Source organism: Sphingobacterium sp. DR205 (assembly GCF_011064245.1).
Classification (GTDB): domain Bacteria; phylum Bacteroidota; class Bacteroidia; order Sphingobacteriales; family Sphingobacteriaceae; genus Sphingobacterium; species Sphingobacterium athyrii.
This window is the reverse complement of the sequence record NZ_CP049333.1, coordinates 980,413-1,095,755: the sequence shown is the minus strand read 5'-3', so window position 1 is coordinate 1,095,755 and position 115,343 is coordinate 980,413. Positions and strand designations below refer to the sequence as shown.

Here is a 115,343-nt window from a genome sequence, read left to right as displayed (position 1 = left end):
CGAAGGAATCAATGGCGGCCCTAAAGGCGATTTATATATTACGATCAACATCACGCCGGATGCAAATTTCAAACGTCAGGGAAATGATCTGTACACCTCGCTGGATGTAGACCTCTATACGGCGATTTTAGGTGGCGAGGCAACACTCGATACCTTTGGCGGTAAGATCAAATTAAAGGTCAAACCCGAAAGTCAAAACGGTGCAAAAATGCGGCTCAAGGGCAAAGGTTTTCCGCTATACCGGAAAGAAGGTGAATTTGGAGACCTCTACGTAAGCCTAAACATCAAAATGCCCAGCAATCTATCCGATGACGAAAAAGCGCTATTTCAACAATTGAAGGATTTAAAGCAATAATCTTATGGAAACGACACTCATAAAAGTGATAGACTTCTGTCAGTCTAGAAAGGTTGAAACAACTTTTCTACAGACCATGGAGGAATATGGACTCATTCATATTGTCATCCAGCAGGAAGAACAATATATCGACGAAGATGAACTCAAGAAACTGGAACGTTTCTCAAATCTATATTACGATCTCGAAGTAAATCCCCAGGGAATTCAGGTAGCCAATCATCTATTGGATAAGGTCGAACAACTGCAAAATGAGATCTTACTACTCAAAAATAAATTAAAAGCCCTGGATTATTAGTCCAGGGCTTTTATACCCGTCAATAAAATAGAATAATTAGAATACCACGTCCTTCTCGGTATTGATTTTGGTCTGCCAGACGATTTTATCCTGCAACGTTGTATAGAGAATTTCATAATCCCCTTTACAAACGACGAATGAGCCATAAAAATCTTTTGGCTTCATTAGCCGGTAGACCACCAATGTACGCTTCCCTTCTACATTTCCGTATGCTTTCATCAGCATATATCCGGTCTTGTTAATCTTCTCCTCAGGAATCTTATAGTCCAGATGCGAGCGGCTCCCATCATCAGGACATAAGATCTCCGTCCTGCTTGGCGTAAAAACATAACGGTCACGATACATAGCCACATTAGATAATACAATATCCTTCGCCCAGGCAATGTCATTGAAATCAGCCGGAAGCAGAAAGATCATGCTGACCATCTTTTCCTGCCAGAGCCTGTCATTGAACGGAATAACAAAATGCAACAGCTTTTGCCCTTTGAATTCATTTATGTTGTAGAAATACCGTCCTTCCCTGTTTTCTTCCCGCTGAAGGGCGGTCAAGTCCAGTAAATGATTTCTTTTGCCTTTGACATTCGGAAAATTGTTTATCACCGCAAGCATGTCATAACTATATTTCCCTTTCATATGCCCGGTAAATAAGACCTTGTAAGCAGTATCCGAGTAATTTAGATGTTTGAGTACATTTTTGTATTTAGCAGTAACCTTACTCACATTGATCGGCCCACCATTGGATTGCCAGTTCTCTTCCTTTAAAATATCATCGCCTAAAAATACAGCCAGGTTTTTATCGATATTGATAAAATATTCGTCCCCCTCCACGGTATAGCCATTTGATGCCACCTGATAGGATTTGCAGGAAACAAATGCAAAAATTAGCCACACAGTGATCAACAGAAGTAAGGGTTTCTCTTTTTTAAACATCCGGGCGGTCTTCTAAGATTTTAAATTCTGCATCTTTAATCCTTCCCAACGGTAAACATCATAAAAATTACCATTCACTTTCATTACCCTTAATGTCAATTCATATTGATTTCTAACAGGGCTGCCATCGAGAATACCGGGCTTCCATTTTGCTCCAGATCGCAACAGTCGGACTAACTCGTCACCAGCCTTCGTATTGGGCGTGCTGACAACTTTAAAATTATTCAGCTGACCATTTTTTTCGACAACAAATTGCACCACGACATTCCCATCTTTACCAGTTGAGTTTGGTGCGTAATTTTTCATCACATAATCACGTAAGGCAATCATCCCTCCGATAGGTTCTGATGTCACGTCTACACGCGTATAATTTTTTACATAACCACCATTCGGGGCAAATTTGTAGTAGAAGGCAGCTTTTGATTCAACAGGTTTACCATCCACCAGGGCAGGCTCCCATTTTGACTGCGACAATAATTTGGTCGCTTGATCAACAAACTGTTTGTCCAGATCCGTCCTGATTTTTAAAGACTTTATTGTACCATCGGGATTAATAATAAAGTAACTTTCAATCACGGGATCGAGGTCTTTATTGGATATTTTTCGCGGCATTTTAAAATTCTGGGCAAACCAGCTGCTTAAGCCATCAACGCCGAGCTTTGGTGTAGCAACCGCTTTTTTTGATTTAGCTGGCGAGCTACCCTCTTGCATTGTATTTAAACGGATAGGTAAGGTATAGGCTACACGTACTTTTCGACCGTTTTGTAGGCCGGGATTCCATTTTGCTGCACTTTTCATTAACTTCAATGCAGCTTCACCGGTACCATAGCCCAGTTCTTTTTTGAGTTCAAAACTCGACAAGCTCCCATCCTGTTCCACAATGAAGGAAATTTCAATAATACCATTCACTGCGTTTTCCAATGCGGCTTTCGGATAGTCGTAATTGTTGCTAACCCACATCATAAATTGCCGCATGCCACCAACGGGTTCAGGAACAACTTCAACTTCGGTAAAAACAGCATCCTTCCGAGGGTTCGTTGTATCCTGCTGGATCAAGGCGTTGGCGCTCCCATCCGCATAAACATTGCTTCCTGCCACAGCTGGTGAAGGTTCAACAATCGCATTCCATTGCCTTCCCGGTGCTTGGTTCGCCGGGATCAACTCTTCAACAGGCCTGACTGATTCTTTTGATCCGGGTATCTCCAGCTTGTTAATGGAGCTTTCCACATCGGTGACAAGATCCTTCGCCCGGCTTGTATTAAATACCAAGGTGGAAGCCGTCACCACCAATAGCATTGGTAAAATGGTTACATACAAAAGCTTATGTTTCTGCGTTGATTTATTCTTAAATAACATCATAATTCTTTTCTTTAAAAACGAATGATTAGAAAACTCATGCGTCAGCGGAAGATGATCCGTCTGCAGGGCGTGAGCGACCAACATTTCGGCATAAGCCACCTTATCTGTCGAACAGATTTCGTCGGCTATACATTCGTGCTGGAACTTTAACTCCTTTTGAAAGAAATATAAAATCGGATTAAACCAGTTGAAAATTTTCAACAGCTCCATCAAAAGCAAATCGTAAGAGTGGCCCTGGTCGACATGAACACGCTCATGTAATTCGATACTGCCACTGTCTTTAATAGACTCGCCAATGATGATTTTATTGAAAAATGAAAAACTTAGATAGTCCTGTTCGTGACGCAAAGCGCGAAATAACCACATCAGCCGAGCGATCAGGAAAACACAGGCAATCGCAACTCCTGTCCAATAGACATAAGTCATCATGTCTATCAGATAAATGGGCTGCTCCTGCGGGCGGCTAATGGCAATGTCCATATAGCCGCTCAGATCCACCATCGGTATGGAATACGCTATTATCTGGGCTTTCGGTAATTCAATAAAAATCCCAATGGGTGCCAAGATCGAGAAAAATATCATCCCGATCAAATAAACCCGATTCCATTGAAAAAAGGTGAGTTTTCGAAAAATCAGCCTATAGAGCGCAAAGCTGATAATCAATGAAACATTGACAATCAATAAGTAAATCATAATCAAAAGTTTATAAGAGGTGGTTGTTGTTATTTGTTTTTTCGGATAATCGAAAGAATATCATCTAATTCTTTGACATCCAATTTATTCTCTTCCAGAAAATAAGAAAGCATACTTTTGGGAGAATTATCAAAATAATTATTCAACAACTTACCAGTGATTCCTTTTTTATATTCCTCTTTTGAAATCTTTGGCAAATACTGATGGCTTTTACCAAAAGACTCATGCGATACAAAACCCTTGGTTTCGAGAATACGCACTATCGTTGAAACTGTATTGTAAGCAGGTTTTGGTTCAGGTAGTCGGTCAATGATATCTTTGACAAAACCACGTTCCATTTCCCAAAGCTCCTGCATGATCTGTTCTTCTGCTTTAGTCAACTCTTTAAAATCTTCCATAACTCCTTTATATTAACAGTACTGTTGTAATCGATTACAATACAAGTATATAACTAAAGAAATAGTTCTACAACTATTTCTTTAGTTATATGCATAAGTTACTGATTATAAATAAAATAAAATTAAACCAAATACTACTTTATAACAGACTAATCTTCAAAATTCCGTCTGCGTAAAGCTTTCAGCTGGGACTGTTGCTTCTTGCGGTCTAGCCTTTTTAACACACTGGAATAGGGTATTTTGGTTTTCTTTCTTGGTTTTATGGGTATAAGGGCATCCTTCACCAGGTGAAGAAAACGATCAATGGCAATTTCCTTGTTGCGTATCTGCGAGCGGTCTGTATCAGATTCCAGCTGCAAAATGCCTTCTTTATTTATGCGATTTGAGAGCCTTTCAGTCAGAATGGCCTTTTCCTCGGCTGATAAAACTGTCGACTGTTCCACATCCCATTGTAGGGTCACTTTGGAGGATACCTTATTGACATGTTGCCCCCCTGCCCCACCGGACCGTGAAAATTTAAACGTCAGCTCTCCGATTAATCCTGTTATATTCATTTGTTTTTAAATGCTTCTTCTATTTTTTCCATCTTCTTGAGCAGAAAGCCTAATTTCTCGACTTGGTCACGCTGCACTTCAACGAGTTCCTGCTCTTTGCGAATAATGAGATGGTCTATTTTTTCATGTAGTTCCCTGATTTCAAGTTCAGCTTTGAGGTTAACCATATAATCATTCCGTGCCCGCTCACGGTCTTTGGCCTCCTGCCTATTTTGGCTCATCATAATGACAGGTGCCTGTAGCGCGGCGACACAAGATAAGATGAGATTAAGCAAAATAAATGGATAAGGGTCAAAACCTTTATTATTTAGCCAATAGGTATTGAACGCAATCCAGATCAGCAAAAATGCGAGGAAAGAAATAATAAATGTCCAACTCCCGCCGAATTCGGCAACTTTATCCGCTACACGTTCTCCCACCGAGGTCGCGCCGCCTACATCACTGTCTATACCTGCACTAATGACTTTATTATCCTTAAAGCTCTGTATCACTTGTTGATCCAATTGACTGAGCTGTCCAGACTCATCCTTCAAAAATTCGGTAATATAGGCTTCCTTAAACCGCGTCAGTTCAGAGGCAGCAATGCACTTATCTTTCGCAAAACCCGGGTATTCCTTCCGGATCAATTTAAAAATAGGTTGTCGAATAGAAGCACCCCAAATACGCTGTTCGATAGGGAATTGCTGTCCTGAAATATCACTTGTAAAATTGTCCATATACCGCTTAAATGTCTACTTAAAGATAATGCTTTTTAAGTAATCAAAAAATTCACAAAACTATGGCAATTGGTTTTTGTTATTTTAGGCATAAATAGTCGAAATTTGCAGCACAAAAAATTAGTTATGAAATCATCAGGATTTATTCGCACACAGAAAAGGCGGTAAATCTGACGCTTCATCACCTTTAAAATAGAACCGAGTGCAGCGAGTTCATTTGTACCAATGAAAGCGAACACTAAATAAAAATTATATCAATGAAAATAGGCATTGTTTGTTATCCCACATTTGGTGGCAGTGGTGTTGTGGCAACGGAATTAGGAAAGGCTCTGGCGGCCAATGGACATGAGATCCATTTTATAACCTACCGACAACCTGCACGCCTAGATTTCTTTTCGGAAAACCTATACTATCACGAAGTAGCAGTATCCCAATATCCACTTTTTGACTTTTTACCTTACGAATCCGCCCTGGCCAGTAAACTGGTTGATGTTGTACGTTTTGAAAAGCTGGATCTGATCCATGTGCATTATGCAATTCCCCACGCTTCGGCTGCGTTTATGGCAAAGCAAATATTGCTGACGACTTATGGCATTAATATCCCTGTTGTGACCACTCTTCATGGCACAGATATTACACTGGTTGGAAAGGATAAGAGCTTTAGCCCGGTCGTCACCTTTTCGATCAATCAGTCAGACGGTGTAACCGCCGTTTCACAAAATCTAAAAGATGAGACACTCCGATATTTTGATATCTCCAGAGATATTAAAGTGATTACCAACTTTATCGATCTCGATAGATTCAGTAATAGGGATCGCTCCCATTTCAAAAAAGCGATTGCTCCGGGCAACGAACGGATCCTGGTCCACACCTCGAATTTCAGAAAAGTCAAAAATACAGAAGACGTTATTCGTATATTTAAGAAAGTACATGACGTCATCCCTTCCAAACTATTAATGGTAGGTGACGGGCCCGAACGCCGCAACGCGGAAGAATTATCCAGAGAATTGGATGTGTGTAAAGATGTTCGCTTTTTGGGCAAACAGGATGCCGTGGAAGAGATTTTATCTGTTTCCGATCTTTTCCTGATGCCTTCCAGTTCCGAAAGTTTTGGATTGGCCGCACTAGAAGCAATGGCCTGTCAGGTCCCGGTAGTTTCATCCAATACGGGTGGATTACCAGAGCTCAATGAAAATGGTGTCACAGGATTCCTCAGTAATGTGGGTGATGTAGATGATATGGCCAAGAATGCAATCTATATTTTAGAAGATGCAGAACGATTGGAAAAATTTAAAGAAGCGGCGTTAAATCATGCTAAAAAATTCCAATTGTCTAATATCATGCCGCTATACGAACAATATTACCAGGAAGTGATTGATCAAACGACAAAAGCGCAATAAATATCATTTTTGGCCTTAAGGGTTGAAAAAAAAATTTTATCTTTGACCTTTGGAAAATTTCCAAAAAAACAATTATGAAATACAAACGTATCTTATTAAAACTTAGCGGTGAATCCTTAATGGGTGACCAAAGCTATGGTATCGATATTAACCGTGTATCACAATACGCTAATGATATCAAAGAAATTCACGATCAAGGTCTAGAAATCGCAATTGTTATCGGCGGTGGTAACATTTACCGCGGTTTAAGCGCTGAAAAATCAGGGATGGACCGTGTTCAGGCAGACTACATGGGAATGCTTGCGACCGTCATCAACAGTATGGCACTTCAGGATGCACTTGAGAAAGTTGGGAAAAAGACACGTTTGCTAACGGCAATCAAAATGGAACAGATCTGCGAACCGTTTATTCGCAGAAGAGCGGTACGGCACCTGGAAAAGGGACGTATTGTTATTTTCGGAGCTGGTACCGGAAACCCATATTTCACAACCGATACGGCAGCGTCATTACGCGCGATTGAAATCAACGCCGATGCTGTATTAAAAGGAACACGTGTAGATGGTATCTATACCGCTGATCCGGAGAAAGATCCTAGTGCAACAAAATTTGAAGAGATCTCATTCACGGAAGTATATGAAAAAGGGTTAAACGTAATGGATATGACCGCCTTTACCCTCTGTCAAGAAAATAAATTACCAATCATTGTATTTGACATGAACAAGCCGGGCAACTTATTGAAACTTGCAAACGGTGAACATGTCGGAACTGTGGTAAAATAATTAATATCTGTAAAAAACGTAATCTTATATGAACGAACTAATTTCAATTGAATTGGACGATTGTAAAGACAAGATGTCCAAAGCAGTTGCTCACACTGAGTCTGAATTAACAAAAATTCGCGCCGGTAAAGCTTCACCATCCATGTTAGATGGTATTTCAGTCGATTATTATGGTAGCGCTACTCCACTTTCGCAAGTAGCCAACATCAATACTACTGATGCACGGACAATTGTCATCCAACCTTGGGAAAAATCGCTCATCAACGCAATTGAAAAAGCTATTACGGATGCTAACCTTGGCATCAATCCTCAAAATGATGGTATCGTAATCCGCTTAAATGTCCCTCCTTTGACTGAAGAAAGAAGACGTGACCTGGTGAAAAAAGTAAAAGAAGAGACTGAAAGAGGTCGTATTGCTATCCGTAATATTCGTAAGGATACAAATGAATCCATCAAAAAACTAAAAAATGATGGCGCCTCAGAAGATGAAATCAAAACTGCTGAAGGTGAAGTCCAAAAATTGACTGATGCATACATTGTAAAAGTTGATAAGTTGGCTGAACTGAAAGAAAAAGATATCATGACTGTTTAAGTTGCTATGCTTAAACAAACGAAAGGAGGATGTTCAAAAGATTGAACATCCTCCTTTCGTTTATGGGATTCGTATCCCGGCCTCCACTCTCATTAAATATTCAGCAGGCTCGCCTTCACTTTCCCAACAGCTTCTATCTTATTTTCTGATAGTTCAATATATCCCTTCACAAAATATTCCGCGGCGTTTTATTGATATTTGACCAAAATAATTGTACATTGTACACTAACACATAATCAGTTATATGATGAACAATTCTCGCCGTCAATTTTTAAAGCAAGCTGGAATAGGTCTTTCGGCAGCTTATCTGATGCCCAACTTGATATCTTGTCAAAATAAAGCGGGCGCCGTCAGTGACAATCCCCTGCAGAACATAGGTGTACAGCTCTATTCCATACGGGATTTAATGGATAAAGATCCAAAAGGTTCTTTGGAGCAAATTGCAAAAATTGGCTTCAAACATGTTGAGCTATATGGTATTGATCCCGCCGCCAAGCAATTCTGGAAATTACCTTATAAAGAGCTAAAAAAGATTTTGGATGACAATGGCTTAAAAACCTATTCGGGTCATTATGACATGTCTAAATATCTCAGTAAATCCCATACAGATAAAGAAGATCTATCCATTTATTTTGATGCGGCAAAAGAGCTCGGTCAGGAATATGTTATTGCACCGGTTACACCGATGTTCGATATTAATGCACTTAAAAAAGACGATTATCTCTATGCCGCAGAACAACTTAATAAAGCAGGGGAAGAGGCGAAGAAACTCGGATTAAAGGTTGCATACCACAACCATTTCTGGGAATTTAGAGATCTGGGGAATAATACGATGGGGGAAGAAGTCATGTTAGCTTTCACAGAACCTGATCTGGTGGATTTTGAACTTGATCTTTTCTGGGCCGAGAAAGCCGGAAAAAATCCGATATCCATATTCGAAAAATTCCCGAATAGATTTAAACTATGGCATGTGAAGGATATGGACCGTACAAAATCCAATCCGATCGAATGGCCTAAGGACGGCAAGTTGCCGGTTGAACAGATCTTTAAAGATATCAGATATACCGAAGTTGGTACAGGAAGTATCAATTTTACCGAGATTGTCAAAGAGAAGGCTAAAGCAGGGCTGAAATATGCTTTTGTGGAGCAAGACGACATTTATATGCCAAATAAGATGGAGAGTCTTAAAAAGAGCTACGACTATGTGCAGGCAAATCTTATCAAATAAAAAGAGGTTGTCTCAAAAAGACAGCCTCTTTTTTATATTATTTCATTATGTTTAATTTGGTTCAATTAACTGATTTTCATATATTTAAAGTGTAAAAAAAGATATATGTCATCTCAAAGACCTACTTTTAAGCCTTACTATCAGGACCAGATTATGGCAATTCCTCCAACTTTGGACGAATTGGTCTCCAAAGGACATCCGGTACGTATTGTTAACGATGTGATCAACCGTATCAACATACAGGGTCTTTTGGATGCCTACAAGATAAAAGGCTGTTCCAGTTATCATCCGCAAATGCTGTTGAAGGTTCTGGTGTTTGGCTATGTAAGCAATGTCTACAGCAGTCGGAAACTGGAAACAGCCTGCCGGGAGAACATCAACTTCATGTGGCTGAGCGGCATGAGCTACCCCGATCATAATACTATCAACAGATTTCGTGGTGTCCGCTTAAAGGAAGCACTTCGCAGTGTATTTGAAGAAGTTGTTAAGCTCCTGGCCGAAGAAGGGTTGTTAAGCATAGAAGATGTCTACACCGATGGCACCAAGATAGAGGCTAATGCAAACAGATACACTTTCGTTTGGAAAAAAGCTATCCATACCAATAAGGAAAAGATGAAAGCTGCTTTAAAAGATATATGGGACTACGCCCAAAGTATCGCCAAGTCGGAGGACAACCTTCCGGATCCTCCCGATCTGACGACAATTGACAGCGAAAAAGTCCGGGCTACGGTCGATAAGCTGAACAGGGTCTTATCCGACAAAGCTTCGGTAAATAAGAAGATGAAAGCAAAGTTGCGTTATGTAACCAAAAACTATCCGGAGAAGATCGCACAATATGAAGAGCAGGAAGCTACCCTGGGAGACAGAAACAGTTATAGCAAAACAGATCCCGATGCCACCTTTATGCGGATGAAAGAGGATCATATGAAAAATGGCCAGCTCAGACCAGGATATAATATCCAGATATCCACGTCCAATCAATACATTGTCAATTATACCATACATTCCAATCCCACAGATACCAGAACATTATCCGGTCATTTGCAACAACATGAGGACAGCTTTGGAAAAACACCGGGAACCCTTACCGCGGATGCCGGTTATGGCAGTGAAGAAAACTATGCATTACTGGCAGCAAAAAATATTGAGGGCTATGTGAAATATGGTATGTTTGACAAAGGGCAGAAAAAGAGCTGTCGGGATAAGAAACCATTTTCTGCAGATAAATTACATTATAATCCTTCACAGGATTGCTATATCTGTCCAATGGGACAGGAAATGCATTGTATAGGTACATTTAACCAAAAGACCTCCGCAGGCTTCCGGCAGGAAATCAAAAAGTATCAGGCAAAAAACTGCACAAACTGCCCGTTGAATGGCGCCTGTCACAAATCACAGGGAAATAGGATCATCGGGGTGAATAAGCAACTTGAGATGTACAGGGACAGGGCATACGAATTGCTCAACAGCGATGTAGGTGTAGCCAAACGAAAACAGAGGTGCCATGATGTCGAACCTGTCTTTGCAAACATTAAACAGAACCATGGGTTCCGAAGATTTATGCTCCGGGGTAAAGAAAAAGTGTCCATAGAATGGGGATTATTGGCAATAGCGCAAAATCTAAGAAAAAAAGCGGCCTAAAAAGCTACTTTTTGTTCATTTTTCTCTTTCATATGAGTCTTTTTCCAAAATAACCAACAAACAACACACAGATCTATCTCATAGACTTTTTAAACAAAAAAACTGTCCCAAATAAATTTGAGACAGCCTCTTTTTTATTTGATTAATTTCCTTAGAATTGTGTATCCTCTACTTCAACGGCTGTTTCAATCACTTTACGCGCCAGTTCTTCCTTGAAGTCAATAATATTTTTACTGATCGTCTCATCGTGAGTTCCTAGAATCTGAGCGGCCAAAATACCTGCATTTTTTGCTGCATTTAAGGCAACTGTAGCCACTGGAATTCCGTTGGGCATCTGCAGGATGGATAAGACCGAATCCCATCCATCGATAGAATTAGAGGATTTTACAGGAACACCGATCACAGGTAAATGTGTAATTGAAGCGACCATTCCCGGTAAATGTGCTGCCCCGCCAGCTCCTGCAATAATCACCTTCAATCCGCGGGATGCCGCATCTTTCGCATAATCAAACATACGTTGTGGCGTACGGTGTGCCGAAACGATGGTAACTTCAAATTCTACTCCAAGGACTTTGAGGACATCAATGGCATCCTGCATAACTGGAAGATCTGATTTACTTCCCATGATAATGCCTACCTGGGCCTTATTATTGACTGACATAGTATTATTAAGCTTTAACTTTTAATATTTCTTGTACTTTTCTTGCATTGGAGATTGCTTTATCCCGATCATCATTGATGATACACACGTGGCCCATCTTGCGAAAAGGTTTTGTATATTTCTTGCCATACAGATGCAAATAAACTCCCTCCATCGCCAACACCTCTTCTACGCCATCATATTTTGCCAAACCTTCGTAGCCATTTTCGCCCAAAAGATTGATCATGACGGTATTTGTCCGACATCTCGTATCGCCCAATGGTAAATTGAATATTGCTCTTAAATGTTGTGCAAATTGAGAAACATAATTGCCCTCAATCGTTTGATGTCCGCTATTATGCGGGCGCGGAGCCAGTTCATTCACCAAAATATCTCCGTTTTTCGTTAGGAACATTTCCACGGCAAGTAAGCCCACGATCTGCAAATCGTCCGCAATTTTCTTTGCAATTGCTTCCGCACGCTGCTGAATTTCCACGCCATATAAGGATGGCGCGATAAGAAACTCAACCAAATTAGCTTGTGGATTAAATTCCATCTCCACCATCGGAAAGGTGGAGACATCCCCCCGATCGTTACGGGCGACAATGACAGCGATTTCCTTTTCAAAATCTACCCACTCTTCTATTAAACTCGGTTCTTCGAAAGCATCCTGAATATCCGCTTCAGTAACAATTTTCTTAACCCCTTTTCCATCATAACCATCTTTACGCAGTTTCTGAATGTAAGGTAGGCTCAGGGCAGGATTTTTTAAATTATCCTTTGTTGATATCAATTGAAACGCTGAGGTCGGGATATCATTTTGTTTAAAGAACTGTTTCTGCAACCCCTTATCTTGGATCAGGCGAATGATACGCGACTGTGGGTAAACGACTACGCCTTCCTCTTCCAGTTTCTCCAGGGCATCAACATTCACTTTTTCGATTTCGATCGTTATCAAATCCAGATCTTTCCCAAAATTATATACCGTCTCAAAATCACTCAATGAACCACATTCAAACTTATTGCACAGTTTCCGACAAGGAGCATTCTTATCAGGATCCAACACATGAACGTTTACATTGTAATTAATGGCTTCCTGGATTAACATTCTTCCGAGTTGACCACCACCAAGAATGCCTAATTGCAGTTCGCCATAAAAATCTTTTGCCATAATTGATTTTAAAATCTTATAAAATTTATCTTCTAAGCTTTTTCCTTGAACAGTTGTTCGCCTAATAAGCTTTCTTTATCTATCTTTTTTTGCAGTTCAATAAATGCACCGATAAGGGCTTCTGGCCGTGGAGGACAACCTTGAACATACACATCCACCGGGATGATCCGATCCACTCCCTTAACCACATGATAGCCGTGTTGCCAATAAGGTCCACCACAATTGGAACAGGATCCCATCGAGATCACATATTTAGGATCGGGCATCTGCTCATATAGTTTTTTTATACGGTCAGCCATTTTGAATGTAACTGTACCTGCGATTATAATGACATCAGACTGTCTCGGCGAAGGTCTTGGAAAAACGCCCATCCGATCCAGGTCATAAGTCGAGGCCATCGCGCCCATCATCTCGATCGCACAACAGGCAATGCCAAAGCTCATGGGCCACATGGACGAAAGCCTCGCCCAGTTTAACAAATCATCCAATTTGGCAACAACGACACCATTATTTTGCAGTTGACTATCTAAACTCATGCTTACTCAGGTTTTTTAAATCGAGGTTTAAAAGCGATCTTTGGAGCAGCCGCTACTTCCTGTACGACTGTATTCTCCATAGCCGCGTTTGCCGGCTCCCTATAGTCCCGCACCTGATAGGTACTATTATTCAATGTGGAATAAGCACTTTGAGGAATATTTACAGGAACCTTAGGCAAAGATACATTGGGTTTCACCCATTCCAGATCGCCTTTTTTCCATACAAAAACCAATCCCAAGATTAATATACCGATAAACATGGCCATTTCAATCAGGGTGAACCACCCCCATCGACCATCTGCGGCAATGTATTCCGATTGCCCAAATACAGTTGCCCATGGAAAAATAAAAATAAGCTCCACATCAAACAACAGGAACACCAGGGCAATGACGTAGAATCGAGGGTTAAATTGTACCCAAGAGGATCCAACAGGATCTTCACCACATTCGTAAGTACCAGATTTAATGGGATTGTTCTTTTTGGGAGAAATTAAACGTGCTAAAAAAATGGTCGCACAGACTAACAGCGCCCCTATCAGCAGAATGATAAGGATTTTGCCGTATTCCGATAATTGCGCGGGGTCATCCATAATAATTACAAATTTAACAATTATTTCGTTTACTCGAGCGAGGAACTTGAAATTACGAATTATTTATTAAAAAAATAGGGCATTGTATGCGTACAATGCCCCATAATATATAACTATACACTAAAATTACATTTTTCCTGGCATTTTAGGCATATTGCGCATCAACTTTGCGGCCATCGCCGGGTTAGACATTTGCTTCATCACCTTTCGCATATCACCAAATTGCTTCAACAATTTGTTTACTTCATTAATATCTGTTCCGGAACCTTTGGCGATACGTAAGCGACGTTTTTGATCAATTACATCCGGATTTTCACGCTCAAAAGGAGTCATCGAATCAATGATCGCTTCAATAGGTTTGAACGCATTGTCATCAACTTCAATATCTTTCATTGCCTTTCCTACGCCGGGGATCATGCCCATCAAATCTTTCATATTACCCATTTTTTTGATCTGTTGGATCTGGGATTTGAAATCATTGAAATCAAATTTATTCTTACGGATTTTCTTCTGAAGCTCAGCAGCTTGCTTTTCGTCGAACTGTTGTTGTGCACGCTCCACCAAAGATACCACGTCACCCATACCCAAAATACGGGATGCCATACGATCGGGGTAGAAAACATCCAATGCATCCATCTTCTCTCCGGTACCGATAAACTTAATTGGCTTATTGACAACGGATTTTATGGATAGCGCAGCACCACCGCGTGTATCACCATCCAATTTGGTCAATACAACACCTGTAAAATCAAGGCGATCGTTGAATGTCTTCGCTGTATTGACAGCATCCTGTCCCGTCATCGAGTCAACTACAAATAAGATCTCATCCGGTTTTGTTGCTTCCTTAACCGCAGTAATCTCCACCATCAAAGGCTCATCTATCGCCAAACGACCAGCGGTATCAATAATGACTACATTATGGCCATTGCGTTTTGCCTCTTCAACCCCCGCTTTCGCAATAGCAATCGGATCCGTTGATTCTCTATTTACATATACAGGTACACCAACTTGCTCTGCCAGCACCTCCAATTGATCAATCGCTGCCGGACGATAAACGTCACCCGCGACCAATAATGGCTTTTTGTTCTTTTTATCTTTCAGGTATAAGGCTAACTTTCCGGAAAAAGTTGTTTTACCAGCACCGTTCAGACCCGCGATCAAAATAACAGTAGGATTTTTACCAGTCTCCAGCTCGGTAACAGATCCGCCCATCAATTCTGTCAACTCATCATTCATGATTTTAGTCAACAATTGACCCGGAGAAATACTTGTTAAAACGTTCTGCCCTAAAGCTTTTTGTCTAACATCATCTGTAAAAGTTTTAGCAGTCTTGTAATTCACGTCGGCATCCAACAATGCTTTGCGAATTTCTTTCATCGTTTCAGCAACGTTGATTTCGGTAATACTGCCTTGCCCTTTTAATACCTTAAAGGCCCTATCTAGCTTATCTTGAAGATTTGAAAACATAAAATCTGAGTCTTATTCTATATAAACAGCAAAGTTAAAAAAATTGTCTGTAGTAACCTCATTAACACCCTATAAAAAATGCGACTATTAAAAATAATCGCATTTTTTATATGCTAAAGTTGTTAAATCGTTCTTTACTCGCTTCTACGCCCGCCAAATAACATAGACGCATAGTATAAAAGTGTTACCAAGGCACTCAAAGCAGCAACTACATACGTCATGGCAGCCCATTTTAACGCATCCTTGGCACCATCGTGCTCCTCGCCATTATAGGTAACTCCGGCATGATTTAACCACGCTAGCGCCCGGTTTGATGCATCGAATTCTACCGGAAGTGTGATGAACGAGAAAATTGTTGTAATAGCCAAAGCACCTACACCCACGGCCAACAACCAAGGATTACCGCCTTTGGAAAATGCAAATAACATCACACCCAGCATCAATACCCAAGAGGTCAGTTTGGAAGCCGCATTGACCATAGGCACCATTGCCGAACGGAAACCCAACCATTTGTAGGCCTTTGCATGCTGGACAGCGTGACCACATTCATGCGCCGCGACTGCCGCAGCCGCTACACTACGACCACTATACACTTCAGGACTCAGGTTTACCGTTTTATCCGATGGGTTGTAATGATCTCCCAAACGATCAGGAATGGAGATTACTTTTACGTCATAAATCCCGTTATCGTTCAGCATTTTCAGTGCGATCTCAGCACCTGACATTCCATTCCCCAATGGCATCTCCGAATACTTCTTAAATTTGTTTTTAAATCGTGTCTGGACAATTAGGCTTACCACCATTATTCCAATAAATAAAATCAAGTACATAGCTTTTATATTTTTATCGTTATTATCTTTTAATAGTTTCGATATGACTATCAAACCCTATTCCAATTCCCATAAATTGATTAAGACATGAATTTCTAAGATAATAAAAAGCGTATAACTGACAAAAAGAACAAATTCTTCTGATGCCGACATGACATTGTAGCATAAAAAAGGGGATGAAAACCTCACCCCCGTTATTGTTATTTTCTAAATTATAGTACTTTTTTCATTATCCCATCTGAAAGACCAAATCGGAGCCTTCGATCATTTTTCGCAGATTGCTCAAAGCATAGCGCATTCTTCCTAACGCAGTATTGATACTCACCTCTGTTATCTCGGCAATATCCTTAAAGCTCATATCACAAAAATGGCGCATAATCAAAACCTCTTTCTGATCATCCGGTAGTTTCTGTATCATTTTCTTTAAATCGACATCCACCTGCTGTTTCAGCATCTTAGACTCAGCGCTTTCATCACTGAACTCCAACACTTCAAAAATGTCAAAACCATCTGCATTTACAATATTGGGAGCCCGTTTGGCTTTCCTGAAAAAGTCAACGATCATATTATGCGCAATACGGATCGCCCAAGGCAAAAATTTCCCCTCTTCGTTGTATTTGCCAGATTTTAAGGTATTGATGATTTTAATGAAAGTCTCCTGGAAAATATCTTCAGCAAGATATTCGTCTTTTACTTTCATATATATAGAGGTGTAAATCTTCGATTTATATCGATTCAACAATGCCTCTAGGCCGGACTCCTGGCCACCGACATACATTTGGATCAATTCTTGATCACTCTTACTTTTCAAAAGTCTCATACGTCACTTACTTTTTAGCAGTTCGCAATTAAATTATCAGTTCTGTTGTAAAATGTAAATGTTTAGCGTATAGTGTTCCTTTCTTATTGTAAAACAATCAATTAATACTATCTCAAAGTACCGTAAAATTATTGAGTAATCAAATTTTTACATTTTATTTTAAGACTTTTTAACATTTTAAGAATTAAAAACTTCCTTCCCTTCGCAAAAAGAGCACCTGACATACTTAGGTCTGCTTCGACTTATCCGGTGAATTACGCTGACCCAAATTGACCGATAACAGGGAGCTTACAGGAACCTGGTCCAGACCTCATTGGATGAAAGCGTATCAAACCGCTGTTAACTCGCTGTTATTTTAGTATAAAACGCGTATTATCCCAAAAGCTGTCTCCATATTGCCGGCAGGAAATTATAAGCTGGTTTCGCAGTTCATACTGTCTCGAAAATAACATGTTAAAAGAAGGGAACGAACATAAGCGGAGCCGGGACTTGCAAATGTAGCTTAGACCCAAAACGAAAATAGCGGAATTACCTTGGGCAATTCCGCTATTCTATATAGGAACAATCGTCTTATTTATACAATGGAAATTCGGCCATCATGGCTTTCACCTTGCCATGGATTTTATCCAATTCAGCATCGTTCGATGCATTTTGCAATGCTTCGTCAATTAATTCTCCGATTTGAACAATTTCATTTTCTTTGATTCCACGTGTTGTGATCGCCGCAGTACCAAAACGTACACCTGAAGTCACAAAAGGAGAACGTGTATCAAAAGGAACCATATTTTTGTTGGTTGTGATACCCGCTTTACCCAATACCGCTTCTGCTTCTTTACCAGAAATATCTTTGTTTCGTAGATCCACTAACATCAAGTGGTTATCCGTACCGCCAGAGATAATCTTATAATCTTTCTCAACGAAGAACTGTGCCAATGCCGCTGCATTTTTCTTCACCTGAACAATGTACTCCATGTATTCGTCAGATAAAGCTTCGCCGTAAGCAATTGCTTTTGCAGCAATTGTATGTTCCAAAGGACCGCCTTGTGTGCCTGGAAAAACAGCTAAATCCAACAACTGTGTGATTGTACGGGTTTCGCCTTTAGGTGTTTTGATACCCCAAGTGTTTTCAAAGTCCTTACCAACCATAATCATACCACCACGTGGACCACGTAGTGTTTTATGTGTCGTTGTAGTAACGATATGACAATGTGGAAGTGGATCATTCAATAAACCACGAGCGATCAAACCTGCAGGATGAGAAATATCAGCCAAAACAATCGCACCGATTTCATCAGCAACTTTACGGATGCGTGCATAGTCCCAGTCACGGGAATAAGCTGAAGCACCGCAGATAATCATTTTTGGTTTTTCACGAAGTGCCGTTTCTTCCAACTGTTCGTAATCAATCAGACCTGTATCTTCTTTTACACCGTAAAATAATGGTTGATAGATCTTACCAGAAAGGTTTGCCGGTGATCCGTGAGTCAAGTGTCCACCATGAGATAAATCAAGACCTAAAATTTTGTCTCCAGGTTTGATTGTCGCCAAAAAAACAGCCGCATTTGCCTGTGCTCCAGAGTGAGGTTGAACATTTACCCATTCTGCGCCAAATAATTGCTTTGCACGATCAATTGCGATGGTTTCAATTTCATCCACAACTTCACAACCTCCATAGTAACGTTTTCCTGGGAGGCCTTCTGCATATTTATTTGTCAACACTGAACCAGCAGCTTCCATCACTTGTTTTGAAACAAAGTTTTCCGAAGCAATTAATTCAATACCTTCTTCTTGGCGTTTCAGCTCATCAGCTATTAAATTAAAAATGGCTTGATCTCTTTCCATTGTTTTTAAATGTTGTAAAGTAAATTTTGTTTTTATTTTAATGCCTCAAAGATAGCATATTCCATAAAGAATATCGACAAAAAGCCATATTTTATTAAATGTTCTTAGAAAAATAGGCTTATTTATGCGAATTAGCTAATTAACAAGGTATCCTTTTAACTCCTATTTGGAGCCCCCCCAATCCAATAAAAATTGAATGTTTTGTAAATGTCAAAAAATCTACGGCGGGCGATTTGCAATTAAAAATATGTATTTTTGTTAAAGAATTGGCTAAAACATTATCAAAATGAGCACAGAACATACAGCAATTGCTCCCGTTACCTTAACTCAAGGGGCAATCAAGGAACTCAATAAATTAAAGGATCAGCAAGAAATCTCTGATGATTTTGGTTTACGTGTCGGTGTAGAAGGTGGTGGTTGTTCAGGTATGAGTTATATCCTTGGTTTTGACCAGAAAAAAGATGGAGACAGCGAGTACGAAATTGAAGGAATCCGCATTTTTATGAACAAAGCACATGGCTTATATCTTGCAGGCATGGAAATTGACTTCAAATCAGGACTTGACGCAAGAGGTTTTACTTTCAATAATCCAAATGCAAGTAGCACTTGTGGTTGTGGAAGCAGTTTTTCAGCATAAAGTTGAAATTTTACACATATTCCAACAGAAAGGGGACTGCAATGCGCAATCCCTTTTTTGTTTCATGCTGATTCCAGCAGCTCGAATAGCTCATTGTCCAACATAACTCCCGTGCTTTTCTAGCTTTCATTTCGAGTTTGAGTACTCCTATCCGTACAATCCTTCCGTTTTGATAGTACCGTGAATTTTCAAAAATAGGAACTGCACATTTAATGATATTACAGCTACAATGCCCTCTTTCTTTTTCCATCATAATTCACTAAATTAGCGACCTTTAGAAAAGAAGCATACAACAGTCTGATGTACAAAGAATATAAGCAGTTAAATTTACCGGAGATCGGTAAAGAGATTTTGACCCGTTGGGAACAGGAAAAAATATTCGAAAAAAGTATCAATAATCGTCCTGAGAGCAAATCATATACATTTTTTGAAGGACCACCTTCTGCAAATGGAATGCCTGGGATCCATCACGTGATGGCGCGTACGATTAAGGATATTTTCTGTCGCTACAAGACATTGAAAGGCTACCGCGTAAAACGTAAAGGAGGCTGGGATACCCATGGTCTTCCAATTGAGCTTGCTGTCGAAAAAGCGCTTGGTATTACAAAAGAAGATATCGGCAAAAAGATTACCGTCGAAGAATATAATGAAGCTTGCCGCAAGGAGGTAATGAAGTATACAGATGTCTGGAATGACCTAACCAACAAAATGGGTTATTGGGTTGACCTTGAGCATCCTTACATTACCTATAAAAACGAATACATCGAAACACTATGGTATTTGTTAAAAGAACTTTACAAAAAGGGTTTATTATACAAAGGCTACACCATTCAACCGTATTCGCCTGCTGCAGGCACCGGATTGAGTTCACATGAGCTTAATCAACCGGGTACGTACAAAGATGTCAAGGATACGACCATTGTTGCTGAATTCCGATTGATCAAGAGCCAGCTGCATCCGGCAATCGAAAAACTGGTTGATGATGAAGCCGAGGATGTTGCGTTCATCGCCTGGACAACCACCCCCTGGACATTACCTTCCAATACAGCCCTGGTAGTCGGCAAGAAAATAAACTATGTGAAGATCCGTACATTTAACAAGTATACGGGAGCACCTGTCTCTGTTGTATTGGCAAAAGATCTGATCAGCAAACATTTTAAAGCTGAAGGTGAAAATGCATCTTTTCAAGACTACAAATTGGGTGATAAAGTAATCCCTTGGGAACTTGCCGCAGAATTTGTCGGCGAGGAACTCGTTGGCTTACGTTACGAGCAATTGTTGCCCTATATCACCAATGAAGATTTACAGGAAAATGCCTTCCGTGTAATCCCCGGTGACTTCGTGACAACTGAAGACGGTACGGGTATCGTACATGCTGCGCCTACTTATGGTGCGGATGACTTTCGGGTAGCGAAAGAAAACGGTGTACCGGGCATTCTGGTGAAAGACGAAAATGGAAAAGATGTTCCTACAGTAGACCGTACGGGCCGTTTCGTCAATGAAATCACGGATTTTGCTGGACGATTTGTAAAAGAAGAATACTACAGTGCCGAAGAACGGGCAAAAGAGGACTTCAAACCTACTGATGTCTTGATCTCCATCAAATTAAAAGAGGATAATAAAGCATTTGACGTTAAAAAATACGAGCACACCTACCCACACTGCTGGCGTACAGACAAACCGGTTTTATACTATCCATTGGATAGCTGGTTTATCCGTACAACTGCGGTAAAAGAAGATTTGGTTGCTTTAAATAAAACAATCAACTGGAAACCTGAAGCTACCGGTACGGGGCGCTTTGGAAACTGGCTGGAAAACCTAGTGGACTGGAACCTTTCACGCTCACGCTACTGGGGGACTCCACTTCCTATCTGGCGTTCGGAAGATGAGAATGAAGAAGTATGTATCGGTTCATTACCAGAGTTAAAATCGCTATTGGAAGCCTCCCTGAGGTCGGACGTTTTATCCGCAGATGAGAAAGCGAAAAATCAGGCTTACCTGGATAAATTTGACACGGAACAATTGGACTTACACCGACCTTATGTCGATGATATTGTGCTTGTTTCTGATGCCGGTCAAAAATTATTCCGTGAACCGGACTTAATTGACGTATGGTTTGATTCCGGTGCAATGCCTTATGCCCAATGGGGACTGGATCATGAGAAGTTGGCAAAAGGTGAAGAGTTTCCATTTAAAGACGGATTCAATCATGCGTATCCGGCAGATTTCATTGCGGAGGGTGTTGACCAGACTCGTGGATGGTTCTTTACGCTACATGCGATCTCCACGATGATGTATAAATCGGTTTCTTTTAAAAACGTGGTTTCCAACGGTCTGGTATTGGATAAGAACGGGAATAAGATGTCCAAACGTTTAGGTAACGGCGTTGATCCATTTTCAATGATAGATCAATATAGTGCCGATGCTACTCGTTGGTATATGATCAGTAATGCAGCTCCTTGGGACAACTTAAAGTTCAACATGGAGGGATTGGATGAGGTCCGTCGTAAATTCTTCGGTACGCTATACAATACCTATGCATTTTTTGCACTTTATGCCAATATTGACAAGTTCTCCTACGCAGAACCAGATATTGCATTGGAAAACCGTCCTGAAATCGATCGTTGGATTATCTCATTACTCAATTCACTAACGAAAGAAGTGGATGAATATCTAGCGGATTACGAACCGACAAAAGCGGCTCGTGCAATCCAAAATTTTGTGGACGAGCACCTGAGTAACTGGTACGTTCGTTTGTGCCGCCGTCGCTTCTGGAAGGGAGAATATACAGAAGATAAAATTTCTGCCTATCAGACATTGTATACTTGCTTGGATACCATCGCGAAATTAATGTCACCGATATCACCATTTTTCTCGGATAGACTGTTCCTGGATTTGAATACTGCAACAAATAAAGAGCAAGTTGATTCTGTACACTTGGCGAACTTCCCGGTATACAATGAAAACTTAGTGGACAAAGATCTGGAAGAACGTATGGCCCTGGCACAAGACATCTCCTCGTTGACGCTGTCATTGCGTAAAAAAACGTCGATCAATGTGCGTCAGCCATTAAACAAAATCCTTGTTCCGGTATTGGACAGTGCTTTCCGGGAGAAAGTGGAGAAAGTAAAAGATTTGATACTTTCTGAAACTAATATCAAAGATATTGAGTTCATTACGGATACAACAGGTATTATCAAGAAAAAAATAAAACCAAACTTTAAAGCTCTTGGCGCGAAAGTTGGTAAGGATATGAAGTTAGTCTCTTCAGCTATCCAATCGTTGACTATAGATCAAATCAGCACGCTGGAATCAACTGGTGAATTGGCCTTAACAGGTACGCCATATACTATTCTATTGAGCGATGTCGAAATTATAGCAGAGGATGTGGAAGGATGGCAGGTTGCTAATTTGGGTAAATTAACCGTCGCATTAGATGTCCATATCACCGAAGAATTGAAGAAAGAAGGACTATCAAGAGAATTGATCAACCGTCTACAAAATTTGCGGAAAGAAAAAGGACTTGAAGTAACGGATAGAATTAACGTAAAGTTAACAGTTTCACCAGAGGTGGTCGATGCTGCGAAAGAAAATTTATCTTATATTTGCACCGAAATTCTAGCCGATTCATTGGTATTTGAAGATTCACTAACTGAAGGAGAACTCATCGAGATCGATGGCAAAGAACTTAAGGCATTAATCCAAAAAAATTAAATTATGGCAAACAACAACGAGAAAACACGCTATAGCGATTCAGAATTACAAGAATTCAAAGATATTATCTTGGACAAGCTTAGAATAGCAAAAGAAGAGCTTTCCTCGTTGACAGCAACGCTTAATAACAGCAATGCGAATGGTACAGACGATACTGCGGGTACTTACAAGACCTTAGAGGATGGTTCTGCAACGTTGGAGAAAGAGCAAACCAACCAATTGGCTGCGCGTCAAAAGAAGTTTATCGACAACCTTGAAGCAGCGTTGGTGCGCATCGAGAACAAAACGTATGGTATCTGTAGAGAAACCGGAAAACTGATTCAAAAAGAACGTTTGAAAGCTGTTCCGCATACGACGTTGAGCATCGAAGCGAAAAACAAACAATATTAATTTTAAGCAAAAATATATGGTCTTTGCTCCGGCAAAGACCATTTTTATAGCACAATGAAGGGGTATACGAAACCAGTCGCACTAATTGTCGCGATTCTTTTAATAGACCAATTGTCAAAAATATGGGTTAAGCTCTCTATGACAATTGGACAAAGTCATCACATATTAGGCAAATTCTTCCAGATCCATTTTATTGAAAATAACGGAATGGCTTATGGAATGGAATTTGGTGGCGATTACGGGAAATTGTTCCTGACCGTGTTTCGGATACTGGCCGTCGCTGGTATTGGCTATGGTCTACACTACATGATTAAGAATAAATACAACCGTGGTTTTATATTAAATGTAGCCTTGATTCTCGCCGGTGCTTTGGGCAATATCATTGATTCGGCATTCTATGGGGTGATCTTCAGTGAGAGCACCTTTTACGACAAAGCATCCTTATTTCCAGCTGCCGGAGGGTATTCATCCTTCTTGCATGGAAAAGTCGTCGATATGCTTTATTTCCCATTAATCGAAGGAACTTTCCCTACCTGGGTACCTTTTTGGGGTGGCGAAGATTTTCTATTCTTCAGGCCAGTTTTTAATATCGCTGATTCGGCAATCTCAGTAGGTGTTGTGTTAATATTACTATTCCAAAAACGGTATTTTAAAACGGAAAAAGAGGAAAAATCTAGTATCCATAGCGAAATCGTTGAAGATTAACGAAATATATTACAAAAGCCTTGTTAATCACAAGGCTTTTCTTTTAAAAAGTTAAAAATAAAATGGGGATCATAATCCGGTTATCAAGTAACCTAGTCATGTAGGTTATGGCGAATCTCCACACTAAAGATTAAAAATGAAAAACATAAACTTATTCCTAATCGTCTGCTTACTTTTTGTGACAAAATACGCGCAAGCACAGCAAATTGAAATTCCAAAGCTAAAAAAACATATCTACTACCTGGCAGATGACAAGATGAAAGGTAGAGGAACGGGTAGCAAAGAAGTATTCAAAGCAGCAAACTATATCGAAAAAGAATTCAAAAAATATAAATTACAGCCCAAAGGTGAACATGGTTACCGTCAGTCTTTCAAAGCCAAAGTATGGAAAGTGAAAGTAGCCGACAGTATCCGTGATGCAGACAACATTATCGGCTTTGTTGATAATGGAGCAGCCCTGACAGTGGTGATAGGTGCTCATTACGATCATTTGGGTACAGGCCACCAAGGTAGTTCAAAAGATTCCTTAGGTGTGGGAAAAATCCACAATGGTGCTGATGATAATGCTTCCGGTACCGCCGGTTTATTGGAACTTGCCCGTTATTTTAGTACCAACAAGGAAAAAGAACCTTACAATCTATTATTTATAGCCTTTGGCGCTGAGGAGCTGGGATTAGTAGGTTCCAAATATTTTACGGAGCACCCCACCCTACCGCTTGAAAAAATCACCGCCATGCTCAATATGGATATGATCGGCCGCTATAATTCTGACAATGGACTTGCCGTCATCGGATACGGCACAAGCAGCCAATGGCCAACGATTTTCAAAGATATCCAGGCGCCAATAAAATTTAACCTGAGCAAGGATGGTAACGGCGGATCCGATCAGACTTCCTTTTATAAAAAGAATATTCCGGTATTATTTTTCCATACCGGTGGGCATCCAGACTACCACATGCCTACCGATGATGCAGACAAAATTGATTACAAGGCATTGAAATCTATTCTTGACCTGGAAAAATCGGTGATTGAAAATGTGATGAAACAGTCCGATAAAATGGATTTTATCTGGACGAACTAAATATATAAAATCCCGCTTGTTTTTTTAGAATCCCGGCTTAGTCCCGGAAACAACTTGATCGGGATGAATGATACAGTGTAAGTCCCTATTGAACTAAAAGACGGATAAAAAATAACTATACGGATGAAAAAAATTCTTGTCACAGGATCCAACGGCTTTTTGGGTCAAAAGGTCGTAGACCTACTTGCCGGAGATGACCGCTATGAAGTTACAGCCATTTCAAAAGGCTCAAACAGAAATCCAAATCAAGCTGGATATGTATTTGAGCAGATTGATTTACTGGATCATACAAAACTGACGGATTTTTTATCCAGTCATAGCTTTGATACGATTGTACATACTGCAGCGATGACCAGTGTCGAAGCATGTGAGGCCGATAAGGCGGCCTGCCAGCTGATCAATGTAGATCTGGTACAAACCTTGGCGAGCTACTGCGAAAAAAATCAGGCACAGTTGGTTCATCTCTCCACCGATTTCGTATTCGATGGCAAAAAAGGTAGTCCCTATCATGAACAGGATTTACCAAATCCCCAAAGTGAATATGGGAAAAGTAAACATGCCTCGGAGCAAGTGCTCGCACAGTCTTCCTGCAAGTATGCCATTTTACGTACAATTTTAGTCTATGGCATAAATGCTGACCCAAACCGCTCCAATTTAGTGCTATGGGCAAAGGGAAAGCTTATACAAAAAGAAGCGATAAAAGTAGTCAATGACCAATGGAGAATGCCTACATTTGTAGATGATTTAGCGTATGCTTGTCAATTGGCCATTGAACGAGACGCTCAGGGGATATTCCATATCTCCGGGGCCGAATTGATGTCCATCAATGAAGCGGTTTATGCAATTGCAGATTATTGGCAACTGGACAAATCATTGATCTCGGAAATCAGTGCAGCAAGTATCGGACAAGCGGACAACAGGCCGCGTCTGACAGGTTTTGATCTCAGTAAATCCAAAAACGAACTGGGCTATGTACCGACGTCATTTGTGGAGTCCTTGGCAATAATTGATAGGCAATCTAAGGAACTTGGAAGATAATGACAAAAAATAATATGATAGAGAAATTTGCGAGAGAGTCATACACGGAGATGAATGAATTGGTCCTTCCGAATGATACCAATACGTTTGGAAATCTCATGGGCGGCCGTTTATTATATTGGATGGATATCTGTTCGGCTATTGCTGCACAGAAGCATTGTAGCAATGTGGTCGTTACGGTATCTGTAGATAATGTATCTTTTAAGCGTTCGATCAAACTGGGTGAAGTGGTCACCATACAGGCACAAGTCACCCGTGCATTTAACAGTTCGTTAGAGGTACGCATGGAAATTTTTGCATCAAATTTGCCGGAGGGCACTCGCGTAAAAACCAATGAAGCGTATTATACTTTTGTTGCCGTTGATGCCGACAATAACCCTAAAACTGTGCCGGTATTGATTCCTGAAACAGAATCAGAACACAAAGCTTATGAAGATGCATTGCAACGCAGAGAGCTTCGCCTTATTCTCGCGGGAAAGCTAAAACCCGAAAATGCAAAAAAACTAAAAGCATTGGTCAGTCTGTTCAGCCAGAAAAACTAATACAGGACTGATACATTGCTATAAAAGAAAGCGAGTACATGTCGACATGTACTCGCTTTCTTTTTATTGGCTGCAAAAAATATGATTCTGCACCTTTTATTTCGAATGGTTACTCCCCATTGCCTAAAGCTAAGATCCGGTCGAATTCCTCAGGCTTTAGCGGCATCACCGATAGACGGCCCTGTCTCACCAAAGCGATATCCTGTAATTGCTCATCTGCTTTGATGGTCTCCAGCGTAACAGACTTCTTCAGTGTTTCAACAGGAGCCAAGTCTACGACAACCCAGCGTTCATCATCGGTTGTTGGGTCCTGATAAAATTCTTTCACTACCTTCGCGACACCAACGACATCCTTTCCCTCGTTGCTATGATAGAAAAGGACCAAATCGCCTTCCTTCATCGCTTTCATGTTATTCCTAGCCTGGTAATTGCGAACACCATCCCAAAACGTCCGTCCATCTTTATTAAATTGCTCCCAACTATATTTAAATGGTTCAGATTTCACTAAGAAATATTGCATAATCAACTGTTTGTTAAGCGTTAAAAACTATTGTTGTGGCATTAATACTTCCATTTTGTCCGCGAAATGCGCACAGTAATCGCGCAAGTCACCAATAACCTTCTCGGCCATGGGATCTCCGCCCGAGGAACGGATAAAGGAGTCGCCCAACGTTTGTAAAGTTTCGTAAAAAAAACGCTTCATCTCATCGTACGGCATGTCTTTTGTCCAAAGGTCGATACGCATTGAATTTTTATAATGTGAATCCCATAGGGCTAAAAACATCGCTTTCGCGGGTAATTCTTCCGCATTATTTCCATCTGTGGACGACCACATGATGTTTTCAGGAACATTGTTTTCGTCAAGCTCTACTTGTAATTTTATTTCTGCTTTTTTCATTTTAGTATTGAGTATTGAGAAAGGCGTATCAAGTATTGAGATTTTACCTCAACCAGCCCACGGCTTCCGCACCATCTCCGTTTTTTAAATTTCCTTTTTTATTTATCAACTGACTGTTACCTTTATGATCAAACTTACTACACAGACTAGGACCAAAAATGCCAGTTGCAACAGCCACATTTTCTTATTTTCTTTAATGAGTACTCTAAACAAAATATCTACCACTGTCAGTAGTACCATCAACGCGATAAACGCTCCCCATGTAAAGAGTGCCTTTTCGTCATTGGGATTTTCCATGACAAACCAAGCGACCAAACATGCACTAGCAATATTTAATGGGGTAAACCGCATGTTGGTTATCGTTTCTTGAAATTACGGCTTGATCCTGTAGATTTACCACCGCCCGATTTGCCCTTGCTTTTGGCCTTTGGCTTATAACCTGAGGCACGTTGCGCTTCACGGACTTCCTTTTGTTTGATCACATATTTTTTCTCATGGAAAGCGCCCTGATAATCCGGGTTATCTTTTTTCTTTTGATTATCAATATCGCGTGCAATATCCTGTTTCTCCTGAAAAGGTGTCTTCTCCACGAATACCTCCTCTGGGATTGGATACACCGGAATACTCTGTTTGATCAATTTTTCAATTTTTCGAACATAGTATTTCTCGGCCTCATTGCAAAAAGTGATCGCATCCCCTTCATTGAACGCCCGGCCTGTACGTCCAATACGATGTACATAGTCTTCGATGACAATAGGCACTTCAAAATTGATCACGTGGCTTACATTGGAAACATCAAGTCCCCGTGCCGCTACATCCGTTGCAACTAGGATACGGATATTCCCTTCCTTAAATGCATTGATTGAGTTGATACGCGTATTCTGTCCTTTATTGGCATGAATGACACGGACTTCGTCTTTGCCATATTTACGTTCCAGGAAATGAAAAACATTGTCCGCAACTTGTTTCGTTTTACAAAAAACAATCAGTCTGCTAAAAGCTTCATCGTCTTTCAATAGATGCTGCAGTAAATTTAACTTGGTTTTTTGATTGGGAACAAAATATAAAGCCTGACTGACCGTTTTAGCCGGTGTCGCCTGTTCAGAAACTTCTATTACAGTGGGAAAAGCCAGAAAATCACCGGCAATTTTACGAACAAGTTCGCTCATGGTCGCCGAGAACAATAAATTTTGGCGTTTGCGCGGCACGATTTCCAATACGCGGTGAATCTTACTGATGAAACCCATATCCATCATCTTATCCGCTTCATCCAATACCAAAAATTTGAGTGACTTCACGACAATATGTCCTTCCAAATATAAATCCAAGAATCGGCCAGGTGTAGCGACAATAATATCAACTCCTTTTTCAAGGGTTTCAATCTGTGTCTTAGGCCCTAGTCCGCCGTATAAAACCACCGAACGCAAATCGAGGTAAGTAGAAAATAGCCTGATATTCTCTTCGATCTGCATGGCCAATTCTCTTGTCGGTGTTAAGATCAACGCTCGCGCATCAATTCCTTGGGCGTATTTCAATTTCATCAGGATGGGCAATACAAATGCAGCCGTTTTTCCCGTTCCTGTCTGGGCTATTCCCATCACATCTTGCCCCGCCAATATCGGTGTAATTGCCTTCTCCTGGATCTCAGTCGGTTGTTCATAACCTGCCTCTGTGATCGCGTTTAAGATCTGTTTATTGAATTTAAAATTTTCAAATGTTTGCTGCATCCTACAAAGATAAGGAAAAGAGTCCATTTGACTTTCCTCGATGGACATTCACGTACACATTTACTTTTAATTGACATAAAAATTGGGAAAAAGCATAATATAAAGTCTAATATTTTGGTTTTTAACAGAATTAAAGCATTTTTGTAGGGTATAAACAAACTTTTTATCAGGTTGATATGAAAAAATTATGGATGTGTTTGTTGCTGATAACAACAAGCTTTGCTGCATTTGCCGATGAGGGAATGTGGTTTTTAATGTATCTAAAGCGTCTGAATGAGGCTGATATGCAAAAAAAAGGTCTTCGTTTAAGCGCCGAAGAGATCTACAGCATTAACCACTCGAGTTTAAAAGATGCGATTGTGCAATTTGGCGGTGGTTGTACCGCAGAGATTGTTTCTGACCAAGGGTTGGTATTCACCAATCACCACTGCGGCTATGGTGCAATTGCTGAATTGTCCACACCTGAGAATGACCACTTGACAAATGGTTTCTGGGCAAAGACAAAAAGCGAGGAATTGAAACCAAAATCCCTATCTGTCCGCTTCTTCGTACGAATGGATGATGTTTCAAAACGCATCTTAGGTTTGGTCAATAATAAAATGACTGAGGATGAGCGCAACAAAATTATCGCTGCTGAGATCGCTAAAATCCAAAAGGAGAACAGCGAAAATGGTAAGTATGTTGTTGAGGTAAAATCTTTCTACCAAGGTAATGAGTATTATTACTTTGTGTACCAAGATTATAACGATGTACGTTTAGTCGGAACGCCACCAAATAGCATCGGTAAATTCGGTGGAGACACTGACAACTGGGAATGGCCACGTCACACAGGCGACTTTTCGATTTTCCGTGTCTATGCAGACAGAAACGGAAACCCTGCGGAGTATGCACAGGACAATGTTCCGTTGAAACCAAAACATTTCTTACCAGTCAGTTTAAAAGGTATTCAAGAAGGCGATTTTGCAATGATCTTGGGTTATCCCGGCCGTACAAACCGTTGGATGCCTTCGGGTGGAATCAATCAAAACGTAAAATTTGCATATCCTGCTTGGGTAGAGGCCTCCAAAACGGGCATGGATGCCATGAAAAAATTCATGGACCAAGATCAAGCAGTTAAGTTGAATTATGCGTCGAAATACTCTCAGGTGGCCAATTATTGGAAAAACCGCCAAGGTATGATTGACGCGTTGACCTTACATAAAACAGCAGCGTCAAAAGCTAAAGATGAGGTTAAATTTGACAAATGGGCAAACAAGGCCGCCAACAAAGCGGAATACGGAGACGTGATCAAAATAATTAATGCTTACTATACCGCAACCAACGAGAAAGCGAGACATGACAACTATCTCATGGGAATGATTCGCTCCAGTGCGATTGCGACATTGCCGTACACGATCGGCTCCGGCTTAGAAGTTTATGCTGCAGGCGATGAAGCACGGAGAAAAGATATTCTTCCTCGCTTAAAATCGGCGATCGATGCTGGCTATGAAAAAATGTATCTGCCTTTGGAAGAACAGGTGTTGATCGACGAATTAAATCTATATGCAAAAAAAGCGGGGAATATTGCCCCTTATGTTGCTGAGTTGGCTGCTAAAAATAATAATGATTTTACCGCTTACATCAAAGAATCCGTAAAGAACAGCATTTTCGCTTCTGCTGAGCGTTTGAACAATTATTTAGAGAATCCAAATGCTGAAATTTTGGCAAACGATCCGTTGTACAAGTTATCTTCAGCATTGATCAGTAAATACCGTCAGGAAGATCCGAGCTTAAAAGTTGAGCAAGACAAGTTTGATGGGGCTTACCGTAAATACGTCGCCGGTGTGTTGGCTTCCAATCCAAAAGGAAAGTTCTATCCGGATGCAAACAGCACATTGCGTCTTTCATATGGTTCAATCAAAGGCTTGCCACAAGACCCGCGCAATGACGCTGACAAGAACTTCTACACGACTTTAAAAGGTACTATCGCGAAGTACAAAAAAGGTGATGAAGAGTTCGATTTGCCCCAACGTTTGATGGATCTGTACAAAAATAAGGACTATGGGCGTTATGCTGACAAAAAAGGGTATTTACCAGTAAACTTCCTAAGTGACAACGACATAACAGGCGGAAACTCAGGTTCTCCCGTAATAAATGGCAATGGTGAATTAATTGGCCTAGCTTTTGATGGTAATATTGAGGCGATGGCCGGCGATGTGATCTTCGACCATAAGCTACAACGTACAATTTCAGTTGACATTCGCTACGTTTTATTTATCATTGATAAATTTGCAGGAGCAACCAACATTATTGACGAACTTAAGATTGTTGAATAGTTTTTTTTAAGCTTTTTCGATAAAAAAAAACGAAATTTATTTTCTATTTGATTCGTTTTTGTATATTTAAGGAGTGTTTAGGAAAAACCATAAAAACTAAAATTATAATTATAAAAAAATGGAAAACTACGTAAAATTAAAAGAGTTAGTAGCTTCTATCGAAGCTGATGCAGACAAGTTCTTCAACAATGGTAATTCTGCTGCTGGTACACGTGTACGTAAAGGATTACAAGACATCAAAACCTTAGCACAAGAAATTCGTAACGAAGTCACTGCTAAGAAAAACGGCGGAAAATAATCTTTCCTGAGTTTTTACATAAAAAAGGCCTTTCAAATGAAGGGCCTTTTTTTATGTGTTAGTGGATCTGGGGCTGGTTACAAGTAATAACAGCCCATCACAAGGTTATACACCTTAACGCCAAGATAGCCCCCCACAACAGCATTTAGTTTGTCGTAAACCTGCTTTCTATTCAAAGGTTTGTCTTTTTTCTTAAGAAGATTGTCAGAAGAAATCGTTACTGGACTCAGTTCGACTTTAGTTGCGAACATATTATAGTGAAGCTCCGGAACAGCCAACCCCAAAATCATCCCAGGTAGACCATTGAATGCGGACGGTCCACCAGATACTGGAATCTGGTCCGTATAAAATGCTACAGCATAGATCGAGTCAAGCACAAGTCCGTTTGCCCGCCGGCATTGATACCCCGCGATCTCCCGGTACTCGTTCGTAATTTTCCATTTTATCTTTAGTGTCGAATCAGCGATTACGATCCGTTCTCCTCCCAATTCGAAGATGGATTTGAATTCCTTTGTTTTCAGATTCTGATAACTGCTAATCCCAGATTCAAAAATCCCCATCCGCATCAACCCCTGTGTGACTTCGGGATAATCCTCAGCAATATGCTCATACAGCACTTCATCCGGAGAAAATTTCAAGGTCTTTCTCAGCACTTGATTTTCTGGAGCCGCTTCCCCCAATCCCTTGAAAGCATTACGGCTCTCTTCATCTTTGGAATAGGCTCCATAACGCTTGATCAAATTTTTAAGAAATACGGTTTTCTCAAAAGTAATCGTTCCCCGGTCAGGGAAATAAGCGTATTGTCCTACCGCCGTTTTTCCAAAAAATAGGACTAAAAATAGGGTTATTATATTTTTTATCGTTCTCATTTTATTTCGATTTGGCTAACATCTTATTGATTTCCCAGCTTAGTTTTACCATATAATACCTACCAATTGTATTAAATCGACGCTCGGTAAGTAGGGTGCCGTTTTGATTTCGTTCAAAGCCTATATTTTGATTCAATATGTCATTAACCATAAAGGTTGCTTCAAGCTTCTCGTCTTTCATAAACTTTTTCGATAGTGCAGGGTTCAATACAAAACGTTCGAACTTTTTACTATACACGGCCGTCGGTGCCTGATATCGATAGTTGAAGTCTGTCCGCAATACAAATTTGGCCGGAAGAAAATATTTAAGACTTCCATTGGAAGATAATGTAAAACCTTTACTGTCTTCCATCTTACCAATTGAATTATTTTGGATGACATAGCCCGGCGAAACTTCAAATTCAAAATCCAGCCCTTTTGTTGTGGACTTTTGAAGCCCGTAATTCACTGAATAAGTTTGAAACTTCGCATTCGCCAAAACATTGTTCACATAATTATAATTGTTACCAATGGAAATAGTAGGTCCTCCACCGTGTCTCAATTGATACTTTTTCCACAGGATCCCATAATACATAGGGCTGATGCTAATCTGATTATTGGTATTGTGATTTAAGTTATCCCAGATAAACGTTGTTTTACCCACAGAATCAATTGTTGCATTTTGAACCAAGGCTTTGTTGGTACGGGAAGCATTGATGAAAATACCATAAAACTCACCTTTAAGAATTGAAAAAGATCTAAAACCTAAATTCAATTCATTTGTATAAGATGGTTTTAAGTTTTCATTTCCTAAATATTCATTCAACGGGTCAAGGTTTGACCGTAGTGGCTGAATCTGATTGAGTGAAGGTAATCCATTTGTTCCTCTATAGACCATTGAAATTGACCTATTTTTTTTAATCTCATAATTTAAATCCAAGACAGGGTTATAAACAAAAAAGGACCTAGACAGATGTGCATTATCCGCTCGGTTTAACTGCGACAAATCGCTATTTTCAAATCTATTTGCAATATTAATAACAAATTTTTCCAACGGTTTATAGTTGACCGAAAGATTATAGGTATTCTTCGTGGTCTTATACAAAAAGTCATTACTATAAACTTCATCCAGATCATCGTACTTACCTGTGACAGGATTTTTGTTAGATGATTTTACCGAATTATTGTCGCGGTTAAAATTGATGCCGTACTCAAACGCTAAAATAAGCTTCTTTGATAGGGGTTCAGAGTAAGATACATCTCCCCCCATTGCAAACGATTTATTTGCAATCACCTTCTCTTGATCTAAAATCGTATTGCCGACGGAATCACCATCCTTGTAATAGCTTAGATTGGAATATAGCTGCTGATTTCCATCCTGCTTGTTACCTGATGTTGCATAGCTAAATGTTAATGAGCGCCCCTTTTTCTTAAATCTTCTTACATAAATTGCCGAGGTATTATACTGTTCTGACTCAGTATCATTCTTAAAATTTCGGGTATTGCCATTAATCTGTTGATCAAATTGGTTAAAGGTCGTTGAGATCGTTGCTGATGAGCTAATATCCCTTCTCCGATTCGCACCAGCCCAAACGGTCAAATCCGATAAAGAATCTATTTTAAATTCATATTTCAGTCCGACATTATGTTTTTTATTGTCGCTGGAAGCAGCCGTATTATTGTTGCTGATCAGAATGGTATCCCGTGCTGCATTTCTTGTGAATACACTTCTGTCCAGATCTACATTCGATTGACCATACTTATAGTCAATACGCCACGTATGTTTTTTATTTGCTGTTTTATCTGAATATAGAAAACCCGTATTTAAGGACTTCGGAACCCCTTCCCCCTCAAAATTTCCAGAACCGTCACCATCACCACCTATACTTGATGCCTCTTGACCATTCAGCCCTGTTTTTCCGGTATTACTTGCGATCAGATAAGTTGAAATCCGAAAAGATTGATTGAAATAATTCAAAAAGCCCTGACCAAGGTAAAATTTATTATTTCCGACACCAGCATCGGCTTTCCCAAATATACCACGTTTTGCTTCCTCTTTTAGTTTTACATTGATGGTCTGCGTACGTACTCCATCATCAATGCCCGTTTTCTCCGCTTTATCGGATTTCTTTTCATAGACCTGAATCTTGTCGACCATATCCGAACGGATATTTCGGCTCACCAATTTCGGATCATCCCCAAAAAACTCTTCGCCATCGACAAGCATCTTTTCGACCGTTTTCCCCTGTGCGGTAATCTTCCCCGAAGCATCCACGGTGATCCCGGGCAGCACTTTCAAAAGATCTTCAACCTTTGCATTTTTCTCCACCTTGAAACTCCGGGCATCGTATTCCGTTGTATCACCTTTAATTGTTATGGGGATCCGTCCCGTTACGATCACTTCCTCTAATAAAGTCGTACTGCTTGTCAGTCCAATCGACAAATTTGTGTAATCCTTCCCCGGTAAGATATCCGCATAATATTCACCATATTTTGGATAGGTAACGATAAGAATATATTGTCCGGTATCTGGTTTGGCCAAAGAGAATTTTCCGCCCTCATCAGAGCGGGTAAAATCTGTTAGTATCGAATCTTTGGCTGTCAACAACATGATCGTTGCTTTTTGTAACTTTAGCTGATCCTTTACGTCGTTAATCTTTCCCTCAATTTTGGATTGTGCTTGAACTATTCCGCAGGAGCATAGTAGGAAAAGTAAAAGTGGTAACCACAGGCTTTTCATAAAATTTATTGAATGGTATATAATGATAAATTGTATTAGCAGGCAAAACTACAATTTTGCCACTATTATTTTTCACTTCGGTTTTAAAAAAAATAACCATGTAATGAAAAAATTATAAAAATAAACATACTAAGTCGCTTTTTGGCCTATCGTATAGCAGCTAAATTTCGCATAAAGTTACCCCGATCAACATAGATTTTACTTTTTCTTACTAAGAAAGGGCTACCCTTGAGTAGCCCTTTCTTAGTAAGGCACTTGAGTACCTGACAAATTAAACACACTTATGCTCGATGCGTCTTTACAAATTGCCCAATTCCATGATAAACTGAACGGTTTCTTTATTCATGTGCTGTGACAAAACGCTCGAAATCTGATCGGTCATTGTCTTTCTGGTCATCCGTTTCACTTTACTTTTTTCGAACCTTTTTTTATCCATGATTACATCATTGCTCAATTCGACTTTCGTGGCAAAATAGGAAACATGCTGGCTGGGCACCACCAAGCCCAAGATCATCCCGGGAAGACCGTTGATGGATTCAGGTCCGCCACTGATTGGAATCTCGTTACAATAATAGCCGATTACATAAATCGAGTCAGCTGTAAGGCCATTGGCTCTCCGGCAATTGTATCCCGCGATTTCCCGATACTCGTCAGTAATTTTCCATTTGATACGTTTCATCGTGTCTTCGACAATAATCTTTTCACCAACGATATCATTATACCTTAGAAAAGAGCGGGTCGTCATATTGGACAAAGTAATCCCTTCAAAGTCCAATGCCAACATCATGATGTATTGCTTGACCATCTGATCCAGATTATCATCTTTGACTGGTTCAAACAAGGTTTCATTGGCATTGAATTTTAGGGTCTTTTTCAGTACGGCATTTTCAGGAAGTTTGGGTAACATCTGTTCAAAAAATATTTTTGATTTATCATCAGCCTTCGCCAAAAACTTTTTACCCACAATATTCTTCATGTACATAGTTTTATCATAGGAAATGCTCCCGGACCTTCCGAATAGCGTGTACTGCGCCTTGAGACTTAGAACTGTACAACAAAAAAAGAAAAAAACGATATATTTTAACATGGTATTTATCTTAAATTTTATAAAAACATTTTTGTGAAATCCCAGGATAACTTGAGCATATAATATCTACGGATCGTATCATAACGTCGCTGTGTAAAAATTGATGTTGATGCCGAACGGCTAAAACCTTTATTTTGATTAAGTACATCGTTGATCATAAAATCCAACATCAGAGATTCATTCTTCAGGAACTTTTTACTTACTCCGGGATGCAACAGGAATTGCTCAAATTTTTCATCAAAAGCCTTCGTCGCTGCCTCGTAGGTATAGCTATAGTTTGTATATACTTTAAAGGTTTTATTGATAAAATATTCAACACTACCATTCGATCCAAATACAAAGCCATTACTATTCGTGTTACGTTCCAGGCTGGATTTCATTAAGCGATATTGTGGGCTGAAGTTTAAATCGAAATTCAATCCAGTCTTTGTATCTCTTTTAAAGTTGTACGTAAAATTGAAATTCGTTGTGTTGACCTTGTTTAATTGCTGATTGAATAGATTATAGTTATCACTCATATTCAGGTAGAACTGTGGCGAATTGGACAAGCCCAATTTTTTGCTCAATTTGAAATGGTATCCAGACCAGATATTCACGGAGGTATTTGTTTTACCTTTTACATTATTCCAGGTGTAGATATTGAGACCTTTTACAGTATCAATATTTTGTGTGATCGGATTTTTATCCAAAGTGATATTCCCGCCCACATAGACATAACTTCCTGTCAAAATCCGAAATGAGTTATAATTGATATTTAAGGAGTTTCTAAAAGAAGGTTTTAAATTTTCATTTCCCAAATACCTGTTGATCTGATCCGAATTATCGAGAATAGGCTGAATCTGACTCATGGAAGGTAATTGGTTCTTTCCGGTGTAATTCATCCATAATCCTTTGGTCTTTGTGAAGGAATATCCGGCACTCACATTGGGATTATAAGTAAAATAACTTCTGGAAAGCCCTTCTTGACTATAATAATTATATTGTTTCAATTTATCATTATTAAAATTATTGGCAACAGTGAACTTGAACTTATCAGTGGTATGCACGATGGCTAATTTATATCTGCTACTCCGTCTATCAAAATCATAATTGTTACTAAAACGACTGTCCAGATCATCATATTTCCCGTCAGCACCTTTATTGAATGATTCAACACGGGAGGAGTTATTGCTACTTTCTATTCCAGTTCCGACAACAAGATTCCAAACTTTCGATAGAGGCTCTGTATAGGATACCGAAGCACCCAGCACATCATTTTTATTATTGCGTTCCTTGCGTTGATCTGTCCTGTCAATCTGTCTATGCCCTGCGGAATCCTTTTGAGCATAATTTTCAACAGTTGAGGATAGATGACCGTCTCCTATCATTTCACTTCGCTTGAATTGACCGTCAAATGTAAAGGAACGTCCTTTTTTCTTAAATTTATGTGTAAAATAAGTGCTAAAATTCAACTCGTTAACCGTATTCTTGATGGTCTCACGGGTGTTTTCAGCGACGGTTGTATCCACATTCTGGGTAAACTGATAGGCTTCACGCTTGTTGTCCGACCAAAGATTTTTACGGGAAGCTCCGCCTCGGATGGTCAAGGTATTTAATGAATCAAAATTTAGATCATATTTTAAATTGGCACGATGCTGATCGTTTTCTGTATCTACGGATTTAGTTGACTTATTATTGATCAGCCCCGTACTAATTGTCTCATCATCCCCATCACTGCTTAGTCTTCCATATTTATAGTTGATATTGACGTTGTGTTTATCCTTGTTGAATTTATCCGAAAAATTGACCCCCGAATTGATCGCACGGGGTATACCGATTACACCCTGCCCTGAAAAAGGATCCGTAAAATTAGACCAGGACATGGATCCGTCATCCCCGTATGAAACGCCTGAATCACCACCATATTTCTGTGCATCCTGCCAGTTCATGCTTGTCGTCCCATTATTTCCAAAAAGACCATAAACGGAGATCTTTTGAGATCCCTTGAATTTGTTTAACATCAACTGTCCCATATAATAATCACTGGTACCGCCTCCGAGTAAGGCTTTTCCGAACATTCCATTTTTGGCACCATCTTTTAATTTGACATTAATGGTCTGTTCGCGCTGTCCGTCATCTACTCCCGTTCGTTCGGCTTGCTCAGACTTCTTTTCATACACCTGCACCTTATCAACCATATCCGATCGAATATTGCGGGTGACCAGCGTCGGGTCATCACCGAAAAATTCCTCGCCATCTACGAGAACCTTTTTGACCGTTTTACCCTGTGCAGTAATTTTTCCGGACGCATCGACAGTAATCCCCGGCAAGACTTTCAACAAATCTTCAACCTTTGCATTTTTCTCTACTTTAAAACTACCGGCGTCATACTCTGTGGTATCCCCTTTTATAGTAATGGGAATTCGACCAGTAACAATAACTTCCTCCAATAAAGTGGCCGTTTTGGTCAGCCCAACAGCTAACTTGGAATAATCCCTGTCTTTAGAAATCTCTGTATAGTAATCACCGTATTTGGGATAACTGACGATCAACAGATAGGATCCTGTATCTGGCTTGGATAAAGAAAAAAGTCCGTTTTCATCTGATCTCGTAAAACCCGTCAATATGGAATCTTTAGCGGTAAGCAACATAACTGTTGCATCAGATAATTTGACTTGATCCTTTACATCACTTATTTTTCCGGCAATAATTTTGGACTGTGCGTGCACTATTCCATGAACTCCGAAAACGAAAAATAAGAGAATTTGCAAAACTCTTTTCATAAAATTGTTGGATAGTATTTTAATATCAATATAACATTAGTAGATAAAACCAATGTTTTGTTACAGTAAATTTAATTTTATTTCTAAAAAAATTTCCCCGGCTGCCCCGACTCTAATTGAAAAGAAATAAAAAGTCCATGTCTGATCAAAATTGCGACTGCGAGTGAATCAGGCAAACCAGCACTCACATAGTTTTGTAATATGCCCACAATAAATAATCCAATGCCTATTCCCAATACCAGAATCCCCGGCTTTTGTCAATCAGCGGGTTGCCTTCTTCTTTCCTCTCCGGGGATATTGATTGCTGTGCTGCGGTAACGCATAATAAAATAGACGCTAAGTGTAACACATGCAAACAATCCTATCCCTAGAATTGCTGCCATTTGCTCTTTTCCCATAATAATTTGATTTAATTTTAACATTAGTCACTACCAAATCTGAAAAGGTTACAACAAATTGAGTTAAATGTACCGATTTGTGTAAATTTGTTTCAAATACAAACAATATGCAAAACATTAAAGAATATGTAGAAGCAAACAAGCAACGTTTTTTAGATGAGTTGTTTGATTTATTGCGTTTACCTTCGGTCAGTGCTGATCCTAAATTTAAGGGTGACGTGCAGAAGACGGCTGAATTTGTTGCTCAGAAATTGCGTGATGCAGGGGCCGACAAGGTAGAAGTTTGTGCCACTGCTGGTAATCCAATCGTTTATGGCGAAAAAATTATTGACCCTTCATTGCCAACTGTACTGACCTATGGTCACTATGATGTACAGCCAGCAGATCCATATGAGTTGTGGAACACCCCTCCTTTTGAACCGACTATCCGTGATGGTAAAATATATGCCCGGGGTTCGGCAGATGACAAAGGACAGTTTTACATGCACGTAAAAGCTTTCGAATATATGATGAAAAACAATGCGCTGGCATGTAACATCAAATTTATGATCGAAGGCGAAGAGGAAGTAGGCTCAGTCAACTTAGGCACCTTTGTCAAGGAAAACACCGAAAGGCTTAAAGCAGATGTTATCGTGATCTCGGATACATCCATGATCAGCATGGCGCAACCGTCTTTGGAGACTGGCCTTCGTGGTCTTTCTTATGTCGAGGTCGAAGTTACGGGGCCAAACCGGGATTTACACTCTGGCGTATATGGTGGTGCTGTTGCAAATCCAGCAACGATTCTCGCAAAACTTATCGCCTCCCTGCACGATGAAAACAACCATATCGCAATTCCCGGATTTTATGACGATGTCGTTGAATTAACGGATGAAGAACGCAAAGCATTGAACGAAGCTCCATTTGATATTGAAGAATACAAATCAGATTTGGGTATTCAGAATATCTGGGGAGAGAAAGGATATACAACATTAGAACGTACGGGAATCCGTCCAACACTGGAGGTCAATGGTATCTGGGGCGGATATATCGGCGAAGGTGCCAAAACAGTATTACCTTCCAAAGCAAATGCTAAAATCTCCATGCGTCTTGTCCCAAACCAAAATTCTGAACGCATTACTGAACTATTCAAAAAACATTTTGAGGGTATCGCACCAGATTATGTTAAAGTAGAAGTAAAACCGCATCACGGTGGAGAACCGGTAGTCACACCAACAGACAGTGTGGCCTATAAAGCCGCTGAAAAAGCTTTACATGAAACATTCGGTGTAAAACCAATCCCTACACGTGGCGGTGGATCTATTCCAATTGTCGCTTTATTTGAAGACGTTTTAGGATTAAAAACAGTGCTTCTTGGATTTGGACTAGACAGCGACAACCTGCATTCTCCAAACGAGAAGTATGGAATCGAAAATTACCTCATGGGTATCTCTACAATTCCTTTATTTCATAAATATTACGCAGAACTAAGTAAATAATTTAGTTTTTCATTAGATAAAGGGTTATTTTTAAATTTTAGAAATAACCCTTTATCGTTTTATGGATTTTGATTTTCGTCTCATCGTTTTTTATACTGCAGCTCAGCATCTTAATTTCACCAAGACCGCTTCGGCGCTTTTCATCTCGCAACCTGCGGTCAGCAAAAACATTCAGGAACTGGAAAAAAAACTTGGTGTTCCTCTTTTTGAAAGGAAGGGAAATAACCTCGACCTGACTGAACCGGGGCAAATTCTCTATAAATACGCCCAACAGATTATCAATCTCTACAATCAGGCAGGGCAGGAAATACAAGAACTACAAACGGGACGTAAGGGAAACCTTGTGTTAGGAGCCAGCACAACAATCTCCCAATATGTACTTCCCACCTTATTGGCAGACTTTCTTTCCCAATATCCAAATAACCGCATCCAGTCTTTTCAATCCAACAGCCGTAGCATTGAAGAACAGCTTATTGACAAAACATTGGACCTGGGTATCACGGAGGGTTCAACAGACAACAGGGCATTAAAATATATCCCCTTTATGAAAGATGAGCTCGTCTTGGTCACGAATAGCGAAAACCCGCTTTTAAAACAATTGAAAAACCCTATTCTTTCGGACATTACACGTCTACCTTTAGTGCTTCGTGAGCAGGGGTCAGGTACACGTACCATTGTTGAAAATGCATTAAAAGAACAACGTATCAGTCTCTCAGAAATCCAGATAGAAATGATATTACCATCAACAGAAAGTATAAAAGGATACCTGGCCCGTCGCCATAGTTTTGCCTTTCTTTCTATTCATACGGTTCAACGGGAGGTCCTGAACAATCAATTGACCATTGTCGATATTCCCCAGCTGTCTATTGAACGTTATTTCTATTTCACGCACGTATACGGAGGTCTTGCCGGTACCCCCAACCAATTCTTGCAGTTCTGCCTGAAACAAAATTTCAAGATATAACATTTGGTTATATCTCATAAAAAAACTTCGTTTTAATCGCTGTTAATGGACAGGTAGATTTGTACAAACGAATTAGAGGCATGGAATACAAAAAACTAACAAATTACCTAAAGGCGCTCAGTTGGATCATTATTGCATTGTTCATCACCTGTACAACACTCTGTGTATTTCCACTTAAGCATGAACGCACCGGTCAATCGACCGATTCGCTCGCTGCAGACAATGATTCTCTGATTACACATGTATCACAGTTCAGAGCCGTTTCCTTCAAAGACAACCCAGAAGGTGAAATGGCTAGTTACGGCGAGAAGCTGATCAAAAACACGTATGACTATTTTTACGACGGGGAAATAAAAATCGGAAATAAATTAGCATGCAGCAGTTGTCATCTCAACGGTGGAACAAAAGCTTTCGCTGCCCCGTATGTTGGACTCACAAATGTTTTTCCAACCTATATCGGACGGGAAAACAAAGTTGAATCTCTGGAGGAACGCATTAATGGTTGTTTTGAACGAAGTATGAACGGCCGCGCTATTCCAGAAAACAGCAAAGAAATGCGTGCTATTGTCACCTATATAAAAAATATCAGTATCAATACGGTCAATAAGGGAAGATTAACCGGTCAGGGCTTTGTCAAAATGGACATACCAAATCGTGCTGCGGATTTAAAACATGGTCGATTGGTCTTTGAAGGCAAATGTACCAGCTGTCATGGAAAAGACGGACAAGGGGTGCCGCAATCTACAGGTAAAGGGTATCTATATCCGCCACTCTGGGGCAAAGACAGCTACAACGATGGTGCCGGTATGGCACGATTGCTTACTGCTACACGTTTTATTAAAGCAAATATGCCCTTGGGAGCGAGTTACGACGCACCACAGCTCAGCGATGATGAAGCCTATGATGTTGCGGCATACATCAATTCTTTCGATCGTCCCAAAAAAGCAAACAAGGAATTTGATTACCCGAATCTGGCAAAGAAGCCAAAAGATAGTCCTTATCCCCCCTACGCAGACAATATTAGTTTAGAACAACATAAACATGGACCTTATAATTTTTAATATGATGAAAAAACACCTGACAATTGCGTGCATCCTCTTAGCAATGACAACAATACAAGCTAAAGCACAAAGCAATAAATTATTGCTAAACAACCATCAGTATACCGGTGCTGTCGCCAAGAAAAAAATGTATAAAGCAATCTATCAATTGGATAGTAATGATCCAAAAACAATCGAGAAAGCCATTCGCAATATCAACAATGTGCTGAAAGATCCGCGACTGAAAGGACATCTTCAAATTGAACTAGTGGCTTTTTCAGGTGGTACCGAAGCCTATCTAAAAAAGAATAGCCAGTATGAAAAACCATTGCAGGACCTCGTCGAAAAAGGTGTTATTGTCGCCCAGTGTTTAAATACATTGGAAGAGAAGCATATCCCAAAGGAGGAGTTATTTGACTTCATCGGTTATGTTCCCAGTGGGAATGGCGAATTGGTCATAAGGGCAAATGAAGGTTGGGTCATTGTTAAACCATAGTATGATGAGAAAATTAATCACGTTAAGTCTCGCCTTGGCATGCTTTACCGTTCCAAAAATTAAGGCGCAGGAACATCGTTTTGATCCCCCTTGGAACAATCCGCCGGAATCAGCATTAAATTTTACTGTTCCTGGGATAGACAATATTCCGGATCTGTACGGGGATATTGAAAACCCACAGCTCACTGTATTTTTTGCCGGCAACCAGTTTATGGTCGTGGATGATTTACTGGCATCTTTCAAAAAAGAATACCCACAATATGAACGTATTTTTGTCGAAACATTGCCGCCGGGAATCCTGGCGAAACAGATAAAAGGGGGATCCATCACGATTGGCAATCTACGCATTACACACAAACCCGATATCTACACTGCAAGCAAACGTGCAATTAATGAAATGGCCGATTATTTCAGCCATACGCAAACCTATTGCTACAACAACATCTGTTTGATGATCCCACAAGGAAACCCTGCTCATATCAAAACGTTAAATGATCTGGGAAGAGCGAATGTACGGATTAGCATGCCTAACCCACAATGGGAAGGCATAGGTGAACAGATTAAGGCTTCCTATAAAAAAGCAGGTGGCGAACAGCTGGTCAAGAAGATCATGGAAGATAAGGTAAAGGATGGCAGTACGTATTTGACAAAAATACATCATCGCGAAAGCCCCATGCGTATCCTCTACAGTCAAGCCGATGTCGCTCCGGTCTGGACTTCAGAGGTCGTCTACCAAAAGCTTATCGGTCATCCTGTTGAAGGCATAGCTATTCCTGATGCGCAGAATACCACAGCAACCTATGTGGCCGCAAAATTGAAAGATGCACCACATGCACAGGCAGCAGATGATTTTTTAAAATTTATGGACTCCCCCACAGCCAAGCAGATCTACAAAAAGTATGGCTTTACAATAGACTAAAAGAAAATGGATAATTAATTATCCATTTTCTTTTTTTACTTTAGGTCAAAATTAGTTGAATTGTATGGTTCTATTGCTCAAAAAACTCCATCGTTACTGGTATTTTATTAGCGTTCTACTTGTTTTCATCGTATTATTCCCCTATATCTATTTCTTGGCCCGGGATCCAAAAAAGAACTATGCTCGGATTGCGCGTATGCGACGTTGGGTATCCATAGGGGGATCAGCATTGGCAGGTGTATTTTTTAAAGTCACCTATGAATCAAAAATGGACTGGAACAGACCGATGGTACTTTGTCCCAACCATACCTCAGTGCTTGATATCACAGCGCTAACCTACCTATGTCCTGTCCCGTTTTCATTTATCGGGAAGGCCTCTCTTCTTAAAAATCCCGTAACCCGTATTTTTTTCAAAACCATAGACATTCCTGTCACACGGAGGAGTAAAGTATCTTCATTTAAGGCATTTCAACGTGCCAACGAACTTGTCCAAAATGGCCGCAGTGTCGTCATTTTTCCGGAAGGAAAAATAGATGACGGATTTCCTCCTCAGATACATGCGTTTAAGTCTGGGGCCTTTCGTATTGCGGCACAAAACGATGTGCCAGTAGTCCCCATTATCATTGAAAACGCCTGGGATATCTTTTTTGATGATGGCGCCAAAAGGGGATCCCATCCGGGGATTGTCAGGGTCCATGTTTTTTCACCTATTGAAACAAAAGACTTTGACGACAACAATGCCGCAGACTTGGAGAAAATTGTTTATGACAAAATGCATTCCTATTGGATTATGAAGAATAAATCGTATTTTCATCAACCAGAGAACGTCCAAAAAATATGTCAGGAAAGATATTAATCGAAATCAAGGATATTGCTCGTGAATACCAAATAGGCTCAGAGACAATCCATGCACTCAGCTCAGTAACGCTCAATATTCATAAAGGAGAATTTGTAGCACTTATGGGGCCTTCAGGATCCGGAAAATCCACGTTAATGAATATCCTGGGTTGCTTGGATACCCCCAGTAGAGGTGAATATATCCTGAATGGGATTAATGTAAGTGACATGTCGGAAGACGAGTTAGCTGAAGTAAGAAATAAGGAGATCGGCTTTGTATTTCAAACATTTAATCTCCTTCCTAAAAGCACTGCATTGGAGAATGTGGCACTCCCTTTAATCTATGCAGGATACAATAAAGCCAAGCGTGAAGAAAAAGCTACGGGCGCATTGGAAAGTGTTGGACTAGGACACCGTATGGACCACAGACCCAATGAGCTTTCAGGGGGACAACGTCAGCGGGTGGCTGTAGCCCGGGCCCTGATTAATGATCCCTCGATTATATTAGCCGATGAACCAACGGGAAATCTTGATACAAAGACATCCATTGAAATCATGGGTTTGCTCGAGGAGATTCATTCCAAAGGAAATACCATTATTCTAGTCACTCACGAAGAAGATATTGCGCTACATGCTCATCGCATTGTACGCATGCGCGATGGTCTAATTGAAAACGATTACCCCAACGCTGACATTAAGTCCGTGTCACCACGGCTAAGTGCCTTAAATGAAAAAGGGAGCGACTTTGAGAATATTTAAAAATATTATTTCATTATAAATCAAACACTTATATTATTGACACAAAAATAACAGTTGATTTACTTGTTTAAGTTAAATTAAATGATAGTTTTGCGAAAATAGAGAACTTAAATTGTTTTTATATGTATTGGACATTAGAATTAGCTTCGCATCTAGAAGATGCACCGTGGCCAGCAACAAAAGATGAATTAATCGATTACGCTATTCGTTCGGGTGCACCAGTTGAGGTGATTGAAAACTTACAATCTCTTGAGGATGATGGTGAGCCATATGAAAATATTGAAGAAATTTGGCCCGATTATCCAACAAAAGATGATTTCTTCTTCAATGAAGATGAATATTAGCAAATAAAAAACGCCTTTAGTCAAAAGGCGTTTTTTTTTCAGAAAATTAATCCATTGTCATGAAGTTCAGTCTTACGCTTATGAAGATAAAACTAAATCTATTGTTGTTAACGTTCATAAGCTGTATGCTATCTATTTCTCTGTTCGCTCAGGAAAATCCTGCAGCGACAGAAAATATTGCTGTGTTAAGAAAATTCGTCCATCGTCTAAATGATCCCGATCTGGCGACTGACATCATTTTAAGTCAGGATATATTAACGGCAAAAAACCTCGATGAAGACCAACAGGAGTATCTTTTGGCCAGCATAGACGAAATCCGAATCAATGTACAAAGCAAAGATATTCGTCAATTAGAATATATCAATTTTATAGCAGCTGGCCGGAAAGAAACCTACGATATTGATCTGGAAGGAATAGATCCGCAACAAGTATATTTCGTGAGGTATCTCAAGCGTTTTGTTTTTGCCGCTGTTATTCGGGACAAAAAAATTGCCTCCTTTACCTTGGTCTCCAAAGGAAACAATAAAGCACATTTTGTATTCTATTAATCTTTCATATGTGTTATACTCTTCGTTTTTTCAGGCAATCTTATCTTTTTAAAATCCCCGTCTTAGTTTGCCGTTGATCATCCTATTCCAATATGGAAAAGCACAATACACTTGACTTATTTCAGGATTTCACTCGGCTGGACTTATGAGCCATCTTAAGCTTAGACTGCTTTCTTAAAAATTTTTCAATAAAAACACTTGCATTTTAGAATTCTATCAACCATATTTGTAATAACAAAAACGGAAATGATAATAACTGTATTAAATAAGGCTTGGTGGTGGCACAACGAATAACGTTGTGGCAAACACCTATTGCATTATTTGATATATACATCAAGATATGATGGGCTTGCCTGAATAAGGTAAGCCCTTTTTTATTTAAAAAAATATTATGAAAGAAATTTTAGCCCATTTATTTGAATACAAGACCTTTTCGCGGCAAGAAGCTTACGAGATTTTGACGAACATTGCCAAAGGTAAATATGATAGTCATCAGATCGCCGCTTTTATGACAGCTTATGGTATGCGCAGTATTCGGGTGGAAGAACTTGGCGGATTTCGAGATGCCATGTACGATCTGTGCCTCAAGCTGGATTTTGATGGCTATGACTTGATCGACTTATGTGGTACTGGCGGTGATGGTAAAAATACGTTTAATATTTCTACCATTGCTTCCTTTGTGACAGCTGGCGCAGGTTATCAGGTTGCAAAACATGGCAATATAGGTGTATCATCGAGCTGCGGCTCCTCCAACGTAATGGAGTATTTAGGGTATCAATTCAGTAATGACAAAACCGAGTTACAGCGACAGCTTGATGAAGCTAATATCTGCTTCCTCCACGCGCCGCTGTTTCACCCGGCTATGAAAACAGTGGCCCCTATACGCCGCGCATTGGGTGTGAAAACATTCTTTAATATGTTGGGACCATTAACAAATCCGGCCAACCCGAGGTTTCAATCTGTCGGTGTATTTAGCTTAGAACTTGCCCGGCTTTACGGCTATCTATACCAAAATACAAACAAACAATATTCTATTATCCATGCACTGGACGGTTATGACGAGATATCGATGACCGGAGATTTCAAGGTTATCAACAATCAGGGTGAAAACTATTATAATATGGAGGAGTTAGGTTTCACTCCTGTTCTTCCACAGGAATTAGCCGGTGGTGACAGCATCGCCGAAGCAGCCCAGACCTTCTTGTCCATCTTGAACAACACGGGCACAGATGTGCAGAACAATGTTGTTTTGACAAATGCGGCATTTGCCATAAAAACATTTCATCCTGAAAAATCTTTTGGCGACTGTTTCTATGAAGCAGAGGAATCACTTATGACAGGAAAGGCGCTCACAAGTTTCAAAAAAATAATAAAGCGATAAGATGGCAATCAAGATAAAAGTTTGTGGCATGAAGCACCCCGACAATATCGTTGGAGTGACCGCCCTTGCTGTTGACTACATCGGTTTTATATTTTATGAGAAATCCAAACGTTTTGTTGGCGATGCTAATCAAGACTATATCAAAGGCCTCAAAGGTATTATAAAGGTTGGTGTTTTTGTCAATGCGAACCTTACCGAGGTGCATCGTAAAATAGAAGAGTTCGACTTAGATGCAGTTCAATTGCATGGCAATGAAAGTCCTCAATTCTGTGCAGAACTTAAGCAATGTACACCAGTGACCGTGATCAAAGCTTTTGGTATAGACCCGCATTTTGACTGGTCAGTATTGGATGCTTATGTGGGGGTAATTGATTATTTTTTATTTGATACCAAAAGTAATTCCCACGGTGGTACCGGTCTACAATTTGACTGGTCTTTGCTCCATCAGTATAAACTTGATTGTCCCTATTTCCTCAGTGGCGGATTAAATGCGAACAATATTAAAGACGCTTTACAAGCAAATGATCCCAGGTTATATGCCTTGGATCTCAATTCAAAATTTGAAGTAGAACCAGGATTAAAAGATATTGATCTTTTGGCCCACAGCATAAATAGTATTAAGAAATGAGTATATATCAAGTCAATGAAAAAGGGTATTATGGTCCATTTGGTGGTGCCTATATCCCCGAAATGCTCTATCCCAATGTAAAAGAGCTACGTGAAGAATATCTCAAGATAATCGAAGAGAAAAGTTTTCAGGAGGAATTTAACCAACTACTCAGTGACTATGTAGGACGCCCCTCCCCATTGTATCATGCAAAACGACTGTCTGAAAAATATGGCACAACGATTTATCTCAAACGGGAAGATCTCAATCATACAGGTGCACATAAGATCAACAATACCATCGGACAGATTCTATTGGCCGAACGTCTCGGAAAAAAACGCATTATTGCAGAAACAGGTGCTGGACAACATGGTGTAGCTACAGCTACTGTTTGCGCATTAAAGGGGATACAATGTGCCGTCTATATGGGAGAAATTGACATTCAAAGACAGGCACCTAATGTTGCGCGAATGAAAATGATGGGTGCGGAAGTCATTGCCGCAACATCTGGTTCAAAAACACTCAAAGATGCGACAAATGAAGCTTTGCGCGATTGGATCAATAATCCTGTCGATACGCATTACATTATCGGCTCTGTCGTAGGTCCACACCCTTATCCCGATATGGTTGCCCGATTTCAATCCATTATCTCCGAGGAAACGAAAAAGCAGCTGTTAACAAAAACAGGGAAAGAGAATCCGGATATCGTACTCGCCTGTGTCGGTGGCGGATCCAATGCTGCAGGAATGTTCTATCACTTTCTCGACGATGAAGCTGTACAGTTATATGCCGTAGAAGCGGCGGGACATGGCGTTGATTCCGGTGAATCTGCAGCCACTACAGCCCTAGGAAAAGAGGGTGTTTTGCATGGTAGCCGATCCATATTAATGCAAACCGATGACGGTCAAGTAACTGAACCTTATTCAATCTCTGCCGGTCTTGATTATCCCGGTATCGGCCCACAACACGCTTGGCTGTTTAAATCTGGAAGAGGAAAATACGTTAGTATAACAGATGATGAAGCTATGCGTGCAGGATTGGAACTCACTCGACTAGAAGGTATCATTCCCGCGATCGAAAGTTCACATGCACTTGCCTATTTGGGTAAAATCCCTTTCAAAGGTGATGAAACCGTTGTGGTTTGTTTATCAGGGCGCGGCGATAAGGATCTCGATAACTATATGAAATACTTTGATTTTTAAAGCATGACTACAATTGAAAAAAAAGAAGGCAAACCCCTTCTATCGATATATTTTACAGCTGGGTATCCGGAGTTGGATAGTACTGTCCGCATCGCTAAAAAATTGGAAGAAGCCGGTGCTGACTTTCTGGAAATCGGCTTTCCATATTCCGATCCTGTCGCGGACGGACCTGTCATTCAACACAGTTCGGAAGTTGCCCTGGCAAACGGAATGACTGTCAAAAAATTATTTGATCAATTACGCGAGCTACGAAACCAGGTACAGATTCCAGTCTTTCTGATGGGCTATGTCAATCCCGTGATCCAATTCGGCGTAGAAAAATTTTGTGAAGAATGCAAAAATGTCGGTGTAAATGGCGTTATTATACCCGATCTACCGATGTACGAATACGAGGATCTTTATAAGGATACTTTTGAAAAAAACGGTATTGCAAATATCTTCATCGTTACACCGCAGACCTCAACAGAGCGCATCCGGAAAATAGACAGTCTATCCAATAGTTTTATCTACTTATTATCCTCCAATGCAACAACCGGAAAAACGCTGGATGTAAGTGAAGATACCAATGCTTATTTCAAGCGGATTCATGATCTTCAGTTGAAAAACCCCTTGATCGTTGGATTCGGAATTTCAAACAAAGAAGCTTTTCAGAAAGCAAGTCAACATACTGCCGGAGCAATTATAGGCAGTGCATTTGTAAAAAGACTCGGGGAAAAAGATTATATGGATCAGATCCCTGACTTTATAAAATCAATAAAAGGGTAAAAATCGCTTCAATGAGGTAAACGAGCGTTCAGCAGAAGGTAACAATTCTTTCACTGAACGCTTATTTATTTTATAATCAGATTGTAAAAACCAATATTTGAAAAAATAAACATTTCGCTATATGACTAACCGAATAAACTAACATATGGATACTAGAAGAGATTTTTTAAAAAAGGCAGCTATGCTTGCCGGGGGAGCATCACTTTCCCAAGTGCTCCCAGCGGCTATCGCAAAGGCTATGGCTATTGATCCGGCTCTAGGTAGCACATTTTATGATGCTGAACATGTGGTTCTGTTGATGCAGGAAAACCGGTCTTTTGACCATGCTTTTGGTACGCTACGGGGTGTCCGCGGCTTCAATGACCCGAGAGCCATCCGTCAACCAAACAATCACAAAGTATGGTTACAGACACAAAAAAACGGGGAAACATACGCTCCTTTCCGACTGGACATTAAAGATTCAAAAATCACATGGATGGGTTGTCTTCCACACAATTGGACCGACCAGACCGATGCGCGAAACAACGGAAAGATGGATAAATGGCTAGATGTCAAACATTCCGGATTTAAGGAATTTGCAGATCTGCCCCTGACCATGGGCCATTATACACGGGAAGATATCCCATTCTACTATTCACTCGCGGATTCTTTTACCATCTGCGACCAGCATTTCTGTTCCAGTATCACTGGTACAAATCCCAACAGACTTTATTTTTGGACAGCTAATATCCGGGAAAACCTGAATGGAAAAGCATTGGTATGGAATGGCGATTCTGAATTTAGCGGCAAAGCAAACTGGAAGACTTTCCCAGAGCGACTTTCAGCGCTGGGTGTAGACTGGAAAATATATCAAAATGAGATTTCCTCAAGCAGTGCGGGATACAGTGGTGAGGCCAATAGCTGGTTGGCGAATTTTGGCTGCAACCCGATGGAATATTTCCCTCAATACCAAGTCAAATATAGTTCCCGATACAGGGAGCTCCTCACAAGGAAAAAAGAGGAACTTGACAAAAAAATAGCTTCAACAACGGCAAAAGATACGCTTGAAAAGCTGCATAAGGAACATGCACATATAAACGAAGAACTGCAACAATACAGCGCAGAAAATTTCGAAAAGCTTGATGAACGTACCAAAGATATCCATCGCCGTGCTTTCGTCAATAACAGTGCGCAGCCCGGTTACATGGAACTCGAAACCATGCACTATCAGGAAGGTGATCAGCAACGGGAACTGCAGATCCCAAAGGGCGATGTGTTATATCAGTTCAGAAAAGATGTCACTGAAGGTAAACTACCAACGGTATCCTGGCTTGCACCGCCACAACTTTTCTCAGATCATCCCGATTCGCCTTGGTTTGGTGCTTGGTATGTCAGTGAAATCATGGATATCCTCACACAAAATCCCGAAGTCTGGAAAAAGACAATCTTTATTCTTACCTATGATGAGAATGATGGTTATTTTGATCATTTCGCGCCCTTTTCAGCCCCAAACCCTTATGAAGCAGAGAGCGGTAAAGTATCCTCAGGCATAGATCCCAAATTGGAATTTGTCCGTCGTGACGAACAATATTACCCAGAAAGTGGGAGAGAAAGCAATATAGGTCTGGGATATCGTGTCCCTTTGATTATTGCTTCGCCCTGGACAAGGGGTGGATGGGTAAATTCTCAGGTATTTGATCATACTTCGAGTTTACAGTTTTTGGAAAAATTTATTAGCCATAAAGTCCATAAAGAAGCCAAGGAAACCAATATAAGCAGCTGGCGGCGTACAGTTTGTGGAGACCTCACCTCTGTCTTTAGGCCTTACCATGGGGAAATCATCAAAAAACCGCTGGTATTGGAACGTCAGCTTTTTATCAAAGAGATCCACCAGGCAAAATTTAAAGGACTCCCAATGGGATTCAAAGCACTGTCACCTGCGGAGATCGAACAGATTGAAAAGAACCCCGCACTCTCCCCCTATTTTCCAAAGCAAGAAGAAGGACTTCGTGACTCCTGTACTCTTCCGTATGAGCTGTATGTACATGGCGAATACCTACCTGAAGGAAAGTATCAGCTGACGTTTGAAGCGGCTAATACGATGTTCGGTGCGCGTTCTGCAGGTTCACCTTTTACGGTATACCATCGCAGGTCTTATAAGGGCGAAATCGGCACCTCCCGTAACTATGCCGTATCTCCGGGGGATCAGATCTCGGACAGCTGGTCTATCCATGCATTTGACAAGGAAATGTTTCAACTTGACGTACATGGTCCTAATGGGTTCTATCGTATGTTTAAAGGTGATACGCAACGCCCAAACATTCAAGTTCGCTGCACCTACGAGAAAAGTAGGGATGAGCGGTCATTTACAGGTCGTCTTTCCTTCACTTGTATAAATCAAGATAGCAAAAGCCATCGTCTTTTGCTTGAAGACATCAGCTATGGTGGAGATAGAAAGGAATTCGAACTCAAGGCCGGAGCGTCAACAACAGTGTTATTCGACCTTTCCAAACAAAGCTTTTGGTATGATTTCCGTGTCAGCTGTAAGAATGACAGTGTATTTGAAGAACAATACGCAGGTCGTATAGAAGCTGGAAAAAGTGGAAAAAGCGATCCGCTATTAAGCCGATAACAACTGAAACGGGGTTATTTTGAGAAAGAGATAACCTCGTTTATCAGTTATTTATCAAGAAAATACATGATCAATCTAAAATCAACTCGTTTAAGCCATAATTACTTAGCAAAGCCCCCATCACTATTATTCTTGTATACGACGAATAACGTGATAGAATCCTTTATATAGTAAAACTGCGCCAACAATCAAAAAAACAGCTAATAAATATAAACTGATGGAGTTAATAAATAATAGACACATCATAACGGTAATTTTTGGTTTTTTATTTCTTATGTTCAAGTTATAACATTTATCCAAAATATTACAAAAAAAAAATACAAATTTTCTCTACTTTTGTTGCGATGAGGAAAATTGCATTGTTTATCGGCTTGTTTTTTTATTTGCTTGCGGCAAGTGGTGCAACTTTACACTTTCATTTTTGTCAGGGTGAGGCGCAAAGTGTTTCATTAGGCCAAAATCAAACGGCTCATTGTCCACTATGTGCTAAGTCGGATAAAAAGCAGCAAAATCACTGCCATCAAGAAGGCAGTTGTAAAGATGTCGTTATTGCTGCTCAAAAGGTCGATGACTTTAACAGATTATCACAAACCCTTAATTTCAATAGTTTCTCTCCGGCAATTGTTACACTGCATTGGATATATAATTATTATCAATTTCCTACCGATGAGGACGATTCATCGAAATTAAGTGCTAATCAGAACACCGTAATAAAAAGGTACAGTCCCGCTGTATTTATTCTAAATCAGAGTTTCAGAATTTGATTCTTTTCTTTTTTTTGATTTTTAATCAAAATAACTGTCGATGATTCTACCTTCGACCTTACATGCTATGCGCGATTTTTTTCAGGCCGTACATTATCAAATAAACTATGAATCAAATTTTAAAAAAAATATATACAACGACTCTTTTATTCTTGTTTGCCCTGGCATTCGTGCAGGCGCAAAGCGATAGTAGCCGAACGCTTACCGTAGCTGGCAACTGTGCCATGTGCAAAAAGAGGATTGAAACCGCTGCGAAACTACCTGGTGTTGAAAGCGCCGTATGGAATACAAGCGATAATTTGCTACATCTTAAATACAATGCTCAAAAAATTGAACTGGAAACCATCAAAAAGAATATTGCACTGGTCGGACATGATGTCGAGAACTTGATTGCAAGCGAGGAATCCTATGCAAAACTCCATGAGTGCTGTATGTATCCAAGACTGGAAAACGGAAAAGTTCCCGAAAAGAAAGTGGTTTCTACAGAAGATGGGCACCATGATCATCCCCATATCGTCACAGGTGTTGTTGTCGAAGAAAATGAAAAAGGAGATCTAAAACCTATCGTTGGTGCCAATTTACATTGGGCGAATTTACCGACCAAAAATACCAGAAGTAATGAAAACGGTGTATTTAAGCTTGAGCACAAAGAGGGTTTTGACAAATTAGTCGTCAGTTATGTCGGGATGAAATCCGATACAATCACCATCAAAGACCTGCATGAGGTCGTCATGATCACTGCGAAGGGAAATGTACTCATGGAAGTCGAAGTCAAAGGAACACGTCGGTCGAATTACATTGACCGGATGACACCAGCTCGACTGGAAGTTCTCACAGGAAAAGAATTATTTAAAGCTGCATGTTGTGATTTAAGTGAAAGCTTTGAGACCAACGCTTCAGTGGATGTCATTAGTGCAGACGCGGTAACCGGCAGTAAACAGATTCAAATGCTGGGTCTTAGTGGTATATATACACAATTGACGGTAGAAAACTTGCCTGGACCACGTGGTTTGGCCTCACCATTAGGACTTAATTCCATTGCCGGTACCTGGATTGAATCCATTCAAATCGCCAAAGGAGTGGGCTCTGTGGCTAATGGCTATGAAAGTATGGCCGGTCAGATCAATGTCGAGCTGAAAAAGCCACAAAATTCTGAAAGACTATTTTTTAATGCCTATGCAAATAACATGGGACGTACCGATGTGAATTTAAATCTATCTCAAAAAATAGGTCAACATTGGTCTACATCGGTGTTATTACACGACAACTTTATGTATAATAAGTCCATGAACTTTAGCCACAATGGATTTAGGGATGTGCCCGTTGGCAATCTTTTCTCCGGAGTAAACCGTTGGTTGTATGAGAATGGCAAAGGTCTGATGGTTCAGTTTGGTGTCAAGTATTTAAATGACGATCGTACTGGCGGGCAAATAGATTTTGACAAAAAAACAGATAAGGGCACGACGAATCGTTATGGACTTGGTTTCGATATTGAACGGGTTGAAGGTTTTGCCAAAATAGGCTATGTATTTCCCGAAAACAAACACCGAAGCATTGGCCTTCAATTGGCTGGTTCCAACTATAATCAAAAAAGTTATTTCGGGTTAAAAAATTACAACTCCGAACAGCAAAATGGTTATGCCAACCTATTATTTCAGGATATTATAGGTACCGTAGCCCATAAATACCGTGTGGGCGCCTCCATCAATTACGATAACTACGATGAATGGTATTTAACCGATCAAAATTTCAAACGCAAAGAAGTCGTTTCAGGTGCATTTGCAGAATATACCTTCAGTCCATCTGAAAAATTTGATGCGGTAGTCGGACTGCGCCAGGACTATAATTCATTATATGGCTGGTTCACTACGCCGCGGTTGAATGTACGCTATGCTCCTATTGCTGGAACGACATTCCGCGCAAGTTCAGGTAGGGGTCAACGCACCGCCAATATTTTTGCTGAAAATACGGCGGTGTTAGCAAGCAGCAGGAGATTGATCATTCAATCTCAGGATATCTACAATAAAGCTTATGGTTTGCAACCAGAGGTATCTTGGAATACAGGGATCGCGGTAGACCAAAATATGCGCATCTTTGGAAGGGAAGCCTCCGCCTCCATTGAATTCTTTCATAACAGCTTTTCCAATCAGGTGGTGGTCGACTACGAAAATCCAAGAGAAATCAGTTTTTACAACTTAACCGGAAAATCATTCTCAAATAGTTTACAGACAGAATTTCGGTTTATGCCAGCGCCACATTTTGAAACACGATTGGCTTACCGTCTATTGGATGTCCAGACCGACTTTCAGAGTGGAAGAAAAACAAAACCATTGTTGGCAAAACACCGTGGTTTCGTCAATTTAGCCTATAATCATCATTCCGGATGGAGCTTAGATTATACCTTGAATGTGGTCGGACCGAAACGTATCCCTTCAACCATGGATAATCCAGTTGAATACCAGATGCCGACCGAATCAAAAACGTACGCAACGATGAACGCACAGATCAGCAAAACTTTTGGAAAAGATAAAAACTTTACCGTATATGTCGGTGGTGAAAACCTGTCCAATTATTTCCAGAAAACACCCATCCTTGCGGCGGACCAACCTTTCGGAAACTATTTTGATACCTCCATGTTATGGGGACCTTTAACAGGGCGCATGTTTTATACAGGCGTTCGATATTTCATAAAATAGAATAATTTTAACATAAAAAAAGCGGCTTGGCCGCTTTTTTTATGTTAACTTCTTCAATTCTTGATATAATCGCGCCGTCGGAAGTCCCACTACATTATTATATTCACCTTCGATCTTCTCGATAGCAATTAAACCGATCCATTCTTGAATACCGTAAGATCCAGCTTTATCAAGCGGTGAAAAATGAGTAACATAATAATCAATTTCTTCTCGATCCAATACGTGGAAATGCACTGTTGTCGTTTCGACAAAGGATTGCACGACACCCTGCCAACGTATTGCTACCGCGGTAATGACCACATGTTTATTTCCAGATAGGTCTGCCAAAGTCTGCTTAGCTTCCGCTGCATTCTTCGGTTTACCTAAAATCTCACCTACGGCCGAGACAACAACGGTGTCAGCACAGATTACCAAGCCATCTGTTTTATCTGCAAAAGCCTGTACTTTTTGCAGTGCAATCTGACGAACAGCTTCACTGGCAGAAAGACTCGGATCAACATATTCATCCGTCTCCCGCACCTCTACTTCAAAGGTAATGCCCAATCCCGATAAGAGCTGCTTGCGTCTCGGAGACTGGGACCCCAGGATAACTGTTTTGTTCTTTAAATTTTCTAACATCGTCAAATACTTTTTATCGTTTCGTCCTCATACCAATTTCCCTGCACTTTAAGTACCTTTTCAATCAGTTCCCGTACAACCCCTTTTCCGCCATTGAAAGCCGAGATATAATGTGATATCTTCTTGATCTCTTCCACGGCATCTGCCGGCGACACGGCCAAACCAACAGATCGCATGCAACTAAAATCAGGGATATCATCACCAATATACATCAATTGATCAAGTCCCAGATGATAATCTTTAGCTAACGCTTGCAATTTCGAAAGCTTATCTACGACACGCGAGTGAATTTCTTTCACGCCCAATCCCTGTAAACGGCGCTCCACCCCTATGGAAGCCCCGCCAGTGATGATAAAGATCGGATAACCTTTTTTAATGGCCAATTGTATGGCATATCCATCTTTTATATTAAAAGTCCGCAGCTGCTCTCCAGCTTCATTCACCTGTACAGTTCCATCTGTCAATACCCCATCCACATCCAATACAAATCCTTTTATTGTTTTAAATTCAGTCAATACCATTGAAATATATTTTTGTAAAAATAAAGCATTTCCGCTAAATATACGATTCCCCTCCACCGCCCCTTGTTTTCTCAGTTTATGCCATAAAATTATTCAAATAAGCCAAAATATCATTTATATGTCACAACATAGTTGTATCAGCAACTTATTATAAAAAACATTTGGATGGAACCTGATATTTAGCGTATCTTTGTAGAAGATAATTAAAGGTTATCTGGCTATGAAAACACTAACAGTACTGTTCAAACAAACAATTTTGTTTAAAGCAGCATAAGATTAAAAAAACAATCAATTTAGTTTTTCATGGCAAAAAATACGGCAACTAATTAAGTTTAGCCGCCCTTAAAAAGTCTTTTCATAATTTAGGTTTATAATTGGTTAGTAACAAACCCTGGTGCCCATCATCAGGGTTTTGTTTTATTAGGACTTTTTATTCCCTGTATTTATTTGCTTTTTTGACTATTTTAGGAATAGCAAGTTTTTTTGTTATTTTACATATATCTTTTTTTCCCCAGGTAACATCAGGAAACTACCGACAGAAAAATGAACGATAGTTGGGCGATCAAAATTCATTAAACTCATTCTCGCATGGAGCAAAAAAACTATAGAAAGCAAATTACCATAGGAGTGATAATTTCTTTTTCGCTTATCTTTATTTCCGCCCTATACTTTTTTATTTCTCTGCATCATATCGTCGATAATGAGCGTAATATTGTCCGGATCGCTGAAAATAAATTTAATGTGATCAATGAAGTCCGATCAAACATTGATGAAGTGAACGATGTTAAACTTCATTACTTCATAAAGGAAGATCCGGACTTATTTATTCCTTATCGAAACGAACGAAAGCACATAGATGAATTATTGCGATCTATTGTTCGAGCAGATGAACTCTATCCAGTCTCCCCATTAGCCATTGAAACACTTCGTAAAGAAATTGCACTTTTCTATGATTTCGAAAAAGATATAACCTATGCCAAACTGAACAATGGTTCGCTGCCAGCCTATATCCATGAACAGAAAACAGCGATCTTAAATCAGATAGATATACTATCCGGAGATCTGCTTGATCAAAGGGCAAGTCGGCTGGAAAAATCTAGAAACAATCTTCAATTGGCGCAGAACATTACCTATCTTTTCATTGCAATCGGTTTAAGCGGTTTTTTCTATATTCTAGCAAAATTTTCCGGTATTTCAAAAGTTTTGAGAGCCACTGTCAAAGGACAAAGAGAATCCAATAGTCGTCTTCAGCATTTACAGGATCAAACCAATAATGATAACTGGATCTTGAATGCTATCAACCATATAGATGAACAGCTAAGGGGCGATTACAATGATAAAAAAATAGCCGAGATCAGCCTAAATGCGATTACCAGTACAACGAAAGCTCTGGGAGGGACAGTCTATATTTTTGATGATAATTACCGGGAATATCAATTATGTCATAAAATAGGAATCGCCGCGAAACAGGAGATTAAAAAAAGTTTTAAAGAAGATGACGGTATTCTGGGGGAAGTAACAAACAAACATAACGTAGTTAAAATCAAGGATATCGACCATAATCATCTCGTTTTAGAAACTTCTTTATCCAATAGAATAGAAACAGAAATCTACATTATTCCATTCACCTATGAAAATCACTGTGTTGGTCTGATGGAAATCTGTTGCCCGATCGTATCGGAAAAAGCGGAACGGTTACGATTCAATTTCCTTGATAAAGTAAAAGGCAACATCGCGATTATCCTCAAAGTTGCGCAGACCCATGGCAAACTTGCCGATCTCTATGAAGAACTTCAACAGCAAACGGAAGAACTTGAAGCTCAACAGGAAGAATTAAGAACCACAAACGAGGAATTGGTCCATAAGACTCATTTACTGGAAGCTTCCGAAGAAGAGCTCCGTGTACAACAGGAAGAACTTATCCAAACAAACAATGAGCTCGATGAGAAGGCGAAATTACTCTTCACCCAAAATGAAGATCTGGAAAAAGCAAGACAGGCCATTGCACAAAAAATTGAAGAAGTCGAATTATCAAGTAAGTACAAATCCGAATTCATGGCGAATATGAGTCATGAGCTACGGACTCCGCTGAATAGTATTCTTATACTTGCCAAATTGCTGCAGGACAACAAAAAGAAAAATCTGAATGACGATCAGATAAAATATGCTTCAGTGATCCACAGTGCAGGTACGGATTTACTCCACTTGATCAATGAGTTATTGGATTTAGCAAAAATAGAATCTGGAAAAGTGGAAGTCCAAAAGGAACGTATCAATACAAGCGATCTGGTCAATTACATAAAAGATTTCTTCCATGATACCGCAGAATCCAAGATGATCAAATTTAACGTTGAAATTGATAGCGATACACCACAAGAATTTATTGGTGATGAACATCGCATACAACAGGTGCTAAAAAATTTGTTGTCGAATGCGTTTAAATTTACGGGTGAAAACGGCACAGTATCACTCAAGATCAATATAGAAAATGAGAACATCTATTTTACGGTTAAGGATAATGGTATCGGTATCGCTCCGGAAAAGCAAGAGCTCATCTTTGATGCATTTAAACAGGAGGACGGATCCACAAGCCGCAAATATGGTGGCACAGGACTAGGCCTGTCCATATGTCGTGAGATTGCAAGTCTATTGAAGGGAAGAATCACCCTAAACAGCAAAGTTGGTGATGGCAGTACCTTTATTTTCAGTGTACCACTGGAGAAAGAAGCTGCAATTGAAAACATTCCGGAAATACCGGTTATTGAACAAAATAGCGTACCATCCTATCCACAATTAGAAAATATAACCCTCGAAAAAAATCGTCCTATTGAAAATAGTAACAGAAACAATAAATTACTGATCATCGAAGACGACTTTATTTTTGCAGATATACTAAAAGATTATGCGATCCAAAATGGTTATGACGCCTATATCAGCTATGACGGACAAGATGGCCTTCATAAAGCGCAGAACTTAATCCCTGCTGCCATCATACTAGATATCATGCTGCCAAAAATGGACGGTTGGGAAGTGCTACGTAATCTCAAAAAAACAGATTCAACGAAGAATATCCCTGTACACATGATGTCAGCGGGAACTTTCCTGCATGATGAACCGATATCTGCGGGCGCTATCGGATTTATGTCCAAACCAGTTTCTGAAAAATCACTAGCGGAGACTTTTCTAAAAATTAAAGCGTCAACAAGCCATCCTATTCAGAAAATTCTATTGGTGGAAGATCAGGAAATTCAAAGTGATTTTATCAAGCAATCTCTCGAAGAACAAAATATTCAGATATTTCAGGCCTTCAACGCGCAACAGGCGCTCGATCTGCTGGACCAGGAAAAAGTATTTGACTGCATCATTATGGATCTAAATTTACCGGATAAATCTGGTATTGAACTGCTCAATGAGATCAAATCAAACAGCCAGTTTAAAGATTTACCGATTATTATCAACACTGCTATGGAGCTAAGTCCTGAACAAACATCCGAGATCTTGCACCATAGTCAAGCCATGGTGTTAAAATCAGCCAAATCCAATAATAGATTGATCGATGAAGTCAATTTATTCTTAAATAAAATCCGGAGCAGCAAAACGGAATACCTCGCATTTAACAATAGTGCTTCGGTGCTCGTGGAAAATAATTTGGCTGCTAAGACCATCTTGCTGGCAGACGATGATATGCGCAATATTTTTGCACTAAGTACAGCTTTCGAAAGCTATGACATGAAAATCGAGATTGCAAATAATGGTCAGGAAGCACTGGATATTCTAGCACGCAACGAGGATATTGATCTTGTTTTAATGGACATTATGATGCCTGTCATGGACGGATATGAAGCGATCGAAAAAATAAGGTCAAACAAGAAATTTTCAAATCTCCCTATTATCGCCGTGACAGCAAAGGCAATGAAAGGTGACCGAGAAAAGACAATTGCTGTAGGAGCAAACGATTATATTAGCAAACCCGTTGATGTGGATAAATTAATATCCTTAATGCGTGTATGGTTGAGTTAACTACTAAAGTAGCGGTAATGATCACTTTTGAAGAGTTGGAGGAAATTATTGATATTGTCAAAAATCTTCACGGTTATGATGTGTCCGGATATACGAGAGCATCCCTCAAGCGGCGTGTCACCAGAATTATGGAGCTAAACAAACTGGACCTGGTCGAATTAAAATCCAAACTAATTAACCAGCCAGGATTTAACACTCATTTTTTACAGGAAATTACAGTCAATGTGACTGAAATGTTCAGAGATCCGGAATTTTACAAAGCATTAAAAAACGATGTATTTCCTTATCTGGCCACTTACCCCCATATTAAGCTGTGGAGTGCCGGTTGTTCCACGGGTGAAGAAGTCTACTCTTTGGCCATTTTACTACAAGAAGCAGCGCTTTATCAACGTTCCTTTATCTATGGAACTGATATTAATAATAAAGTGTTGGAGAAAGCCAAACGAGGCATTTATTCGTTGGCAAAAGTGAAGGAATATTCTGAAAACTTTATTAAAACGGATCCCAAAAGTTCTTTATCCGAATATTATACAGCTATGTACAATGCGGCCACGATAAATAATAGCCTAAAAAAAAATGTGCTTTTTTCGCAGCATAGCTTGGTGTCCGATCGAGAATTTAATGAATTTCAATTGATCACATGCCGTAATGTATTGATTTATTTTGACACAAACCTCCAGGAAATGGTATTGGATTTATTTTATAATTCACTTTGCCACCTTGGCTTTTTATGTCTAGGTTCAAAAGAATCATTAATTAACTATAAAAATGCAGCAAAATTCAAGGTTGTAAATAAAAAACACAACATTTATCAAAAAATCGGTTAGGTCAAGATGGAACGTAAAATTCTTTTATTAGCGGGTTCCGCTGGCGGGTTTAGTGTTATTTTAAACATCCTGAAGGCATTGGAACGTCCGGTTCAGATACCCATCATCGTCGTTGTTCACCGCAATCCCAAATACGCATCAAGTATAGAAGATACCCTTTCGAAAGCCTTATTACAAAAAATAAAAACGGCTGACGATAAAGAGAGTATCGCGGACGGAACAATCTATTTTGCTCCCGCAGGCTATCATTTACTTATTGAGCCGGATTATAGCTTTTCATTGGATATCTCAGAACCGGTTCAATATTCAAGACCATCTATAGATGTGACCTTTGAGTCGGCTGCCGAAATCTATAAACAAAATTGTACTGCAATTTTGTTTTCCGGGGCCAACCAAGATGGCGCACAAGGATTGTTAATGATAAAAAAGTACGGCGGAAAAACCTATGTTCAGAACCCGCTTGAGGCAGAAGTTCCGATAATGCCTCAGGCTGCAATAGACCTTAATGCGCAAGATAAGATCTTGAGTATAGCCGAAATAAAAGATTACATTATGCAATTAACCTAAGGTTGTATTTTTGATTTGATATAATGAAGAAGATTAATATATTGATCGTCGATGATAAAATTGAGAATATTATCAGTCTCACAGCATTGCTGGAGGATATCGAATGTGTAAATATAATTAGTAGTACAGATCCCAATGAAGCGTTAAAAATCTGTTGGAAAGAAGAAATTGATCTCGCTCTGGTTGATGTACAGATGCCCGAAATCAATGGATTCGAATTCGTCACCTTCCTGAAGAAAAACCCAAAGACGAATCACATCATCCCGATTATGGTAACTGCGATTTCCAAGGAGGACAAGTACCTCATTCAGGGACTTAACAGTGGCGCTGTAGACTATCTATATAAACCGCTCAATCCAGAAGCTACCATCGCAAAAGTCAAATCTTTTGTTCAGCAGCTGTTGATACAACAGGAAATTAAAGAAAAAAACATTGCGTTGGAGGAGTCTAAACAAGCTATTCTTAAAGCAAAAGAAGAAGCTGAACTCGCCAGAAAGTCAAAAGAAACGTTCTTAGCCAATATGAGTCACGAGATTCGGACTCCTATCAACGGCATTATGGGAATCACCCAAATGCTAAAAAATTCACAGCTTACCGTTGAACAGGAAAACTGGATCTATAAACTCGATTCGGCCTCTCAAAACTTACTTACGATCATTAATGACATTTTAGACCTCTCCAAAGTCGATTCGGGCATGATGAAGCTGAATATGGAATCCACTTCGGTGCATGATATTACCGATGATTTGAACAATCTGTTTATCGATAAGGCGAACTATAAAGGTTTGAATTTTAATATCGAGGTGGACGAGCGGATAAACAGTTATTTTTTAACGGATCCGCTTCGCTTAAAACAGATTCTAACGAACTTCATCTCCAATAGTTTCAAATTTACCTCTGCAGGCTCGGTCATTTTAAAAATCCAGCTTCTAACGGAGAGTAATCAGCAAATTGGTTTACAGTTTCAGGTCATCGACACTGGTATCGGTATCGCAGAAGATGCATTGGAAAAAATATTCATCGCATTTGAGCAAGGAGAAGACAGCATTACAAAAAAATTTGGCGGAACGGGCTTGGGCTTAGCAATTGTAAAACGTATCGCTGCCCTTCTCAATGGAAAGGTTTTCGCATCAAGTGAATATGGCAAAGGAAGCACATTTTCTTTTGAATGCGATTTTGACAAAATAGAAGATAAACCTAAAGAAAAAGAAACACAAGTGCTTTATACCGAGTTACCAAAATTTAATTCACCGATGATCCTGATTGCCGAAGACAATGAATTAAATAGCTTTATGTTAGCAAATATCCTCAAGAGCTGGAATTGCGAGATCACCTTGGCGACAAATGGACAGCTTGCCCTCGAGGAAATAAACAGAAAAAGAATAGACCTGGTATTTATGGACGCACACATGCCACTCATGAGTGGTTTTGAAGCGATCAAAGAAATACGTCGCCATAGGAATCCAGCCATTGCGAATATGCCCATTATCTCGATTTCTGCTTCAGTTTTAAAAGCAGAACAGCAAGAAGCTTTGGATGCAGGAGCCAATGAAGTGGTTGGAAAACCATTTGATCCTATCAATTTATACAAAACAATTGAAGCTTTATTGTCAAAATTGAAATGATTGTTTCGATTTACCGATGAAATCATTAATTTTAAAGAATTAACAAAACATAATAATGAAAAAACTTTTTATGATACCAGCAGTTGCAGTTGCCTTGTCAATTGCATCTTGTGGCGGAAACAGTGAGAAGTCTGGCAAATCAGCTAGTACAGAATCGACAACTTCAACAGAAAACCAAGCAACAGAAACAGTACCTGGAATTGAAAACGTAGCTATTTCCAACAGCTTATCTTTAGAAGGTAATGATCAGATGAAATTTGACAAGGATTTATTCCGTGTGAAAGCTGGTGAACCTGTAGAATTATCTTTCAAAAATGCAGGTACCATGCCAAAAGAATCTATGGGACATAATGTTGTCATCCTTAAACCGGGTGTAGATCTTCCAACTTTCGGAGCTGAGGCGGCAGCAGCCGCAGCTGATGAGTATATTCCAAAATCAGCATTGTCTTCCATCGTTTCCCACACGAAATTATTAGGTCCGGGTGAAACAGATAAAATTACATTTACACTTGAAAAAGGAGTCTATCCTTTCATCTGTAGTTTCCCTGGTCACTACGGAGTAATGCAAGGAAAAATCGTTGCAGAATAATATAAAAACAAAAAAGGGTATCTAGATATAGGTATCCTTTTTTTTGTTAAGGTATTATTTTTCGTTAAAATGATCACAAGTTGCTGCCCCTTGATCCCTTTCGCTGATTCAGTTGAATCATCATCTACAACCTCGCACCACGCCGATGCCTGCTCCTATTAATGAGCAGCTTGTTTACAAAATAACTTTTATCGCATACAGATTTAACGAAATAAGACTATTTTTTTGGTTGTACACGCCTATCCATTTATCAAAAAAATGTAAAGTAAGTCTATTCGCCTACAAATCGTAAGTTTTGATTTCCTATCCCATTAATAATCATTAAATTTGTACTACTAAAAATTAAAACGTAATCAATGCAATACGACGTAATTGTAATCGGAAGTGGTCCAGGCGGATATGTAGGAGCTATCCGTTGTGCCCAATTAGGATTAAAAACAGCTGTTATTGAAAAATATAGCACATTTGGTGGTACTTGTCTTAACGTTGGATGTATTCCTTCAAAAGCGCTTTTAGATTCATCGGAGCATTACCACAATGCTGCCCATAATTTTGACGCATTTGGCATCAGTTTAAAAGACCTAAAGGTGGATATGGCAAAGATGATTGCTCGTAAAGACGATGTCATTGCTCAAAATACTGCCGGTATCACTTTCTTATTCAAGAAAAATAAAATTGACAGTTTCCAGGGTGTGGGTTCATTTGTGGACAAAAACACCATTAAAATAACAAAAGCAGATGGTTCTACGGAACAAGTTACAGCAAAAAATGTAATTATTGCCACAGGTTCAAAACCGACTTCTCTACCGTTCTTGCCGGTTGACAAAAAAAGAATTATCACTTCCACGGAAGCGCTTAACCTAAAAGAGATCCCTAAACATCTTATCGTCATCGGTGGTGGTGTCATTGGTTTAGAATTAGGTTCGGTATATGCCCGTTTAGGTTCAAAAGTTTCTGTCGTTGAATTTGCGAAGTCCATCATTGGTACAATGGATGGTGGCTTAGGTAAAGAATTGCAACGTGTTTTGAAAAAATCATTGGGCATGGAATTCTACTTGGGTCACAAAGTCACAGGGGCAACAGCAAAAGGGAAAACCGTAAAAGTAACAGCTGAAGATCCAAAAGGACAAGAAATCACATTGGACGGCGATTATTGTATTGTTGCAGTTGGACGTACCGCTTATTCTGAAGGTCTAGGCTTAGAAAATATCGGCATTACATTGGAAGAAAGAGGCAAGAAAATCCCTGTGAACGATCACTTAGAGACTTCTGTACAAGGTGTATTTGCGATTGGCGATGTGATCACTGGCGCTATGTTGGCACACAAAGCCGAAGATGAGGGGGTATATGTCGCTGAATATATTGCGGGACAAAAACCACACATCGATTACAATTTAATTCCCGGTGTTGTGTACACCTGGCCTGAAGTGGCTTCAGTTGGAAAAACGGAAGAACAACTGAAAGAAGCCGGCGTGAAATATAAAGCTGGATCTTTCTCCTTCAAAGCTTCTGGCCGTGCAAAAGCCTCGGGTGATACAGATGGTTTTGTCAAAGTATTGGCTGATGCAACAACAGACGAAGTATTAGGCGTACATATGATCGGTCCACGTGCAGCAGACATGATCGGCGAAGCTACAGTAGCCATGGAATACCGTGCTTCTGCAGAAGATATCGCACGGATCTGTCATGCTCACCCAACCTACACCGAAGCTCTTAAAGAAGCTGCATTAGCAGCAACCGCAAATAGAGCAATACACGCTTAAGCGTTAATAGCATAAACCAAAGGGGAAAAGGAAACTTTTCCCCTTTGTCATAACTACCTATATAAAATGAATTTTTACACAAGAAAATGGGTCAAACCCGAAGATCTTAATCCGAACGGAACATTATTCGGCGGAACACTTTTGCGCTGGATAGATGAAGAAGCTGTCATTTATGCGATTGTACAATTGGGCAATCCAAAGGTCGTTACCAAATTTATATCTGAAATCAATTTTGTAAATTCTGCCAAACAGGGAGATATTTTAGAGTTAGGTATAGAGGCGACTAATTTTGGAAGAACATCATTGACAATGCGTTGTGAAGTCCGAAATAAAATCTCAAAGAAAACAATCCTATCCATCGACAAACTGGTATTTGTCAATTTAGATGAGGATGGAAACCCCGTCCCACATGGAAAAGATAGCATTACCTACGCTTATATGGGAATCGAGAAAACAGGAAGAGATGATTAACCATCTCGCCTGTTCCTATTGTATTGAAGTATATTTTTTATAAACCGCTACCCGCAAATTTATGCGCAAAAATTATCGGGCACTATTGCTTTATGCTTAACTTAAACCTAGCCCTAAGCTTAACGGCTTTTAAGATCTCAATATTAATATCTCAAACCCAAATGATTAAGATTTCTGTCTTTTTCCTTCGATTTCCTTCTTTAAATCCAATTCTACCCAAAATCCAAGGATGGGAACCAAGGAGGCCAAAAAGTACTTAATCGCTTTCAGAATGGGCCATTTATATTCGATGGTAGACATGATGAGCATCACGACAAATATAACGACAAAAAAGCCATGAATGGATCCAGCAATCTTCACTGCCTCGGGTATTCCGGCAAAATATTTCAGGGGCATTGCAATAAAAAACAAGCAGATCGTGGAAACAGCCTCCCACAGCGCAATTTGTCTAAATATTCTTAACATAATGATAAACTGTGTATTGTGAACATCAAAAATAACACTCTAAACACGGTTACTCCATTATTTTTCGTCCTTTTACCGACACGTGACATTAGGCTGTACACAATGACATTGTTTTATCAAAAACCGCCAATTTTACAATAAATAGTTCATATTCATCAGAAAAAATATGTACTTTTGAATGAATATAAGGTTCAGTACCTTGGTATTTGAAGCTATAACACTCAACTACAGAATATTTATTTATATGAATTACGACATCATTGTAATCGGTAGTGGTCCAGGCGGGTATGTTGCTGCCATTAGAGCCGCTCAGTTAGGGTTCAAAACAGCGATTATTGAACGCGAATCATTAGGCGGAATTTGTCTAAACTGGGGCTGTATCCCTACAAAAGCATTATTGAAAAGTGCTCAAGTATTTGAATATTTAAACCATGCCGCAGATTACGGCATCAATGTTCAAGGTGGTGAGGCTGATTTCGAAGCTATCGTCAAAAGAAGCCGCGGAGTAGCTGAAGGAATGAGTAAAGGTATTCAGTTCTTGATGAAAAAGAATAAAATTGATGTCATCAACGGAACTGCAAAAATTAAAAAAGGCGGTAAGATCGACGTAAAAGGCGCAGACGGTTCGACAAAAGAATATGCAGCAAAACACACCATCCTGGCCACAGGAGCACGTTCACGTGAACTACCTAACTTACCACAAGATGGTAAAAAGATCTTAGGCTACCGCCAGGCAATGACATTACCTAAACAACCAAAATCTTTAGTTGTTGTTGGTTCTGGTGCTATCGGTGTTGAATTTGCTTATTTCTATAATGCAATTGGAACAAAAGTGACTATCGTTGAATTTATGGATAGAATCGTTCCAGTTGAAGATGAAGAAATCTCAAAACAATTAGAAAAAAGCTTAAAGAAACAAGGCATTAATATCCTTACTAAATCAGAGGTGCAATCCGTTGACACATCCGGCGAATTGAGCAAAGTTTCCATTAAAACGGAAAAAGGTATTGAAGTCATCGAAGCGGAAGTTGTACTATCTGCGGTAGGTATTGCTCCTAATATCGAAAACATCGGTTTAGAAGAGGTTGGTGTAAAAACTGATCGTGGCCGTGTTGTGGTAGACGATTTCTACAAAACAAATATTGAAGGTGTATACGCTATCGGTGATATCGTTAAAGGCCAGGCCTTAGCTCACGTTGCTTCAGCAGAGGGTATTACCTGTGTCGAAAAAATCAAAGGTCTTCATGTAGAACCTATTGATTATAACAATATCCCGGGATGTACTTATTGTTCTCCAGAGATTGCTTCGGTTGGTTATACTGAAAAAGCCGCAAAAGAAGCTGGCTATGAAGTTAAAGTAGGTAAATTCCCATTCTCAGCTTCAGGAAAAGCTTCTGCAGCTGGCGCAAAAGACGGTTTCGTCAAAGTTATCTTTGATGCAAAATACGGTGAATTCCTAGGTGCACACCTGATCGGATCTAATGTTACTGAAATGATCGCAGAAGTTGTTGTTGCCCGTAAATTGGAAACAACAGGACATGAAATGATCAAAACAATCCATCCGCACCCAACAATGAGTGAAGCTATTATGGAAGCATGTGCCGATGCATACGGTGAAGTGATCCATCTATAGTCGCATATAATATAAAAAAGAGGGGAAAATCGAATGATTTTCCCCTCTTTTTTATATTGTTCATTTCAACAAAAACTACATCACCAATCTCGACTTAAAAACAATTTGCTGATCTGCCACATCTGAATTCTCAATTCGCTCAAATAGAATTTCCGCCGCCTTACGTGCCTGCATACCCGGAAACTGCTCAATACGTCCCATTGGAGGGTTTTCCATATACTGCCACAGTGGATAATTGGCATAACTAATGAAAAAGATATCTTGATTTAGGACCAATCCCTTATTGCGCGCTGCTTTCATCAGATCCAGTGTAACAAAGTCATTGAAAGAAATAATCGCCGAAGGCCGTTCAGGCATCGCAAATATACAATCCATGGCTTTTTCATTCCCCTCTGTGCTCAGGTCTGTTTCGATAATATTCTTTTCCAGAATATCCATTCCATTTCGCTTCATTGCAGACAAATACGCTACTTTTCGGTCCTCACTGGCAGGTAATGTCTTTGGTCCATTAACTAAAGCAATTACTTTGTGCCCGCGTGCCACAAACGCATCTACAGCCTCATTCATGCCGGTCGACAGATCACTTTGAACTTTATTGATATTTGGCAAACTAGGAACACAATCAAAAAAGACAACCGGTATTCCAGATGACTCCAGTTTTTCGATAAATTCCAAATTTGTCGTCTTCTTCCCGATCGACATTAATATACCATCTACACGATGATTTTTAAATGTTTTTAAAATCTGTTCTTCCCGATCTGGATCATCCAATGATTGCCCCATCAGAACAGTATACCGTTGAGCCGAAGCAACATTTTCTATTTCGCTGATCGCGAAGGAAAAAAATGGTTCCGATAAACTAGGCAGGATAACAGCGATGGTAAATGTCTTGCGTTGTTTAAAGAAAATAGCTGTCTGATTGGGTTCATAGTTCAATTCTTCGGCCATTTTTTTGACACGCATTGTCGTAACCAATCCAATACTTGGATGATCATTCAATGCTCTCGAAACCGTGGAAGGACTGATTTTCAGCTTCTTGGCAATTTCCTTAATCGTGGCAGGCTTGTTCACTTTATTCATAAATCCAAGGGCTTTATATAAAAATAGGGCTTTTATATCCCTAATCATAATTTTTTTTCAACAATGTTTTTCAATATTCTTCTATCTTCAAAACTTTGTTGGTAGATAATACAAAGATAATCACTACAAACTTAGTCCACAAATTGAATTGCGGAACTATCTACCTCAAATTCCTGGGCTAAGAATGACATGGGATCTATCTTCCGAAATACAAGCTCATCCTCAAAATAAATTTTTATCCGATCGCTGAACACTCCCCAATCCACAAATCTCACTTTGTTCAGTTGTTCCAGTGGATTTCCCTTCGTCAGAATACATATTATTTTACCAGCAGCACTCAATTGAGAAAATAATGTGGTGATATGATCAAAAAGATGCAGCTTTAACGGTAATACGGCATTTACATGCAATCGTTCAAAATTTTCCTTATACTTCATGTCAAATCCAAATGTTGCTTGCGCATGTTCAAATAAGGATTCTTCCCCTTGGTTTTCCAAATGGTTTTTCATGAAATTAACCAGATCGCCTTGGGACGGAAATGTCTCCGTGAATTCAATAAAATTAGCAAATAGATAGTAAACTTGGAGCAAGTAATCTTTTTTTGGAAAAATAACATCATCCAATTCAAAAACATAGACTTTCTTTTCTTCTGGAAACAGCATCACTAATAAACCTTTAAATTAAAAACACGTCGCACAAGTCAGGTTCAGCATGAGGCGAACAATAGTACAATTGCTTTATTTCGATACGCAGACTAGTGCAAAATCTTCCTCAGAATCCGATCTGACCAATAGTCCATCCAGGGTATTTTCAGCCACATCGTCTCCCAATAAATTATCGCCTTTGGAAAGCAAAACATAAGGAAGGTCAACAGGAGGATTTTCAATGATAGGAAAAGCATCAAGAATATCTTTATCCGGAACGAGCACAGCGATCTGATACTCGTCAAATAACACTTTGGCTTCGGCCAATGGTTCAAGCTCGAAACCACCTAAAGGCAGCACATAATCCACTTGCTGGTCTAGGCTCAATTTGAGTACCTCGTGTGCAAAGGTAGGTAGCAATCCTTTGGGAATTGACACATAATTCCCCGATTTTAAGAGTAATTCCGGAATCTCTTCCGAACTCGCGTACAAAACTTCAAATTTTCCTGCAAGCTTTTTGGCAATACGCATCGCCAGTGGTCTGGTTCCGAAAGTTATTAATATTTTCTTCATCAAAATAATTATACTACCAACCCATCCCGCATATGAATTGTCCGGTCTGAAATGCGGGCCAATTCTTCATTATGGGTTACAATGATAAATGTTTGTTGAAATTTAGTTCTAAGGTCAAAAAACAGCTGATGTAAGGCTGCTGCATTTTCTGAATCTAAGTTACCGGATGGCTCATCTGCCAAAATGATAGAAGGATCATTCATTAGGGCTCGGGCGACAGACACACGTTGTTGTTCCCCCCCGGACATCTCAGCAGGCTTATGGTCAATGCGATGAGAAACTCCAAGTAATTCCAATAATTCTTTTGCTTTCTTCTCCGCTTCGGCCCGCCCCTGCCCATGGATAAATGCAGGGATACATACGTTTTCCAATGCCGTAAATTCAGGCAACAAGTGATGGAACTGAAAAACAAAACCGATATGTTCATTACGAAATGCACTCAGCTTTTTGGCATTCAGTTTATGGATATCAACACCATTAATAAATATCGCACCTTGATCAGGTTTGTCCAATGTTCCGATAATATGTAAAAGTGTACTCTTACCTGCTCCTGAAGCTCCGACAATACTCACGATTTCACCTTTTTCCACGCTTATGTCAACGCCTTTCAAGATGGGCAATGCCCCATAAGCTTTGTGAATTCCTTTGGCTTGTAACATCATAGGGCAAAGATAAATAAATTTACGATATCACGCCTTTGAATAAATAAGCAGTTATTTCTCTATTTCAGCCATTTTATTTTTCACAAATGTCAAAAAATAGATAAAAGAGCAATTTATCCCTTGTCTTATCCCTTAAAAAAACATATTTTTACGCCAAATATTTTTGCAAATGAACATTCACGAATATCAAGGAAAACAAATACTAAAGAGCTTTGGTGTGCGCGTACAGGAAGGTATCGTAGCAGATACTCCAGAGCAAGCTGTGGAAGCGGCTAAAAAAATGAAAGAAGACTACAATTCCGACTGGGTTGTTGTCAAAGCTCAAATTCACGCTGGTGGCCGTGGTAAAGGTGGTGGTGTCAAGTTAGCTAAGAACTTAGATGAAGTCAAACAAAGAGCGACTGACATCATTGGTATGCAATTAGTAACGCCTCAAACTGGACCTGAAGGTAAAAAAGTAAACAAAGTTTTGATCGCTCAAGACGTTTACTATCCAGGTGAAAGCGAAACAAAAGAATTCTACATGTCTGTCTTATTGGACCGTGCTACAGGACGTAACATCGTTATGTACTCTACAGAAGGTGGTATGGACATTGAAGAAGTCGCAGAAAAAACACCGCACTTGATTTTCAAAGAAGAAATCGATCCAAAAGTAGGTTTACAAGGATTCCAAGCACGTAAAATTGCTTTCAATCTAGGTCTTTCTGGTGCTGCGCACAAAGAAATGGTAAAATTTGTTGCTGCACTTTACAAAGCATATGATTCTACGGATTCTTCCATGTTCGAGATCAATCCAGTATTAAAAACTTCTGATGACAAGATTTTAGCCGTTGATGCTAAAGTAAATCTTGATGAGAACGCTTTATACCGTCATCCAGATTACGCTGCTATGCGCGATGTAACCGAAGAAGATCCTACAGAAGTTGAAGCTGGCGAATCAAACCTTAACTATGTTAAACTAGATGGTAACGTAGGTTGTATGGTGAACGGTGCCGGTCTTGCAATGGCAACAATGGACATCATCAAATTAGCTGGTGGTGAACCTGCAAACTTTTTAGATGTTGGTGGTACGGCAAATGCTGAAACGGTAAAAGCTGGTTTCAATATCATTTTGAAAGATCCGAATGTAAAAGCTATCTTAATCAATATCTTTGGTGGTATCGTTCGTTGTGACCGTGTTGCACAAGGGGTAATTGATGCTTACAGTGAAATTGGTAATATTCCTGTTCCTATCATCGTACGTCTTCAAGGTACAAATGCCGAAGAAGCGAAAAAATTAATCGATGAGTCAGGTCTGCAAGTTTATTCTGCAATCTTATTGAAAGAAGCTGCTGAATTAGTAACCAAAGTATTGAAAGGATAATTCTTTCGATCATCATAAAGCTTAAAAGCGGATCAACTGAGTTGATCCGCTTTTTTGTTCTAAATGCAGCCCCTTTCTATTGGTTTTGATCCAAATATTCGTCCGGAAAAATTAGTTTTAAAAGCTTATTGATCCTTCATTCAGCGAATTAAATCAACATTGATACCCAATAAACCAACAGAATAGCTTATTTTTGTATAGCTTTTTAAACAAAGCATCTTTTACAAGTCATTCTCCAAAAATTAAAATGGAACACACAAGAATAAAGGAACTATTGAATGCCACAGAATTTGGCAAAGAGGTCGTTGTTAAAGGTTGGGTTAGAACTTTCCGTAACAATCAATTTATAGCAATTAATGACGGTTCGTCAATCAATAATATTCAAGCAGTAGTCGATTTTGAAAATACACCTGAAGATATCCTGAAGCGTATCACTACCGGAGCAGCAGTTCGTGTAAAAGGTCAATTGATAGAATCGCTAGGTAAGGGACAAAAAGTGGAAGTTAAAGCTACGGAGGTAAGCATTATTGGTGATTCAGATCCCGAAAAATACCCCTTACAACCGAAGAAGCACAGCTTGGAATTTCTACGTGAAATTGCGCACTTACGTTTCCGTACAGGAACATTCAATGCGGTATTTAAAGTACGCAATGCCTTGGCATTCGCTGTGCATAAATTTTTCCAGGAAAATGATTTTGTGTATATGCACACACCGATTATCACAGGTTCTGATGCAGAAGGTGCCGGTGAAATGTTTCAGGTGACTACCTTAGATCTAAAAAATCCACCGCGTAAAGAAAACGGAGAAATTGATTTTAAAGAGGATTTCTTTGGGAAATCGACAAATCTGACGGTATCTGGTCAATTAGAAGGTGAACTAGGCGCAATGGCCTTTGGAAACATCTATACTTTTGGACCAACATTTAGGGCTGAAAACTCAAATACAACGCGTCACTTGGCTGAATTCTGGATGATTGAACCGGAAATGGCTTTCTATGAACTGGAAGACAATATGGACCTCGCCGAAGCCTTGTTGAAATACGTGATAAAATACGCTTTAGAAACTTGTCCTGAAGAAATCGAGTTTTTGAAAAGCCGTTTATTAGAAGAAGAAAAATCAAAACCGGCAGCAGAACGTTCTGAACTAAATTTGGTTGAAAAGTTAAACTTCGTCTTAGCAAATGATTTCGAGCGTGTAACGTATACAGACGCTGTTGAAATACTAAAACGCAGTAAGCCAAACCAAAAGAAACAATTTAAGTATTTAATTGACGATTGGGGAGCTGACTTGCAATCTGAACACGAACGTTATTTGGTCGAGAAACACTTCAAGAAGCCTGTTATTCTGACTGATTACCCAAGAGAGATCAAGTCTTTCTACATGAAACAGAACGAGCCTGATGCGCAGGGGCGTAATACCGTACGTGCGATGGATATTCTTTTCCCGGGCATTGGTGAGATGGTCGGTGGCTCACAACGTGAGGAAAATCTAGACCGCCTATTGGCGCGTATGGCAGAAGTAGGAATACCAGCAGAAGAAATGGAATGGTTCTTGGATACCCGCCGTTTTGGTTCTGTACCACATTCAGGATTTGGTGTAGGTTTTGAGCGCTTGGTCTTGTTCACTACCGGAATGACCAATATCCGCGATGTAATACCATTCCCCCGTACTCCGAAAAACGCAGAATTTTAATATAAAGAACAACAGCCAAAACAAAATATTTTGGCTGTTGTTCTTTTAGAAAGATACGTATCTGAATAATAGTTTGCCCCCTTGAGATGGTAAGCACCTCGTTCAGGGGCTCGCAGATTAAAAGCTATGATTTTCATACGTCATAATAAATTACTATACGCAATATGCTTATCAAGATATATAACGACAATCCCAATCCAAAAGCCATTGCACAGGCTGTTGACATCCTTAAAAGAGGCGGAGTAATCATCTACCCCACCGATACTGTCTATGGTATCGGCTGTGATATTACACAACAAAAAGCAATAGAACGTGTCTGTGAGATCAGAGGATTAAAACCGGATAAAGCCAATCTATCCTTTATCTGTTATGACCTGACCGATATTTCCCAGTACACCAAGTCATTCGATACGACCGTATTCCGTGTCCTGAAGAAAGCGCTCCCGGGCCCCTTTACCTTTATTTTTAACGCAACAACAAAAGTTCCCAAGCTATTAAGTTCGAAAAAGAAGACCGTGGGTATTCGCGTGCCAGACAATAACATTGTTCGGGAAATTGTGAAACAATTGGGCAATCCGATTGTGACGACTTCCATTCACGATGAAGATGAAATAATCGAATATTCGACTGACCCCGAATTGATCTACGAGAAATATCAGGATCTTGTCGATGCTGTTATCGATGGCGGTTATGGAGACAATGTCGCTTCTACGGTAGTAGATCTAACAGAAGGAACCTTTGATGTTATCCGTGAAGGCAAAGGTGATCTGGAACAATACTTATAGTAGCCTCCAAATTCCAGTATGGCAGTCTAATCGACCAATAAACATGCGCCCAACAAATACCAACCCTAACGGACTGTTGGTATTTTGTGCATAAGATTGACTCTTTGGTATTTCGCCTTAGACTTATCAACAAAAACAACCACTTATTAACATAGAGAATGTTAATAAGTGGAATACCTGTACCTACCCATCACTTGGGAATGTGAACAACTCAGCACTTACCAACATTAAAATGTGAATAACACAACAAAGCAAAATTAAAAATCACGGTAAAATGTGTAAAACTACGAGGTTATCCACACAAAAATGTTAACAACAGAGCTAAATGCATCGCTAAGCCAAAATTCATTGTGTATAACCATCCTATATTCACATCTCAATGTTGAAAGCTATACCCCAAGCCCCACTCGCTGCTTTATTGCCGTATCAAAGAGCTCAAATCCTTGCCTGATGGTCAATAACTACAGACTCCTGTTCAAAACTTCTAATCCTCAGACGCTTTATGCGCTCACTCGCATCGCATAGGCAATCATGCTAACTGAAATAAATGTCATTAGATTTACGATATAAAAACAAGTCTATGCTTTTCCTTTTATTGGTATTGAATGCCTTGTGATAAAATAAAAGTTCAAGCGTTGCACAGATCACAAAACACGAGACATGTCAGTGGAGATACAATAAAACTACTTCCGTTTCCATCTGTTGATAATCTGATTTTGATAAACGGTACTTACGACAATCACTGATGTATTGAAAATTCTATATGAAAGGAACATCAAAAATAAAAGATTGAGATAGTCACCCCGCTTGAATTCGACGTGTTCAAAACGTGCAAGCAGCTTTGTCCGTGCGGTTTCAGGGAGATGAAATAGGTTGGCTAAACTTAGCTACGAATACAGGCTACAAAATCACGACCTCTTCGATAATGACATGTCCGACATACTCATTTACCCTTCCGAGGATCTGACGGCGCATTAATGCCAGTTCATTTTTAATCACGGCAGACTCTACGCGTACAAACAACTTTTTGTCACGCACATACAGCTGCTGTGTGCGATTGGCAATAGCCTTTCCAATCAATTGAGGCCATACTGAAGCGATTGAGGTCTCATCAAATTTTCGGCGTAGTTTATAAGCTTCGAGGAGACGCTCTACCCCCTGCTTAATGGTCATGTCATCGCTTGACCGAATAAATTCCAGGCTCTTTTTCGTTGGTTGTTTCTTATACATTCACTTGTCCTCCTTCGATTCCAAATATACGAACAGGGCGATTGATTTCGTCAAAGATTCGTTGAATTCTTTTTGAGTCCGTATCCGTTAGAAAAATCTGACCAAAATCATCATCAGAGACCATCTGCATCAATTTATGCGTACGGCGATCGTCCAGTTTATCAAAGATGTCATCCAGGAGAAGTAAGGGTTTAAATCCTTTTTTTTGCTGTAAATAGGAATATTGAGCAAGTTTTAACGCAATGAGAAATGATTTTTGTTGTCCTTGGGAGCCAAACTTTTTCAGCGGCATTCCACCATGGATAGTAAATATCAGATCATCTTTATGAATCCCCTGACTAGTACGTTCCAAAATACGGTCACGCTCAAGGTTTTTCGCTAGAATATTCAGGAAGGAATCCGACATTAGGGGGGACTCATATTGCAGCTGGACAGACTCCGCATCTTCGGTCAAAAATTCATAATGTCGGTCAAACTCAGGTTGAAACTCTTCCATAAATGATCTTCTCTTGGCAAAGATAATATTGCCGACTTCCTCAAGTTGAAAGTTAAGAATTTCGATTAATCCCAAATCCAGCACACTGGTTTGACGGGCCTGTTTGAGCAGGCTATTTCGTTGGGCTAAGAACTTATTATAGATAATTAGCGTATCCAGATACTTATTGTCCGTTTGGGAAATCACATTATCCACAAACTTTCGACGTTCCTCGCTCCCATCCGTAATAATGATACTATCATTTGGCGAAATCATAACCAAAGGAAAAAGTCCAATATGATCGGCCAGTCGAGGATAATCTTTTTTGTTCTTTTTAAACTGCTTTTTTTGATTCTTTTTTAGGCTGCAGGAAATAACATCACTATTCGATTCTTTATCAAATTCACCTTGGACCATGAACCAATCATTACCGGATTTGATATGTTGCGAATCTATAGGATTAAAATAGCTTTTACAAAGTGATAAGTAGTGGATTGCATCCAAAAGATTGGTTTTGCCAACACCATTATTCCCTGTAAAAGCATTTACTTCAGGGAGAAATTCCAAAGAAGATTCCGAGTAATTCTTGAAATTTAGAACAGAAAGTTGCTTGAGCCACATAGCACAAAGATACGCTATTTGACCGCTAATAATTATTTTATTTCCTCAAAATCGACAAACTCACCAGCCGTTTCCGCCCCTTTGCGCTCGGGAGTTTCCTTGGGTGGAATATAATCAACTTTGATTTTGCCTTCAGGCTGAGATCTTTTATTTTCTTGCTGACGCTGACCGGTAAATTCATAGTGGAAAGTACCACCTTGCCCCTGCCCGCTATATGCTCCCCCCTGTTCCTGCGCTTTTTTCATCAACTTTTCAGCTGCTTTGCGCATCGCAAACGGTAATAATAATTTGAATAAGAATCTTATTACAAAGTAAACAGCGAATGTAATAAGTATAAATTTTAAAAATGCCATAGTTAATTCGTTGCTATTTTCTCAAATTTAACCAATAACTCCATAAACTGTTGTCTTTAAAATGTCAGATAAGAAATTATTAACAATTTTTAAGACTTCGCCAGTTTTCCCTTTGTCTCCATGATTGTACGGTAAAGCTCCTCTTGTCGCTGGGTTCCCAACACGTAGGTCAATCCATCTTTATCCGTTAGGAAGACCGCATTTTTACCCCCTGCAAAAAACTTAATCTTCCCTTTGGAATGCAGGTTATAAACAGGGTTATTAAAAAAAAATGTGCTATATGGTCCCTTTTCAACTTTCGAAATAGAAGCCAAATCTATTTTCACCACCCGGGTAGACCAGAGACCACTGATCAGGATATGATCCTGGAATACTTCTATGCGAAACAAGACCATATACATCATAACAATGGATGTAATGATGATCCCCACTCCTACAATGAAAAACAATTGACTGGAAATCAAATGGTCCAAATTCAGATAAAATGCGGTAAAACAAAATAACACAAGTACCAAACGTACGCTTATCCAAACACGGTCACGTCCTAAATATTGATTTTCCGAATAGAATACACCTTCTTTCATTTCTTTTTTTATAATAGGGCACAGAGACAATCTTCCCTTGCTCCTTAATCCTTAACCACATTTACAGACTAAAGTAAGGACTTTTTTTGTATTGCTGGTAATCTTATAGCGATTATCCATGCGATATTTGGCAAGCCAAAGAATATCGCCATTTCCGTTCACCAGAATAGGAATGTTTTCCTTTTCAAATAAACTGATTTTCTTATTGATGAAAAAATCACTCAGCTTTTTTCGCCCATCCATGCCCAAGGGATAGAAGCTATCTCCGATCTTCCATGAACGGATTGTCAATGGAAAGACAAGCAGATCATAATCGAATTTTGCAATCTCCCTACTCGTATTAATCGTAAGTTCTGTAGAGATCCCTGCATGGAAACAATATTGTTTCCACTCCACCGTCGATGTTTCAGAGGTAATGATCGCCTCGTCCGACGATATAAACTCCTTCTCTTTGATAAAAAGTTCATTTCTATCCAAAAGCATATGATAGCAATCCGATTGAAAGATACGCCCTGATTCCCGTCCCCAAGCTTGCTGTAAATCACTTAACACAGCTTTAGAAAAATTAAAACCGGAAAACAACTCGTACAATAAGGGCAAATTGTTCAAATGTTCTTCCAGATCTTCTTTGCGCACTACCCAACCATCGCCTGTAGACCGAAAAAGTTTATTCCGGATCGGTTCGACAAATTGCTGTAGCAATTGATAAGATTCCTTAAAGTGTGTAATATTCTGTTCAAAAATCTGCTCAAAATCAGGTTGTAGCTTTTTGAAATGCGGAATGATATCGATTCTTATCTTATTGCGCGCATACTTTGTCGAAAAGTTAGATTGGTCATCCCGATAAGCAATACTATATTCCTGAACGTAATATTCGATTTCACTTGCTTTAAGGAATAAAAGCGGCCGAATGATGCGATCTCTTAGAGGCAAGATGCCCTGAAGTCCTTGCAGACCAGTTCCACGTGAAAGATTTAGCAAGACGGTTTCAATGTGATCATTGAGGTGTTGAGCGACAGCAATTCGGTCAAACTGAAGTTGCTCACGAAGTTGTTCAAACCAGCGATAACGAAGTTCGCGAGCAGCCATCTGAATGGAAATTTGATTTTCCTTGGCATAGGTCTTGGTATCAAACTGGTTGACAAATATTGGAATTCCATTATCAGCAGCAAATTTTCGAACCAAAGCTTCGTCCAGTTCGGAGTCCTCTCCACGCAACTGGAAGTTACAGTGCGCAATAGCGATATTAAAGCCGGCTTTTGCGAATAAATGTGCCATCAGCATCGAATCTTTTCCCCCACTTACCGTAAGCAATATTTTGTCATGAGGCATCATTAAATGCTCCTTTTCAATATATCCCTTTAATCTTTCCAGCACATTCATACAACAAAGTTACGGTATATTTTGGCTGAATGATAAATTCACATCTTAAAATTTGTGAAATCCAATAAAGTAGCAATTAAAATCCATATTTTTGCCCTTGTGAGACAATACATTTTTACCCTGATTGTATTAATTTTAACTGGCTTGACGGTGCAAGCCCAGAAACAGGACGAATTAAAATTACTTTCTTCGTCGCATATTATTACTGGAAAGAACGGCAACGTCGTTTTCTACCGTCCCGTATATGAACATGTTGGTTCGACCTTATCCTCTGACAGTGGGTATTTACATAATGATAAACTGGGTCGACAATTCTTCGAGGCCTATGGAAATGTAATCATCACCCAACCTGATGGCACCCAGATATTTTCCAATAAGCTGCATTATGAAGCAGCCATGCAATTAGCGACATTAACCGGAGCAGTGCGTATGGTCAGTACCAGCGGATCAATATTGACCACCGATCATCTTGTTTATAATATGCGTAGTAAAATTGGAAATTACTATAGCGGTGGACGTATTCTCTCCGGAAGTGACACGATCACCAGCCAGCGCGCAACCTATTTCGAAAATACCGGCGAATCTTATTTTAACCAAAAAGTTGTTGTCCGATCGACGAATGTAAAAGTCTATACAGACTCCATGAAATACAATGGCAACACCCGAATAACAGATTTCTACGGCCCTACAAATATGAAAGGGAATAAAGGCGAAAATCTGTATACGGAAAAAGGCCGTTATCATATGGCTACCGGTCAGGCCTATTTTTCTAAGAACAATCTTTATACAGAAGGCACCAAATTCCTAAAAGGAGATAGTCTTTTCTACGATAGACAAGTCGGCATCGGTAAAGCCGTGAAAAATGTTGTCTTTGTGGACACATTGGACAAATTCTATGCATATGGTGGATATGGACTCTATAATGGAAAAAATGAATCCATCACGATGACAGACAAACCCTTGGTGGTTTCGGTGGTAAAAAAGGATTCGACCAAAAAAGATTCGGTCTCCTCGTTCTCACCTGTACAGAAAAAGTCTGAAAAGGAACTGAAAAAAGAAGCAAAGGAATTAAAGAAAGCTGAAAAAGAAGACCAGAAAGACAAGGAAAAAAATAACAAAGCAGCGCTTGTCACCGATAAGGACCCTAAGAAGACCGTAGCGGAAAATAAGAATTTCATCGACAAGGATGAGAAACTAAAAGAAAATTCCGAGATGGACTCTGTTTTTATGACTGCCGACACCCTATTCTCACAGATGATCTTCCGGCGAGATTATATCGCACGGGATTTTAAATTAGACCGAGAAGGGGGAGCCATTGAAGAAGACAATGAGGTCGATTATGGTGATACAGATTCTACGTCCACCGATATAGATTCAACCAATGATTTACGACAAGCAGCCGATAGCTTAAAAAAAGGTATAGACAGCCTACATAAGAAGGAAATCAAACAACCCACCCTTGGCAAGGAAATCAAAAAATCAGCAGATACTACCGTCACTAAAAGGCAGAATATTGCAAAGAAACAACCGGTGATCGTAGGTGATCAAAATCGGATTGAGATTGAAAAAAATCTGAAAGCCGATAGTGTGTTACGCAAAAAAGCAATCATCCCGAAAGGCGGGGAATCGGATCAGATTATGGGTGCCGCATTGAAAAATGCGCAAGGCGGGAAAAAAGATTCTTTGGCTCAGGATACCGCAAAAACGAGAATTCTGAAAGCCTACTATAATGCCCGATTATTCAAATCCGATCTGCAGGCGGTTGCCGATTCCATGTATTATGGTATGCAGGATTCGATGTTTAGGTTGATGGGAAAACCGATGATGTGGGCTGAGAATTCGCAGATATCCGGCGATACAATCTTCTTGCAGGTCAAAAATCAAAAACTGGACAATTCCCTTTTAGTCGGAAATGCATTTATGGTCAATGCCACAAGCGATTCATTAAAATTCAATCAGATCAAAGGAAGAAAAATTACCAGTTTCTTTACCAATAACCGGATGGAACGCCTCTTTGTGGATGGAAATGCTGAAAACATCTTCTACAATATCGACGAGAAAACGAATGTAACCACAGAACTCGTTCATGACCGAAGCAGCCGTTTCAAAATTCTGATGGAGGACAATAAACTCAAAGAATACGTTTCTATTCGAAAAGTCGATGGCAAAGTCTATCCGATAGCAGAGGTTACCGCGGACAAAGAGTTTCTGCCAAACTTTACATGGCGTCCTGAGGACCGTCCTAAATCGAAAGCGGATCTATTAAATAGAAAACGTGACCTTTCCAAGTCATCTTTCACCGCTCCGACAGAAAAAGAAACGGAGGAAAATGGGAAAATGAAATTCAAGCCTAAAGAGGATATGCAGGGCCAGGAGAAGAAAGGGAATGACACGAAAGCCGGAGCAAAAGCTGTTTCGAATAAAACCAGCAGTACGCCTAAAGCAACAAGCCCCGAAGCAACAACGGCTAAGCCGCAAGTAAAAAATGACATTACGCCAACAACCGATAAAACAGCTGTAAAACGGGATTCAACGAATTTAAAACCGTTGACAGGAACAGCTCTAGATAGTACCCAAACGTCCAAAAAGAAAGAGGCGAAATAGACCATATAAAAAGATAAACACAAACGGGGCAAAATAAATATTTTGCCCCGTTTGTGTTTACCGTAAAGGATAAAGTTTATCAACTAAAACTGCGCCTAAGCATTATTTTGTTTTTAGATATTCAGCAAGCTTGCCGACAGCAATCGCACGATGACTGATCGCGTTTTTTTCTTGGGCGCTCATCTCAGCAAAAGTTGTGTTGTAGCCATCAGGGATAAAAATCGGGTCATAACCGAATCCATCCACTCCCCTACGCTCTTTAATGATTTGGCCTTCGATACTTCCTTCAAAAAAATGCTGTTGTTCATTCAGGTATAACGAAATAACGGTTTTGAATCTAGCCGTACGGTTTGGATTATCGCCTAATTTTTCCAGCACAAGATCAATATTCTTTTCCATATCCCTAGAGCCCGAATAACGTGCCGAATACACTCCCGGTTCACCATTTAAGGCATCTATTTCCAGGCCCGAGTCATCACCAAAACAGTAAAGCCCATATTTGTTGACCAAATAGTCTGTTTTTTGCTGTGCATTTTCTTCAAATGTTACCCCGGTTTCCGGTATATCATCCTGACAGTCAATATCGTTTAAACTTTTAATAACAAAAGCATCTCCCACTATTGCCTGAACTTCGTTCAATTTATGGGCATTATTCGTTGCAAATACAAGTTCTAGCATCTTCTTCAATTTTATATTGCCAAAAGTAAAAAATCTTATTTAGAAAGGTGGCAAGCATTCTGATTGGCTATATAGCTTTTTGAAATCAAGAAGCTATAAATGTTTTAAACTCGTTCCAGAACAGTTTCTTTTTATTGACATCGGCAAACATCTCCTCAAAGCTAAAGGTATTGAACACCGTCGCTATGCGCCCTTTCATATAAGAATTATGTTCGATCGGAGGAAGCTTTAAGGATGCGGGCTCCACACCCAATAAGATAATCTTTGTAGGTTCAAAAAAAGCCATAATCCGCTTAAAATCGTTGGGATTATGTGCATTGGCTAAATTAACCACCGCCACAGTTTCCTTCGTTAACTTTAAAGCACCAATCGTTTTTTCAAATGCTTCACCTGCTGCTGGAGAAAAATAAGGATATGCTACATAACGCAGAATAAAGAGTATCCCCTGATCTTTGTTGCCCTGATAAATAAATTCTCCGCCTAATACCTCCAGTGCATTACCACTACCCTTTTGATCTTTTCCACTCCCTAGCGTACTCGATTCAATGTTTTTGTCTGAAATAACTGGCGTAGCGAGTTGATCAACCGAGGGAATTCCAACAGCGACATATTCCGTATCCTTTGCTTTGGCTACAGCTTCCGGTTCCGACCGGAAATCATACCCATTAGAAAAAATAGTTTCATCCATTAAGGCTTGAAGGGCTACCGGATTATCTGTTGTTAAATTGCTCATCGTCTGAAAAAGAAATAGTGGAAAGTAAAGATAAACAAGAAAAGAATAAAAGAAAAGGAGCAAGGAATAAAGAACTTGCCTGAGCCAAATTCTTTGTTCCTCACTCCCCTTTCTCTATAAAAAAGATTAATGCCCTAAGATATAAGAGAAAATCAAAGGCGCTACGATTGTCGCGTCAGATTCTACAATAAATTTAGGTGTATCAATATCCAATTTACCCCAAGTGATTTTTTCATTTGGAACCGCTCCGGAGTAAGACCCATAAGAAGTCGTTGAATCAGAAATTTGACAGAAATAAGCCCAGAAAGGTACTTCTTCCCACTCCAAATCTTGATACATCATCGGAACGACACAGATCGGGAAATCACCGGAAATACCACCGGCAATCTGGAAGAAACCAACACCTTTACCTGCAGAATTATTACGGTACCATTCCGTCAAATAAATCATGTACTCAATACCCGATTTAACGGTGCTCGCTTTCAATTTACCCTTGATCACATTTGACGCGAAGATATTACCTGTAGTCGAATCTTCCCATCCCGGACATACAATAGGCAAATTTTTCTCAGCAGCAGCAACAATCCATGAATCTTTTGGATCAATTTCATAGTATTGCTCCAATACACCAGAATTAACGACCTGATACAAAAACTCATGTGGCAAGTAACGCTCACCTTTCGCTTCAGCAGCATGCCACACATCTTCAAGATGTTTCTGCAAGCGACGGAAAGCCTCTTCTTCCGGAATACAAGTATCTGTTACACGGTTGTAGTGATTATCCAATAATTCTCTTTCTTGTTCCGCTGTCAAATCTCTATAATTCGGAATTCTTTTGTAATGTGAGTGAGCAACTAAGTTCATCACATCTTCCTCCAAATTAGCCCCAGTACAAGAAATAAAGTGTACTTTATCTTGACGGATCATTTCTGCCAAAGAAACACCCAATTCAGCAGTAGACATTGCGCCTCCTAGGGAGATCAACATTTTTCCACCATCCAAAAGATGTTCCTCGTAACCTTTTGCAGCATCTACTAATGCCGCTGCGTTAAAGTGACGGTAATTATGCTCAATAAATTGAGAAATAGGTCCTTTTTGAGTACTCATGATATTTTCTAACTTTTATAAAATAATAAGTACCGCAAAGGTACTGAATATTATCTATTTTAGGCTTCCTCTCCCACCAAAACAGCTATTGGCTGCTTATTTTTTAACAAATGTAAAAAGAATGCCAGCACCATAAATAGAATTACATTCTTGAAACTTCCGTTTCGAGTGACGTTTTCTGAGCTTTTTGTTTTTGATAGAGCCCAAATGTATAATTGAAATTTAAACCAACAATTTGTGAATCATTTATGGTTTTAGAACGGATGTTGAATCGATCTCCAACTATTTCACGTTTGATCACATTTGTATGAAATAAATCCCGTATCGTTAAAGCCAGACTGAGGTTATTGGAAAACTGTTTATTGATCGCCAGGTGCATCTGGTACAGTGGTTTAATAACTGTTTGTGCATAAAGCACATTTGTCCGATACGAATTGGTCCAATTTATTGTCAATTTATGCGGTAGCTTTACCTGTATCATCAAATTACTTTGAAAAGACCAAAGATTTCGATCAATCGATAGGTCATTTAGCTCATCAGGTGTGTTTTTATAGTGGATATATTGAATCTGACCAAAACCGTACAGTGTTAAGCTTTTAAAAATTTCTTGGCCCACATTCAAGGAAATAGCAGTACTCCGAACAGCCTCAATATTTTGATAAGTCTGGGCATAATTCTTTCCATTAAGCTGATGGATCATGGATATATAATCTCGATGGTTAAGGAAAGTTACACCGATATTCCAACGCTGGCCATGCACATATTTTAACTCCATATTATCGGTCAGTTGTGGCACCAAATGAGCATTGCCCTGGTAGCTCGTATTAGCATCAAAAAAAAATATTGCAGGATTCAGATCCTGATAGTTGGGACGTACGATCCTTCGTCCGTAAGCAATTTGTATGGCTTTGTTATTTTCTTTGTTGATTTTGTAAATGCCAAATAAAGTAGGAAAAAGATATAAAGTTTGTTTACGCTTGCCCAATTCGGCATATACATCATTAATTTCGTTATGAAATTGCGAATATTCAGTTCTTAAGCCCAATTTAAATTCCCACTGTTTTAATTTTATTTGAAAATCTGTATATATCGCTTCCAGATACTCTACTTGTCTAAATGCGCTTTCAAGTGCGTCTGCATCCCGCAGATCTTGGTCAGTTTTCCCCTTTTTATAATATCCACGTGAGCTACGTGCCGATCGGCTTAGCTGGAACCCCGCTTCTAGCTCAAACCGTTCTTCAAATTTTCGCTGGAAATCGGTCTTAATTCCAAAAAGATCAACAACAAAAGGATTGTTGGAATATAACAACTGCTCATCTTTACGCTGATGCGCAGCTCTCTGCATGATCATTGTTGTTAAATCTTGCCACCTATTACTTGTATAATTTAGGTAATCGACATCCCATTGAATGGTTGTCTTTTTGTTTTCAGCGGCATAATCGTAGTGTAGGTTAGCACTATTTTTATGAATAGGATTGCGCAGGTTACTCCATGATGACGTGGATTGAAATAAGTCACCTGCGTTGGAAAAACTGGTCTGATAAACCCCTAATTCCTTATAGTTACTTTGAAGAAAATTCCAGTTCAATTCGATCGAAGAATTCTTGCTTATCCGATATTCAAGTCCGATTCGTGCATTCATTTCCAGTGCATGATTACGCTCTTGGTTGTGCTGAGCAATTGTATTGATCTCATTGTCCTCGGCTACCAACTGACGTTCGCGAGCAACATCGAAATAATTGGAAGACCGTGCAATAGAAAACCCCGAGTTGATGGTCCATTTTTTCGTGCCATATTGGATCAGCATACCATTGTTGTATTTCCACAGCTGGCCCTTTGATCCTCCCAAAAATACAGTTCCTTTCAACCCTTTTAATACATCCCTTTTTGTTCTAATATCAATTACTCCAGCATAGCCTTCAGCACTCCATTTTGCTGGCGGTATCGACATTAAATCAATGTTAGCGACTGATGTCGCCGGTATAGATTTCAGATAACTTATCAATGCTATCCCATTGAGATGAGTTTGTTTACCATCTACAGTAACTAGCACACCCATTTTGCCTAAGAAAGATAGATTCCCTAATTCATCGATCTGTAAACTCGGAATATTATTCAATACATCAAATGTATTCCCATTTAATAAAACAGGATTGCTTCTAAGGTTGATCCGTACACGATCTAGAAGTTGCTGTTTAAGTACTGTGTTTCTCTTTACTTCAACCGTATCTATTTTTTGTGGCTCCAGACCAAGTGGTTTCAATATGACACTATCCCGCGATTGTACCGTTTTCTTCGGCTTTACCTGTGCCAATAAAAGGCACGGCAAGCCCAGGGATAGCCATAATAGTATCCTAAATCTCATGCTGTTTTATCCATTAAAATTTATTGATCGAAGCTTTGATCTATTGCATTGGCTAATTTTTGGACAAAATAAAGTTTTACATTTTTATCTATCGCATTGATATTGTCCAGATCAAGTAAGAGTGCAGGTATTTTTGCATTACGTAGAACAGCGTGTTTCGTACTAACCTGAGGCCTGCTTACCTGCAATCCATTTTGTTGAAATTTCTGATCTAGGCTAAATGCAAACCTATGATTATGCTGTTCAAGCACATTATTAGTAACCCCTGATTGGTACAAAATCCGAATCGGGAGCATCTCTTTTGTTTCTATGCGATCAAAATGAATGGAAAGAAATAAATCCCCTTCCAAATTGGATCGTTCCTTCAACGTTTTAAACTCGTCACCTGCACGCGATAGTAACACTTTATATCCTTTACGCTCTAATTCCTGCTTCAAAAGCAAACAAGTATCCCAAGTCAACGACTTTTCCGTCAATCCAGAAAAGGCTGTGGCTCCCACATCTTTTCCTCCATGTCCTGGATCTAAGACAATAGTTTTTATAACTCCTCCTTTTTCGGAATGAAAAATGGAGTACCACGAGCTCCGCGGTGGATTGATAAACGAATAAAACAATAGTAAAAAACATAAGACCGGAACAGCCAATATGTATTTCCATTTTGATCGGGCAGAAGATGGTTTAGACATCATTACCTGGACACGTTCTACCAGCTCATGCTGGTTATTAAACAAACTGCTCTGTAATCCGATCGGCTTTTCTTCCTGCGAAAAGGCAAGCAAAAAGCGAGCATAGCCGCTTTTCCCGTAGGTATCAGCCAAAATACGATCGACTTGATATTCATGAGTCAGGTACAGTTGCCCACGCAGCCAATAAATTAGTGGGTTCAACCAAAAAAGGCAACGAAAAAATTCGATAACCCATTTATCCAGACGATGCTTGAATAAAATATGTTGGCTCTCATGTTCAAAAATTAACTGCCCTGCCGCCGTATCGAGCAACTGCTCCTCCATAACGATAACGTGTTGTACAGAACAGTTTATATATTGATCAAATGGATCTACGATGATAAATCCCCTATATTCACGCGGGTGCAACTGTCTAATTCTCCTACGTAATGTATTGTAGCGCACGATACAACGAAGTAACAGCAAGACTGTACCGAGTAGATAGAGATAAGCAATCCAATGACCAAGCGAAATTGAGCTCCACAGCGAATCGGCCATTTCTACTTCCGTGAATAGATCTCCGCCTGCTTGTAAGGTGTTTAATACTTGCCCGACCTCAGCAACTTCTGGGGCTGTAGTTACCGACGAAAAGAATAATTCCGCTATGCGAAATTTACCAAATGGCAATAGCAAGCTCAACAAACAGATTCCGATCAAATAATAACGGTTCCATTGAAAAAAAGAAAGACCTTTGATCACCAGAAAATAAAGGGCCGCTCCCAGCATTAGACTACAATTGACCTCAAACAGATAATAAAGTATATTATTCATGATCTTCATTCTTTTTGATGAGTTCTTCAATCTTCTGTATATCTTCAGCCGAAAGTTTCTTCTCCTTTACCATAAAAGACAGGAGGTTTTCGACGGAATCGTCGAAGTAGTTATCCAGTACCCTCGAAAATGAAAATTTTCTATATTGCATTTTCGAAATCAATGGATAGTATTGATAAGTCTTTCCAAAAGCCTTATAACCTACATAACCTTTCTTTTCCAGTATTCTAACAATCGAGGAGACTGTATTGTAAGGGATTGAATTGGTGGGATCCAAGTACTCTATGACATCTTTGACAAAGACCTCCTTTAGATGCCAGATTACTTGCATGACTTCTTCTTCTTTTTTTGTTAGTTCTTCCATAACATAAAGATGAAACTTATTTTTCAGTTATACAACTTATTTTTCAGTTTTTAAACTGAAAAATAAGTTGTATAATGAATTTCAATAAAAAAAGAATACCTAGAGGTTTATTTTTACTTCTTTAATAATCTCGAAAAAAAGAAATATGCAGCCATTAAGAAAATGATAATAACAATAAGGACGACAATCTCCTGAGCGCCTATCCCCCAGTTCATACTATTCATATCTTCCGTATATAAGTTAAATCACCCATTTTTCACAGCCATCCAGAAATGCCTGGTCTATATCTGCGCCAATCCCCGGTTCGTCCGATATATGGATTTTGTACCCGTCATATTGAATCCCACCGATGACCGGATCCTCTAGGTGCCCAACCATGCAAGTATCTAAATCAAAGAATTTGACATTGGGAGCCGCATAGGCGAAATGGACTTTAGCGGCTAATGCTAAACGAGACTCCAACATCCCCCCGATCATACAGTTAATACCATATTCCGCAGCAACGTTATTAATTCTCAAAGCTTCTTGGATCCCCCCTGATTTCGAAAACTTAATATTGATGTAATCACAGGCATCTGCTTTACAAAGTCGTTCCGCATCATGATGCGAATAGACCGACTCATCAGCCATAATTGGGACGATCGTCTCTGTGCGCAATTGAGGTAACAGTTCATCATTCCAGGTCCGCATAGGCTGCTCACAAAATTGAATTTTAAACGGTTCTAAGCCCTGTAAGGCTTCCACTGCCTCTTCGTAGGACCAGCCTTGGTTTGCATCAATCCGAATAGGCATCTCAAATCCGACCGCTTTACGAATTTCACGAATACGAGCCACGTCTGTTTTCGGATCCTTTCCCAGTTTGACCTTCAACATAACTGCCCCCTCATCCTGCAGACGCTTAGCTTTCATTGCCATCTCCTCCGGAGACGCTATACCCAGCGTTATATCCGTGGTTATCTCCCTTGTGGTTCCTTTTAAAAATTGATAAAGAGGTAAACCAGCATGTTTGGCCGCCAAGTCATGCAATACGACATCAAAAGCAGATTTGATCGTTCGATTTCCTGCAATATACAAATCCAGTTCAGCCAGTCGTTCGGCGATGGCCAGCGGATCCTTTCCTTTCCAGATCTTAGCAAAATCACGTGCCAAAACCAGACAGGTATCCTGTGTTTCTCCCACGATCATGGGGAACGCAGAGCATTCACCGACACCGTAGATTCCAGTATCGGTATGTACACGTATAAAAGTATTCTGAGCATAATCCATGGTTCCGGTCGCAATAACAAATGGTTCCATCGGAATGCTGAGCCGGTATATCTCAATTTCAGTTATTTTCATGTCAGAAAGTTAATGAAAATTAAGATAAAAGTTGCTATCAAAAATTAGTAAAAGCAGCTTATCATATCTGTCTATATTGTTAAAAAGACACATCAACCTCTCCCAAAAACAAACAGCAGATTGTGCTGAATAACTAGCAGCTCGGCCTTCAAAACTGTCCGGGTCGCTAGTTCGTACTGAACGCAACCATCTGAACATGTGGCCAACCTCAAAGCCAAGCTCCTCTAATACTCTGCCATACACATCGGTTTTTCTTCGATGGCATTGATTTCCGCTAAATCAAAATAGGTCGATACCAGATTATTGAGTACTTTAAGTTCCTTCTACGCGCAGATAGTTCTTGGGGATCAACCCTATACACAATTCTATCCATTGAGTTTCGTGTTCAGTCTTTCTAATACCCCAATATTTAACCAATTATAGAAAAACTTCATATCCAAATCCGTATTTTCGTATCATGGATATTCAGTTCAGCCCCTTCAACACTTTTATACAGAAGAATACTACAGCGCGCACACGCGATAAATATGCAGATTCTAGGATAGTGAAAATTGATGTACAGGATTGTTATATCAAGGCACGGGTAAGAGGTACCAGTACGTACAGTATTGAAATTTACTACGATAAGTTCCAAGTTTTCGACGCCCACTGTACCTGCCCGTATGATAATGGCGGGTATTGCAAACACATCGTTAATGTACTGGTAAATGCCGATCGACATTTAAGGAGCTTAGATACACAATCTTTTCTATTTCCTGAAGAAACGACCACAGAATTAAACATTACAAAAAAAGATAAAACATTTACTCTCGCTAACAGCGATATACTTACAACTCCACAATTAAGTTCGAACACTTTCCCAAAAAGTCGAAGATATAACGCGGTTAGAATGAATTTACATGCAGCTCAATACAATATCAACGAGTTAAATGGAAAAATAATTGCTTACCAAGGCTATCAGGTCCAAAACCTTAATATTAGCATCGTTCAACAAGACAATGATTTGCTCTTGACCTGTGACTGTTCCAATGACAGCAATCGAATATGTGAACACCTCGATTTTGCGGTCAGTGAAATAAAAAGAGAAAAGTTGCTCCAATTACCTTTCAACGTATCGGAACGTCATAAGATATTAGCTAACAAGGCTAAGGAGGATGGATGGAGCGAAATAAAAGACTATGATACGTTTTTTAAAATCTACATGGAGGGAAAAAAAATCCATATAGCCCCCAGAATCAATGTATTGTCCTACAATCAGTTTTTAACAAGCCGATTCAAAGAAAGAATATTTCCTGGCATTAACCTTCCTACTGAAACCAAAGAGGAATTTCAGGAGTTTATCATTATAGAAAGACAGCCTTATCAGGACTACTTCAAATTTAGTTTAGCTCAAAGCAAGGTGACTAAAAATGGAACCATGAAAGCCCCGGTTACTTTTAATAATTCACTACAGACCCGTGTCAAACGAGCACAAAGCAATGAAGAAATCGCATTTTATAGTTCATTGATGATGGGCAACTCGGAAGACAAGCGATCCTTAGGAATAGATTATTATAAAGATATTATCAAAAACCCACTAGGTTTAGAATTCTTTCTGTTATTGCCGGCCCGCTATTCAGACAAAATAAACCTTAAGCACTTACACTCATACAGGCTACAGCAATCCCCTATAAGTATAAAGATATCAGTCAAGGAAGATGGCGATTATTATCGCATTGAATGTCACATAGAGGTCGAAAGGAAAATGATAGCCTACCACGAAGTTGAGTTATTTGATTATATCTTTACCTATAAAGAAACCTTGTACTGCCTCAACAAAGAAAGCGAAAGAAATGTATTGCGATTTTTTGAAGAAAATGGCTCGCATGTCTTTATTCAAAAACACCAACTTGAGTCCTTTCAATCTGAATTTTTAGGCCCTTTAGAAAATATTGTAACAGTAAGCTATAGTTTCATTAAACCTGCATCAAAAACAATGATCAAGCAAAATGGATTTGATCAAATTAACAAACAACTGATCTACCTATCCGAACTTAATGATTTTATTTTAATAACACCAGCAGTTGCCTATGGTGACACAGAAATTCCACTACTTTCCAAGCGAACTTTATATATCAAACAGGCTGATGGCACGTGCTATGACGCTGAGCGCGATAACCTCTTAGAGCAAAAAGCCCTTGATAGTATACAAGCACAGCACAAAAGTTTTAGCGATGTACCACAGACCGAATTCTACTATCTCCATAAAAGAGAATTTCTGGACAGCGGTTGGTTCATCGATGCATTCGAAGCTTGGCGTCAAGCAGGTTTTACTATACTCGGATTTAACAAGCTAAGAAACAATGTCTATAATCAACATAAAATAACTGTAAAAAACAGTCTAAAATCCGGCATCGATTGGTTTGATATAGAAACTGATATATCCTTTGGAGACCAGCAGGTTACACTCAGACAACTACAAAAGTCTGTACTCAACAAATCTCGATATATTGAACTGAGTGATGGAACGCAGGGCATTTTACCGCAAACATGGATTGAAAAATTTGAGCGATATTTCCGTGCAGGAGAAATAAAGGAGGGCAGTATCCGCGTGCACAAAAGTAATTTTCAGCTCATTGATGAGCTGTTTGAAAACGAGATATTAACGCAGGATGTTCAGCTCGAACTCAGTCAATATCGTAAGAAACTCGCTGAATTTCATTCGATCCAACAAGTCAAGGTTCCTATAAAGCTAAAAGCCAAACTTCGGGATTATCAGAAAGAAGGGCTTAACTGGTTGAATTTTTTAAGCGAATTCAACTTTGGAGGTTGTTTGGCAGATGATATGGGCTTGGGTAAAACCATCCAGATCATTACCTACATATTGAGTCAGCATGAAAAAGGCAACATGGCTCCTAACCTAGTTGTTCTTCCGACTTCATTGTTATTCAATTGGCAAAAAGAAATAGAGAAATTCGCCCCTCATCTCAAGTATGTAACATTATATGGGAGCGGCAGAAATACAGCACAGCTTGATGTTAACAAATACCATCTTGTGCTTACCACCTATGGTACATTGTTGTCGGATATTAGTTTGTTAAAGGAGCAATTTTTTAACATTATTGTCCTTGACGAATCACAAGCAATTAAAAATCCAGAGTCGAAACGCTACAAAGCTGTGAAATTATTAAATGGTAGGCAGCGTCTTGTTTTAACAGGAACTCCTGTAGAGAATAATACTTTTGATCTATTTGCGCAGCTTTCCTTTGCCATGCCAGGGTTGTTGGGTACGTCCAAGCGATTCACAACAGACTATTCCACACCTATCGACAAATTCCAAGATAGTGAACGTGCAAAAGAGCTTCAACAAAAAATATATCCCTTTGTGTTACGCCGTACAAAAAAACAGGTTGCTACTGAACTACCTCCGAAAACGGAAATAATCCACTACTGCGAAATGGGTGACGACCAAAAACGAATATATGACGCTTATAAGCTCGAATTTCAGAAATACTTAACCGGACTCAATGAAGAGGATATACAGTCTTCGAGTCTTCATATCTTACAGGGAATAACCAAATTAAGACAGATTTGCAATTCTCCATCCCTGCTTAGCGACGAAGAATATTACGGAGAGGATTCTGCAAAGATCAAGGAGTTGATCCATCAAATAAAAGCGCTTAAAGATGCACATAAAATATTAGTTTTTTCTCAGTTTGTCGAGATGCTGGATCTTATAAAGAAGCAACTTGAACAAGCAGATATAGGATATACTTACCTCACAGGCAAGACAAAAAACAGAGAACATGAAGTTGAACAGTTTCAAGAAGATGAATCAGTACGTGTTTTTCTCATTAGTCTAAAAGCGGGAGGAACAGGCTTTAATCTTACACAGGCTGAGTATGTCTTTTTGGTAGACCCATGGTGGAACCCTGCAGTAGAAAATCAGGCCATAGATCGAGCTTACCGAATAGGTCAGCAACACAAAGTAATTGCTATACGACTCATAACTCCTGATTCAATAGAAGAGAAAATCATGGAATTACAACAGCGCAAACGTCAATTGGCAGATGAATTAATCCATACCGACAATAGCATCTTGAAGTCACTGAAAAAGAATGATTTGATTAATTTGCTTTAAATTCTATTGAGAAGCCAACGCATATTTTGTAGATTGAAGCATCGAATTATTTTGATCTATTTTTTAACAACACTTATTAATACAGTCAGGATATTTCACAGAGATAATACTTCGTTAGGGATTCAGGATTTGACCCAAGAAATTTCCTACATAAAAATGTATAAAACAACAAAAACTCGTACATAAAAATGTATAAAACAACAAAAACTCGTACATATTTTTTGTAAATTTGTAGTATGAAAAGAGATTTATATCACAAACTACAGTCTTGGAAATTTAGAAAGGATCGTAAACCACTGATTATTCAAGGTGCTCGGCAGGTGGGCAAAACATGGCTTATGCGCCACTTTGGAGAGGCCTCGTATCCTAAGGTAGCATATGTGAACATGGAAAGCAACCCCTTGATAAAAAATCTTTTTACAACTGACTTTGATATAGACCGCATCATCTTGGGCTTACAGATAGAAACTGGTGTTTCCATCGACGCCGACACCTTGCTAATATTTGATGAGATACAGGAAGCTCCCGAAGCCATTACTTCCTTGAAGTACTTTCATGAAAATGCACCACAATACGATATTATCTGTGCAGGCTCCCTTCTAGGAGTAGCATTGCATAGTCACAGATCCTTTCCAGTAGGCAAAGTAGAATTTATGGATCTTTACCCGTTATCATTCACAGAGTTTCTGACAGCTATAGGCGAAGACACATTGGTACAATTGCTCAACAGCAAAAACTGGTCGATGATCAACAGTTTCGCTCCCAGACTACAAGAATGGCTACGTCATTATTATTATATCGGAGGTATGCCCGAAGTCGTGAACACATTTGTAAACAATAAAAACCATGAAGAAGTTAGGGCAGTCCAAAAAAGAATATTAGCAGCTTATCAACAGGACTTTTCAAAACATGCTCCACACGACATCGTACCACGTATACGACTATTATGGAATACTATACCAGCACAACTTATAAAAGAAAATAAGAAGTTCATCTATGGCATCATACGTCAAGGTGCTCGAGCCAAAGACTATGAATTAGCCATGGCATGGCTGATCGACTGCGGTCTGATACACAAAGTGCATAATATCACTAAACCAGCGATTCCATTAAAAGCATACGAGGATTTCAGTGCATTCAAACTATTCTTGGTCGATGTAGGCCTACTTGCTGCAATGACAGATCTGGATGCCCATACATTGTTAGAAGGTAATGTCATTTTTCAAGAGTTTAAGGGGGCGCTAACCGAGCAATATGTACTTCAACAATTCATAACGCGGGACGATCTAAACATCTACTATTGGTCCCCCGATAATTCCAGAGCCGAGATAGACTTCCTCCTCCAATATAAAGGAGATGTTATCCCCGTGGAAGTGAAGGCTGAAGAAAATCTACAGGCCAAAAGCCTACGTGTCTATGTCGATAAGTTCAAACCGCAAACAGCTATACGAACATCCATGAGCAACTATAGACAAGAAGATTGGATGGTGAATATTCCCCTATTTGCAATATCTACAATATAGCAGGATATCACCTCACTTTCGCATTAAATAATCAATGCAGCACGCACTCTTTGCTTTTGACCGAGTCGACCTATTTGGGGTATTAGCTCGCTAAAGTATTATTCTGATAAGATACATCATTGCGTTCACACAAAGTATCGGCTACATAAGCCTCTTATACAATACCATAACGCAAATCTAAAAAAGGATATATCGGCGTATTTCAATGCAATGCCCTGTTACTTGGACAGCTCTTGGTTGTTGAAATATACAATCATCTTGGGCGCATTAGCATATTTTATGCTATACATCGCACTTTTTCTTCGTGCTCTGCCGTGGCATATACAAATTGGCACCGATGACCGAAGCTTTCTTTTCACAAGATGGACAGACTACCTCAATATCATGATAAAGCCTTCGTTACGGACTATAGTAAGAGGATTACTCCCCAACTCGCCTTCTTTATTTTATATTCAGTTCATTATCACCTACAAGATTAAACCTATAGATCCTATAAATTTCCAAGTGCTACAGTCTGTTTTCGAGCACTATGAAGATATGCAGGTAGACGTCGTTTCACTAGATAGAGACTTACAAGAATTTCTGACTATCGTGACCGAAGTCTACGAACTACCAGTATCAATATATACAACAGTACAGTAGTATGTATAAGGCATATAGCACACTACTCAAGAATACAGCCACACTTGTGAGTGAAGTACAAGTTTTATCCAAAATTTGGGGCAAGTTGGCAACCCTCCAAAAACATCGCGACTTATGCATTCAAAGCAGGGGTTTTCACCCCATTTCGATTAAAAACAATAAATACAATATCCATAACAAAAACATTAAAAAGAAACAATAAAATCAAAACAAGCACATTTTTATTAGAATATTTATAATTTTATTCATTTTTATTCCTATATTAGCAATGTATAATATTTGAAAAGGAAAGATGATTCAACAAAGACCGAAAACGGAGGGCCTTTACGACCCTAATTTTGAGCATGACGCCTGTGGAGTAGGCTTTGTCGCCCATATTAAAGGGAATAAATCACACGCACAAGTAAAAGACGCCTTGACCATGTTGGAGAACATGGAGCATCGTGGTGCCTGTGGTTGTGATCCCGAAAGTGGAGACGGAGCTGGTATCATGATTCAGTTGCCACACGAATTTTTGTGGGAAGAATGTATCAGCTTAGGAATACAGTTAGAGGAACCGGGATATTATGGAACAGGAATGGTATTTCTTCCAAAAGAAGAAGACATGAACAAAATATGTCGGGACTTGATTGAGGAAGCGGCAGCCGAAAGGGGTATGAAATTCCTTGGCTACCGTCCAGTACCAGTCAATCGTGAAGGTATTGGACCAACAGCGCTCAGTGCCGAACCTGAAATCGTCCAATTTTTTGTTAGCAGACCGGACGGCGTTTCAAACACGGAAGAATTTGAACGCAAACTTTTTGTTCTACGTCGCCTGATCATTCAAAAAGTTAAACAGCAACAAGAATACCCTCTCCCACTTTACTTTGCATCACTTTCTTGCAAAACTATCATTTACAAAGGTCAATTAACAACATACCAAGTCGGCACCTATTACCTTGATTTACGCGATCCTCGTGTGGTATCCGCGTTTGGATTGGTACACTCACGCTTCTCGACCAATACTTTTCCTTCCTGGTCACTAGCACAACCGTTCCGTATGTTGGCCCATAATGGTGAAATCAACACCTTAACAGGTAACCTCAATTGGTTTTACGCTGGAATGCGTGCCCTTTCGTCACCTTATTTCACCGAAGACGAAATGGAAATCCTGCTTCCTATCGTTGATCGGGGCCAGTCGGATTCAGCCTGTCTTGACAATGTTGCCGAGTTGCTTTTACACAGTGGCCGTAGCCTGACACACGTCATGTTGATGTTGGTACCTGAGGCATGGGATGGTAATACCCAAATGGATCCACTAAAACGTGCATTCTACGAATACCATGCAACCTTAATGGAGCCTTGGGATGGACCTGCAGCACTATGTTTTACCGATGGTAAACATATCGGGGCAACACTAGACCGTAACGGTTTACGCCCATTACGTTATGCTGTAACTTCGGATGACCGTGTTGTCGTTGCTTCCGAAGCCGGCGCCCTTCCGATTGAAGAATCTACCATTATTAAAAAAGGCCGCCAACAGGCAGGCAAGATATTTCTCGTCGATATGGAGCAAGGTCGCATCTTAACAGACGATGAAGTAAAAGATCAATTGATCAACCAACAACCTTATAGCGATTGGTTGGACAACTATAAAATCAAGCTAGAAGAACTGGAAGAACCTCGTGTCACCTATACCTATCTTTCCAAAGAATCCGTTTTCAAATATCAGAAGACATTTGGTTTCTCCAGAGAAGACCTCGAAACAATCCTGACGCCAATGGCATTGACCGGATACGAACCAACTGGTTCGATGGGTTCGGATGTTCCGCTCGCTATTCTTTCCGATCAGCCACAACATATCTCAAGTTACTTTAAGCAATTTTTCGCACAAGTAACCAACCCACCGATCGATCCGATCCGCGAGCGTTTGGTCATGAGCTTGGCGACCTTTATCGGTAATGCGGGCAACATCCTGATTGAGGACAAAAAATTCTGTCACTGCGTGACCTTACCTCATCCGATCCTCACATCCAAAGAACTTGAAAAATTACGTTCTATTGATACCGGATTGTTTCAGGCAAAAACCATTCAGTCCTATTTCCGTTCAGACGGAAAGCCGGGCTCGCTGGAAGCAGGTTTAGAGCGTCTATGTAGATATGCCGATGACGCTGTACGTGATGGTTTTCAGGTATTGATACTTTCGGATCGCGCGATAGATTCCAAACATGCGGCCATCCCTTCTTTGCTTGCCGTATCAGCAGTCCACCACCACTTGATCAAGACCGGTAACCGTGGTGCTGTAGGACTAGTTGTCGAAGCCGGCGATGCTTGGGAAGTACACCACTTCGCCTGCCTATTGGCTTTTGGTGCCACGGCGATCAACCCGTATATGGCACTGGCAAGTATCCGTACCATGAAGGAACAAAACACCTTGGATACTGAACTTACCTGGCCTGAGCTATCCAAAAACTACGTAAAAGCAGTTAACAATGGTTTGTTGAAAATTTTCTCCAAAATGGGGATATCAACATTGCAATCTTATCACGGAGCACAGATCTTTGAAGTACTTGGTATCGACAAATCTGTTGTTGATAAATTCTTCTGTGGCGCGGTATCCCGTATCGGTGGTATGACACTGGATGATCTGGCCAAAGAGGCTTTATCTAAACACTGGCGTGGATTTGAAAAAAGCCGTACACCACAAAATCTTCTGCCAGAAGGTGGTATCTATCAATGGAAACGTCGTGGCGAAGGGCACTTGTGGAATCCAGATACCATTCACTTATTGCAGCAAGCATGCCGGACCGGAGACTATGCCACGTATAAAAAGTATGCAACCAAGATCAACGAACAGAAAGAACATATGTTTACCCTTCGTGGACTTTTGGATTTTGCTAAACATCGCAATTCCATTCCATTGGAGCAAGTTGAGCCGGCAAGTGAAATACTAAAACGCTTTGCTACCGGAGCGATGTCCTTTGGATCTATCTCCCACGAAGCACATAGTACCCTTGCCATTGCCATGAACCGCATCGGCGCAAAATCTAACACCGGTGAAGGAGGGGAAGATGAATTGCGTTATCAACCTCTTCCAAATGGGGATTCCATGCGTTCGGCAATTAAGCAAGTCGCTTCTGCGCGCTTTGGTGTCACCTCCAATTACCTGACACAAGCGGATGAATTACAGATCAAAATGGCACAGGGTGCTAAACCGGGTGAAGGTGGTCAATTACCGGGGCCGAAGGTGGATGCCTGGATTGCGAAAACCAGACACTCTACACCGGGCGTCGGTCTGATTTCCCCGCCACCACATCATGACATCTATTCCATCGAAGATTTGGCACAGTTGATCTTCGATTTGAAGAATGCGAACCGCCAAGCGCGGATCAATGTCAAATTGGTATCTAAAGCCGGTGTAGGAACGATTGCCGCCGGTGTTGCTAAAGCACATGCTGACGTTATCCTCATCGCAGGTTTTGACGGCGGAACAGGTGCCTCACCGATCAGTTCGATCAAACATGCCGGATTACCTTGGGAACTGGGCCTTGCCGAAGCACATCAGACGCTTGTGAAAAACAAGCTGCGTAGCCGTGTGGTCTTACAGGCCGATGGTCAGGTAAAAACAGGTCGCGATATCGTTATTGCAACACTTTTAGGCGCCGAAGAATGGGGTGTTTCCACAGCTGCCTTGGTTGCTGGAGGTTGTATCATGATGCGCAAATGTCACCTAAATACCTGTCCCGTCGGTGTAGCCACACAAGATCCTGAATTGCGCAAACTTTTCTCCGGAAAACCTGAAGATATCGTCAACCTATTCACTTTCCTTGCCGAAGAAGTACGCGAGACCATGGCATACCTCGGCTTCCGCACCATCAATGAAATGGTAGGCCGTGCTCAGTTCCTCAAAAAACGGGAGAACATCGACCATTGGAAAGCAAAGAAAATCGACTTTACAGATATTCTCCATGTTGAGCGCAATGAACCGGGACAATCATTGTACAATACAGAGGAGCAGGATCACGGCATGGCCATGATTTTGGACTGGGGATTATTGAAACAATCCAAGCTAGCGTTGGAAAGCAGAACACCGGTCTTTGGAACGTTCAAAGTAAAAAATACGGATCGTACCATCGGCACAATGCTCTCCAATGAGATTTCCAAATTGTATGGATCCGAAGGATTGCCTGACAATACCATTAATTTCAAATTCGAAGGGTCTGCAGGCCAAAGTTTCGGGGCCTTCTCTACCAAAGGACTTTCCTTTGAATTGCAGGGCGAAGCCAATGACTATGTTGGTAAGGGCTTATCAGGTGCACAGTTGGCCATTTATCCAGTGACCGAAAGTGGCCTGATACCAGAAGAGAACATCATTATCGGTAACGTCGCACTATTCGGAGCCACTTCAGGACACCTATTTGTCAATGGCCAGGCAGGCGAGCGTTTCGCTGTGCGTAACTCCGGAGCTACTGCTGTCGTTGAGGGTGTAGGCGATCATGGTTGTGAATATATGACGGGTGGACGGGCACTGATCCTCGGCGCGACAGGACGCAATTTTGCAGCCGGAATGAGCGGTGGTATTGCGTGGATTTATGACATCAATGATGATTTCCGCGAAAACTGCAATCAGGAGATGGTGGACCTGGATCCATTGGAAAGTGAAGATGAAACAGCAATTATTGCCCTATTGAAACGTCATGTATTATTGACCAATAGCCGTAGAGCAGATTTCATCTTACAGAACTGGGCCCGGGAGAAAAATAAATTTATTAAAGTATTCCCTAGGGAATATAAAAATGTCATTCGTCAAAAATTAGTTGAAGCATAAAATAGGAAGCACAGATCATGGGAAAAATTACAGGTTTTAAAGAATTTGAGCGCGTGCTTCCAACAAAAGAAGCTGTTGAAGGCCGTGTGCAGCACTTCAAAGAATTTAATAAAGGATATTCTGAGAATGAGCTGAATAAACAGGCCGCGCGTTGTATGGATTGCGGTATTCCGTTTTGTCATTCAGGCTGTCCACTGGGCAATGTCATTCCTGAATTCAACGATGCCGTATACGACGGTAAATGGGAAGAGGCTTATCAGATCCTGACCTCGACCAACAACTTTCCTGAATTTACAGGTAGAATATGCCCTGCTCCTTGCGAATCGGCCTGCGTATTGGGCATCCATAGCACACCGATTACCATCGAAGAAATTGAAAAGCATATCATTGAGATTGCATTCAAAAAAGGCTATGTAAAGGCCCATAAGAGCTATTTAAAAACGGGCAAACGTGTTGCTGTGGTCGGTTCCGGGCCAGCTGGACTCGCTGCCGCCGCACAATTGAATAAAGCAGGCCATGACGTCACTGTTTTTGAACGTGACGATCAGGTGGGCGGCTTACTCCGTTATGGTATTCCGGATTTCAAACTGGAGAAGTCTGTTATCGACCGCCGGATTAATTTAATGAAAGAGTCTGGGATCGAATTTAGCGTCAATACAGAGGTAGGAAAAGACATCAGCTTTTACGAATTGAAAGCTTATGATGCCGTAGTATTGGCTACTGGATCGACCGTCCCCTGGCACATGCAGTTGCCCGGACATGAAGCCAAAGGGATCCATTTCGCCATGGACTTCTTAAAACAGCAGAACAAAGAAGTCAGTGGCATCAGCATTGATCAAGAACGTATTTTAGCGACAGATAAACATGTGGTCGTGATTGGCGACGGTGATACAGGTTCGGACTGCATTGGTACCTCCAACCGCCACCGGGCCAAAAGTATTACACAGATCGCCCGTAAACCAACACCTGCAAAAGAGCGTTTAAGAAACAATCCCTGGCCGATGGACAAAGTGACCTTCGGAACCTCCTCTTCACAAGAAGAAGGCTGTGAACGTCTTTGGGCAACGGAAACGCAAGAGTTTGTTCACGACGAAAATGGCCATGTCAAAGCGGTAAAAATTAAAGAAGTACAATACGAAGTCGATGAATTTGGTCGCCGTACGAGACTGGGCGAATCCGAAGTTAGGGAAATTCCTGCCGATCTTGTTTTATTGGCTATTGGCTACAAACATACCGAGCAAAGACTACTGGAGCAGCTCGGTGTACGTGTGGATGAAAAAGGAAATATCCTGGCAAACGACAAAGATTACCAAACTTCAGTGGAAAATATCTTCACAGCGGGTGACTGCCGCAAAGGGCAATCCTTGGTGGTCTGGGCGATATCTGAAGGCCGGGAGTGCGCACGAAAAGTAGACGAATACCTCATGGGGTATTCCGAACTTGAAAGCAAGGATTTCTTGGCTACGCAACAAGCATAATTATAAATAATAATCCTCATATAACAAAAGCACCTTAAGGTGCTTTTGTTATATGAGGATATCCGCGCCCATTACTGAAAATCTCCCTCAGGGAAACGCAAAATACTCCAAGGGGAATTTACTTTGCTCTTAGGGGGATACACTTTTCCCTTAAGGGACTACAAAAAATTCTTAGGGGAATTTGATTTCCTCTCAGGGGGATACACTTTTCCCTTAAAGGATTGCAAAAAATTCCTAGGGGAATTTGATTTCCCCTCAGGGGGATACACTTTTCCCTTAAGGGATTCCAAAAAATTCCTAGGGGAATTTGATTTCCTCTCAAGGGGACAAACTTTTCCCTTAAGGGATTTCAAAAAATTCCTAGGGGAATTTACTTTCCTCTCAGGGGGATAAACTTTTTCCTTAAGGGATTGCAAAAAATTCTTAGGGGAATTTACTTTCCCCTCAGGGGGATACACTTTTTCCTTAAGGGATTGCAAAAAATTCCTGGGGGAATTTGATTTCCCCTCAGGGGGACAAACTTTTCCCTTAAGTTCAGGCTAGCCAGCTAGACCATCTAAAATCAACCTCTACGCCATCCAAACACAGTTTGTAAGAAAATATTTATTACAAATCAATAATTATTAGGGATAAAATTCCGCCACTTGGAGTTTTCCGCTTTTTGCATTTTGGCGGAATTTTACCCCCTCACGTTCTCTCCACTGTCGTATGTTGGTATCGTTGCTAGCTCAATAATTTATTTTAAACTTTTAACATTTAAAAATTATGAGTCAATCCAACTTTAGAAAAATGGAAATATCAAAAAATGCCTGACTTTATAAAACAGACATTTTTTGATATAAACCAAAATAATTATTTCAACGGCGTTTTTAATTTAATAAAATAGATGCTATTCTTATCAACGGTTTTTATCGCCGGTAATATCTTCGATTTATAAATCCCCTCTCCCGTAACGCCAAAATCATCGTCGTTACATACAGCGATTAAAGATGAATTAATAACAGCCAATCCTTCGGCTTTGTCATGTGGATATAATTCTTTGATATCCTTCATTAAATCAGCCACCAAAGTTTTGGTAACAGGCTTAATATTATATTTCGCTAAGGTAGCAGCATCTTTTAGTTCTTCAACACTCTTACCATCAAAAAGTCTCCCTTTTTCACCGTTATTATCATCAGAAATATCCGTTGCACTCGCAAGATCTATCTGATAGATTTTTTTGAATACATCACCACGTGTTTCTTCTGTTGCATATGCTCCGTCACGTTCCAGCACAATAAAAGTGGAATTGGACACCGCAGCAATTTCACTGACAGCCTGTAGGTCAAACCGTTCCATCATATACACGTACTGCTTGGTATTTCCAGTTGCGATATCCATAGTGACAATGCGGATAATCAAAGAATTCTTCACCGCATCCTTGGATGGATTATAGAGTGGAAATTGCATAATACCGACCAAAGTCTTTCCATCTGGTGTAATGGTCAATCCCTCCATTCCACGATTTGGTCGACGTTTGGCAAAGACCAAGGGTAATTTCTTTCCTGTTGTCCAAGGATTGATCCGCTCAATCTCCTTTCCAGAAGCATCAAAGTGAACGATATGTGGTCCATATTCATCACTTACCCACCAAGAACCGTCAGCGGCTCTTGCCAAGCCCTCCGAATCGATGCCATCTTCGCTTTTTCCCAAATCCTTTCCATTCGTATCCAAAGCTTTCTCTCCCGAACCACCTTTACCCTCAGGGTTCGGCAATCCGTTCAATTTTACACCGTTTTTATTCTTTAATTCAATCGCAGACTCAAAAACCAGCACATTATCCTTTAATCGAAATTTACCGATCTGAGGGGTAAACATCGGGTTAGCAAAAACTTTACTATCTTTTTCTGTACCATCAATATTTGGCCCGCGATCTGTTAAGAGGTAAAACACTGTCTTATCATTCGGATCCTGAACCATGGAAGAGCCGTACCCGCCATTATATACCTTTACCTCACCAATCGTACCCAATACTTTTGGATCCATGGCTACAGCCTTATCCGGGTAAGTTAAATTGACAATCGGATCAATGATCTTTGATACATCATCTTTACTGCAGGAAGCACACAAAAGAGCAATCCCCAATACACTGTATAATCTTTTCATAATTTATTCTATTATCCTGCAAACATAAACCTCGCATATTAGGGCATCATTAACAAACGTTTAAATAACTTACATCCACCGACCAAATCATAATGACAAATAAAAATAGATTGACTTTATGGAATTTCGTTTTTCATTGCATCAAAGAAAAAATAGACAAAGAAAAGATGAATCGTTGTTGATGGGGTGATACAAATGAAACAGCCTAAGACTGTGTGAATGCCCGAAAGAAACAATGAGCTGATGATTAAAAAAACGGACTAAAAGCGTCCATTGATACCGATAAGACCAGACAAGTATGCCGCGGAAGGCGGCCTGAATATGTAAAAAAACAAAATAATTGATAAGCAAATCATTTCAAAGATGAAAAAGACAATATTAGCCCTCCTCATCCTATTGGTATTTTCCAATGTGGATATAAAGTCTCAAATAAAACCCACCCGTGAGGTGCCCAGCTTAAAAATAAAAAATGAGCAAGGTGTAGACGCAGCAAAACTCGTCGACCTAAAAGTAGCAGTCAATATTTTTGGAAATATTGCAAACACATCAATGACCATGACTTTCGAAAACACGTCAAATCGGGATCTTGAAGGTGAACTTACCTTCCCGATGCCCGAAGGTGTCTCCGTCAGCGGCTATGCCCTGGATATCAACGGAAAACTACGTCAGGCGGTACCTGTGGACAAAAATAAAGGAACCGAAGTTTTTGAAAGTATAGAAACACGACGAGTAGACCCCGGGCTACTTGAAAAAGTTGAAGGAAATAATTTCCGGACACGTATCTATCCTTTGCCTTCAAAAGGACGGCGTACCATTCAGATTAGCTATTCCGAGAACCTAACTCCAGAATCCGATCAGGCATTATACTATTATTTGCCTTTGAACTATAATTCCATTATTGAAAATGTTGAGCTGAACATCAACGTTTACCAAGGGAATAAAAAGCCGAGCTTTACTGAACAGCCTGATGGATCCTTGGCATTTGCTGAACAAAACCATAACTATGCTGCCACATTACGCAAGCAACAGTTTAAATCCTCAAAAAATCTCGCAATTAAACTTCCTTTAAACGAAAACGCCACCTCAGGATTAAAACAATCCAACCAGGATGGCAGTTTTTACTTTCTAGCCAATGCAAAATTGGAAATACCTAAACAGGCACAAAAAAAATGGGGCAACAGCCTCGCCATTATTTGGGATCGTTCACTAAGTTCAAAAAATAGAGATCTGGAAAAAGAGTTCAGCCTCCTGGATCAGTTTTTCAATGAAAATCAGAATATATCAGTGGATCTAGGCTATTTAGATATTCGTTTCAGCAAAGCCCGCACTTTTCAGATTAACAAGGGAAACTGGACAGAATTGAAGGATTACCTGAAACAGACTGTTTATGACGGCGGTACCGATTATAGCCAAGTAAAGAGCGGAGTTCTACATGGCGCAAATTATCTCTTTTTCAGTGACGGACTTTCTACATTTGGCCAGGGCAAAATTGTACTTGACCAGCCTACTTATTGCATTACCTCCTCAACCAGCTCAGACTATGCCAATCTCAAACAGATTGCCCAGACTCATTATGGGAAAATGGTCAATTTGACAAATACAACGATCACGCAAGCCTATAACATGCTAAATTCGATCGATCAACTCTTTTTGGGAGTAAAAGAACAATATGCTTTTACCGAAATCTATCCCGAAAAAGGCTCACCTATTCAATCCTATTTCTCTGTTTCGGGACTTGGTAAAAACAGTGATGCAAAAGAAATCACACTTTTAATTGGTGATGGAACAGACCAAATCAAAGAAATCAAAGTTCCATTAAAGCCTGACAATGGCGAGATTGATCTGCAACAGATCTGGGCACAGAAGAAAATAGAGGCATTGGACATCCAATATGAAGACCACCGTGAAGAGATTGAAGCGATCGGAAAACAGTTTGGCATTGTCACCCGGAATACAAGTTTAATCGTACTTGAAAATGTGGAAGATTATATACGCTATGCAATTACACCACCAGCAGAACTGCTTCCCGAATTCAATCGACTCAAAAAAGAAGAACGCATAGAAAAGGAAGAACGCGTAGCAGATTTATTGACACAGGCCCAAAGTATCACCGAGCAACTCCAATCTTGGTGGAATACCGACTTTCAGCAAAAAACGAAATACCCACAACGGGATCGGTCAGGTCGGTCGACTCATACAACTATTGTTGCTCCCCCAATACCGTCCCGTCCTTTGGCAAACGCGGTGCCTACCCCTATGGTTGTGGAATCCAGATCAGCAGAAGGTGCCACAAACAAGAGCCTGTCTGTGTCCGCCAATTCAAGAGCAGCTAACGCAACAGTCAGCGCTCAGGAGGAAGTGGTTAGTAAAGATGAACTTATGGAAGCCGTCACAGTAAATGCTGTTCAAGCACTAGAAGGGCGAGTCGCTGGAGTACAAGTAACGAATCCCCGCAATCAGGTATCTGGAAAAATAAGTATTCCCGAAATTAAGGAAGACAATACTTACCTAAAGGAGCTTAATCAAGCCAAAGATCCTTACAAAAGCTATCTTCAGCTTCGGGATCAGTATATGGGTACACCAACGTTCTATTTTGATGTCGCCAATTTCTTTTTCAAAAGGGGAGATAAACAAAAAGCATTGCTTATCCTGAGTGCCATGGCAGACCTGCAAATTGAAAATGCTGACCTTTATAAAACCATTTCATACAAACTCAGGGAATGGGGAGACGTCGACAACGCGTTGTACATAGCCGGTAAAGTATTAAAATGGCGACCAATGGATCCACAGAGTCATCGTGACTACGCCTTAGTATTACAGGATAAGGGCCGTTACAACGAAGCCTTGGAAGAACTTTATGGCATCTTGATACAAAGCTATTCAGCGGAAGCCGCAAATAGAGATGATGGCATTGAAGAAATCCTTGTCATGGAGATCAATAACCTCATTAAACTTCAGAAAAACGCAACTGCAAAAGTTGCTGTGGAGAAAAAGCTGATTGCCGACCTACCCGTTGATATGCGCGTAGTCATCAACTGGAATTCCCAAAACACCGATATCGATCTTTGGGTAACTGATCCAAACGCCGAAAAATGTTTCTACAGCAACCCCGCAACAGCAATTGGAGGTCGTCTTAGTAACGACTTTACCGGAGGATATGGTCCAGAACAGTTCTTATTAAAGAAAGCGTTAAAAGGAAAATATAAAATAGAAGTTGATTTCTACAACGATAGTTCACTGACCTTGGCCGGTCCAGCTGCTGTTCTGGCAGAAATCTACACCTATTATAGTACTGGGAGACAGGAACGTAAACTCACGACGATTTACCTTGACAGGGATCAGGAGAGAAATGTTCTGGTAGGTGAATTTGCCTTTTAATTTGCCCGACAATTGAATTCTTGATATGGTGAACAATCAAGGCGAACCACTGTCAGGAACAGGAATGTGTACAACAAAAGATTACCGGGCTGTCCAAAAAGACAGACAGCCTGGTAATCTTTAATGTAATTTTCGGATGATAAGATCTTTCTGTCTCTTCTCCAATTTTGTTTTCACATAAGGGTAGGTAAACACCGCACCTAGAACGATACAAGCTCCGAGATAAAATCCGCCGCTCATGGTTTCTTTCTGTCCAAAGATCAACATGGCCAAAAGTATTCCATAGACAGGCTCCAAATTCGTCGTCAATGCAACCGTAAAAGCCGACAGCTCTTTCATGACCGCTACCCCCATCACATAGGCAACCGCCGTACAGACTACCCCCAACAATAAAAGGTAAATCAGATCCTGCTGTCCCAATTTCATCTCAGCATTGAAATCCCCAGTAAAAAACATCAATATACTGATCCAAAAACATGCACCCAGCATTTCGTAAAATGTGATCAATGTCGGACTCGATTTCTTAACCATCCTTGCATTGGCAATGGAAAATATACTGGCGCAAAAAGCACAGCCAAGCCCCGCCAGTAAGCCGACCAAATAATGCGTTTCAAAGGAAAATATGGTATAAATCCCCACGATGATCACCAAACCAACCACAATGTCCAATAGCGCGATCCGCTTTTTATTGATAATCGGTTCCAATATTGCCGTAAACAATGTCACCGAAGATAAAGTTACCAACGTGACCGAGACAGTAGAGACTTTGATGGAATAGAAAAATAAAACCCAATGTAGACCAACCACGGCCCCCACCATAAAAAACTGAAGAAACTGTTTTTTGGAAACTACTATCGTTTGTTTGGTCAACAGGAAATAGGCCAGCAAAGAAATGGAAGCTATCGCCACGCGGTACCAAACGAGATGAATCGCAGAAACAGAAATGAGACTCCCTAGAATCCCCGTAAATCCCCAAATCAGGATTGTTAAATGCAGAATTAAGATATTCCGATTTAGATGAATTTTGGACATATTCAATAGAATATAAATTATTTGTAATGGCAATGAAAAATCACCATGCGCAGCACTTATTTTCCCTTTTATTGTAAGCTGCTTAAGTTGATGATCGTAATCGGAGTTATTTTGGCGCCTTTACAGCCAGATAAATTGCGACCAATAAAAAAGTCACATTTGGAATCAATACCGCAATTATCGGCGGCAATCCACCTTTCAGTGAAAACATGGTGGCAAATTGGATAAAAACAATATACGTAAAACTTAAGCCGATTCCGACACCAAGACTTAAACCGATCCCACCTCTGACTTTCTTGGAGGAAAGCGCTACCCCCATGAGCGTCAGAACAAATGCAGAAAATGGGTAAACATAGCGTTTATATTTTTCCAGCAATAAGTCATTCATTACCCCCGTTCCCCTCGTTTCTTCTTTATGGATTCGGATATTGAGTTCTCGCGTATCCATGGCAGTAAACATATTATCCCTTAACTCAAAATCAGAGGGCTTCATATCCAATGTCGTATCTTTGACTGTCCCTTTGTCCATTCGCTCGCGTAAGCCATTGATAATACGGTTGGTGTATCCCTCTATTTTCCATTTCGTCGCCACTGAATCCCAAGTAATACGGTCTGCCATCATCTTCTCCTTCAATGTATCCCCTTTGAAAATCTCCAGGACGAAACCATAGCCAGTCTTGGTAGCATTATCAAAATTGTCAATATACACGTAACTGTTTTTATCCAGCTGCATATGTGTTGATACCCGGGAGTTATCCTTCAATGGTTTCACATAGATATTCTCAAAATCCACCTTCATTTTATTGGTATGCGGAATAATGAATATATTGAATATGAAAGATACAGCAAAGATTATTGTTGCAGCAATCATATAAGGCCGCAACAAACGGTTGAAACTATAACCCGCACTTAATATAGGGACAATCTCGGTCTGATCCGCCATTTTCGAAGTGAAAAAGATCACCGCAATGAAGTTAATTAACGGACAGAGAAAATTAAGATAGAATGGAATAAATCCGGCATAATACTCAAAGATAATCTTATCCAGTGGTGCTTTGTATTTCAGAAAATCGTCCAATCTTTCGGACACATCAAAGACGACCATAACCACGGTGAATATGGCCATCGTGAACACAAATGTTGTCAGGTACTTTTTGATGATGTAACGATCGATTAACGAAAGCATAGTTTTAGATTTGAGTATTAAGATATGAGATTTGAGACTCTACTTCTGCAAGCCCCGGGGCTCACATACTTTATCTATGTTTTATTTTTTTATGTGACTCCATTACAAACGTTGATCCAAAATTTTCACCATTTTATTTTTCCAGTCATAGAATGTACCGTCTATGATTTTCTCCCGGGCTTGATTGACTAGCCAAAGATAAAAATGTAAATTGTGTAATGAAGCAATTTGTGCACCTAAAATTTCCTGTGATTTTATCAGATGCCGTAAATACGCTTTTGAATAGAACTGATCTGTATGTAAGTCGCTTTCTGCTTCAATAGGCGAAAAATCATCCTTCCATTTTTCATTCTTAATGTTGATGATCCCGTTTTGTGTAAAAAGCATACCATTTCTTGCATTACGTGTTGGCATGACACAGTCGAACATATCAATTCCCAAAGCGATATTTTCCAGGATATTCACAGGAGTACCTACTCCCATCAAATAACGCGGTTTTTCTTTAGGCAAAATATCACAAACCACTTCGGTCATCGCATACATTTCCTCTGCCGGTTCACCCACGGACAATCCTCCGATTGCATTTCCGTCCCGGTTAAAGGAGGCTATTGTTTCTGCGGATTTTATTCTTAAGTCTTTGTAAACTGAGCCTTGTACAATAGGAAATAAGGTCTGATCATATCCGTAAAGTGGATCCGTGCTATCAAAACGATCTACACATCGCTTCAACCAACGGTGAGTCATATCCAATGAACGACGTGCATAACCATAATCACAAGGGTAAGGTGTACACTCATCAAAGGCCATGATGATATCCGCACCGATAATACGCTGCGTATCCATCACGTTTTCTGGCGTAAAAAGATGTTTTGAACCATCAATGTGAGAACGGAAAGTTACTCCTTCTTCTTTAATCTTACGCACTTCCGTCAGGGAGTACACCTGATAACCACCAGAATCGGTCAAAATCGGACGATCCCAGCCGTTAAACTTATGCAATCCACCAGCTTTATTCAATACGTTCAATCCCGGACGCAAATAAAGATGATAGGTATTCCCCAAAATAATCTGTGCTTCAATATCATTTTTCAGCTCATGCTGATGAATGGCCTTCACCGTACCGGCGGTGCCAACAGGCATAAAGATGGGAGTTTGAATGGGACCGTGTGCAGTTTCGACAACACCCGCACGTGCTTTTGATAGTGTATCTTGTGCTTGTAGCGTAAATTTCATTAATATTTTCCTCTGAGACTAATTTCATTTTAGTAGACAGACTTTCGCATGTATTTTTCCCAATAATATGGGCAAGACTGTTTTCAACAACGGAAATATGGTTCCGCTTACCAGTATGTTTACGCCCGTCCTTTCCTAAAATATGTTGCAAAAATACTACAAAAAGATTTGCAAACAGGATGTTTCAGGAATAAATTATCATTTTCCTTTATAAAAAGATTATGAATGCGCTTATCTTTGTGGGCTATGCTTGACCTACATGTATTTTTGGCCAATCTTCCATATATTATATTTGGAATATTAGGTCTTTTCCTATTGGCACAATTATATTACATCTTATTTGTTTACAGCAAATTAAGTAGGTACCAAATTGAAGCTTATCAAGAGGGAACGGATCTCCCGGCAATATCTGTTATTATCTGCGCGCACAATGAGCAGGATAATCTCCGTGAATACTTGCCCAGTATCCTTGAGCAAGATTATCCCAATTTTGAGGTTATTGTTGTCAACGATTTTTCAACCGACGAAACACCATGGATACTCCAGGAATTTGATGAGCAATATGCCCATTTAAAAATTGTCGATATCAAAGAGCATATCCGATTGAAGCATGGCAAAAAATTCGCGGTAAGTATGGGGATCAAGGCTTCAAAACATCAGACTTTGGTATTTACCGATGCAGATTGTGCTCCTCAATCTAATCAGTGGTTGAAAGAGGTTGCATCGGCTTTTAGGCCGGAGACCGAAATCGTATTGGGCTATTCGCCTTATTTTAAAAAAAGAAGCTTACTCAATTTGCTGATTCGGTTTGAAACGAGCCATACCGCAATGAGCTATTTATCCTATGCGCTCAAAGGAGACGCCTATATGGGTGTTGGCCGAAACATGGCCTACAAAAAAGATCTCTTCTTTCGCAACAAAGGATTCGCAGCCCACATGCATGTCAAATCCGGTGACGACGATCTTTTTGTCAACCAAAATGCCACCGCAACCAATGTCAATATCGTCCTCGCACCAAGCGCTATTGTCTACTCGGCTCCCAAAACAACCTGGAAAAGCTATTATAAACAGAAAGCAAGACATTCGGGAGCCTCCACCATTTATAAAAAACGTCACCAGCGCATGCTGGGTACACAGCTGGT

At 40.0% G+C, this 115,343-nt stretch carries 97 protein-coding genes (2 of these 97 only partly in view); 51 read left to right on the top strand and 46 right to left on the bottom strand.

Going from position 1 to position 115,343, the window contains the following annotated elements; all coding sequences use genetic code 11:
• Together G6053_RS04575 and G6053_RS04570 are read left to right on the top strand one after the other, a co-directional pair.
• On the top strand, positions 1-355 hold the final stretch of the coding sequence (locus G6053_RS04575; RefSeq protein WP_108635894.1) for a J domain-containing protein. Its footprint begins 581 nt before the window's first position; the window shows 355 of its 936 coding nt (coding positions 582-936); the start codon falls outside the window, past its left edge; the stop codon is at positions 353-355.
• Between the two features lie 4 nt (positions 356-359).
• Positions 360-650, top strand: a complete 291-nt coding sequence (locus G6053_RS04570; RefSeq protein WP_108635895.1) for a chaperone modulator CbpM — start codon at positions 360-362, stop codon at positions 648-650.
• Between the two features lie 36 nt (positions 651-686).
• Here the strand turns inward: G6053_RS04570 and G6053_RS04565 are convergent, their stop codons facing one another.
• The 5 genes from G6053_RS04565 to G6053_RS04545 all read right to left on the bottom strand — a co-directional run bounded on the left by G6053_RS04565 (position 687) and on the right by G6053_RS04545 (position 5,300).
• Positions 687-1,580 carry a hypothetical protein gene (locus G6053_RS04565; protein ID WP_108635896.1) on the bottom strand — a complete coding sequence of 298 codons (894 nt, stop codon included), beginning with the start codon at positions 1,578-1,580 and terminating at the stop codon, positions 687-689.
• A gap of 12 nt (positions 1,581-1,592) precedes the next feature.
• Positions 1,593-3,632, bottom strand: coding sequence for an energy transducer TonB (locus tag G6053_RS04560; RefSeq protein WP_165305665.1), 2,040 nt, complete (start codon positions 3,630-3,632; stop codon positions 1,593-1,595).
• A gap of 29 nt (positions 3,633-3,661) precedes the next feature.
• Positions 3,662-4,030 (bottom strand): BlaI/MecI/CopY family transcriptional regulator, encoded by a 369-nt coding sequence (locus G6053_RS04555; RefSeq protein WP_108635898.1) that lies wholly within the window; start codon positions 4,028-4,030, stop codon positions 3,662-3,664.
• 149 nt (positions 4,031-4,179) lie between these two features.
• Positions 4,180-4,584 carry an alternative ribosome rescue aminoacyl-tRNA hydrolase ArfB gene (arfB, locus tag G6053_RS04550; protein WP_108635899.1) on the bottom strand — a complete coding sequence of 135 codons (405 nt, stop codon included), beginning with the start codon at positions 4,582-4,584 and terminating at the stop codon, positions 4,180-4,182.
• Positions 4,581-5,300 (bottom strand): DUF1003 domain-containing protein, encoded by a 720-nt coding sequence (locus tag G6053_RS04545; protein ID WP_108635900.1) that lies wholly within the window; start codon positions 5,298-5,300, stop codon positions 4,581-4,583. The genes arfB and G6053_RS04545 overlap by 4 nt, the downstream gene beginning before the upstream one ends.
• Positions 5,301-5,557: 257 nt before the next feature.
• On the opposite strand from G6053_RS04545, the gene bshA reads away from it, so the two are divergent.
• From bshA to G6053_RS04520, 5 genes are all read left to right on the top strand, one after another.
• Complete coding sequence (bshA, locus tag G6053_RS04540; RefSeq protein ID WP_108635901.1) at positions 5,558-6,700, top strand: N-acetyl-alpha-D-glucosaminyl L-malate synthase BshA; 1,143 nt, start codon at positions 5,558-5,560, stop codon at positions 6,698-6,700.
• A gap of 74 nt (positions 6,701-6,774) precedes the next feature.
• Positions 6,775-7,479, top strand: coding sequence for a UMP kinase (gene pyrH, locus G6053_RS04535; RefSeq protein WP_075991132.1), 705 nt, complete (start codon positions 6,775-6,777; stop codon positions 7,477-7,479).
• 28 nt (positions 7,480-7,507) lie between these two features.
• Positions 7,508-8,071, top strand: coding sequence for a ribosome recycling factor (frr, locus tag G6053_RS04530; RefSeq protein ID WP_104384897.1), 564 nt, complete (start codon positions 7,508-7,510; stop codon positions 8,069-8,071).
• A gap of 244 nt (positions 8,072-8,315) precedes the next feature.
• Positions 8,316-9,299: a sugar phosphate isomerase/epimerase gene (locus G6053_RS04525; protein WP_241254925.1), complete on the top strand. Its 984-nt coding sequence runs from the start codon at positions 8,316-8,318 to the stop codon at positions 9,297-9,299.
• A 105-nt stretch (positions 9,300-9,404) separates the two neighbouring features.
• Positions 9,405-10,940, top strand: a complete 1,536-nt coding sequence (locus tag G6053_RS04520) for an IS1182 family transposase (RefSeq protein WP_108634802.1) — start codon at positions 9,405-9,407, stop codon at positions 10,938-10,940.
• A gap of 151 nt (positions 10,941-11,091) precedes the next feature.
• Here the strand turns inward: G6053_RS04520 and purE are convergent, their stop codons facing one another.
• The 8 genes from purE to glyA form a co-directional block, all read right to left on the bottom strand.
• The gene (gene purE, locus G6053_RS04515; RefSeq protein ID WP_104384899.1) at positions 11,092-11,601 is read right to left on the bottom strand and encodes a 5-(carboxyamino)imidazole ribonucleotide mutase; all 510 of its coding nucleotides are present in this window, start codon (positions 11,599-11,601) and stop codon (positions 11,092-11,094) included.
• Between the two features lie 7 nt (positions 11,602-11,608).
• Complete coding sequence (locus G6053_RS04510) at positions 11,609-12,751, bottom strand: 5-(carboxyamino)imidazole ribonucleotide synthase (RefSeq protein WP_108635902.1); 1,143 nt, start codon at positions 12,749-12,751, stop codon at positions 11,609-11,611.
• A gap of 32 nt (positions 12,752-12,783) precedes the next feature.
• The gene (locus G6053_RS04505) at positions 12,784-13,287 is read right to left on the bottom strand and encodes an NADH-quinone oxidoreductase subunit B (RefSeq protein ID WP_104384901.1); all 504 of its coding nucleotides are present in this window, start codon (positions 13,285-13,287) and stop codon (positions 12,784-12,786) included.
• A 2-nt stretch (positions 13,288-13,289) separates the two neighbouring features.
• On the bottom strand, positions 13,290-13,877 hold the full coding sequence (locus tag G6053_RS04500) for an NADH-quinone oxidoreductase subunit A (RefSeq protein ID WP_108635903.1): 588 nt from the start codon (positions 13,875-13,877) through the stop codon (positions 13,290-13,292).
• Between the two features lie 126 nt (positions 13,878-14,003).
• Positions 14,004-15,344, bottom strand: coding sequence for a signal recognition particle protein (ffh, locus tag G6053_RS04495; protein ID WP_108635904.1), 1,341 nt, complete (start codon positions 15,342-15,344; stop codon positions 14,004-14,006).
• Positions 15,345-15,478: 134 nt separating this feature from the next.
• Positions 15,479-16,174 (bottom strand): zinc metallopeptidase, encoded by a 696-nt coding sequence (locus tag G6053_RS04490; RefSeq protein WP_108636104.1) that lies wholly within the window; start codon positions 16,172-16,174, stop codon positions 15,479-15,481.
• A 229-nt stretch (positions 16,175-16,403) separates the two neighbouring features.
• Complete coding sequence (locus G6053_RS04485) at positions 16,404-16,994, bottom strand: sigma-70 family RNA polymerase sigma factor (protein WP_077437828.1); 591 nt, start codon at positions 16,992-16,994, stop codon at positions 16,404-16,406.
• Positions 16,995-17,564: 570 nt separating this feature from the next.
• Positions 17,565-18,836: a serine hydroxymethyltransferase gene (gene glyA / locus G6053_RS04480; protein WP_108635905.1), complete on the bottom strand. Its 1,272-nt coding sequence runs from the start codon at positions 18,834-18,836 to the stop codon at positions 17,565-17,567.
• Between the two features lie 286 nt (positions 18,837-19,122).
• On the opposite strand from glyA, the gene G6053_RS04475 reads away from it, so the two are divergent.
• Positions 19,123-19,473, top strand: coding sequence for an iron-sulfur cluster assembly accessory protein (locus G6053_RS04475; RefSeq protein ID WP_108635906.1), 351 nt, complete (start codon positions 19,123-19,125; stop codon positions 19,471-19,473).
• Positions 19,474-19,483: 10 nt separating this feature from the next.
• Here the strand turns inward: G6053_RS04475 and G6053_RS04470 are convergent, their stop codons facing one another.
• A complete protein-coding gene (locus G6053_RS04470) occupies positions 19,484-19,726 on the bottom strand; it encodes a hypothetical protein (protein WP_108635907.1) in 243 nt (80 codons plus the stop codon).
• Between the two features lie 47 nt (positions 19,727-19,773).
• On the opposite strand from G6053_RS04470, the gene ileS reads away from it, so the two are divergent.
• From ileS to G6053_RS04440, 6 genes are all read left to right on the top strand, one after another.
• The gene (gene ileS, locus G6053_RS04465) at positions 19,774-23,187 is read left to right on the top strand and encodes an isoleucine--tRNA ligase (RefSeq protein WP_165305664.1); all 3,414 of its coding nucleotides are present in this window, start codon (positions 19,774-19,776) and stop codon (positions 23,185-23,187) included.
• Positions 23,188-23,190: 3 nt separating this feature from the next.
• A complete protein-coding gene (locus tag G6053_RS04460; protein WP_046674049.1) occupies positions 23,191-23,577 on the top strand; it encodes a TraR/DksA C4-type zinc finger protein in 387 nt (128 codons plus the stop codon).
• 54 nt (positions 23,578-23,631) lie between these two features.
• The gene (locus G6053_RS04455; protein ID WP_108635909.1) at positions 23,632-24,282 is read left to right on the top strand and encodes a lipoprotein signal peptidase; all 651 of its coding nucleotides are present in this window, start codon (positions 23,632-23,634) and stop codon (positions 24,280-24,282) included.
• 136 nt (positions 24,283-24,418) lie between these two features.
• A complete protein-coding gene (locus G6053_RS04450; protein ID WP_165305663.1) occupies positions 24,419-25,363 on the top strand; it encodes a M20/M25/M40 family metallo-hydrolase in 945 nt (314 codons plus the stop codon).
• A 123-nt stretch (positions 25,364-25,486) separates the two neighbouring features.
• Positions 25,487-26,401: an NAD(P)-dependent oxidoreductase gene (locus G6053_RS04445; RefSeq protein ID WP_165305662.1), complete on the top strand. Its 915-nt coding sequence runs from the start codon at positions 25,487-25,489 to the stop codon at positions 26,399-26,401.
• Between the two features lie 14 nt (positions 26,402-26,415).
• Positions 26,416-26,943: an acyl-CoA thioesterase gene (locus G6053_RS04440; protein ID WP_108636105.1), complete on the top strand. Its 528-nt coding sequence runs from the start codon at positions 26,416-26,418 to the stop codon at positions 26,941-26,943.
• Between the two features lie 109 nt (positions 26,944-27,052).
• Here G6053_RS04440 and G6053_RS04435 read toward each other — a convergent pair whose 3' ends face one another.
• The 4 genes from G6053_RS04435 to G6053_RS04420 form a co-directional block, all read right to left on the bottom strand.
• Entirely contained in the window at positions 27,053-27,463 is a 411-nt protein-coding gene (locus tag G6053_RS04435; RefSeq protein ID WP_108635912.1) for an EVE domain-containing protein, read from the bottom strand.
• Positions 27,464-27,490: 27 nt separating this feature from the next.
• Positions 27,491-27,841, bottom strand: coding sequence for a gliding motility protein GldC (gene gldC, locus G6053_RS04430; protein ID WP_088160288.1), 351 nt, complete (start codon positions 27,839-27,841; stop codon positions 27,491-27,493).
• A gap of 105 nt (positions 27,842-27,946) precedes the next feature.
• A complete protein-coding gene (locus G6053_RS04425) occupies positions 27,947-28,192 on the bottom strand; it encodes a hypothetical protein (protein WP_165305661.1) in 246 nt (81 codons plus the stop codon).
• A gap of 5 nt (positions 28,193-28,197) precedes the next feature.
• Positions 28,198-29,568, bottom strand: coding sequence for a DEAD/DEAH box helicase (locus G6053_RS04420; RefSeq protein ID WP_108635914.1), 1,371 nt, complete (start codon positions 29,566-29,568; stop codon positions 28,198-28,200).
• Between the two features lie 176 nt (positions 29,569-29,744).
• On the opposite strand from G6053_RS04420, the gene G6053_RS04415 reads away from it, so the two are divergent.
• Together G6053_RS04415 and G6053_RS04410 are read left to right on the top strand one after the other, a co-directional pair.
• Positions 29,745-31,883 (top strand): S46 family peptidase, encoded by a 2,139-nt coding sequence (locus tag G6053_RS04415; RefSeq protein WP_165305660.1) that lies wholly within the window; start codon positions 29,745-29,747, stop codon positions 31,881-31,883.
• Between the two features lie 118 nt (positions 31,884-32,001).
• Positions 32,002-32,181, top strand: coding sequence for a histone H1 (locus tag G6053_RS04410; protein ID WP_104384913.1), 180 nt, complete (start codon positions 32,002-32,004; stop codon positions 32,179-32,181).
• A gap of 77 nt (positions 32,182-32,258) precedes the next feature.
• Here the strand turns inward: G6053_RS04410 and G6053_RS04405 are convergent, their stop codons facing one another.
• The 5 genes from G6053_RS04405 to G6053_RS04385 all read right to left on the bottom strand — a co-directional run bounded on the left by G6053_RS04405 (position 32,259) and on the right by G6053_RS04385 (position 40,016).
• Positions 32,259-33,050, bottom strand: a complete 792-nt coding sequence (locus tag G6053_RS04405; RefSeq protein ID WP_108635916.1) for a GLPGLI family protein — start codon at positions 33,048-33,050, stop codon at positions 32,259-32,261.
• Between the two features lies 1 nt (position 33,051).
• Complete coding sequence (locus G6053_RS04400; protein WP_165305659.1) at positions 33,052-35,769, bottom strand: outer membrane beta-barrel protein; 2,718 nt, start codon at positions 35,767-35,769, stop codon at positions 33,052-33,054.
• A gap of 298 nt (positions 35,770-36,067) precedes the next feature.
• Positions 36,068-36,856, bottom strand: a complete 789-nt coding sequence (locus G6053_RS04395; protein WP_108635918.1) for a GLPGLI family protein — start codon at positions 36,854-36,856, stop codon at positions 36,068-36,070.
• 17 nt (positions 36,857-36,873) lie between these two features.
• Positions 36,874-39,618, bottom strand: coding sequence for an outer membrane beta-barrel protein (locus tag G6053_RS04390; RefSeq protein WP_165305658.1), 2,745 nt, complete (start codon positions 39,616-39,618; stop codon positions 36,874-36,876).
• Between the two features lie 257 nt (positions 39,619-39,875).
• Positions 39,876-40,016, bottom strand: a complete 141-nt coding sequence (locus G6053_RS04385; RefSeq protein ID WP_165305657.1) for a hypothetical protein — start codon at positions 40,014-40,016, stop codon at positions 39,876-39,878.
• 107 nt (positions 40,017-40,123) lie between these two features.
• Here G6053_RS04385 and G6053_RS04380 point away from each other — a divergent pair, with 107 nt between their 5' ends.
• The 16 genes from G6053_RS04380 (at position 40,124) to G6053_RS04305 (ending at position 57,427) form a co-directional block, all read left to right on the top strand.
• Positions 40,124-41,494: a dipeptidase gene (locus G6053_RS04380; RefSeq protein WP_165305656.1), complete on the top strand. Its 1,371-nt coding sequence runs from the start codon at positions 40,124-40,126 to the stop codon at positions 41,492-41,494.
• 61 nt (positions 41,495-41,555) lie between these two features.
• Entirely contained in the window at positions 41,556-42,458 is a 903-nt protein-coding gene (locus G6053_RS04375) for a LysR family transcriptional regulator (protein WP_108635921.1), read from the top strand.
• 80 nt (positions 42,459-42,538) lie between these two features.
• Positions 42,539-43,519: a c-type cytochrome gene (locus G6053_RS04370; RefSeq protein WP_165305655.1), complete on the top strand. Its 981-nt coding sequence runs from the start codon at positions 42,539-42,541 to the stop codon at positions 43,517-43,519.
• A gap of 1 nt (position 43,520) precedes the next feature.
• Positions 43,521-43,994: a DsrE family protein gene (locus G6053_RS04365; protein ID WP_241254924.1), complete on the top strand. Its 474-nt coding sequence runs from the start codon at positions 43,521-43,523 to the stop codon at positions 43,992-43,994.
• Position 43,995: 1 nt separating this feature from the next.
• Positions 43,996-44,913: a substrate-binding domain-containing protein gene (locus G6053_RS04360; protein ID WP_241254923.1), complete on the top strand. Its 918-nt coding sequence runs from the start codon at positions 43,996-43,998 to the stop codon at positions 44,911-44,913.
• Positions 44,914-44,977: 64 nt separating this feature from the next.
• Complete coding sequence (locus G6053_RS04355) at positions 44,978-45,769, top strand: lysophospholipid acyltransferase family protein (RefSeq protein ID WP_108635924.1); 792 nt, start codon at positions 44,978-44,980, stop codon at positions 45,767-45,769.
• Positions 45,751-46,509, top strand: a complete 759-nt coding sequence (locus G6053_RS04350) for an ABC transporter ATP-binding protein (protein ID WP_108635925.1) — start codon at positions 45,751-45,753, stop codon at positions 46,507-46,509. The genes G6053_RS04355 and G6053_RS04350 overlap by 19 nt, the downstream gene beginning before the upstream one ends.
• 122 nt (positions 46,510-46,631) lie before the next feature.
• Positions 46,632-46,853, top strand: a complete 222-nt coding sequence (locus tag G6053_RS04345; protein WP_028072584.1) for a DUF2795 domain-containing protein — start codon at positions 46,632-46,634, stop codon at positions 46,851-46,853.
• Positions 46,854-46,933: 80 nt separating this feature from the next.
• Positions 46,934-47,401, top strand: coding sequence for a hypothetical protein (locus G6053_RS04340; RefSeq protein ID WP_146191115.1), 468 nt, complete (start codon positions 46,934-46,936; stop codon positions 47,399-47,401).
• A 391-nt stretch (positions 47,402-47,792) separates the two neighbouring features.
• Positions 47,793-48,782, top strand: a complete 990-nt coding sequence (trpD, locus tag G6053_RS04335; protein WP_108635927.1) for an anthranilate phosphoribosyltransferase — start codon at positions 47,793-47,795, stop codon at positions 48,780-48,782.
• A 1-nt stretch (position 48,783) separates the two neighbouring features.
• Entirely contained in the window at positions 48,784-49,410 is a 627-nt protein-coding gene (locus G6053_RS04330) for a phosphoribosylanthranilate isomerase (RefSeq protein ID WP_165305653.1), read from the top strand.
• Entirely contained in the window at positions 49,407-50,591 is a 1,185-nt protein-coding gene (trpB, locus tag G6053_RS04325; RefSeq protein WP_108635929.1) for a tryptophan synthase subunit beta, read from the top strand. Before G6053_RS04330 ends, trpB begins: the two co-directional genes overlap by 4 nt.
• Before the next feature lie 3 nt (positions 50,592-50,594).
• The gene (gene trpA / locus G6053_RS04320) at positions 50,595-51,356 is read left to right on the top strand and encodes a tryptophan synthase subunit alpha (protein WP_108635930.1); all 762 of its coding nucleotides are present in this window, start codon (positions 50,595-50,597) and stop codon (positions 51,354-51,356) included.
• 145 nt (positions 51,357-51,501) lie between these two features.
• Positions 51,502-53,967 carry a phospholipase C, phosphocholine-specific gene (locus tag G6053_RS04315; RefSeq protein ID WP_165305652.1) on the top strand — a complete coding sequence of 822 codons (2,466 nt, stop codon included), beginning with the start codon at positions 51,502-51,504 and terminating at the stop codon, positions 53,965-53,967.
• 344 nt (positions 53,968-54,311) lie between these two features.
• The gene (locus G6053_RS04310) at positions 54,312-54,731 is read left to right on the top strand and encodes a hypothetical protein (protein WP_165305651.1); all 420 of its coding nucleotides are present in this window, start codon (positions 54,312-54,314) and stop codon (positions 54,729-54,731) included.
• A gap of 107 nt (positions 54,732-54,838) precedes the next feature.
• The gene (locus G6053_RS04305) at positions 54,839-57,427 is read left to right on the top strand and encodes a TonB-dependent receptor (RefSeq protein ID WP_241254922.1); all 2,589 of its coding nucleotides are present in this window, start codon (positions 54,839-54,841) and stop codon (positions 57,425-57,427) included.
• Positions 57,428-57,466: 39 nt separating this feature from the next.
• Here the strand turns inward: G6053_RS04305 and G6053_RS04300 are convergent, their stop codons facing one another.
• Both G6053_RS04300 and G6053_RS04295 read right to left on the bottom strand, forming a co-directional pair.
• Positions 57,467-58,045, bottom strand: a complete 579-nt coding sequence (locus G6053_RS04300) for a Maf family protein (RefSeq protein WP_108635938.1) — start codon at positions 58,043-58,045, stop codon at positions 57,467-57,469.
• Between the two features lie 2 nt (positions 58,046-58,047).
• Positions 58,048-58,566 (bottom strand): HAD-IIIA family hydrolase, encoded by a 519-nt coding sequence (locus G6053_RS04295; RefSeq protein ID WP_108636107.1) that lies wholly within the window; start codon positions 58,564-58,566, stop codon positions 58,048-58,050.
• Between the two features lie 588 nt (positions 58,567-59,154).
• Between G6053_RS04295 and G6053_RS04290 the strand changes: the two genes are divergently transcribed.
• The 7 genes from G6053_RS04290 (at position 59,155) to G6053_RS04260 (ending at position 68,428) form a co-directional block, all read left to right on the top strand.
• Positions 59,155-62,586 carry a response regulator gene (locus tag G6053_RS04290; RefSeq protein ID WP_165305650.1) on the top strand — a complete coding sequence of 1,144 codons (3,432 nt, stop codon included), beginning with the start codon at positions 59,155-59,157 and terminating at the stop codon, positions 62,584-62,586.
• Positions 62,574-63,413 carry a protein-glutamate O-methyltransferase CheR gene (locus G6053_RS04285; protein WP_241254921.1) on the top strand — a complete coding sequence of 280 codons (840 nt, stop codon included), beginning with the start codon at positions 62,574-62,576 and terminating at the stop codon, positions 63,411-63,413. The genes G6053_RS04290 and G6053_RS04285 overlap by 13 nt, the downstream gene beginning before the upstream one ends.
• A 6-nt stretch (positions 63,414-63,419) precedes the next feature.
• Positions 63,420-63,980, top strand: a complete 561-nt coding sequence (locus G6053_RS04280) for a chemotaxis protein CheB (protein WP_108635940.1) — start codon at positions 63,420-63,422, stop codon at positions 63,978-63,980.
• A gap of 23 nt (positions 63,981-64,003) precedes the next feature.
• The gene (locus G6053_RS04275) at positions 64,004-65,605 is read left to right on the top strand and encodes a response regulator (RefSeq protein WP_165305649.1); all 1,602 of its coding nucleotides are present in this window, start codon (positions 64,004-64,006) and stop codon (positions 65,603-65,605) included.
• Between the two features lie 55 nt (positions 65,606-65,660).
• Complete coding sequence (locus G6053_RS04270; protein WP_104384943.1) at positions 65,661-66,194, top strand: plastocyanin/azurin family copper-binding protein; 534 nt, start codon at positions 65,661-65,663, stop codon at positions 66,192-66,194.
• 356 nt (positions 66,195-66,550) lie between these two features.
• The gene (gene lpdA, locus G6053_RS04265; protein ID WP_108635942.1) at positions 66,551-67,957 is read left to right on the top strand and encodes a dihydrolipoyl dehydrogenase; all 1,407 of its coding nucleotides are present in this window, start codon (positions 66,551-66,553) and stop codon (positions 67,955-67,957) included.
• 66 nt (positions 67,958-68,023) lie between these two features.
• Positions 68,024-68,428: a hotdog domain-containing protein gene (locus tag G6053_RS04260; RefSeq protein WP_108635943.1), complete on the top strand. Its 405-nt coding sequence runs from the start codon at positions 68,024-68,026 to the stop codon at positions 68,426-68,428.
• Positions 68,429-68,593: 165 nt separating this feature from the next.
• Here the strand turns inward: G6053_RS04260 and G6053_RS04255 are convergent, their stop codons facing one another.
• Complete coding sequence (locus G6053_RS04255; RefSeq protein WP_165305648.1) at positions 68,594-68,893, bottom strand: DUF3817 domain-containing protein; 300 nt, start codon at positions 68,891-68,893, stop codon at positions 68,594-68,596.
• 244 nt (positions 68,894-69,137) lie between these two features.
• Here G6053_RS04255 and lpdA (G6053_RS04250) point away from each other — a divergent pair, with 244 nt between their 5' ends.
• Entirely contained in the window at positions 69,138-70,526 is a 1,389-nt protein-coding gene (gene lpdA, locus G6053_RS04250) for a dihydrolipoyl dehydrogenase (protein WP_165305647.1), read from the top strand.
• A 75-nt stretch (positions 70,527-70,601) separates the two neighbouring features.
• Here the strand turns inward: lpdA (G6053_RS04250) and G6053_RS04245 are convergent, their stop codons facing one another.
• The 4 genes from G6053_RS04245 to G6053_RS04230 all read right to left on the bottom strand — a co-directional run bounded on the left by G6053_RS04245 (position 70,602) and on the right by G6053_RS04230 (position 73,482).
• Positions 70,602-71,606 (bottom strand): LacI family DNA-binding transcriptional regulator, encoded by a 1,005-nt coding sequence (locus G6053_RS04245; RefSeq protein ID WP_108636109.1) that lies wholly within the window; start codon positions 71,604-71,606, stop codon positions 70,602-70,604.
• Positions 71,607-71,737: 131 nt separating this feature from the next.
• A complete protein-coding gene (locus G6053_RS04240; RefSeq protein WP_165305646.1) occupies positions 71,738-72,268 on the bottom strand; it encodes an HAD family hydrolase in 531 nt (176 codons plus the stop codon).
• A gap of 75 nt (positions 72,269-72,343) precedes the next feature.
• The gene (locus G6053_RS04235; protein ID WP_108635947.1) at positions 72,344-72,823 is read right to left on the bottom strand and encodes a hypothetical protein; all 480 of its coding nucleotides are present in this window, start codon (positions 72,821-72,823) and stop codon (positions 72,344-72,346) included.
• 8 nt (positions 72,824-72,831) lie between these two features.
• Complete coding sequence (locus G6053_RS04230) at positions 72,832-73,482, bottom strand: ABC transporter ATP-binding protein (protein ID WP_206531966.1); 651 nt, start codon at positions 73,480-73,482, stop codon at positions 72,832-72,834.
• A gap of 172 nt (positions 73,483-73,654) precedes the next feature.
• Here G6053_RS04230 and sucC point away from each other — a divergent pair, with 172 nt between their 5' ends.
• From sucC to G6053_RS04215, 3 genes are all read left to right on the top strand, one after another.
• Complete coding sequence (gene sucC, locus G6053_RS04225; RefSeq protein WP_108635949.1) at positions 73,655-74,848, top strand: ADP-forming succinate--CoA ligase subunit beta; 1,194 nt, start codon at positions 73,655-73,657, stop codon at positions 74,846-74,848.
• 247 nt (positions 74,849-75,095) lie between these two features.
• Complete coding sequence (asnS, locus tag G6053_RS04220; RefSeq protein ID WP_108635950.1) at positions 75,096-76,541, top strand: asparagine--tRNA ligase; 1,446 nt, start codon at positions 75,096-75,098, stop codon at positions 76,539-76,541.
• Between the two features lie 164 nt (positions 76,542-76,705).
• Positions 76,706-77,326 carry an L-threonylcarbamoyladenylate synthase gene (locus tag G6053_RS04215; RefSeq protein WP_108635951.1) on the top strand — a complete coding sequence of 207 codons (621 nt, stop codon included), beginning with the start codon at positions 76,706-76,708 and terminating at the stop codon, positions 77,324-77,326.
• Positions 77,327-78,226: 900 nt separating this feature from the next.
• On the opposite strand, the gene G6053_RS04210 is transcribed toward G6053_RS04215, so the two are convergent.
• The 5 genes from G6053_RS04210 to tilS all read right to left on the bottom strand — a co-directional run bounded on the left by G6053_RS04210 (position 78,227) and on the right by tilS (position 81,972).
• The gene (locus G6053_RS04210) at positions 78,227-78,556 is read right to left on the bottom strand and encodes a DUF721 domain-containing protein (protein WP_077437878.1); all 330 of its coding nucleotides are present in this window, start codon (positions 78,554-78,556) and stop codon (positions 78,227-78,229) included.
• Positions 78,549-79,652 (bottom strand): DNA replication and repair protein RecF, encoded by a 1,104-nt coding sequence (recF, locus tag G6053_RS04205; RefSeq protein WP_108635953.1) that lies wholly within the window; start codon positions 79,650-79,652, stop codon positions 78,549-78,551. The genes G6053_RS04210 and recF overlap by 8 nt, the downstream gene beginning before the upstream one ends.
• A 32-nt stretch (positions 79,653-79,684) precedes the next feature.
• Positions 79,685-80,005: a DUF4834 family protein gene (locus G6053_RS04200; protein ID WP_165305644.1), complete on the bottom strand. Its 321-nt coding sequence runs from the start codon at positions 80,003-80,005 to the stop codon at positions 79,685-79,687.
• Positions 80,006-80,094: 89 nt separating this feature from the next.
• On the bottom strand, positions 80,095-80,589 hold the full coding sequence (locus G6053_RS04195; protein ID WP_241254920.1) for a hypothetical protein: 495 nt from the start codon (positions 80,587-80,589) through the stop codon (positions 80,095-80,097).
• 51 nt (positions 80,590-80,640) lie between these two features.
• Positions 80,641-81,972 (bottom strand): tRNA lysidine(34) synthetase TilS, encoded by a 1,332-nt coding sequence (gene tilS / locus G6053_RS04190; RefSeq protein ID WP_165305643.1) that lies wholly within the window; start codon positions 81,970-81,972, stop codon positions 80,641-80,643.
• A 99-nt stretch (positions 81,973-82,071) separates the two neighbouring features.
• Here tilS and G6053_RS04185 point away from each other — a divergent pair, with 99 nt between their 5' ends.
• Positions 82,072-84,576, top strand: coding sequence for an OstA-like protein (locus G6053_RS04185; RefSeq protein WP_165305642.1), 2,505 nt, complete (start codon positions 82,072-82,074; stop codon positions 84,574-84,576).
• Positions 84,577-84,678: 102 nt separating this feature from the next.
• On the opposite strand, the gene G6053_RS04180 is transcribed toward G6053_RS04185, so the two are convergent.
• The 7 genes from G6053_RS04180 to G6053_RS04150 form a co-directional block, all read right to left on the bottom strand.
• Positions 84,679-85,254 (bottom strand): non-canonical purine NTP diphosphatase, encoded by a 576-nt coding sequence (locus G6053_RS04180; protein WP_108635957.1) that lies wholly within the window; start codon positions 85,252-85,254, stop codon positions 84,679-84,681.
• 85 nt (positions 85,255-85,339) lie between these two features.
• Positions 85,340-85,987: a hypothetical protein gene (locus G6053_RS04175; protein ID WP_165305641.1), complete on the bottom strand. Its 648-nt coding sequence runs from the start codon at positions 85,985-85,987 to the stop codon at positions 85,340-85,342.
• 126 nt (positions 85,988-86,113) lie between these two features.
• Positions 86,114-87,094, bottom strand: coding sequence for a deoxyhypusine synthase family protein (locus G6053_RS04170; RefSeq protein WP_046674101.1), 981 nt, complete (start codon positions 87,092-87,094; stop codon positions 86,114-86,116).
• A gap of 142 nt (positions 87,095-87,236) precedes the next feature.
• Positions 87,237-89,459 carry an outer membrane beta-barrel protein gene (locus G6053_RS04165; RefSeq protein ID WP_108635960.1) on the bottom strand — a complete coding sequence of 741 codons (2,223 nt, stop codon included), beginning with the start codon at positions 89,457-89,459 and terminating at the stop codon, positions 87,237-87,239.
• Between the two features lie 20 nt (positions 89,460-89,479).
• Positions 89,480-90,955 carry an N-acetylmuramoyl-L-alanine amidase gene (locus G6053_RS04160; RefSeq protein WP_165305640.1) on the bottom strand — a complete coding sequence of 492 codons (1,476 nt, stop codon included), beginning with the start codon at positions 90,953-90,955 and terminating at the stop codon, positions 89,480-89,482.
• Positions 90,948-91,319, bottom strand: coding sequence for a BlaI/MecI/CopY family transcriptional regulator (locus G6053_RS04155; RefSeq protein WP_108635962.1), 372 nt, complete (start codon positions 91,317-91,319; stop codon positions 90,948-90,950). Before G6053_RS04155 ends, G6053_RS04160 begins: the two co-directional genes overlap by 8 nt.
• 240 nt (positions 91,320-91,559) lie before the next feature.
• Positions 91,560-92,657 carry a dipeptide epimerase gene (locus G6053_RS04150; protein WP_165305639.1) on the bottom strand — a complete coding sequence of 366 codons (1,098 nt, stop codon included), beginning with the start codon at positions 92,655-92,657 and terminating at the stop codon, positions 91,560-91,562.
• 889 nt (positions 92,658-93,546) lie between these two features.
• Here G6053_RS04150 and G6053_RS04140 point away from each other — a divergent pair.
• The 5 genes from G6053_RS04140 to G6053_RS04120 all read left to right on the top strand — a co-directional run bounded on the left by G6053_RS04140 (position 93,547) and on the right by G6053_RS04120 (position 105,227).
• Positions 93,547-96,777 (top strand): SNF2-related protein, encoded by a 3,231-nt coding sequence (locus tag G6053_RS04140; RefSeq protein WP_241254919.1) that lies wholly within the window; start codon positions 93,547-93,549, stop codon positions 96,775-96,777.
• A 236-nt stretch (positions 96,778-97,013) separates the two neighbouring features.
• Positions 97,014-98,300 (top strand): ATP-binding protein, encoded by a 1,287-nt coding sequence (locus G6053_RS04135; RefSeq protein ID WP_165305637.1) that lies wholly within the window; start codon positions 97,014-97,016, stop codon positions 98,298-98,300.
• Between the two features lie 258 nt (positions 98,301-98,558).
• The gene (locus G6053_RS04130) at positions 98,559-98,942 is read left to right on the top strand and encodes a hypothetical protein (RefSeq protein WP_206531866.1); all 384 of its coding nucleotides are present in this window, start codon (positions 98,559-98,561) and stop codon (positions 98,940-98,942) included.
• 292 nt (positions 98,943-99,234) lie between these two features.
• Positions 99,235-103,749 carry a glutamate synthase large subunit gene (gltB, locus tag G6053_RS04125; protein ID WP_165305635.1) on the top strand — a complete coding sequence of 1,505 codons (4,515 nt, stop codon included), beginning with the start codon at positions 99,235-99,237 and terminating at the stop codon, positions 103,747-103,749.
• A gap of 17 nt (positions 103,750-103,766) precedes the next feature.
• Positions 103,767-105,227, top strand: a complete 1,461-nt coding sequence (locus G6053_RS04120; protein WP_165305634.1) for a glutamate synthase subunit beta — start codon at positions 103,767-103,769, stop codon at positions 105,225-105,227.
• 852 nt (positions 105,228-106,079) lie between these two features.
• On the opposite strand, the gene G6053_RS04115 is transcribed toward G6053_RS04120, so the two are convergent.
• Positions 106,080-107,372: an esterase-like activity of phytase family protein gene (locus G6053_RS04115; RefSeq protein WP_165305633.1), complete on the bottom strand. Its 1,293-nt coding sequence runs from the start codon at positions 107,370-107,372 to the stop codon at positions 106,080-106,082.
• A gap of 363 nt (positions 107,373-107,735) precedes the next feature.
• On the opposite strand from G6053_RS04115, the gene G6053_RS04110 reads away from it, so the two are divergent.
• Positions 107,736-110,750 carry a VIT domain-containing protein gene (locus G6053_RS04110; protein ID WP_165305632.1) on the top strand — a complete coding sequence of 1,005 codons (3,015 nt, stop codon included), beginning with the start codon at positions 107,736-107,738 and terminating at the stop codon, positions 110,748-110,750.
• Positions 110,751-110,870: 120 nt separating this feature from the next.
• Here G6053_RS04110 and G6053_RS04105 read toward each other — a convergent pair whose 3' ends face one another.
• The 3 genes from G6053_RS04105 to tgt form a co-directional block, all read right to left on the bottom strand.
• Complete coding sequence (locus G6053_RS04105) at positions 110,871-111,782, bottom strand: EamA family transporter (RefSeq protein WP_104384968.1); 912 nt, start codon at positions 111,780-111,782, stop codon at positions 110,871-110,873.
• Between the two features lie 106 nt (positions 111,783-111,888).
• A complete protein-coding gene (locus G6053_RS04100; RefSeq protein ID WP_108635973.1) occupies positions 111,889-112,968 on the bottom strand; it encodes an LptF/LptG family permease in 1,080 nt (359 codons plus the stop codon).
• 102 nt (positions 112,969-113,070) lie between these two features.
• Positions 113,071-114,201: a tRNA guanosine(34) transglycosylase Tgt gene (gene tgt, locus G6053_RS04095; RefSeq protein ID WP_165305631.1), complete on the bottom strand. Its 1,131-nt coding sequence runs from the start codon at positions 114,199-114,201 to the stop codon at positions 113,071-113,073.
• A 225-nt stretch (positions 114,202-114,426) separates the two neighbouring features.
• Between tgt and G6053_RS04090 the strand changes: the two genes are divergently transcribed.
• A protein-coding gene (locus G6053_RS04090; protein ID WP_241254918.1) for a glycosyltransferase crosses the window boundary here: on the top strand, positions 114,427-115,343 show its 5' portion. The gene runs 247 nt beyond the window's last position; only the first 917 of its 1,164 coding nucleotides appear in the window; it begins with the start codon at positions 114,427-114,429; its stop codon lies off the right edge, out of view.

Coding starts and splice junctions, on each gene's coding strand:
- G6053_RS04255 (WP_165305648.1), bottom strand. CDS start 68,893: ATGTTAAGAATATTTAGACAAATTGCGCTGTGGGAGGCTGTTTCCACG.
- G6053_RS04295 (WP_108636107.1), bottom strand. CDS start 58,566: ATGGTATTGACTGAATTTAAAACAATAAAAGGATTTGTATTGGATGTG.
- G6053_RS04460 (WP_046674049.1), top strand. CDS start 23,191: ATGGCAAACAACAACGAGAAAACACGCTATAGCGATTCAGAATTACAA.
- G6053_RS04565 (WP_108635896.1), bottom strand. CDS start 1,580: ATGTTTAAAAAAGAGAAACCCTTACTTCTGTTGATCACTGTGTGGCTA.
- G6053_RS04505 (WP_104384901.1), bottom strand. CDS start 13,287: ATGAGTTTAGATAGTCAACTGCAAAATAATGGTGTCGTTGTTGCCAAA.
- trpD (WP_108635927.1), top strand. CDS start 47,793: ATGAAAGAAATTTTAGCCCATTTATTTGAATACAAGACCTTTTCGCGG.
- asnS (WP_108635950.1), top strand. CDS start 75,096: ATGGAACACACAAGAATAAAGGAACTATTGAATGCCACAGAATTTGGC.
- G6053_RS04510 (WP_108635902.1), bottom strand. CDS start 12,751: ATGGCAAAAGATTTTTATGGCGAACTGCAATTAGGCATTCTTGGTGGT.
- G6053_RS04375 (WP_108635921.1), top strand. CDS start 41,556: ATGGATTTTGATTTTCGTCTCATCGTTTTTTATACTGCAGCTCAGCAT.
- G6053_RS04100 (WP_108635973.1), bottom strand. CDS start 112,968: ATGCTTTCGTTAATCGATCGTTACATCATCAAAAAGTACCTGACAACA.
- G6053_RS04525 (WP_241254925.1), top strand. CDS start 8,316: ATGATGAACAATTCTCGCCGTCAATTTTTAAAGCAAGCTGGAATAGGT.
- G6053_RS04360 (WP_241254923.1), top strand. CDS start 43,996: ATGATGAGAAAATTAATCACGTTAAGTCTCGCCTTGGCATGCTTTACC.
- G6053_RS04395 (WP_108635918.1), bottom strand. CDS start 36,856: ATGTTAAAATATATCGTTTTTTTCTTTTTTTGTTGTACAGTTCTAAGT.
- G6053_RS04400 (WP_165305659.1), bottom strand. CDS start 35,769: ATGAAAAGCCTGTGGTTACCACTTTTACTTTTCCTACTATGCTCCTGC.
- G6053_RS04230 (WP_206531966.1), bottom strand. CDS start 73,482: ATGTTACAAGCCAAAGGAATTCACAAAGCTTATGGGGCATTGCCCATC.
- G6053_RS04275 (WP_165305649.1), top strand. CDS start 64,004: ATGAAGAAGATTAATATATTGATCGTCGATGATAAAATTGAGAATATT.
- G6053_RS04545 (WP_108635900.1), bottom strand. CDS start 5,300: ATGGACAATTTTACAAGTGATATTTCAGGACAGCAATTCCCTATCGAA.
- G6053_RS04165 (WP_108635960.1), bottom strand. CDS start 89,459: ATGAGATTTAGGATACTATTATGGCTATCCCTGGGCTTGCCGTGCCTT.
- G6053_RS04300 (WP_108635938.1), bottom strand. CDS start 58,045: ATGTTAGAAAATTTAAAGAACAAAACAGTTATCCTGGGGTCCCAGTCT.
- ileS (WP_165305664.1), top strand. CDS start 19,774: ATGTACAAAGAATATAAGCAGTTAAATTTACCGGAGATCGGTAAAGAG.
- G6053_RS04385 (WP_165305657.1), bottom strand. CDS start 40,016: ATGGGAAAAGAGCAAATGGCAGCAATTCTAGGGATAGGATTGTTTGCA.
- G6053_RS04235 (WP_108635947.1), bottom strand. CDS start 72,823: ATGAAGAAAATATTAATAACTTTCGGAACCAGACCACTGGCGATGCGT.
- G6053_RS04310 (WP_165305651.1), top strand. CDS start 54,312: ATGAGGAAAATTGCATTGTTTATCGGCTTGTTTTTTTATTTGCTTGCG.
- G6053_RS04455 (WP_108635909.1), top strand. CDS start 23,632: ATGAAGGGGTATACGAAACCAGTCGCACTAATTGTCGCGATTCTTTTA.
- G6053_RS04290 (WP_165305650.1), top strand. CDS start 59,155: ATGGAGCAAAAAAACTATAGAAAGCAAATTACCATAGGAGTGATAATT.
- G6053_RS04355 (WP_108635924.1), top strand. CDS start 44,978: ATGGTTCTATTGCTCAAAAAACTCCATCGTTACTGGTATTTTATTAGC.
- G6053_RS04365 (WP_241254924.1), top strand. CDS start 43,521: ATGATGAAAAAACACCTGACAATTGCGTGCATCCTCTTAGCAATGACA.
- G6053_RS04160 (WP_165305640.1), bottom strand. CDS start 90,955: ATGAATAATATACTTTATTATCTGTTTGAGGTCAATTGTAGTCTAATG.
- G6053_RS04380 (WP_165305656.1), top strand. CDS start 40,124: ATGCAAAACATTAAAGAATATGTAGAAGCAAACAAGCAACGTTTTTTA.
- G6053_RS04435 (WP_108635912.1), bottom strand. CDS start 27,463: ATGCAATATTTCTTAGTGAAATCTGAACCATTTAAATATAGTTGGGAG.
- G6053_RS04405 (WP_108635916.1), bottom strand. CDS start 33,050: ATGAGAACGATAAAAAATATAATAACCCTATTTTTAGTCCTATTTTTT.
- trpB (WP_108635929.1), top strand. CDS start 49,407: ATGAGTATATATCAAGTCAATGAAAAAGGGTATTATGGTCCATTTGGT.
- G6053_RS04210 (WP_077437878.1), bottom strand. CDS start 78,556: ATGTATAAGAAACAACCAACGAAAAAGAGCCTGGAATTTATTCGGTCA.
- G6053_RS04410 (WP_104384913.1), top strand. CDS start 32,002: ATGGAAAACTACGTAAAATTAAAAGAGTTAGTAGCTTCTATCGAAGCT.
- G6053_RS04285 (WP_241254921.1), top strand. CDS start 62,574: ATGGTTGAGTTAACTACTAAAGTAGCGGTAATGATCACTTTTGAAGAG.
- G6053_RS04425 (WP_165305661.1), bottom strand. CDS start 28,192: ATGCGGTTTACCCCATTAAATATTGCTAGTGCATGTTTGGTCGCTTGG.
- G6053_RS04170 (WP_046674101.1), bottom strand. CDS start 87,094: ATGAGTACTCAAAAAGGACCTATTTCTCAATTTATTGAGCATAATTAC.
- G6053_RS04180 (WP_108635957.1), bottom strand. CDS start 85,254: ATGCTAGAACTTGTATTTGCAACGAATAATGCCCATAAATTGAACGAA.
- G6053_RS04175 (WP_165305641.1), bottom strand. CDS start 85,987: ATGAGCAATTTAACAACAGATAATCCGGTAGCCCTTCAAGCCTTAATG.
- G6053_RS04340 (WP_146191115.1), top strand. CDS start 46,934: ATGAAGATAAAACTAAATCTATTGTTGTTAACGTTCATAAGCTGTATG.
- G6053_RS04140 (WP_241254919.1), top strand. CDS start 93,547: ATGAATTTACATGCAGCTCAATACAATATCAACGAGTTAAATGGAAAA.
- G6053_RS04485 (WP_077437828.1), bottom strand. CDS start 16,994: ATGAGACTTTTGAAAAGTAAGAGTGATCAAGAATTGATCCAAATGTAT.
- G6053_RS04200 (WP_165305644.1), bottom strand. CDS start 80,005: ATGGCATTTTTAAAATTTATACTTATTACATTCGCTGTTTACTTTGTA.
- G6053_RS04315 (WP_165305652.1), top strand. CDS start 51,502: ATGGATACTAGAAGAGATTTTTTAAAAAAGGCAGCTATGCTTGCCGGG.
- lpdA (WP_108635942.1), top strand. CDS start 66,551: ATGCAATACGACGTAATTGTAATCGGAAGTGGTCCAGGCGGATATGTA.
- glyA (WP_108635905.1), bottom strand. CDS start 18,836: ATGGAAAGAGATCAAGCCATTTTTAATTTAATAGCTGATGAGCTGAAA.
- G6053_RS04280 (WP_108635940.1), top strand. CDS start 63,420: ATGGAACGTAAAATTCTTTTATTAGCGGGTTCCGCTGGCGGGTTTAGT.
- pyrH (WP_075991132.1), top strand. CDS start 6,775: ATGAAATACAAACGTATCTTATTAAAACTTAGCGGTGAATCCTTAATG.
- sucC (WP_108635949.1), top strand. CDS start 73,655: ATGAACATTCACGAATATCAAGGAAAACAAATACTAAAGAGCTTTGGT.
- G6053_RS04500 (WP_108635903.1), bottom strand. CDS start 13,877: ATGGATGACCCCGCGCAATTATCGGAATACGGCAAAATCCTTATCATT.
- G6053_RS04115 (WP_165305633.1), bottom strand. CDS start 107,372: ATGAAAAGATTATACAGTGTATTGGGGATTGCTCTTTTGTGTGCTTCC.
- G6053_RS04110 (WP_165305632.1), top strand. CDS start 107,736: ATGAAAAAGACAATATTAGCCCTCCTCATCCTATTGGTATTTTCCAAT.
- G6053_RS04470 (WP_108635907.1), bottom strand. CDS start 19,726: ATGATGGAAAAAGAAAGAGGGCATTGTAGCTGTAATATCATTAAATGT.
- G6053_RS04215 (WP_108635951.1), top strand. CDS start 76,706: ATGCTTATCAAGATATATAACGACAATCCCAATCCAAAAGCCATTGCA.
- G6053_RS04270 (WP_104384943.1), top strand. CDS start 65,661: ATGAAAAAACTTTTTATGATACCAGCAGTTGCAGTTGCCTTGTCAATT.
- G6053_RS04155 (WP_108635962.1), bottom strand. CDS start 91,319: ATGGAAGAACTAACAAAAAAAGAAGAAGAAGTCATGCAAGTAATCTGG.
- gldC (WP_088160288.1), bottom strand. CDS start 27,841: ATGAAAAAAGCAGAAATAAAATTACAAGTAGAGCTTGACGAAAACAAT.
- G6053_RS04570 (WP_108635895.1), top strand. CDS start 360: ATGGAAACGACACTCATAAAAGTGATAGACTTCTGTCAGTCTAGAAAG.
- G6053_RS04345 (WP_028072584.1), top strand. CDS start 46,632: ATGTATTGGACATTAGAATTAGCTTCGCATCTAGAAGATGCACCGTGG.
- bshA (WP_108635901.1), top strand. CDS start 5,558: ATGAAAATAGGCATTGTTTGTTATCCCACATTTGGTGGCAGTGGTGTT.
- G6053_RS04240 (WP_165305646.1), bottom strand. CDS start 72,268: ATGCTGTTTCCAGAAGAAAAGAAAGTCTATGTTTTTGAATTGGATGAT.
- G6053_RS04490 (WP_108636104.1), bottom strand. CDS start 16,174: ATGTACTTGATTTTATTTATTGGAATAATGGTGGTAAGCCTAATTGTC.
- tilS (WP_165305643.1), bottom strand. CDS start 81,972: ATGAATGTGCTGGAAAGATTAAAGGGATATATTGAAAAGGAGCATTTA.
- G6053_RS04520 (WP_108634802.1), top strand. CDS start 9,405: ATGTCATCTCAAAGACCTACTTTTAAGCCTTACTATCAGGACCAGATT.
- G6053_RS04555 (WP_108635898.1), bottom strand. CDS start 4,030: ATGGAAGATTTTAAAGAGTTGACTAAAGCAGAAGAACAGATCATGCAG.
- tgt (WP_165305631.1), bottom strand. CDS start 114,201: ATGAAATTTACGCTACAAGCACAAGATACACTATCAAAAGCACGTGCG.
- lpdA (WP_165305647.1), top strand. CDS start 69,138: ATGAATTACGACATCATTGTAATCGGTAGTGGTCCAGGCGGGTATGTT.
- G6053_RS04305 (WP_241254922.1), top strand. CDS start 54,839: ATGAATCAAATTTTAAAAAAAATATATACAACGACTCTTTTATTCTTG.
- G6053_RS04260 (WP_108635943.1), top strand. CDS start 68,024: ATGAATTTTTACACAAGAAAATGGGTCAAACCCGAAGATCTTAATCCG.
- ffh (WP_108635904.1), bottom strand. CDS start 15,344: ATGTTTTCAAATCTTCAAGATAAGCTAGATAGGGCCTTTAAGGTATTA.
- G6053_RS04440 (WP_108636105.1), top strand. CDS start 26,416: ATGATAGAGAAATTTGCGAGAGAGTCATACACGGAGATGAATGAATTG.
- G6053_RS04350 (WP_108635925.1), top strand. CDS start 45,751: ATGTCAGGAAAGATATTAATCGAAATCAAGGATATTGCTCGTGAATAC.
- G6053_RS04105 (WP_104384968.1), bottom strand. CDS start 111,782: ATGTCCAAAATTCATCTAAATCGGAATATCTTAATTCTGCATTTAACA.
- G6053_RS04195 (WP_241254920.1), bottom strand. CDS start 80,589: ATGAAAGAAGGTGTATTCTATTCGGAAAATCAATATTTAGGACGTGAC.
- G6053_RS04370 (WP_165305655.1), top strand. CDS start 42,539: ATGGAATACAAAAAACTAACAAATTACCTAAAGGCGCTCAGTTGGATC.
- G6053_RS04420 (WP_108635914.1), bottom strand. CDS start 29,568: ATGCAGCAAACATTTGAAAATTTTAAATTCAATAAACAGATCTTAAAC.
- gltB (WP_165305635.1), top strand. CDS start 99,235: ATGATTCAACAAAGACCGAAAACGGAGGGCCTTTACGACCCTAATTTT.
- G6053_RS04450 (WP_165305663.1), top strand. CDS start 24,419: ATGAAAAACATAAACTTATTCCTAATCGTCTGCTTACTTTTTGTGACA.
- G6053_RS04390 (WP_165305658.1), bottom strand. CDS start 39,618: ATGAAAAGAGTTTTGCAAATTCTCTTATTTTTCGTTTTCGGAGTTCAT.
- G6053_RS04120 (WP_165305634.1), top strand. CDS start 103,767: ATGGGAAAAATTACAGGTTTTAAAGAATTTGAGCGCGTGCTTCCAACA.
- purE (WP_104384899.1), bottom strand. CDS start 11,601: ATGTCAGTCAATAATAAGGCCCAGGTAGGCATTATCATGGGAAGTAAA.
- G6053_RS04445 (WP_165305662.1), top strand. CDS start 25,487: ATGAAAAAAATTCTTGTCACAGGATCCAACGGCTTTTTGGGTCAAAAG.
- recF (WP_108635953.1), bottom strand. CDS start 79,652: ATGTGGCTCAAGCAACTTTCTGTTCTAAATTTCAAGAATTACTCGGAA.
- G6053_RS04135 (WP_165305637.1), top strand. CDS start 97,014: ATGAAAAGAGATTTATATCACAAACTACAGTCTTGGAAATTTAGAAAG.
- G6053_RS04150 (WP_165305639.1), bottom strand. CDS start 92,657: ATGAAAATAACTGAAATTGAGATATACCGGCTCAGCATTCCGATGGAA.
- frr (WP_104384897.1), top strand. CDS start 7,508: ATGAACGAACTAATTTCAATTGAATTGGACGATTGTAAAGACAAGATG.
- G6053_RS04245 (WP_108636109.1), bottom strand. CDS start 71,606: ATGAATAAAGTGAACAAGCCTGCCACGATTAAGGAAATTGCCAAGAAG.
- G6053_RS04475 (WP_108635906.1), top strand. CDS start 19,123: ATGAGCACAGAACATACAGCAATTGCTCCCGTTACCTTAACTCAAGGG.
- trpA (WP_108635930.1), top strand. CDS start 50,595: ATGACTACAATTGAAAAAAAAGAAGGCAAACCCCTTCTATCGATATAT.
- G6053_RS04330 (WP_165305653.1), top strand. CDS start 48,784: ATGGCAATCAAGATAAAAGTTTGTGGCATGAAGCACCCCGACAATATC.
- G6053_RS04415 (WP_165305660.1), top strand. CDS start 29,745: ATGAAAAAATTATGGATGTGTTTGTTGCTGATAACAACAAGCTTTGCT.
- G6053_RS04560 (WP_165305665.1), bottom strand. CDS start 3,632: ATGATTTACTTATTGATTGTCAATGTTTCATTGATTATCAGCTTTGCG.
- arfB (WP_108635899.1), bottom strand. CDS start 4,584: ATGAATATAACAGGATTAATCGGAGAGCTGACGTTTAAATTTTCACGG.